General features: G+C 42.9%; 72 protein-coding genes, 1 rRNA gene, 1 pseudogene and 1 riboswitch (1 of these 75 cut by a window edge). Of the genes and pseudogenes, 69 read left to right on the plus strand and 5 right to left on the minus strand.

Going from position 1 to position 87,911, the window contains the following annotated elements:
- From BO18_RS13810 to BO18_RS13850, 9 genes are all read left to right on the plus strand, one after another.
- Nucleotides 1-2,332, plus strand: a 23S ribosomal RNA gene (locus BO18_RS13810); it begins 532 nt to the left of the window's first position.
- 333 nt (nt 2,333-2,665) lie between these two features.
- The gene (locus BO18_RS13815; protein ID WP_034446861.1) at nt 2,666-3,571 is read left to right on the plus strand and encodes a chemotaxis protein; all 906 of its coding nucleotides are present in this window, start codon (nt 2,666-2,668) and stop codon (nt 3,569-3,571) included.
- 98 nt (nt 3,572-3,669) lie between these two features.
- Entirely contained in the window at nt 3,670-4,488 is an 819-nt protein-coding gene (locus tag BO18_RS13820) for a hypothetical protein (protein WP_034446862.1), read from the plus strand.
- Nucleotides 4,485-6,911: a hypothetical protein gene (locus BO18_RS13825; RefSeq protein WP_034446863.1), complete on the plus strand. Its 2,427-nt coding sequence runs from the start codon at nt 4,485-4,487 to the stop codon at nt 6,909-6,911. Before BO18_RS13820 ends, BO18_RS13825 begins: the two co-directional genes overlap by 4 nt.
- 42 nt (nt 6,912-6,953) lie before the next feature.
- Nucleotides 6,954-7,571 (plus strand): imidazole glycerol phosphate synthase subunit HisH, encoded by a 618-nt coding sequence (gene hisH, locus BO18_RS13830; protein WP_034446865.1) that lies wholly within the window; start codon nt 6,954-6,956, stop codon nt 7,569-7,571.
- Between the two features lie 6 nt (nt 7,572-7,577).
- Nucleotides 7,578-8,342: an imidazole glycerol phosphate synthase subunit HisF gene (hisF, locus tag BO18_RS13835; RefSeq protein WP_034446867.1), complete on the plus strand. Its 765-nt coding sequence runs from the start codon at nt 7,578-7,580 to the stop codon at nt 8,340-8,342.
- Complete coding sequence (locus BO18_RS13840) at nt 8,333-9,010, plus strand: uracil-DNA glycosylase (protein WP_034446868.1); 678 nt, start codon at nt 8,333-8,335, stop codon at nt 9,008-9,010. Before hisF ends, BO18_RS13840 begins: the two co-directional genes overlap by 10 nt.
- 63 nt (nt 9,011-9,073) lie before the next feature.
- Nucleotides 9,074-10,366 carry a diaminopimelate decarboxylase gene (locus tag BO18_RS13845; RefSeq protein WP_034446869.1) on the plus strand — a complete coding sequence of 431 codons (1,293 nt, stop codon included), beginning with the start codon at nt 9,074-9,076 and terminating at the stop codon, nt 10,364-10,366.
- A gap of 12 nt (nt 10,367-10,378) precedes the next feature.
- Nucleotides 10,379-11,275, plus strand: a complete 897-nt coding sequence (locus tag BO18_RS13850) for a tyrosine-type recombinase/integrase (protein WP_242856563.1) — start codon at nt 10,379-10,381, stop codon at nt 11,273-11,275.
- Nucleotides 11,276-11,326: 51 nt separating this feature from the next.
- On the opposite strand, the gene BO18_RS13855 is transcribed toward BO18_RS13850, so the two are convergent.
- Nucleotides 11,327-12,355, minus strand: a complete 1,029-nt coding sequence (locus tag BO18_RS13855; RefSeq protein ID WP_034446871.1) for a 3-deoxy-7-phosphoheptulonate synthase — start codon at nt 12,353-12,355, stop codon at nt 11,327-11,329.
- 67 nt (nt 12,356-12,422) lie between these two features.
- Nucleotides 12,423-14,795, minus strand: coding sequence for a TaqI-like C-terminal specificity domain-containing protein (locus BO18_RS13860; protein WP_034446873.1), 2,373 nt, complete (start codon nt 14,793-14,795; stop codon nt 12,423-12,425).
- A 111-nt stretch (nt 14,796-14,906) separates the two neighbouring features.
- On the opposite strand from BO18_RS13860, the gene BO18_RS13865 reads away from it, so the two are divergent.
- From BO18_RS13865 to BO18_RS13900, 8 genes are all read left to right on the plus strand, one after another.
- Complete coding sequence (locus BO18_RS13865) at nt 14,907-16,571, plus strand: TolB family protein (RefSeq protein WP_034446876.1); 1,665 nt, start codon at nt 14,907-14,909, stop codon at nt 16,569-16,571.
- 8 nt (nt 16,572-16,579) lie between these two features.
- Nucleotides 16,580-17,206, plus strand: coding sequence for a C39 family peptidase (locus BO18_RS32800; protein ID WP_051688728.1), 627 nt, complete (start codon nt 16,580-16,582; stop codon nt 17,204-17,206).
- Nucleotides 17,207-17,220: 14 nt separating this feature from the next.
- A complete protein-coding gene (locus BO18_RS13875; RefSeq protein ID WP_034446877.1) occupies nt 17,221-19,020 on the plus strand; it encodes a C1 family peptidase in 1,800 nt (599 codons plus the stop codon).
- A 309-nt stretch (nt 19,021-19,329) separates the two neighbouring features.
- Nucleotides 19,330-19,626, plus strand: coding sequence for a hypothetical protein (locus tag BO18_RS13880; protein WP_034446878.1), 297 nt, complete (start codon nt 19,330-19,332; stop codon nt 19,624-19,626).
- A gap of 524 nt (nt 19,627-20,150) precedes the next feature.
- Nucleotides 20,151-21,596, plus strand: coding sequence for a glycogen synthase GlgA (glgA, locus tag BO18_RS13885; RefSeq protein WP_034446880.1), 1,446 nt, complete (start codon nt 20,151-20,153; stop codon nt 21,594-21,596).
- 19 nt (nt 21,597-21,615) lie between these two features.
- The gene (locus BO18_RS13890) at nt 21,616-23,283 is read left to right on the plus strand and encodes a putative polysaccharide biosynthesis protein (RefSeq protein WP_034446881.1); all 1,668 of its coding nucleotides are present in this window, start codon (nt 21,616-21,618) and stop codon (nt 23,281-23,283) included.
- A 185-nt stretch (nt 23,284-23,468) separates the two neighbouring features.
- Complete coding sequence (locus tag BO18_RS13895) at nt 23,469-27,326, plus strand: InlB B-repeat-containing protein (RefSeq protein WP_034446882.1); 3,858 nt, start codon at nt 23,469-23,471, stop codon at nt 27,324-27,326.
- A 121-nt stretch (nt 27,327-27,447) separates the two neighbouring features.
- Nucleotides 27,448-28,815 (plus strand): sodium-dependent transporter, encoded by a 1,368-nt coding sequence (locus BO18_RS13900; protein ID WP_034446884.1) that lies wholly within the window; start codon nt 27,448-27,450, stop codon nt 28,813-28,815.
- 8 nt (nt 28,816-28,823) lie between these two features.
- Here BO18_RS13900 and BO18_RS13905 read toward each other — a convergent pair whose 3' ends face one another.
- Complete coding sequence (locus tag BO18_RS13905) at nt 28,824-30,614, minus strand: Rqc2 family fibronectin-binding protein (RefSeq protein ID WP_034446885.1); 1,791 nt, start codon at nt 30,612-30,614, stop codon at nt 28,824-28,826.
- Between the two features lie 114 nt (nt 30,615-30,728).
- Here BO18_RS13905 and trpS point away from each other — a divergent pair, with 114 nt between their 5' ends.
- Nucleotides 30,729-31,739 carry a tryptophan--tRNA ligase gene (gene trpS / locus BO18_RS13910; RefSeq protein WP_034446886.1) on the plus strand — a complete coding sequence of 337 codons (1,011 nt, stop codon included), beginning with the start codon at nt 30,729-30,731 and terminating at the stop codon, nt 31,737-31,739.
- Nucleotides 31,740-31,936: 197 nt separating this feature from the next.
- On the opposite strand, the gene BO18_RS13915 is transcribed toward trpS, so the two are convergent.
- Nucleotides 31,937-33,436 carry a tagaturonate reductase gene (locus BO18_RS13915; RefSeq protein WP_034446888.1) on the minus strand — a complete coding sequence of 500 codons (1,500 nt, stop codon included), beginning with the start codon at nt 33,434-33,436 and terminating at the stop codon, nt 31,937-31,939.
- A gap of 194 nt (nt 33,437-33,630) precedes the next feature.
- On the opposite strand from BO18_RS13915, the gene BO18_RS13920 reads away from it, so the two are divergent.
- The 47 genes from BO18_RS13920 (at nt 33,631) to BO18_RS14150 (ending at nt 83,642) form a co-directional block, all read left to right on the plus strand.
- Nucleotides 33,631-34,518 (plus strand): YicC/YloC family endoribonuclease, encoded by an 888-nt coding sequence (locus BO18_RS13920; protein ID WP_034446889.1) that lies wholly within the window; start codon nt 33,631-33,633, stop codon nt 34,516-34,518.
- A gap of 22 nt (nt 34,519-34,540) precedes the next feature.
- Nucleotides 34,541-35,161, plus strand: a complete 621-nt coding sequence (gmk, locus tag BO18_RS13925; RefSeq protein WP_034446891.1) for a guanylate kinase — start codon at nt 34,541-34,543, stop codon at nt 35,159-35,161.
- Nucleotides 35,162-35,206: 45 nt separating this feature from the next.
- Nucleotides 35,207-35,509 (plus strand): DNA-directed RNA polymerase subunit omega, encoded by a 303-nt coding sequence (gene rpoZ / locus BO18_RS13930; protein ID WP_034446893.1) that lies wholly within the window; start codon nt 35,207-35,209, stop codon nt 35,507-35,509.
- 1 nt (nt 35,510) lies between these two features.
- Nucleotides 35,511-36,875, plus strand: a complete 1,365-nt coding sequence (rimO, locus tag BO18_RS13935) for a 30S ribosomal protein S12 methylthiotransferase RimO (RefSeq protein ID WP_034446895.1) — start codon at nt 35,511-35,513, stop codon at nt 36,873-36,875.
- A complete protein-coding gene (gene pgsA, locus BO18_RS13940; protein ID WP_034446896.1) occupies nt 36,862-37,407 on the plus strand; it encodes a CDP-diacylglycerol--glycerol-3-phosphate 3-phosphatidyltransferase in 546 nt (181 codons plus the stop codon). Before rimO ends, pgsA begins: the two co-directional genes overlap by 14 nt.
- Before the next feature lie 18 nt (nt 37,408-37,425).
- Nucleotides 37,426-39,501: a DEAD/DEAH box helicase gene (locus BO18_RS13945; protein ID WP_051688730.1), complete on the plus strand. Its 2,076-nt coding sequence runs from the start codon at nt 37,426-37,428 to the stop codon at nt 39,499-39,501.
- The gene (locus BO18_RS13950) at nt 39,501-40,703 is read left to right on the plus strand and encodes an ion transporter (RefSeq protein ID WP_034446898.1); all 1,203 of its coding nucleotides are present in this window, start codon (nt 39,501-39,503) and stop codon (nt 40,701-40,703) included. The genes BO18_RS13945 and BO18_RS13950 overlap by 1 nt, the downstream gene beginning before the upstream one ends.
- A gap of 139 nt (nt 40,704-40,842) precedes the next feature.
- Nucleotides 40,843-41,637 (plus strand): HAD-IIA family hydrolase, encoded by a 795-nt coding sequence (locus tag BO18_RS13955; protein ID WP_051688772.1) that lies wholly within the window; start codon nt 40,843-40,845, stop codon nt 41,635-41,637.
- A 105-nt stretch (nt 41,638-41,742) separates the two neighbouring features.
- Nucleotides 41,743-42,363, plus strand: coding sequence for a Holliday junction branch migration protein RuvA (gene ruvA / locus BO18_RS13960; protein ID WP_034446902.1), 621 nt, complete (start codon nt 41,743-41,745; stop codon nt 42,361-42,363).
- A 15-nt stretch (nt 42,364-42,378) separates the two neighbouring features.
- Entirely contained in the window at nt 42,379-43,398 is a 1,020-nt protein-coding gene (ruvB, locus tag BO18_RS13965) for a Holliday junction branch migration DNA helicase RuvB (RefSeq protein WP_034446903.1), read from the plus strand.
- Between the two features lie 38 nt (nt 43,399-43,436).
- Nucleotides 43,437-43,664, plus strand: a riboswitch (cobalamin riboswitch).
- Between the two features lie 159 nt (nt 43,665-43,823).
- Nucleotides 43,824-45,455 carry a sirohydrochlorin cobaltochelatase gene (locus BO18_RS13970; RefSeq protein ID WP_242856564.1) on the plus strand — a complete coding sequence of 544 codons (1,632 nt, stop codon included), beginning with the start codon at nt 43,824-43,826 and terminating at the stop codon, nt 45,453-45,455.
- A 4-nt stretch (nt 45,456-45,459) separates the two neighbouring features.
- Nucleotides 45,460-46,953 carry an ABC transporter substrate-binding protein gene (locus BO18_RS13975; RefSeq protein ID WP_034446904.1) on the plus strand — a complete coding sequence of 498 codons (1,494 nt, stop codon included), beginning with the start codon at nt 45,460-45,462 and terminating at the stop codon, nt 46,951-46,953.
- Nucleotides 46,954-46,960: 7 nt separating this feature from the next.
- Complete coding sequence (locus tag BO18_RS13980) at nt 46,961-48,481, plus strand: cobyric acid synthase (RefSeq protein ID WP_034446905.1); 1,521 nt, start codon at nt 46,961-46,963, stop codon at nt 48,479-48,481.
- Nucleotides 48,478-49,104, plus strand: a complete 627-nt coding sequence (locus tag BO18_RS13985) for a precorrin-8X methylmutase (RefSeq protein WP_034446906.1) — start codon at nt 48,478-48,480, stop codon at nt 49,102-49,104. Before BO18_RS13980 ends, BO18_RS13985 begins: the two co-directional genes overlap by 4 nt.
- A 79-nt stretch (nt 49,105-49,183) precedes the next feature.
- Nucleotides 49,184-50,329, plus strand: coding sequence for a cobalt-precorrin-5B (C(1))-methyltransferase CbiD (gene cbiD / locus BO18_RS13990; protein WP_034446907.1), 1,146 nt, complete (start codon nt 49,184-49,186; stop codon nt 50,327-50,329).
- A 3-nt stretch (nt 50,330-50,332) separates the two neighbouring features.
- Nucleotides 50,333-51,112 carry a precorrin-4 C(11)-methyltransferase gene (cobM, locus tag BO18_RS13995; protein ID WP_034446908.1) on the plus strand — a complete coding sequence of 260 codons (780 nt, stop codon included), beginning with the start codon at nt 50,333-50,335 and terminating at the stop codon, nt 51,110-51,112.
- Complete coding sequence (locus BO18_RS14000; RefSeq protein WP_034446909.1) at nt 51,093-52,112, plus strand: FecCD family ABC transporter permease; 1,020 nt, start codon at nt 51,093-51,095, stop codon at nt 52,110-52,112. Before cobM ends, BO18_RS14000 begins: the two co-directional genes overlap by 20 nt.
- Nucleotides 52,102-53,145 carry an ATP-binding cassette domain-containing protein gene (locus BO18_RS32805; RefSeq protein WP_051688731.1) on the plus strand — a complete coding sequence of 348 codons (1,044 nt, stop codon included), beginning with the start codon at nt 52,102-52,104 and terminating at the stop codon, nt 53,143-53,145. Before BO18_RS14000 ends, BO18_RS32805 begins: the two co-directional genes overlap by 11 nt.
- A complete protein-coding gene (locus tag BO18_RS14010) occupies nt 53,117-54,031 on the plus strand; it encodes a cobalt-precorrin 5A hydrolase (RefSeq protein WP_051688732.1) in 915 nt (304 codons plus the stop codon). The genes BO18_RS32805 and BO18_RS14010 overlap by 29 nt, the downstream gene beginning before the upstream one ends.
- A complete protein-coding gene (gene cobJ / locus BO18_RS14015; protein ID WP_034446910.1) occupies nt 54,028-54,765 on the plus strand; it encodes a precorrin-3B C(17)-methyltransferase in 738 nt (245 codons plus the stop codon). The genes BO18_RS14010 and cobJ overlap by 4 nt, the downstream gene beginning before the upstream one ends.
- Nucleotides 54,755-56,761: a precorrin-6A reductase gene (gene cobK, locus BO18_RS14020; protein WP_034446911.1), complete on the plus strand. Its 2,007-nt coding sequence runs from the start codon at nt 54,755-54,757 to the stop codon at nt 56,759-56,761. The genes cobJ and cobK overlap by 11 nt, the downstream gene beginning before the upstream one ends.
- Complete coding sequence (locus BO18_RS14025; RefSeq protein ID WP_185752434.1) at nt 56,754-58,190, plus strand: cobyrinate a,c-diamide synthase; 1,437 nt, start codon at nt 56,754-56,756, stop codon at nt 58,188-58,190. Before cobK ends, BO18_RS14025 begins: the two co-directional genes overlap by 8 nt.
- Nucleotides 58,183-59,274, plus strand: a complete 1,092-nt coding sequence (locus BO18_RS14030; protein ID WP_034446913.1) for a nicotinate-nucleotide--dimethylbenzimidazole phosphoribosyltransferase — start codon at nt 58,183-58,185, stop codon at nt 59,272-59,274. The genes BO18_RS14025 and BO18_RS14030 overlap by 8 nt, the downstream gene beginning before the upstream one ends.
- Nucleotides 59,275-59,868, plus strand: a complete 594-nt coding sequence (locus BO18_RS14035; RefSeq protein ID WP_051688733.1) for a bifunctional adenosylcobinamide kinase/adenosylcobinamide-phosphate guanylyltransferase — start codon at nt 59,275-59,277, stop codon at nt 59,866-59,868.
- Complete coding sequence (locus BO18_RS14040; RefSeq protein ID WP_034446914.1) at nt 59,855-60,637, plus strand: adenosylcobinamide-GDP ribazoletransferase; 783 nt, start codon at nt 59,855-59,857, stop codon at nt 60,635-60,637. The genes BO18_RS14035 and BO18_RS14040 overlap by 14 nt, the downstream gene beginning before the upstream one ends.
- A 33-nt stretch (nt 60,638-60,670) precedes the next feature.
- Nucleotides 60,671-61,663, plus strand: coding sequence for an adenosylcobinamide-phosphate synthase CbiB (gene cbiB, locus BO18_RS14045; RefSeq protein WP_034446915.1), 993 nt, complete (start codon nt 60,671-60,673; stop codon nt 61,661-61,663).
- The gene (locus tag BO18_RS14050) at nt 61,660-62,754 is read left to right on the plus strand and encodes a pyridoxal phosphate-dependent aminotransferase (protein ID WP_034446916.1); all 1,095 of its coding nucleotides are present in this window, start codon (nt 61,660-61,662) and stop codon (nt 62,752-62,754) included. Before cbiB ends, BO18_RS14050 begins: the two co-directional genes overlap by 4 nt.
- Nucleotides 62,733-63,509 carry a Cof-type HAD-IIB family hydrolase gene (locus BO18_RS14055; protein ID WP_034446917.1) on the plus strand — a complete coding sequence of 259 codons (777 nt, stop codon included), beginning with the start codon at nt 62,733-62,735 and terminating at the stop codon, nt 63,507-63,509. The genes BO18_RS14050 and BO18_RS14055 overlap by 22 nt, the downstream gene beginning before the upstream one ends.
- A gap of 108 nt (nt 63,510-63,617) precedes the next feature.
- On the plus strand, nt 63,618-64,025 hold the full coding sequence (locus tag BO18_RS14060) for a cell division protein ZapA (RefSeq protein ID WP_034446918.1): 408 nt from the start codon (nt 63,618-63,620) through the stop codon (nt 64,023-64,025).
- 54 nt (nt 64,026-64,079) lie between these two features.
- Nucleotides 64,080-66,533: a peptidase U32 family protein gene (locus tag BO18_RS14065; RefSeq protein ID WP_034446919.1), complete on the plus strand. Its 2,454-nt coding sequence runs from the start codon at nt 64,080-64,082 to the stop codon at nt 66,531-66,533.
- Between the two features lie 6 nt (nt 66,534-66,539).
- Nucleotides 66,540-67,940 carry an FtsW/RodA/SpoVE family cell cycle protein gene (locus tag BO18_RS14070; protein ID WP_051688734.1) on the plus strand — a complete coding sequence of 467 codons (1,401 nt, stop codon included), beginning with the start codon at nt 66,540-66,542 and terminating at the stop codon, nt 67,938-67,940.
- Nucleotides 67,941-67,942: 2 nt separating this feature from the next.
- Nucleotides 67,943-69,388: a peptidoglycan D,D-transpeptidase FtsI family protein gene (locus tag BO18_RS14075; protein ID WP_034446920.1), complete on the plus strand. Its 1,446-nt coding sequence runs from the start codon at nt 67,943-67,945 to the stop codon at nt 69,386-69,388.
- A gap of 87 nt (nt 69,389-69,475) precedes the next feature.
- Nucleotides 69,476-70,018 carry a helix-turn-helix domain-containing protein gene (locus BO18_RS14080; protein ID WP_034446921.1) on the plus strand — a complete coding sequence of 181 codons (543 nt, stop codon included), beginning with the start codon at nt 69,476-69,478 and terminating at the stop codon, nt 70,016-70,018.
- Between the two features lie 3 nt (nt 70,019-70,021).
- Complete coding sequence (locus BO18_RS14085) at nt 70,022-70,837, plus strand: hypothetical protein (RefSeq protein WP_034446922.1); 816 nt, start codon at nt 70,022-70,024, stop codon at nt 70,835-70,837.
- Nucleotides 70,838-70,882: 45 nt separating this feature from the next.
- Nucleotides 70,883-71,218 (plus strand): hypothetical protein, encoded by a 336-nt coding sequence (locus BO18_RS14090; RefSeq protein WP_034446923.1) that lies wholly within the window; start codon nt 70,883-70,885, stop codon nt 71,216-71,218.
- Nucleotides 71,219-71,350: 132 nt separating this feature from the next.
- Nucleotides 71,351-72,409: a DUF2953 domain-containing protein gene (locus tag BO18_RS14095; protein WP_034446924.1), complete on the plus strand. Its 1,059-nt coding sequence runs from the start codon at nt 71,351-71,353 to the stop codon at nt 72,407-72,409.
- Between the two features lie 14 nt (nt 72,410-72,423).
- On the plus strand, nt 72,424-72,822 hold the full coding sequence (locus BO18_RS14100) for a GerW family sporulation protein (RefSeq protein ID WP_034446925.1): 399 nt from the start codon (nt 72,424-72,426) through the stop codon (nt 72,820-72,822).
- 49 nt (nt 72,823-72,871) lie between these two features.
- Nucleotides 72,872-73,408: a J domain-containing protein gene (locus BO18_RS32810; protein WP_051688735.1), complete on the plus strand. Its 537-nt coding sequence runs from the start codon at nt 72,872-72,874 to the stop codon at nt 73,406-73,408.
- Nucleotides 73,409-73,626: 218 nt separating this feature from the next.
- Nucleotides 73,627-74,706, plus strand: coding sequence for a recombinase RecA (gene recA, locus BO18_RS14110; RefSeq protein WP_034446926.1), 1,080 nt, complete (start codon nt 73,627-73,629; stop codon nt 74,704-74,706).
- A 78-nt stretch (nt 74,707-74,784) separates the two neighbouring features.
- A complete protein-coding gene (locus BO18_RS14115) occupies nt 74,785-75,399 on the plus strand; it encodes a regulatory protein RecX (RefSeq protein WP_034446927.1) in 615 nt (204 codons plus the stop codon).
- A gap of 174 nt (nt 75,400-75,573) precedes the next feature.
- The gene (locus BO18_RS14120) at nt 75,574-76,971 is read left to right on the plus strand and encodes a sugar transferase (protein ID WP_034446928.1); all 1,398 of its coding nucleotides are present in this window, start codon (nt 75,574-75,576) and stop codon (nt 76,969-76,971) included.
- 17 nt (nt 76,972-76,988) lie between these two features.
- Nucleotides 76,989-78,140: a glycosyltransferase family 4 protein gene (locus BO18_RS14125; protein WP_034446929.1), complete on the plus strand. Its 1,152-nt coding sequence runs from the start codon at nt 76,989-76,991 to the stop codon at nt 78,138-78,140.
- 44 nt (nt 78,141-78,184) lie between these two features.
- The gene (locus BO18_RS14130) at nt 78,185-78,745 is read left to right on the plus strand and encodes a VanZ family protein (protein ID WP_185752435.1); all 561 of its coding nucleotides are present in this window, start codon (nt 78,185-78,187) and stop codon (nt 78,743-78,745) included.
- Nucleotides 78,726-79,928: a glycosyltransferase family 4 protein gene (locus BO18_RS14135; protein WP_034446931.1), complete on the plus strand. Its 1,203-nt coding sequence runs from the start codon at nt 78,726-78,728 to the stop codon at nt 79,926-79,928. Before BO18_RS14130 ends, BO18_RS14135 begins: the two co-directional genes overlap by 20 nt.
- A gap of 32 nt (nt 79,929-79,960) precedes the next feature.
- A complete protein-coding gene (locus tag BO18_RS14140; RefSeq protein ID WP_034446932.1) occupies nt 79,961-81,133 on the plus strand; it encodes a radical SAM protein in 1,173 nt (390 codons plus the stop codon).
- A gap of 298 nt (nt 81,134-81,431) precedes the next feature.
- Nucleotides 81,432-82,379, plus strand: a complete 948-nt coding sequence (locus BO18_RS14145) for an Rpn family recombination-promoting nuclease/putative transposase (protein WP_185752436.1) — start codon at nt 81,432-81,434, stop codon at nt 82,377-82,379.
- 288 nt (nt 82,380-82,667) lie between these two features.
- Nucleotides 82,668-83,642 (plus strand): acyltransferase family protein, encoded by a 975-nt coding sequence (locus BO18_RS14150; protein WP_185752437.1) that lies wholly within the window; start codon nt 82,668-82,670, stop codon nt 83,640-83,642.
- A 558-nt stretch (nt 83,643-84,200) separates the two neighbouring features.
- Here BO18_RS14150 and BO18_RS14155 read toward each other — a convergent pair.
- Nucleotides 84,201-85,373 carry an IS110 family transposase gene (locus BO18_RS14155; protein WP_034443423.1) on the minus strand — a complete coding sequence of 391 codons (1,173 nt, stop codon included), beginning with the start codon at nt 85,371-85,373 and terminating at the stop codon, nt 84,201-84,203.
- 260 nt (nt 85,374-85,633) lie between these two features.
- On the opposite strand from BO18_RS14155, the gene BO18_RS14160 reads away from it, so the two are divergent.
- The 4 genes and pseudogenes from BO18_RS14160 to BO18_RS14175 form a co-directional block, all read left to right on the plus strand.
- Nucleotides 85,634-86,602 carry a hypothetical protein gene (locus BO18_RS14160; RefSeq protein WP_034446935.1) on the plus strand — a complete coding sequence of 323 codons (969 nt, stop codon included), beginning with the start codon at nt 85,634-85,636 and terminating at the stop codon, nt 86,600-86,602.
- 14 nt (nt 86,603-86,616) lie between these two features.
- Nucleotides 86,617-86,820, plus strand: coding sequence for a hypothetical protein (locus tag BO18_RS14165; protein ID WP_034446936.1), 204 nt, complete (start codon nt 86,617-86,619; stop codon nt 86,818-86,820).
- Nucleotides 86,821-86,959: 139 nt separating this feature from the next.
- A complete protein-coding gene (locus BO18_RS14170; RefSeq protein WP_034446937.1) occupies nt 86,960-87,214 on the plus strand; it encodes a hypothetical protein in 255 nt (84 codons plus the stop codon).
- 362 nt (nt 87,215-87,576) lie between these two features.
- Nucleotides 87,577-87,911: pseudogene (locus tag BO18_RS14175) on the plus strand (hypothetical protein); the annotation flags it as partial.

Below are 87,911 nucleotides of genomic sequence, written 5' to 3' on the forward strand. Positions count from 1 at the left end.
AAAGAGAACCTGAAACCCTGTGCCTGCAAGCTGCGAAAGCCCCATACGTGGGTGATCGCGTACTTTTTGTAGAACGGTCCGGCGAGTTATGTATGGAGGCGAGGTTAAGTACTTAAGGTAAATAGCCGAAGGGAGACCGAGTCTGAACAGGGCGAATAGTCTTTATACATAGACCCGAAACCGGGTGATCTATCCATGGACAGGATGAAGCGGCCGTAAAAGGCTGTGGAGGTCCGAACACACATCCGTTGAAAAGGGTGGTGATGAGCTGTGGATAGGGGAGAAATTCCAATCGAACTCGGAGATAGCTGGTTCTCCCCGAAATAGCTTTAGGGCTAGCCCTGTAGCATTCCTTTTGGAGGTAGAGCACTGAATATCCGCGGGGGCTTCACCGCTTACCAAAGATTATCAAACTGCGAATGCCAATAAGGATAAGCACAGGAGTCAGACTGCACGAGATAAGTTGGGTAGTCAAAAGGGAAAGAGCCCAGATCCACGGCTAAGGTCCCAAAGTGCGTGTTAAGTGGAAAAGGATGTGGGATTTCATAGACAGCTAGGATGTTGGCTCAGAAGCAGCCACACATTCAAAGAGTGCGTAATAGCTCACTAGCCGAGAGGTCCTGCGCCGAAAATTACCGGGGCTGAAACACGACACCGAAGCCTGGGGATGGTATGTATCTACGGGTACATATGATCGGTAGGGGAGCATTCTAAGCGGCGTAGAAACCGTACCGAAAGGAGCGGCGGAGCGTTTAGAAGAGAGAATGCCGGAATGAGTAGCGAGATGGAGGTGAGAATCCTCCAGGCCGAATATCCAAGGATTCCAGGGTAAAGCTGATCTGCCCTGGGGAAGTCGGGACCTAAGGCGAGGCCGAAAGGCGTAGTCGATGGACAGCAGGTTGATATTCCTGCACTTATGTATATCAGAACTGTGGGGACGCAGGCAAAAGGGATGAGCCGGAAAAGGAAAATCCGGTCCCGCAAGGGGGAGCGAAGATTAGTAGCGAAGCATCAGATATGACTGCCAAGAAAAGCCACTATTGCGTATGCATAACCCGTACCGTAAACCGACACAGGTGGATGAGGAGAGAATCCTAAGGCCGACGGGAGAAGCATTGTTAAGGAACTCGGCAAAATGTCCCCGTAACTTCGGGATAAGGGGAGCCCACCTAAGACGTGGGCCGCAGAGAAGAGGCTCAAGCAACTGTTTAGCAAAAACACAGGTCTATGCGAAACCGAAAGGTGAAGTATATGGGCTGACGCCTGCCCGGTGCTGGAAGGTTAAGAGGAGAGGTTAGCGCAAGCGAAGCTTTGAATTTAAGCCCCAGTAAACGGCGGCCGTAACTATAACGGTCCTAAGGTAGCGAAATTCCTTGTCGGGTAAGTTCCGACCCGCACGAAAGGCGTAATGATTTGAGCACTGTCTCGGCAATGCACCCGGTGAAATTGAAGTACCAGTGAAGATGCTGGTTACCCGCGCCAGGACGGAAAGACCCCATGGAGCTTTACTCCAGGTTGATACTGGGAGCCGGTATTATATGTACAGGATAGGTGGGAGACTAAGAAGCTGTGACGTCAGTTGCAGTGGAGTCGCTGTTGGGATACCACCCTTATGATGCTGGTTTTCTAACCAAGGATCCTGAATCGGGTCCGGGGACAATGTCTGCCGGGGAGTTTGACTGGGGCGGTCGCCTCCGAAAGGGTATCGGAGGCGCTCAAAGGTTCCTTCAGAATGGACGGAAACCATTCGTAGAGTGCAAAGGCATAAGGGAGCCTGACTGTGACACCGACGGGTGGAACAGATACGAAAGTAGGACTTAGTGATCCGGTGGTATGAAAGTGGGATTGCCATCGCTCAACGGATAAAAGCTACCCTGGGGATAACAGGCTTATCACTCCCAAGAGTTCACATCGACGGAGTGGTTTGGCACCTCGATGTCGGCTCATCGCATCCTGGGGCTGTAGCAGGTCCCAAGGGTTGGGCTGTTCGCCCATTAAAGCGGTACGCGAGCTGGGTTCAGAACGTCGTGAGACAGTTCGGTCCCTATCCGGCGCGGGCGTAGGATATCTGAGAGGAGCTGTCCTTAGTACGAGAGGACCGGGATGGACGGACCGCTGGTGTATCAGCTGCATCGCCAGATGCATAAGGCTGGGTAGCCACGTCCGGAAGGGATAAACGCTGAAGGCATCTAAGCGTGAAGCCCCCCTCAAGATGAGATATCCCTGCTTCGGCAGTAAGACCCCTTGGAGAGTACGAGGTTAGATAGGCACAAGGTGTAAGCACGGCAACGTGTTCAGCTGATGTGTACTAATAGGTCGAGGGCTTATCCAAACTAGGAGAACTTGGTGAGGTATTACCGAACCTAGTTCGAGTGTTGTTCTGGCGAGTGCTTTTAGCACGAGAGCAGAACTTCATTGTTAGCATGATAGGAACTAAAGATTTTCGAGATTTCAGTGTTCGGTTTTGAAGATACAATTATAAAAAACTTATAAATGAATTCTAAAAAGACGGTCAACTGCCCGTCTTTTTTGTTTTTTTATATTTATTTTCAGAAAACTATGCTATACTAAAAAAGGATATTCAAAAGATTTTCAATCGGTTTTGTGTTAGTTTTTTCTTTTTTGATCGTGTCACTTACTTTATTTTTTCGCGCGAGGTAGAAGAATGGAATCAAAAATCCTGCTTGAAAGTGGTAACAACGAACTTGAAGTCCTTGAGTTTAAGATTGATGATCATTGCTATGGCATCAATGTAGCGAAGATCAAAGAGATCATTGTGTATCAGGAGGTTACTCCGGTACCTAATGCTCACCCCAGTATCGAAGGCATCTTTATGCCACGTGATACTATGATAACTGCAATTGACCTTAGAAATTGCTTACAGCGTGGAGCTTCTAAGGCTGGCGGACTTTTCATTATCACCAATTTCAACAAGTTGGATATTGCATTCCATGTTGATTCGGTTGTTGGTATCCATAGAGTTTCCTGGGCTGATATCATTAAGCCTAATGCCACAATTTCAAAGGCAGAGGAGAGTATCTCTACAGGTATCATCAAGTTTGAGAATCAGCTTATTATCATTCTTGACTTCGAGAAGATCGTATCTGATATCAATCCTAATACAGGTCTTAATATGGACGCTCTTGGTGACATTGGTTCTCGTCCAAGAAATGAGGTTCCTATTGTTCTTGCAGAGGATTCACAGCTCCTTAACAAGCTGATTGTAGATTCTCTTAACAAGGCAGGATATAATAATGTAAGACACTTTGAAAATGGTAAGCTTGCATACGATTATATCAAGGCATGTAAGGACAGAAATGAGCTTGATAAGATCAAATGTATCATCACCGATATTGAGATGCCTATCATGGATGGTCACAGGCTCACAAAGCTCATCAAGAGTGATGATGCTACTAAGGACATACCTCTTATCATTTTCTCATCTCTTGTTAACGAAGAAATGAGAAGAAAGGGAGAATCCCTTGGAGCAGACAGACAGTTATCAAAGCCAGAGATTGGTAATCTTGTTTCTGTGATAGATGAACTGGTTAATGCATCTGATGCAGGTTAATACTAACTGACTAAGACTCCCTTTGCTCTCAGTTATGAAACACGTTTTCAATGACTGTCGGTGAGGGGAGTATTTTATTAGACTGGAATTAGAGGAGAATGGAAAAAAGATTATCAGAGTATATCAGTGGTTGTGATCTGATCATTGTTGGGATTGGAAACGAGTGGAACTGGATAAGGTCAGGGATAAATGGGGATGAAAGATATAGCGACCTGATCCAGTATTGTCGCAGAGAGGGCAATGAGTGGCTGCTTCCTGTGGTTGAATTTGAATATGCCTATTACAACAATGACGAGACTATTGATAAGGCATATAAAGCCCTTCGCACCCTTATTGGGGAAAAGAGATATTTCCTTATTTCTGAACTTTTCCTTCAGGATGCGCTTTTAAATGGTTTTGAGGAGAAATCTTCTGTTTATCCCTGTGGAACCTATAGATTTCTTCAGACAATGGACGCTGCAGATCCTTTGATGGAAGCACCTAAAGTCCGGGACTTCATGGATCTGATAGATAAAGTTCATGAGATTGTTACTAAGAAAAATGGCCATTTGGAGGAAGGTGAGAGATTAAATAAACCTTATTTTAATGGAAAAGAGCTTTACCTTAACCAAAAGAGGCTGGAATATAGTAATATTAAATATAACGAGAGTGCATATCTGCCCAATTGGGATATGTACATGAAATATCTGACTGGTACTGTAGGAAGCAATCTGCTTTTGCTTGAGCTGGGGGTCTCATTGGATTATCCTACCGTTATCAGATGGCCTTTTGAGAAGGTTGCGTTTATCAATCAGAAAGCGCATCTTGTCAGAGTTCACGAAAAGCTCTATCAGCATACCCCTGAGATAAAAGATAAGACTGATTCAATTAAAATGAATTCAGTTGATTATATTTTGCAGGAGAGTGAAGGTCTATGAAGTCAAACGACGAAGAATACCTGGACAGCCTTCTAAATTCCGCTCAGCAATCAAATAATAGTAATCCTAAGTCTGCACTTAGCAGAATGTCAGGTAAGAAGTCCTCTGGTTCCGAAATGGGAAATGGATCAGGGGATCTTGGTGCGCTTGTAGATAATTCAAATGGAAATGAGGATCTAAGGGAGATTGGTAGTCTTCTCGACAGGCTGGATCAGGGAGTCATGGTAGATGAGAGAATGGCCGACCTTCTTGATGATATTGAGAGCCCTTCAGAATCCGGAATTCCTAAGTTTACTGTTGGTGATGCTCCAAGTATAAATGATGTACGTGATCCTGAAGAAATAGCTCTTGATGAAGCAATTGCAGATGCAGAGCGCCTTGATGCAGAAATACGAAGTGGGAAATTTAACGCTTCTCCGGTAGAAGAACCTGCCCCCCAGCAGGAACCTGAACCTGTTCCCACACCATCTCCTATAGTTGACCTTGAGGAGGGGGACGACGCTCTTTTAGAAATGGCTCCGGAGGTTTCGCTTCCGGAGGATAGTGGTATTGCTTTGGATAATAAGCAGGACTCTGATGCTGATCAGACACCTGAAGAGATTCTTACAGATCTTTTAGATGACATGCCTGATAACAATCTCACGGCCCCTGCTGAGGAGTCGGTGCAGGAAAGTCTTAGCGATGTTCTTGATAATATCAAGGAAGAAGAGGTTTCGCTGGAAGATCTGGAAGCAGCAATGGATATGGCTCTTGGCGAAGATGAAATACCAAAGGAAGCTCCGGCACCCAAGGAGAGCATCCTGGATATTCCTGAGGATAGTGTACCTGAAATACCAATAGAGAGTGATCCAGAACCACTTGAAGAAAGTGTGCCTGAAATTCCCATAGAGAGTGAACCTGAAGAACCTGCTCAAAGTGAGGAACCAAGTGCTCCTGAAAGTGGAGAAGACGGTCTGAATCTGGATGATCTGTCACTGGATGACATGAATCTGGATGATTTGGCTAAAGAGGCCGGTCTTGATGAAATGATTGATGAAGCTGCTCCGGAAGAACAGGCACCTTCGGAACCAACAGGTTTAGATGATCTTATGTCCGGCGAAGCACTTATGGAGGAACCTTCAGAAGCCCCTGCAGAAGAGACTCAGGAGTCAGCTACCTCTGATGTGTCTTTGGATTCTTTATCAGAGGATGACTTTAATCTTGATGCTTTAGAGGCCAGCCTTGATAATCTTTTGGGTGGTGAAGAGGGGGACAATACTGCTACTGAGGGAGAAGTTGCAGCTCTCGCAGATATAGCCCAGGAAAATGCCAACGCAGCAAGTGAGGAGGGCGCTGGAGATGATGTCTCCATGCAGGATCTGGATGCCCTCATGAACAGCCTGGCTAATGATGAAATAGAGGATCTGGAAAGTACTGCTAAACAGGATGAAGAGTCCGGACATCCTCAGGAAGAGGAGATTCCTAAAGAGGATATTTTAGGTGCTCTTACCGAAGATGGCTTTGGAGATCTGGGAGAGGGAGAACCATCCCTTGATGAACTGGCATCCATACCTGACAGAAGTTCAGGTGGAGGCTCCGGAGGAGGCGGAGGAGGCTCTGAATCCGAAGGAAAAGATGGCAAGAAAAAGAAGGAGAAGAAGGAAGGCTTCTTTGCAAGACTCCTCAAGGCTCTTACAAGGGAAGATGAAGAGACTGATGGTGAAGGGCTTGCAAGCCTGACTGACGAGAACCAGCAGGTTCTTAATGAGCTCGGCGAAGACGGAGGCAAAAAGAGCAAGAAAAAGAAAGAGAAGAAGGAAAAGAAGCCTAAGAAAGAAAAGCCAAAGAAGGAAAAGAAGCCGAAGGAGAAGAAACCTCCAAAGCCCAAGAAGGAGAAAAAGCCAAAGCCTCCTAAGAATCCGGGAGTTCCGGAAAAGGCCATCTCTCCTAAGAAGGTTGCTTTAGCATTCCTGTTCGCAGCCAGCCTTGGAATTTTGGTGTGTATACCTGCCTTTGCACTTCCTGATAAGATTGCCAGCAATAGAGCCAAAACAGCTCATACTCATAAGGAATATACGACAGCGTATAAGATGCTTTATGGCAAAGATATGACTGAGGAAGAGAGCGTTATCTATGAGCAGTCAAGAGTTCTTGCCTGGTCCCAGAGATATCTGGATGGCTATGAGAACTATACAGCCATGAACATGAAGGAAGAAGCCCTGGATATGCTTCTTATGGCTATGCGCAACCGTGATGATCTTCTTGAGGAAGCTGCAAAGTATAGTGTTGAAAATGAAGTTCAGGACGTGTATGCTAGTATAGAATTGTTGCTTTCAGAGAGTTATGGGCTTTCAGCTGAGGATGTGGCTGAGATCAACTCCATTAAGAAAGATAGAGACTATACTATCAGGCTCATGGAGATTGTCGGAACAATCGAATCATAACTGCTTTGAAGCATCTACACTTTTGAAAGGAGCAGATGCGCAGTGGTTACGATAATAGACTATGATGCCGGCAATATTAAGAGCGTTGAGAAGGCTTTTGATTATCTTGGAGCTTCAGTAGTGGTTTCAAGAGATCCTGAGGATATCTACAGAGGGGATCACGTGGTACTTCCCGGAGTAGGTGCCTTTGGTGATGCCATGAACCGTATCAGGGAATACGGCCTTGAAGACGTAATAAAAGAAGTAATAAAAAAGGAAGTACCTTTTTTGGGAATATGCCTGGGTCAGCAACTGTTATTTGATTTCAGTGAGGAATCAGATAAAGTGGCTGGTCTGGGCATTTTGCGTGGTGGAATACTTCAGATGCCGTCAAAAGATGAGGCGGGAAATCAGTACAAGATCCCTCAGATTGGTTGGAACAATCTGACTTTTCCCAATAAAGGACGGCTTTTTAAGGGCATAGATGAAGGAGCTTATGTTTATTTTGTTCATTCATATTATCTTAAGGCCGAGGATAGGAGCATAGTAACAGCTACTACAGATTATTCCGTAAAGGTTGATGCTTCTGTGGAGAGCGGAAATGTGTTTGCATGTCAGTTCCATCCTGAAAAAAGTGCAGATGTAGGTATGCAGATTCTCAAAAACTTCCTGGAGGTATAAGAATAGATGCTCACAAAAAGAATCATTCCCTGCCTTGATGTTAATAATGGCAGGGTAGTTAAGGGGATAAATTTCGTTAATCTGCAAGATGCAGGAGATCCGGTGGCTGTAGGAGAGGCCTACTCCAAGGCAGGAGCTGATGAGCTGGTTTTCCTTGATATCACAGCTTCTAATGAGAGGCGTGCTACTGTGGCTGATATGGTCCGGGAGGTTGCCAAAAAGGTCTTTATTCCATTTACCGTAGGCGGCGGAATAAGGACTGTTGATGACGTAAGGGCGATCCTTAGAGAAGGCGCAGACAAAGTTTCTGTGAATTCTGCTGCAATAGACAGACCTGAGCTGATTGCCGAGGCTGCGGATAAATTTGGAAGCCAGTGCGTGGTTCTTGCCATAGATGCCAAGAGAAGGGAAGATGGCAGCGGCTGGAACATCTACAAACACGGCGGAAGAATTGATATGGGCATTGATGCCGTAGAGTGGGCTAAAAGAGCTGTGGACCTGGGAGCAGGAGAAATTCTTTTGACCAGTATGGACTGCGATGGCACCAAGGCAGGATATGATCTTGAGCTCACCAAAGCAGTTGCCAGAGCAGTTCCTGTGCCGGTTATTGCTTCAGGCGGAGCTGGAACATTAGAGCACTTCTATGATGCACTTACAGAGGGAGAAGCAGACGCAGCACTGGCAGCATCTCTTTTCCATTATAAAGAGCTTGAGATCAATCAGGTAAAAGAGTATCTGAAGGGGAGAGGAGTTCCGGTCAGATGGGCATGATTACAGGTGACTGGCTTGAAGCTGTAGGAGAGGAATTTAAAAAGCCCTACTACAGGAATTTATACCAGTTTGTTAAAGATGAATACAGTACACAGGTGGTTTATCCTCCTTCAGAGGATATTTTCAATGCAATGCATTATACACCTCTCAAGGAGGTTAAGGTGCTGATCCTGGGGCAGGATCCATACCACGAGCCGGGACAGGCCCATGGTTTGTCATTCTCTGTGCTTCCTGGAAAAGCTGACACACCACCTTCTTTGGTAAACATATATAAGGAACTAAGTGATGACCTTGGATGCTACATTCCAAATAACGGGTATTTGAAAAAATGGGCCGATCAGGGAGTGCTTCTTTTAAATACTGTTCTGACTGTAAGGGCACATGCAGCCAATTCCCATCAGGGAAAAGGTTGGGAGCAGTTTACCGATGCGATAATAAAGGCTCTTAATGAGCAGGACAGGCCCATTGTCTATATGCTGTGGGGAAGACCTGCCCAGATGAAGAAGGCTATGCTGAATAATCCAAAGCAGCTTGTACTGACAGCACCGCACCCAAGTCCGCTTTCAGCCTACAGGGGCTTCTTTGGCTGCAAGCATTTTAGTAAGTGCAATGAATTTCTTGAATCTCAGGGCATAAAACCTATAGATTGGCAGATTGATAATATTTAACTCTTGCATATTGATACACCAACGTGTTAAAGTGTTACATAAGTTTTATGGATCAGGAGGAATATTATGAAAAAACCGTTTGTCACCAAGGCGCAGGTAGAGGAAATAGCTAAGAACTATCCCACGCCTTTTTATATCTATGATGAAAAAGGGATCATCGAAAACGCTAAGGCTGTTCACGAAGCTTTTGCCTGGAACAAGGGCTTTAAGGAGTATTTCGCTGTAAAGGCCACTCCCAATCCCAGGCTTATGGAAATCCTTATGAACGAGGGCTGTGGATTTGACTGCTCATCAGCCACAGAGCTTATGCTTTCCAGTGCTGTTGGTGCAAAGGGTAGTGATATCATGTTTTCTTCAAATGATACTCCTGCCAGTGAATTTGTTTATGCTGATAAGATCGGGGCTATCATCAATCTCGATGATTTTACCCATATAGACTTTCTTGAGAAGACTATAGGAAAGATCCCTGAGGTTATTTCCTGCAGATATAATCCCGGTGGAGTGTTCAAGATGAGCAATGGCATCATGGACAATCCCGGGGATTCCAAGTACGGTATGACCAAGGATCAGCTCTTTGAGGCTTATAAGATCCTTAAGTCAAAGGGAGCTAAGAAATTTGGTATACACGCCTTTTTGGCAAGTAATACTGTTTCTAATGATTATTATCCAACTCTGGCAGGTCAGCTTTTTGAGCTTGCTGTGGAGCTGGAAAAAGAGACTGGAGCGGATATTGCATTCATCAATCTTTCTGGCGGAGTAGGAATCCCTTATCGTCCTGATCAGACAGGCAATGATATCTATGCCATAGGAAAGGGTGTGGAGGAGCAGTACAACAGGGTACTTGTTCCTGCCGGTATGGGCGATGTAGCTATTTATACTGAGATGGGGCGTTTCATGATGGCGCCTTATGGAGCACTTGTGACCAAGGCTATCCATGAAAAGCACATCTATAAGGAGTACATTGGTGTTGATGCATGCGCAGTAAATCTTATGAGACCTGCAATGTATGGCGCATATCACCATATCACTGTTTTGGGAAAAGAGGATGCTCCTTTAGATCACGTTTATGACGTAACAGGTTCACTTTGTGAGAACAACGATAAATTTGCTATTGAGAGGCCCCTCCCCAAGATCGATAAGGGGGATTATCTCTTTATTCATGATGCCGGAGCTCATGGCTTTGCTATGGGTTACAACTACAACGGAAAGCTTAAGAGCGCAGAGCTGCTCCTTAAGAAGGATGGAAGTGTAGAACTCATCAGGCGTGCAGAGACTGCAAGGGATTACTTTGCAACCTTTGACAGCTGTGACATTTATTCTAAGTTAACAGAAATAATGGACAGTGAGAATTGTTAAAGGGGAACAGTCATGATGGACGAGCAGATTCTGGAATTTACGCAGTATCTTCAGAGCATTAAGAATACCTCAGAGAACACAGTTTTATCCTATAAAAGAGATCTCATGAGAATGATGGCTTTCATGGAAGAAAGGGGCATCAGGGATGTTAGGGATATTACAGAGGACAGGCTTTTAGATTATGCCGCCAGTTTGAGGGAGGAACAGTTTGCTCCTTCTTCCATTACCAGGCACAATACCTCAATAAAGGCTTTTTTCCGCTATATGCTTGAAAATGGTAATATTGAGGAAAATCCAGCTGAGAAACTAAAGAGTCCAAAGATTGAAAAGACTGAGCCCAGGGTGCTTTCTACTGTGGAAATAGAGAATCTGCTTTCACAGCGCTTTACAGATGATGCCAAGGGCAAAAGAGATAAGGCAATACTTGAGCTTATGTATGCCACAGGACTTAAGACCTCAGAGATGATCTCGCTTAAGCTTTCAAACATAGATCTGAGTATAGGCTGTATCAGGCTTAAGGGAACAGCAAAGAATGGCAAAGACAGACTGATTCCCTATGGAAAGAAGGCAAAAGAGGCGCTTTCTGCATATCTGCTTGATGCTAGGGCGCAGCTTCTTGATGGGGCAGAGGATGACGAAACAGTATTCCTGAACTGTTCAGGAGTTCCAATGAGTCGCCAGGGTCTATGGAAGCTTATTAAGACCTACGTTAAGAAAGCCGGAGTTAAATCTGACATTACTCCGTTTACTCTGCGTCACTCCTTTGCGGTTCATCTGGTGGACAATGGGGCGGATGTTTCCTCAGTTCAGGAGCTGATGGGGTATTCGGATAGTAACACGATTTCGCGCTACATAAAGAAGAGAGATAAAGTAAAAGACCCATATCAGTGGGCAAGAGTAAGGAACTAAAAAAATGGCAGCGGATTACTTGGTACTCCGTTGCCATTTTCTATGTGTGAATTATGCCATTTCGGCAATTTCCAGAAGAAGCTTTTCTGTGTCATCCCAGCCAAGGCAAGGATCTGTTATGGATTTACCATATACGCCTTCGCCGATCTTCTGGCAACCTTCCTCAATGTAACTTTCAATCATTACACCCTTTACAAGACTCTTGATATCAGGATTAAGGCTTCTTGAATGAAGCACCTCTTTTACAATACGGATCTGCTCCTTGAATTGCTTGTTGGAGTTGTTATGGTTGGCATCAATGATGGCTGCAGGATTGATAATCTCTCTTTGCTGGTAGAGCTTTAAGAGGAGACTTAAATCCTCGTAGTGGTAGTTAGGGATAGACTGACCATGTTTTGTATTAGAACCTCTCAGAACACAGTGAGCAAGAGGATTTCCGTTGGTATTAACTTCGTAGCCTCTGTATACGAAGGTGTGAGGCTGTTGAGCTGCATAAACAGAGTTGAGCATTACACTTAAGGTTCCGCTGGTAGGGTTCTTCATACCTGCAGGAACGTCAAAACCGCTGGCTGTCATACGATGCTCCTGGTCCTCAACGGAACGGGCTCCGATTGCCACGTAGGAGAGGATATCTGCTACATAACCCCAGTTCTCGGGATAAAGCATCTCATCTGCTGCAGTAAGACCTGATTCCTCGATGGCTTTGATCTGCATATGTCTCATGGCAATAAGACCTGCTCTGAAGTCAGTCTTTCCCTCCGGATCAGGCTGGGAGGTGATTCCCTTGTAGCCTTCACCTGTTGTTCGAGGCTTATTGGTATAGATCCTGGGGATAAGGATAAGTCTGTCATTTACCCTTTCGTTAAGCTTTCCAAGACGGGATACGTAGTCGCATACAGCGTCCTCATTATCGGCAGAGCAGGGACCTACGATTACCAGGAACTTGTCGCTCTTTCCTGTGAAGACATCAGTGATCATGGCATCTCTTTCTTTTTTTAGAGCTGTGAGTTCCTTACTTAATGGAAACTCGAACCTGATCTCATCCGGTGTTGGGAGTTTTTGTATATATTCAAAAGACATTATTACGACCTCCAAAAATGATTCGTGTTTCACTATAACACTTTAAACTGGAAAAGTAAAGCGCATTTTACAAAGAAGTCATGCGTATTTCCTCTTTGGTTAATCCATATAATCCTGCAATCTTGCTCTCAAGTCGAAGCTGTATCTCCTCAAAATCAGAAACTTGTGCAGTAGCAGCATATCCATTATTTGAAAATGCTTTTTGTTCAGCTGCCATTCTGGATATGCTTAGAGCCAGTTCTTCAATCTCTTTTCTGATATTTGGCTCACATTCTGCTAGTGGAAGGTCCTCTAAATAGGAGCGGAGCACCTTCATATTACGAAAGCTCTTTTTATAGTAGAAACTAAGTACCTTTGAGTTTAAAAGAGCCATGATGTAAGCTGTGGAATATCCCTCAACATGGGGAATTATGATATTTGCACTGTTAAGGGACAGTGTTTGGTTACTGTCCAGTGCCACGATAGGTTCATCGGCAATGAAGCGGTAAAAGAGCTTTTCGCCAGCCCTGTACATCTGCGTTGGTGCGCATTGCTGGAAAGATCCGGGCTTAAACTGCACAAAATTTGTGGCCTGTCTGATGCAGTATTTTTCAATGTCTTTACCCTTCAGAATAGGCTCGAAGCCCTTATCTGGTGTGCTTTTTAAGAGAGTGCTATTGGATCCTGTGACAATGCCAAGAGCAAAGTCTGCGTTATCCTTTAGGGTAAAGTGTGGAGCGCTGCGTATCTTCTTTAAAAGAGCATATTCTGCATCATCGCAAAGTATGTGGAAGCTGTCCGGAGTAATTCTGTCAGGGCTTGAGGTGAAGTTTGTTATGACAGTTAACTGTGAACTGCTACTTGTATCTATTATTTTTCCTGCCTTATCACTGGCGTAAGATAATCCATGTTTTTCTTTACTGTCTGCTGGAAGTCTACGCTTCATCTGCTCAAAAGATACCGTTATATTAGGTCCTTCTACGGGCGTTGTCGTATCAGATCCTCGTAAGTGGTGAAGTTCCATACTTGTAGAATGGGGCTTTTCGCTTTTGACGGAGTGTCTTATTAATTTCAAGATCACGCTTGGGCACTGGACTTTATCAAAGACTTCGTCCAGATATACAAGAGAGGAAACGGAGGCCTTCTCAAGCATGAAGTTCCTAATTTCTCTGTGCATATCTGCTCCCAGGATAGTCTCTGGAAGAAGGAAAGATAACAATCCGCCTTCATTCAGGCTTTCAGTTGCTTTCTCAACAAAAAGAGAGAAGGACTCAGGCATCTTGCTGCCTTGATAGGAGTTGTAGTTTTGATGTATCAAGGCAATTTCATCCTTGGTATACACATAGCCCCAGGGTGGATTCCCAAGTATTACATCAAAACAGTGCCTGTTCGAGCTAGACTCGAGCGCAGAATCTGTTAAAGCCCTTGTGTGTTCATTCATCAGCAGTGAACCTGCTGTATGTTCATCGGTAAGCAGTTTATTTGCTGCAAGCTCATCTTTCAGGTGATTATTGTCTATATTTTCGGTTGTTAGCAGAAAATCCCTGCATTTAATGTTGTACGCTATAGTCTCAAGCTCCGTTTGGCTGGAAATAGCGTACTTCAGGGCAAGGTTTATCCTTGCGATAAAGACAGCGGTCTCATCGATGTCGTAGCCATAAACATGCGTGAGTGGAATATAATCAGGAAGTCTGATGAGGAAATTCCCGGTTCCGCAGGCAGGATCACAGTATGTACGCAGGGAATATTCTGTTCCGTAGGTGGGGGCACAGTATTTGGCTCCAGAAAAGGGAGTTGGGATATCCTTGCAGTCTGTGGCCTCAAAGGTGGAATCAGGATTAGTCTTATAGCTTATAATCTCTGATATCAGTCTGTCCACCACGAAATAAGGAGTGTAGTAGGCTCCGGTGTTTTTCTTGTCCCTAAGTCCCCTTAGAGAAAGGTATAACATCCCAAGAAGATCTTCGCCATAAATATAATCAAAAGTTCCGGCCAGTTCTTTTATCTGCTCTGAAAAGTCAAAGGGCTCAAGGAGTTGCCTGGATATTTCGCCGGGAACCTTACGAAGGCCTAAAAGCTCTTTTGCTACAGTTCCGATAACTGCAGGAATCAGAGAATCTTTAGAGAGGCCAAGAGCTGCAACGCTCTCCAAAAGCTCTTTTGCCAAAGGATAATTTGGAGAAGTGGACGAAATATATGATTTGGGTATGAAATGGCCATTAAGTCTTGTCTTGTTGCGACGACTCTTTAGTAGGCCTGAGTTCTCCAGTGACTGATGGAGGGCCAGGATATCTTTTTCCAAAAAACAAAGGGGGGAAGTAGAGAAAACGTTGATTTTACCGAGCTTTGCCCAGTTTCTTACTGTGGCCTCTGAAATTCCAAGAAGTTCTCCCACCTGACGGGGGCGAAGAATTCTGTCATTACTATTAAGTTTCCTCTTGTTAACAGCTGCTTTTTTCATAAGATTATTTTCCTTGTTGACAGGGGATTTTGCAAGTGCAATACATCTAATATTGGTGTATAATTCTTAGGTTTGAAAAAATAAGTGCCGGGGAACAGGTAAGGAATAAAAATGAGCAATATCGACAATAATTCAGGAAATAGATTTTTAGTAGGATTGGCGATGGCTGGCATCGTCATTGTGTCTTTAATAGGTGGATTTAAGTTCGCTACCAGAAATGAAAAGGTGGATCAGAAATTCAACGAAGTGGGCACCAAGGCGGCAGATTACGCCAATGAGACATGGGGGATCAAGGCTCCTGAGATAGATATCAAGCTTCCGGAGGTGGATCTGAATCTTCCAATCCGTGAGGATAACGAGAACAATGAAGAGGATGTGGACGAGGCAATTCGGAAGGATGCAAACTTTGCCTACACCATTCCTGAAAAGAGAAGCTATGATGGTCCAAAGGTATATGCGGTTGATAAGTATCTTTATAACTCAGAAGGCAAGGTGGACGATGAATTTGCAGAAAACGCAACCTATGCACTGCATTTTTCTGCTAATGTGGACCGCTCTGCAGGGGTTCTTCGTACCGACGACCAGAAGCTCTACTATGTCACAGGGGATCTGGAAAAGGAACTAATAGCTGAAAATGTATATGAGGCGGGAATGTGCTTTGATGGGGGATATTTTTACTATCTCATGGCAAATAAAGATAATTCCCTTTACGTGTACAATGTTGAAACCAAAGAGGCAACCAAGATGGATGGCGGAGTTGTAGGGGATGTGGCTATTTCGCCCAATGGAAAGACTCTTGCATATAAGTATTACAGCTCAAATTGGAGCGGAGTTGTCATAAAGTCGATTGATGGACAGGTACTGGGCACTATAGAAGATGATTTTTACCTTCATGCTGTGGCGGTTCCCAATGATGGAAGTGCATTGTTCTATTACACCTATAGTAATCAGGACGGAAAGGAAGGCGTCTTCTGCCACACAGCTGACGGAGAGAAGCAGCTTTCCGATGAATATCTGTACAGAGCGTATTTTGACAGAGAGTGCAAGCAGATGGTCTTCGACAGCGATGAAAAGACCTGTTATTTCAAGGTTGGGGATAAAAAGCCCAGAAAGCTTCGAAGCAGCAGTTTCTATTATTATTCCGTTTGTAATGCTGCGTACACCAACATTGACGAATATGATTATTACCACATCATAGACACAGATTCTCTGGCTAATAGCCTGATGCTGTCCAATTATCAAAGTATCTTTTGCCTATACGGAAATGATCCTCAGCTTGTAAAATTTGAGACAACCGGCGGAGAATATATGTATATTACAGAGGATGGTCCAACGGCCGTTATCAAGGAATACAACCCGGCCAGTCTAAAAAAGGTAAGCTATGATGGAAAAGATATTACTACGGAAGATTACATGACCGGCCTCTTTTCTGTGGGCGCTTTCACCCTTGATAAGGAGCTTACACAGGCCTGGGCATCAGACTACAGAAATAAAGCCCTCATGTACCAGAATGGCGAGGGAACTCCTGTGAAGGTTGCTGACATTGAACAAAATGTTAACTTTATGGCATGGAATCCTGTAGATAATAAGTGTTATTATGTATGTGATGGTGTTTTAAATCGTGTAGGTGACAGTGCAGACTCTGTTGAATTTCTTCGTGATGATGTAAAGAGTCTGTCAGCCACAGGCGAGGACCGTTCAGTTCTGAAGATCAGGACTAATGATGATAAGTACTTCCTGATCCTTGGTGATTATTACTTCGAGGTTCAATATTAAGGAGCAGCATGAAAAAGCCCTACGGTGGCATAACTAACGTATCTAAATATTTGCTGGAACAGTACGGTGAAAAGGGTGTTCTGGTAAAACGGGGCAGATCTATCCTGATGAATCAGCAGTCCATGGCTGAGATCAGTGGCCGCGTAACCAGAAACTGCTCTGTTGTGGCTGTCACAAGAGTCATGGATTATTACAGACGGGTGAATAAGCTGCAGCAGATTCCTGAGGACATCCATGTGCTGTACAGGATGGTTGAAGAAGTGGCAGAGGCCTACGGTTACACGGATAAGAGGGGCACTATGCCCTTTTTTATTTCCGGAATCACCAGAGAGGCTTTCAAACAGTATGGTATCAAGGCCAGATGCCGCGGTGTTTATATTTGGAGCTTTGAGAAGCACGTGGTAAAAGAGATTGCTGCCGGACGCCCGGTGATAATGAACATCGCTAGGGGCTTTTATAAAGACCACACTATTGTGGTTGCCGGTTACAGCATTTGGAAGGTGGGAGATAAGCTCTATCCCATGCTAAGAGTAATTGACGGATGGAAGAGTGGCATCCATTACATAGACTATGAGGCCTTTGCAAAAGACATATCCCAGTCCGTATTCGGTTCCTTTAATACTACGAGGCTTTAAGCTGAGGTTTTTCGATGAAAAGAAATTTTGGAATAATAGTAGTTCTGATTCCAAGTTTAATAGTTTGCTTATCCGGCTGCGGAGCTTCCGGTGGTGGTTCATCAAGACGAGATGGAGGCGGAGGCTCTGATGAGGATCTTGCCCTGGTTTCAGGTGATGAGGACGGAAACATCGGCAATACCGACGAGAGCTCTTTTACCAAGAATGAGGACGCTCACGTAAAAGAGAGTATCGTTTTGGAGGATGCAAATCAACCTGTGACAGAGAACGTTCAGGCGGTTAGAAAGGTTTTACTTTCTGAATCAGTGACAATGGGTGAGGGAGATGCCGGTGCATTTTACAGTAACCAGGATTTTAAGGACATAGCACCTGCTGATATCACTTCGTTTTCTGCGGAGAATATTCCGGAAAAGTATGACTCCAGGGATGTGGACGGGGGCAATTACATCACTACTGTGGAGGATCAGGGATATTCCTATCTTTGCTGGACCTTTGCCAGTATGGGGGCTGTTGAAAGCGATATATTAAGGCACCATGACAATATTGCCAATACTGACATGGATCTTTCGGAAAAGCATCTGGCTTACTACAACGTGCACAGAGCAGTTGGTTCAAGGGATGGATACATAGATGATGACTACCGTGAGCTTGTAAATGCTGACGGAGACAATAATGATTGGATTTTTGATTATGACACAGGATATATATCTGTAGGTGGTGTCAGCGACTATTGCATAAACCTTCTCACTGCCTGGAAGGGACCTGTAGATGAAGAGGGAGGAGATGCTTTTGACAGTGTCTATGGAAGTGCAAACCTCTTTACAGACAATGCTTCAAAGCCCTCCGAGGCTTATGGTGGTAAATACCATGTTCAGGGAGCATATTGCGTTCCTGGTAACATTGGAAACAGTCTGATGCTTAAACAGATGATAATGGAGCATGGTTCTGTTACCATTGGGGTTAATGCTTCCAGCAAGTTTTTTAAGGATCACAGCAGCACACTTTATTCAACGTTTGATGGTGAAACTGCAGTTACTGCGGATCACGAGGTCCTGATCATAGGATGGGATGACAACTATAGTGCAGATAACTTCAAGATCAGACCCGAGGGTGACGGGGCGTGGCTTTGCAAGAACAGCTGGGGAAAAGTATCCGGTAAGGATGGCTGTTTTTATCTTTCCTATTACGATGAGACAGCTGCCGTAAGCAATGCAACGGCTTATCATGTTGCTATGGAAGGTGATGAAAACTGGTATGACAACAATTACCAGGTGGCAGGCTTTTTCACCAATGTTGTAAGTGCACTGGAAGATGAAAAGAATATGGTCTCAACCCTTTCAAGCTCTGCAAATCCTTACGGAGTTTTGTACAAAGCTATTGCGAATGAGACTCTTAAGGCAATTGGATTTATGAGTCTTGATCTATATCAGCAGTATGAGGTAGGAATTTATCTGAATCCGGTTGTGGAGGGGGGAGATATTTCTTTTGAAAAGGATGGTCCTGTTCTTACGCAAAAGATATCTTCCATAAGCGGAGGCTTTCATACCTTCGAGCTTGATAAGGAAATAGAGCTTGATGAAGATGATTCCTTCTTTATTTTGGTTAAACCGGTGACGGAAGGGCGTCTTGTTTTTGAACAGGCCGGTGAATTGACGGGTGATGCCAATTACGATGAGTGGCACAATCTGACAGGGAATATTCATAACAGCTACAGCGCAAGTGGATGCAGCTATTACATTTCAGATGATGGAAAGTCCATGGTAAGACAGGAGGATAAGGACTTTTTTATCAAGGCCTATACGAATGATAAATAAAAAAGAAGACGTCTGGCGTCTTCTTTTTTACTGTTGCTTTCACAAGATTTTTTTGGGAGGAGGGCTGCTAAATGGGGAGTTTAACAGCCCAGGTATGAAAAAAGTTTTGTTGGGGGAGTGAGAATTTTTTGTTCTCACTAAATATATCGGTGTACAAAACAAAAACTTAACAGTATATCGGATAAAATTTATGGTAAATTATTGACGAAATAACGTGCATGATATTGTGCAAAATGTAGGAACAAGCGTTTGAAATTTGCTTCGAAATGTGCTATATTGTGTTTAATAATGAAATGAGGTACAACATCTATGAGTAAGAATGAAAAGGAATTGGAACAGATAAGTACAACTGATAAACTTAAGGCCTTCAGAACTCTTAAGGATGCGGGACTTCGCGTTGAAATGAGCGGAAGCGGAGTGCCTACTGTAGTCTGTGCTTCAGCATCCGATATGGACAAGGAACTTAAGAATGTTAAGAAGATCCTTAAGGAACTTAGATATAACGGAAGCTTTGGAGTACGTGGTCCAAGAAGAAGTGACCAGATCCTTGCTGAGGATGTTATTGAAAAGAAGGAAGAAGAGCAGGAAAGTGCTATCCCGGCATAAATCATATTGGACCCACAAGAAAGAATGCCGCTTGCGACATTCTCGCGCCGAGCGCGGTTGCTGAAGGCAACATATTCCTATCGCGCGATGTGCAGATCACTTGGCGAGGTTTTTTCGAGCCTAGTGAAATGTCATACACAGTAGTGCGCATCCATAGCGGAGCGCTTTTATGATATAGGAATTTCGGAGAAATTTCCTATATCATAAAAAAGGCACCTGAGAACAGGTGCCGTGCTTTTGGGAGGAGGGGTCGATTAGTGGGGAGCCAACCGACCCGGTATGAAAAAAGTTTTGTTGGGGGAGTCAGAAGTGTTGTCACTTCTGATATGTATAAATCTTACTGTTAAAATTTGTACAAAATATGGACGATTTATAAAGAAAGAATAAAGTAATTCGAAATAATAAATAACACAGCACGATATTGTGATAATTTGAGGCTTATAGTTTTTTAATAATAAGACATATTGTATAATATACTATATGTTTAGTTTTTTTTATCTGTATGATAAGGAGACGACTGACTAATGAAAAACATCCTGTTTGTAGCATCTGAAGGAGTACCTTTTATCAAAACTGGCGGACTTGCTGATGTAGTAGGTTCTCTTCCAAAGAATATCGATAAGAGATATTTTGATGTTCGAGTTATTCTTCCTCTGTACAAGTGTATCAATCAGCAGATGAAGGATAAGATGGAGTATGTGACCAACTTCTATATGGATTTCCACTGGAAGAATGAGTACGTGGGCATCTTTAAGGCGGAAGTTGACGGGATCAAGTATTACTTTATAGATAATGAATTCTATTTCAATGGAATGAAACCCTACGGGGATGATACATTATTTGAAATTGAGAAGTTTGCTTATTTTTCAAAGGCAGCTCTTTCAATTCTGCCTGTAATTGACTTCAGACCTGACATCATTCACTGTCATGACTGGCAGACAGGCCTTATTCCTGTTTATCTCAAGGAGAGATTCCAGGGAAGTGAGTTTTACCGTGGTATAAAGGCCATTATGACTATTCACAACCTGAAGTTCCAGGGCAAGTGGGATATTAAGAAGGTTCAGGATATTACCGGACTTCCTGACTATTACTTCACACCGGATAAACTGGCTCTTTTCAAGGATGCTAACCTTCTCAAGGGCGGAATCGTTTATGCAGATGCCATTACTACAGTTAGTAAGGCTTATGCAGAAGAGATCAAGACAGAGTTTTACGGCGAGGAGCTGGATGGACTTCTCAGGGCAAGGGCAAATGACCTTCGTGGTATCGTAAACGGTATTGATTACGATGAGTTTAACCCTGCTACAGATAAGTACATTCCTTATAAGTACAATGCCATCAACTTCCGCAAGGAAAAGATCAAGAATAAGCGCGCTCTTCAGAAGGAGCTTGGCCTTAAAGAAGATGACAAGATGATGATGATCGGTATTGTATCAAGACTTACCGACCAGAAGGGATTTGACCTTATCAACTATGTCCTTGACGAGCTGTGTCAGGATGCGATCCAGCTTGTTGTTCTCGGAACTGGAACAGAGCAGTACGAGAATTCCTTCAGACATTTTGACTGGAAGTACAATGACAAGGTTTCTGCTAACATCTATTATTCAGAGCCTATGTCACATAAGATATACGCAGCATCGGATGTATTCCTTATGCCATCGCTGTTTGAGCCCTGCGGACTTTCACAGCTTATGGCTCTTAGATATGGAACTATTCCGATCGTAAGGCAGACCGGCGGTCTTATTGATACTGTTGAGCCTTACAATAAGTTTGAGAGCACAGGAACCGGATTTGGTTTCCTTAATTACAATGCTCATGAGATGCTTGGAACAATCCGTGAAGCTGAGCATGTTTACTATGATCAGAAGCGCGAGTGGAACAAGATGATTGACAGAGCCATGGCAGTTGACTTCTCATGGAAGGTTTCTGCTGAAAAATATCAGGAGATGTATGATTGGCTTAGGCCATAAGTATTAGTATTGGGCGGGAATGGAGAGTATCACAGAAAAAGAAAATTCTAGAAAAGGGCTATTGGTTCAGGCCGGTATTCTTGCTATAGCAGGGGTAATATCAAGAATTATCGGTCTTCTCTATGGCAGTCCGCTGGCAGCTATTATCGGTGATGAAGGTAATGGTTATTATGCAGCGGCTTATGCTATCTATACCATAGTCCTTCTGATTTCTTCTTATAGCATTCCCTCAGCTATGTCAAAGATAATATCCAGCAAGCTGGCGATTCATGAATACAGGAATGCCCACAAGATCTTCAAGTGCGCACTTAATTATGTTGCAGTGGTTGGAGGTGTCGGCAGTCTTATCATGTTTTTTGGAGCAGACATCCTGGCTGCAGGAAGATCGGCAACGGTACTAAGATTCTTTGCACCTACGATCTTTCTTTTTGGCTTTCTTGGTGTGTTGCGTGGTTATTTCCAGGCCCACAGGACCATGGTTCCCACGTCTATATCACAGCTTATTGAACAGATCTTCAATGCCATTGTAAGTATCAGCGGAGCCCTTATCCTTACCGGGATGGTGGGAGATGCAGCAGAAGACAAGGCTAAAAGAGCTGTCTACGGAGCCATCGGAAGCGCCCTTGGAACAGGGGCAGGGGTTGTGGTTGCTCTTATTTTCATGATCCTTGTTTACAGGTATAACATTCCTAAACTCCAGAAAAGGCTTCAGAAGGACACTCATCCGGAGATGGATACATGGATGATCTACAGACTGATCTTCATGATCGTAACTCCCTTTATTCTTAGTACCTTTGTATATAATCTCTCCACATCACTGAATTCTACACTCTTTAGCAGGATTCTTCTTCATGTGAAGGGAATGGATGAGAGTTATGTGGCTTACGAATATGGTATTTTTGCCAGGAAGGCAATGGTCATCACCAATCTGCCAATCGCTCTTGCCAGTGCAGCAGCTTCGGCTATGATACCTGAGGTTTCAACTACTCTTGCGAAGGGCAATAAGGATGAAGCCGGTGCAACAGTATCCAGGGTTACAAGGGTGATCCTTATGATATCGATTCCATGTGCTGTTGGGCTTTTTGCTTTGGCTAAACCTGTTGTGATGATACTATTTCCTCAGAGAGCGTCATTGGAATTAGCATCGATTTTCTTGATGTTTCTTGCGATTACTGTAGTGTTTTATTCTTTGTCGACTGTTACAAATGCAGTGCTTCAGGGAATCGGAAAAGTGAATGCTCCGGTCATCAATGCTGTAATCGCGTTGGTGGTACAAAGTGTTCTTTTGGTAATACTTTTGGTTTATACTAATTTGCAGGGTTTTGCCCTTTGTATTGTGACCATAATCTATTCGCTTGCTATGTGTTTGCTTAATAATATGGTTCTTAAGCAGCACTTGCAGGTTATTAATGATTTTAAAAAGACCTATCTTTTCCCTATAATCTCATCGGTTGTGATGGGGGGAGTGGCCTTTGGAATTTATCAGTTGTTTGCACTGATCTTCAGACAGTTCGTAGGAAGCGAATATTTTGTAAATCTTTTTTCAACCATTGTAGCTGTTGCAGTTGCTGTTCCAGTTTACTTCGTAGTACTGATAAAGTCTGGAGGAGCGACGGAGGAAGATATTAAGCGTTTCCCGAAAGGAGCTGGTATAGCGGGAATATTAAAGAAAATGAGAATTCTTTAATTAAAATTTTATTGAAATTTTATTGCGTTAAAATTTTGCTATCTGTAAAATTATTTACGTTGTAACAAAATTGTGTGAGAATATGATGATTTGTATGATTGACGATGTAATAAGATATTTATGTTTGTTTTTCATATAAAATTAGCATAAAAATTTTCTTAAGTTATGAGGGAGGAAGTGTGAAAATGAAGAAATGGAACAAAGTGTTGGCTTTTCTTCTGGCATTTGCCCTTGTGATCACAACCTTTGGAAGTGATCTTGCAAGTACTAAGGTATTTGCTGATGAGGGTGATGGCGTAGCTGTTGAGACAGAAATAGCAACAGTTGAGAAAGAGGCTATCACAGAAGAAAACTCAATCGAGGCAGTTGAGGCAGCTTCAGTAGAAGAGGCTGAGGAATCTGTCGAGGAGGCAGACTCATCAGAGGATGGGGAGAATTCTCAGAATGAAGAAGAGGCAGATGCTGATACAGAGGCGACTACTGAAGAGGCTACGGAAGAGGCTACAGATGAAGCTACTAAGGAGCTCACAGAGAAGGTAGAAGCTGTAGAAGAGACAGCAGTAGTTATAGAGAAGGAATTCAATCAGGATACTACAATTGATGGTATCAGGATTGCTCTTTATGCAGAACCCGGAGTTCTTCCTGCAGATGCAGAGCTTAGAGTTGAGAAGGTTGCTGAATATAAGGAAGGGCAGATTGAAGAAGTTATTGATGGAGAGCTTGGTGAGGACAAGACTGTTGAGGAAACATATTCTTATGATATCAACATCTATTCTCCAAGCCTTGGCGATTTTGTTCAGCCTGTAGACGGAACAGTAGAAGTAAGATTTGAGCAGATTGCTGCTGCAGCTTCTTCAGATACTGAGCTTGCTGTATTCCACGTTGAGGATGACCTTTCAGATGCAACACAGGTTGCTTCTGCAGGATCAGAGGCTACTGACATTGAATTTGATGCTGAGCATTTCTCAATCTATACAGTTACTATTGTAGTAGCTACAGATGAGAGCAAGGACGTAATAGATCCTGTTGCTGAATATAATACAATTTCTATTATTACAAAAGATGTAGACAATAAGACTGATGACAATGAAATTGGTTTTGGAACAGGAACTTTTGAGCTTACAACCTTTAACGAGGAGATAAGCGTTGATTCAATTGCACCTTTCATTACTGATTATGAGTTTGAAAAGGCTATTGTTGCTGTTGGTAACAGCTTTGAGACGGTTTTGGCTTTTAAAGTCATAACTGGAAGCAAACTTCAGTATAAGAATGCCGGTGGTACATGGAAAGATTACACAGCTAAGACAATTGAGTTCTACTATAGAAAGGCAAGCTTCTATGGCCTTGAGAATGCTGTTACTTTGAAGTATCTTGCTAATTTCCCTAGGGATGCCAAGACTACAAGTGGAACATGTCCTGAAGGCGAACTCTTTGACAAGACAAAAGAAAAAGAAGAAGAGACATTTACAACTAAGGTTAAAGGAAAGAATGACCTTAGTGTAGATGGTTATGAGTTCAAAGGCTGGTTGGATGATCAGGGCAAGGAATATCAGGAAGGAGATTCTATTACTCTTTCTAAGAACGTGACACTTCGCGCCATCTGGAAGAAGAGCGGTAGTGCGAAGGAAATAGAAATTATTTTCCTTAATGATGATAATTCGGAGCTGGTTAAACTTCGTAAGCCTTTTGACTATGATTATTCTGTAAGTGATTATGGTAAAGAAAACCCTAAGTCAAGTAAGCCAGAGGATGAGAAATACAGATTCACTGGATGGTCAGAGCCAGTAGTTGAAAAGGTTACTGATGGTGACTTGGTTGGTCGTGTAACCTATACTGCTCAGTACTCTAACAAGTATGCTTATACTGTAAAATATTTTTACAATAATAAGCTTATTAACACTTTAAAGCGCACAGAGACAATTGGTACTCCTATAAAGGTAGAAACTCTTGCAAAGAAATTAACATCAGATTTTTCAGATGCAAGTTGGGTTCTTGATAAGGAATATTATACAAATAATGGTATTCCTACAGAAATAACAATTTCTGACAATGAAGAATCAAATATTGTGTACGTATACTTTACTGATGAGGATGCAAATAAGGCAGATGTATTCTTCTATGTATTATTACCTAAGGCTACTGTTCCTCGTGATGCATCATCTCAGTCTGTAAAGAAGTATTTCCCTACAGGATCAGTAGAACATGTAAGCCCTAAGTTGTATAAGGGTAAGGCTGTGGCTTATCCTGGCGAAAGTGTTTATGATATTTCTGGTTTAAAGGACATTGTTATTAGTTCTCCGGAGAACGAACTGTATAATAGCGATGAATTCCAGAAGATATACAAAGATTTTAATGGATTAAATCTATCTGATTTTGACTATGAGATTGTATGGTATGTCTACAAGGCCGAAAATAAAGGCTATGATAGTAACAGAAAACAGTACATTTTTGACTCATATCATATTGATGGATATGTAAAGGGAGCTCCTATTGAAGTTAAGTATGTAGCGAACTTCGATGGACATGAGGATGACTTCGATATTTATTCAGCTAAGACCGGTGAGTATACTGTGCTCGGCTACGACGATACAAAACTTGCAAAGAATGATAAACAGTATTTCGTTGGCTGGAATACTAGTCGTGATGGATCAGGTACACAGTATAGTGCTAATGAGGTAACTACGCTTATAAATTCTACGACGCTTTATGCTCAGTGGAGAAATGATGATAAGTGCACTGTAATCTATAAGGATGGCTATACTCAGCCCCAGGGTGATGTTACAGATGTTCTTTACACAAAGACTGTAAAGAAAGGAAGCAGAACACCTACTACAGAGGATCCTAAGAGAGATAAATTCATATTCACTGGTTGGAAGAGCTCTTTAGATGGTAAGGTTTATCAGACATCAGAGATTAGTAAGCTTATTCTGACACAGGATGTTACTTATACAGCTCAGTGGAAAGATGCTCATAAGACTGTAATTACTATCAAGGGTTCAACAGATGGAAAGGGTGTAGATACTACACTTCAGTATAATGGTGCTCCACAGGAAGCAGATATGAATTTCACAATTGAGATTCATGTTGATGGAAAGCAGGTAGCATCTAACAGCATTGGCAGTGATGCTATGGATGTAATTCTTGCATCTGCCAAGAAAGTTCTTTCGCTTGGAAGTCTTACTGTTTATGCTGCTGATGAGTCAACTGTTTATGGAGAAACTACTACCAAGACACCTACCAAGATCACTAAGTCTTTCACTTATGAAGGTGTTACTTACACTGTTGAGATAGGCCTTACAGGTGGTGTTGGTACTGATGTTCTTGCAGATGGCAAGGGTTATCCTATTGTTATTGATTCTGTAAAAGTAACAAAGAATGCTGGCGGAACTACTTCAGAAGTAACTAATGAGTTCGACATTGATGTTAAGGTTGGAGATGTTGTAGGACATCTTTACATCACTCCTAGAACAGTAAATCTTAAGTCTGTTTCAGATTCAAAGACCTATGATGGTAATGCACTTGTAAACAACAACTTTGAGTCAATTACCGGTGATGGCTTTGCTAAGGGTGAAGGCTTTGGAAATGGCTTTGACATTACATGGACAGGCTCTCAGACAACAGTAGGCTGGTCATATAACACATTTAGCTACAGCTTTGGTGATCCTGCGGTAGTAAAGACTAAGGCCATCAACTACAAGATTGTTCCAGAGTATGGAACTCTTACAGTTAGCACATCAGGTGGTGGAAATCCTCCTTCAGATGATGATAATCCACCTTCAGGTGATCCTTCATCTTCAGATGATCCTACTCCTGTAAATCCTCCTGTTGGAGCAGTACTTGGAATTCAGAGACCTAGAATTGAGGCAGCTGAAGAGGCTCAACAGGTTCTTGGAGCAAAGAGACCTCAGGTTCTTGGAGCTAGAAGAGGACGTACAGAGGATGGTACAAACACTCTTGCACACATCATTACTATTATCTGTGCTGCCGGAGTAGCATTTGGAATGATCGCCCTGAGAAAGAAGAAAGAGGACGACAACAAGTAATTAAGCCTATAACTTAAGAAAAACAAACATATAGGAAGGGCTGTCACACACAGTGTGGCGGCCCTTTCAAATGGGTGTTATAATGCTTCTTGGCTAAAAATATATTTGGGAGGATTCTGTTTTGGAAACTAATAACCGTGGGTCTTTCACTGGGAAGATCGGATTTGTTCTATCAGCTGCCGGAGCGTCTGTAGGACTTGGTAATATATGGAGATTTCCGTATCTTTGTGCCAAATATGGTGGAGGAATCTTTCTTTTTGTTTATATCATTCTGGCTCTGACTTTTGGATACACCATGATAGTGGCTGAGACAGCAATCGGTCGTTCTACAGGAAAGAGTCCGGTTGGTGCCTTTAATGCCTTAAGCGGCAATAAGAGAATGAAGATTGGGGGCTGGATCAATGCCATTATCCCTATTCTTATAGTTCCTTATTATTCTGTTATTGGCGGATGGGTATGTAAGTATCTTTTTGAATATATCAGAAGTGATGCTTCGACAATTGCCGGCGATAATTTCTTTGTAGATTTCATCACCAACGGGGAAAAATCAGAATTTTGGTTCATAGTTTTTGCGATTCTGGTTCTGGGAGTAATCCTGATGGGGGTTGAGAATGGAATAGAGAGAGTATCTAAGTTTGTAATGCCTATACTTGTTGTTCTGGCAATTATCATCTGTATCTATTCAGTAACAAGACCCGGAGCACTGGCAGGTGTTAAATATCTCTTCGTTCCTAATGTGGAGAATTTCTCTATTATGACAGTGGTAACTGCTATGGGACAGATGTTCTATTCACTTTCAATTGCCATGGGAATCCTTATTACCTTTGGTTCTTATGTGAAGAAGGAAGTGAGTATTGATCAGTCCACAAGACAGGTAGAGTTCTTTGATACAGCTATAGCTATCCTTGCCAGTCTTATGATCATCCCTGCAATATTTGCATTCTCAAACGGCGATCAGAGTATGCTTAAGGCAGGACCTTCACTGATGTTCATAACTATGCCAAAGATTTTTGCCAGCATGGGATTTGGAAGGATAATCGGAATCCTTTTCTTTGCCCTGGTTTTGTTTGCTGCTGTAACCAGTGCAATAGCTCTGACAGAGAGTGCAGTTTCAACCTTTTCTGATGAATTTGGATGGAATAGAAGACTTGGAACTGTTGTTATGTCAGTTATCATGATAATCCTGGGAAGCCTTTCATCCCTTGGAAATGGGCCTCTTGCAGGCGTAACCATTATTGGAATGCAGTTCCTTGATTTCTTTGATTTTATTACGAATTCAATAATGATGCCTATTGCAGCTCTGGCTACATGCTTCCTCATAACCAGATACATGGGCGTAGATAAGCTGACAGAAGAAGTGGAACAGGATGGACATCCTTTCCAGAGAAAGCGTGTCTTTTCAGTCATGATCAAGTTCCTGTGTCCACTCTTTGTTTTGGTTATTCTTGTCAGCGCAGTAATGAATGTTCTCGGAATAATAAGTATGTGATTGAAGAATCAGTCACTTATAAGTTTTAGATTTGAAATGTCAGGTGAGATGGCCATGGAATAGTTGGTGTAATATACGACGAATCCTGGCTTTGCTCCACCGGGCTTTTTTACGTCCTTGCGCTTTAAATAATCTATTTCAACTTTTTCCTGATTTTTTCCCTTTGAATAGAACCCGGCCAAGGCAGCTGCCTCCTCAAAGGCTCTGTCAGGAACTTCTTTTCCTCCGGTTAAAAGAACTACGTGAGAACCAGGGATTTTCTTGGCATGGAACCACCAGTCTCCGCCATTTGCAGTCTTAAAGGTCAGCTCATCGTTCTGAATATTGTTCTTACCAACGTAGATATCAAAACCATCGCTGCTGACATAGTGGAAGGGCTTACTGGTTATCTTTTCTTTTCTGCCGTTTTTTGAAGTGGGGTGGGATTTGATATAACCACTCTCATAGAGCTCCTGCCTTATCTGGGCAAGATCTGCTTCCTTTTTGGCAATATCAAGGGCAGTAGAGATAGATTCCAGCTGTTCAATGGCTTCAGACACCTCTTTCATCTGTTCCTCCAAAGCCTCCTGGGTGCGCTTAAGTTTGGTGTACTTATCAAAGTATTTTTTTGCGTTCTGGTTTGGGGTGAGAGTAGGATCAAGGGGGATAGTAACATCTTCGCCGGTGTTGTAGTCGTTGACTGTGATGGATTTATCCCCTTCCTTGGCGCTGTAGCCGTATGTATTAAGGAGTTCACCCCAGGTCCTGTATTTGTCTTTTTTCTCAGAATCCTCCATCTGTTTTGTCTGTAGGTCATATTTCCTTACATTGCGCTCAAGAGCAGTCTGGACAATCTTACGAAGGTCCACTGACTTTTGCCTGATACGGGTAACAACGTTTTTCTCTGAATAGTAAGTTGATATGAGAGATGAGATGCTCTCTGATGTAACAAAAGAGTCGCTATCTTCATCTTCGTTATAGCCATAAATGGTGAGCGGAATGGAACAATATTCTTTAGGAGATTCCCCATCATAGTAGATGGCAGGAGTGAACACGGCGTTTCTTACGCATTCCATAACTTCATCAAAGGCTCTGTAAACAGCAATGGCCTCGCTGGTCTCAAGGGCTATGGCAGATTTATCTGCATCAATCTTAGCTCTGTAGCACATTTCTTGAGCTACAATGGGAGACAGCCCGGTGTAGCTTGAATATATTGCTTTGAAAAGAGGCATTCCCTTGCTGAGCACCAATGAAGAGAACTCATCAGCTGTGGTGGTCAGGGGATTTGTCTTTTCCTGACTGGGTACAAAGTAAGTACGACCCGGGAGAACCTCTCTGACTGAACTTATTGATGCTGGGATATGCTTGATACTGTCGATTATCACATCATTTTCATCTGTAAAGATGATATTGCTGTATTTGCCCATGATCTCGATGAGAAGTATCTTGTGGCAAAGATCACCCATTTCATCCAGATGCTCAATCTCAAAGCGGATGATCCTCTCAAGACCTCCGGGCTGAGTTACGGATATGATTCGTCCATTCTGGATATGCTTTCTAAGGAGCATACAGAAGTTGGGCGCTGTCATTGGAGAAGCCTTGCTCTCATCGGTGAGATACACTAAGGGGAGAGAAGCATCTGCAGAAAGAACCAGCCTTGTCTGCTTGATGCAAAACTGTTCAGCAGCTTCGTAGGAGAGCTTAATTGTAATGAACAGCTCGTCGCTCTCTGTCTGGGCAATCTTGTAGATTCTTCCTCCGGTAACTATATCTTTAAAATCCTTTGTTAAATTCGCGATTGTAATTCCATCAAATGCCATGAATATATTCCTCGTAATACATAAATTTGCAAAGTTAATTCTATCATAAATCCTTGAGAAAATCGCCTTTTACTGATATAGTATTCTTTAGTGTATTAACGGAGGAAATCTATAATGGAAGAAGTAAAAAACGAGAAAAAAGTCATGCTCTCTGGCATTCAGCCCAGTGGAGATTTACATTTAGGAAACTACCTTGGAGCCATTAAGAACTGGGCAGACAGGGTTAATGATTATGAGTGCTACTATTTCATGGCAGATATGCACACCATCACAGTAAGACAGGAGCCTAAGGAACTTAGGAGACGTTCTCTTGAGATGCTGGCCCTTTATATTGCCTGCGGACTTGATCCGGAGAAGAATACTCTTTTCCTTCAGTCACATGTTCCTGCTCATGCACAGCTTGGATGGGTTCTTGACTGTTACACTATGTTCGGTGAGCTCAGCCGTATGACACAGTTTAAGGATAAGTCAGAAAAGCACAAGGACAATATCAATGCTGGTCTGTTCACATATCCTTCTCTTATGGCTGCTGATATTCTTCTTTATCAGCCACACTACGTACCTGTAGGAGAGGACCAGAAGCAGCATGTAGAGCTTACAAGGAATATTGCTGAGCGTTTTAACAATATTTATGGAGATGTATTCAGAATTCCTGAACCATACATTGCAAAGACCGGTGCCCGTATTTACGGCCTTACAACTCCAGGTTCCAAGATGAGTAAGTCAGAGCCAAATGGATGCGTATTCCTTATGGATGAGCCTGATGTTGTAATGAAGAAGTTCAAGAGAGCAGTAACAGATTCAGATACAGAGAACTGCGTTCGCTACGACAAAGAGAACAAGCCCGGAGTAGCAAACCTTATGAATATCTACTCAACAATCACAGGAAAGACCTTTGAGGAGATTGAGAAGGAATTCGAGGGACAGGGCTATGGTGCCTTTAAGCCTGCAGTAGGAGAGGCAGTCCTTGAGACTTTGAATCCTATCCGTGAGGAAGCAAAGCGCCTCATCGCCGACAAGGCTTACCTTGAGAACGTTTACAAAGAGGGGGCCGAGAGAGCATCCTACATCGCAAACAAGACCCTCAGAAAAGTCTACAAGAAGATAGGTTTTTACCAGCTGTAATTCTTGAATGAGTTCTAAAACCATCTATTTGGAAATGCGCAGTTCTCGCACGAGGATGATGATTTTCAAAATGAAAAAGCTACAAATGCCGATTGTTTTGAGCAACGTCGAAATGAGGCATTTGTAGCTTTTTGAATTTTAGAAAATCACACCGCAGGAGCAAACAAGCATTTGCGAATGGATGGTTTTAGGTCGGATTAAAGACAGCTGGCGTACGCTTTCTCTGCACCTTCTGTGCGGATCATCTTGAGATCCTTTATTACTTCATCTGTGAGACCTGCAATCTTGTTAAGGTCCTGATCCCACATCTTTTCATTTCCAAGAACAGCCTTTACAAGGTCTTCCTCAGAATCATTTCTGTGATCATAGAAGAACTCGAGGGCCCATCTGTCATCGCTTACTGTGTAGGTGTTGCCAGCAGGTCTTTTGCAAACAAGACCCTTGTCGTTAAGCTCCTGAACATCGTTTGAGTAGAAGGCGATGTAAGCTGCAAGAGACATTGTAAGGCAAACAGGAAGCTTACCATTCTTGTCAATGTACTGAAGGAATGAAGGCATGTTTCTTGCCTTCCATTTGCTTGTTGAGTTAAGTGAGATGGACATAAGCTCGTGGTTTACGAAAGGATTGTTGAAACGATCCTTTACTGCAGCAGCGAACTGGTTAAGATCATTCTCGTCAAGGTGGTCAACCAGTGTAGGAATTACTTCGTCGTTGAGCATCTTGTTCATGAAGCCTGAAATTGCAGCATTGTTCATGCAGTCACGAACGATATCCTGGCCGGAGAGGTATGCACCAAGAACAAATCCTGTGTGTGCTCCGTTAAGGATACGAACCTTGCGATGCTTATAAGGCATTACATCTGGAACAACGTGAACGTTAACACCGGCTTTTTTGAATGGAAGTCTGTCCTCAAGACCTTCAGGTCCTTCGATGATCCATACTCCAAAGATCTCACCAACATCGATGAGTTCATCGTGGTAGCCGTTTGCTTTCTCAAGAACTTCAACCTCCTTAGGATCGCGGATACGACCTGGAACAATTCTGTCTACCAAAGTAGAGCAGAAGATGTTGTCATTGTTTACCCAGTTCTTAAATTCGTCCTCAAGCTTCCACTGGTCAATGTACTGATTGACGCACTTCAAAAGCTCTTTTCCATTGTTATCAATAAGCTCGCAGGAGAGAACAACGATTCCCTTCTTGCCTGCTTTGTATCTTCTGTAAAGAACCTGTGTGAGCTTTCCTGGGAAGCTGTTTGCAGGAACATCTTCAAAATTGCAGGAAGGATCATAAGCGATTCCTGCCTCTGTTGTGTTGGAAGCAATGATATCAAGATCGTCGCTCTCAGCAATTTCCATCATTCTGTCGTAGTCTGACTTGTCATAGGGGTTAAGACAGCAGTCGCAGGCGGAGATGACACGCTTTGCATCTACCTTCTGACCGTTCTCACTACCTCTAAGGTAAAGAGTGTAAAGACCTTCCTGATCATTGATAAGCTTTGTGAGACCCTGTGAGATAGGCTGAACAAGAGCAACCTTTCCATTAAAGCCGGCCTTTTCATTGCTGATATCAAAGAAATAATCTACGAAGGCACGCATAAAATTGCCTTCACCAAACTGAAGAACCCTGATAGGAGCATCCTTCAGAACATATCCGTCATAGCCGGATTTAGCCAGTACATCATAGTTTAATAATTCCATTACCCGTTTCCTCCTAAAGTGTAACCGCTTACAATGCAGGTTAAAACTTATTTTTCTTAATATTGTTATAACAGATTATGTAAGCGTTTACAATAGGAAAATTTCACGAATTTGATTGACATTGACCTTGAAAATGCATTATATTATAATGACTTGTGTAAAAATATAGCCCAAGAAAGAGGGGTATCTCATATATGGTCTGCAGTATGACTGGTTTTGGCAGAAGCGAAGTCACAGAAGGTCAGCGCAAGTATACCGTTGAACTTAAGTCTGTTAACAATCGTTACCTTGATATCAATATCAAGATGCCTAAGAAATTCAATGCATTCGAGTCCGCAATCCGTGCGGAGCTCAAGAATTTCATGAAACGTGGCAAGGTTGATGTATTTATCAGCTACGAGGATTTTTCCGAATCTGAATCCAGAGTTAAATATAATAAGGCTATCGCCCAGGAGTATTTTTCTTATCTTAAGGAGATGGCAGATGATTTTGGACTGGATAATGACGTGAGGATTTCTGTTCTCTCCAGATTCCCTGAGGTTTTCACAATGGAAGAGGAAGAACTGGATGAGGAAGAGGTTTGGTCCGGAATTAAAAGAGCTGTGAACGAAGCAGGAAAGCAGTTCATGGAGTCCAGGTCAAGAGAAGGAGAATTCCTTTGTGCAGATCTTTCTGGCAAGCTTGATGGAATGCTTGAGAATGTTGAGTATATCACTGAGCGCTCTCCTGAGATCATCAAGGAGTATAAGGCAAAGCTCAGAGAGAAGATTGCAGATCTTTTAGAGGACAAGCAGGTGGATGAGAATCGCCTTGCTATGGAAGTAACTATCTACGCCGACAAGGTTTGTGTGGATGAGGAGCTTACAAGGCTTCGCAGTCATATCCTTGCTACTAAGGAAGCACTTACCCAGGGAGATGACAAGGATGGAATAGGAAGAAAGCTTGATTTCCTGGCACAGGAGATGAACAGGGAAGCAAACACCATTCTTTCAAAGTCCACAGATCTTAAGATCTCAGATAGAGGAATCGCCCTTAAGACTGATATTGAGAAGGTAAGGGAACAGATCCAGAACATTGAGTGATATTAATATTCGAGGATATTGCATGAATCGTAAAGGTATTATTATAGTTGTTTCCGGTTTTTCAGGTGCCGGCAAGGGAACTCTTATGAAGGAGCTGATAAAGAGATATGACAGCTATGCGCTTTCAGTCTCAGCTACCACAAGAAGCCCAAGGCCCGGTGAAGTTGACGGCAGGGAGTACTTCTTTGTCAGCAACGAGGAATTTGAAAAGCTCATTTCAGAAAACGGTCTTATCGAACATGCCGGATATGTGGACCACTACTATGGTACACCCCGTAAGTTCGTAGAAGATAAATTGTCTCAGGGAATTGATGTTATCCTTGAGATTGAGATCCAGGGAGCTCTTCAGATAAAAGAGCAGTATCCTGACGCGGTACTTTTGTTTGTTATGCCGCCCTCCGCTGCAGAGCTTAAACAAAGGCTTGTTGGCAGAGGAACAGAAACTGAGGAAGTAATAAACCAGAGGCTCTCAAGGGCTAAGGAAGAATCAGTAGGCATCGAGAAGTACGACTATATTGTTATCAATGATGATCTTGATGAGTGTGTGGAGAAGGTGAATCAGATAATTGATGCAGCCCACCACAGTCCTTCAAGGAATCTTGATTTTATAGAAACTATCAGAAAACAGTTAAATGAGTTATAATCAATTATAACTTGTTATGCGAAATAGTCGCAGGAAAGGAACAAAATGATACATCCTTCATATGTTGATCTTATGAACGTAGTAAACAAGGAGGTTGAGGAAGGCGAGCAGCCTGTTATCAACTCCAGATATTCAGTAGTTATGGCTACAGCTAAAAGAGCTCGCCAGATCATCGCAGGTGATGAGCCTATGGTAAGAGTAAAGGATAAGCAGAAGCCTCTTTCAATTGCAGTAGATGAGATGAACCAGGCACAGCTTCGTATCCTTACTGATGAGGAGAAGGCTGATCTAATTACTGAAGGCGAAGAAGTTCAGGTAGAAGAGGAAGAGAACACTGAGAACGAATAATATGAAAGTTCTATTTGTTTCACTTGGATGTGATAAGAACAGAGTTGATACGGAAGTAATGCTGGGAATGCTGGAGAGTAATGGCTACAGCTTTACTGACGATGAGGAAGAAGCAGAAGCAGCAGTTGTAAACACCTGCTGCTTTATCAATGATGCCAAACAGGAGAGTATCGATACCATATTGGAGCTTTCAGAACGCCGTAAGGATGGGCAACTGAAGGCTCTTATCGTTACAGGTTGTCTTGGACAGAGGTATCAGGAGGAAATCCAGAAGGAAATCCCTGAAGTGGATGAGATCCTTGGAATATCTTCAACGGATATGATCGTTAAGGCTCTGGATGAGACGGTGAAGAGGAATAAGCTCTTTTCACATAAGAATTACTTCGAAGATGTAGACAAGGCCCCAAGGGGCGGCATGAAAAGAGTTATTACCACAGGTGGACTTTTTGACTACCTTAAAATTGCAGAGGGGTGCGACAAACACTGTACCTACTGCATTATTCCAAAGGTAAGAGGAAGATACAGAAGTATTCCAATGGATGACCTTATTACTGAGGCCAAGGAACTGGCAGCTGCCGGTGTCACTGAGCTTTTGGTGGTTGCCCAGGAGACAACTCTTTACGGAATAGACCTGTATGGCAGGAAAATGCTTCCGAAGCTTTTGAAAAAGCTTTGTAAGATAGATGGTTTTAAGTGGATAAGAGTTCTTTACTGTTATCCCGAGGAGATCACCGAGGAGCTTATCCAGGTGATGAAAGAGGAGCCAAAGATATGCAATTATCTGGATATCCCTATCCAGTCAGGCTCCGATGAGATCCTTAAGCGCATGGGAAGGCGTACCAACAATGCTCAGATAAGAGAACTTGTGGCGCACCTGAGGGAAGAGATACCTGATATCTGTATCAGAACTACACTTATTAGTGGTTTCCCAGGAGAGACAGCGAAGGATCACAACCAGACCATGGATCTTGTAAGGGATCTTAGGTTTGACAGGCTTGGAGTGTTCACATACTCTCAGGAGGAGGATACGCCTGCGGCAGAAATGCCGGATCAGGTGTCCGAGAGGGTTAAGAACACCAGAAGAAACAAGCTGATGCGACTTCAGCAGGAGATTGCATTTGAAGCCGCGGAGGGTATGGTAGGTCAGGTGGTGGATGCTGTTATTGAAGGCAGGATCACAGATACTGACGATGAAGAAGGTCTTTCATATGTTGCCAGAACATATAAGGACGCACCGGATATTGATGGATATCTCTTTATCACGGGTGTTACAAGAGAGCTTATGACAGGGGATTATGTCAGGGTTCTTATAACTGGTTCAAATGAATATGATTTAATAGGAGAGCTGAGAGATGAATTTACCTAACAAGTTGACAGTCGCACGTGTTATTCTTATTCCATTTTTTGTTTTCTTCTTATTGAACGATGCTATGAATCCCTATTTCAAGTGGATCGCCCTGGCTATTTTTATTGTGGCATCCCTTACAGACCTTGCTGATGGCAAGATTGCAAGAAAGTATAATCTGGTTACGGATTTCGGAAAGTTTATGGATCCTTTGGCAGATAAGCTTCTTGTTTGCAGCGCCATGATCGGTCTTATTGAGCTTGGAAGAATTGAGGCATGGATCGTAATTGTCATCATAGCCAGAGAATTCATCATCAGTGGTTTCAGACTTATTGCGGCTGATAACGGCAGAGTTATTGCAGCCAGCTATTGGGGGAAATTTAAGACAACCTTCCAGATGTTTATGGTAATCCTTATGATTGCCAATCTGGAAAATATCCCGTATATTCCACTCATCACACAGGTTATCAAATGGATAGCACTTATCCTGACTATCGTTTCACTTGTGGATTACCTTATCAAGAATAAGGATGTTATGAGTGGACCTTTTTAATCAGTATTAGGAGTTTTAATGAGTAGTAAAGAAGTAAAAGAAGAAGTTAAGGTCAGGTATGACGAGTCAGGCCTTGACGAGAGAATTATCCGTGCAGTCACAGACATGGGCTTTGAGTACATGTCACCAATTCAGGAGGCTGCAATCCCTGTGATGATGGAGGGTGGCGACATCATCGGTCAGGCCCAGACCGGAACGGGCAAAACAGCAGCATTTGGTATTCCACTTCTTTCAAAGGTGGATCCTGAGAACAAGCATCTTCAGGCAGTAGTTCTTTGCCCTACAAGAGAGCTTGCCATGCAGGCTGCTGATGATATCAGAGATTTTGCTAAGTACATGTCAGGGATCAAGGTCCTTCCCGTGTACGGTGGACAGGATATTTCAAGGCAGATCAAGGCTTTATCTGCCGGTGTACAGATAGTAGTTGGAACACCCGGACGTGTCATGGATCACATGAGACGTCACACCATGAAGCTGAAGGACGTTAGAGTCCTGGTTCTTGATGAAGCGGATGAGATGCTGGATATGGGATTCCGCGAGGATATAGAGACTATCCTTAAGGGAATGCCTGAAGAGAGACAGACGGCTCTTTTCTCTGCAACAATGCCTGAGCCTATTCTTCAGATTACAAGGAATTATCAGAAAGAGGACGCCAAGTTCATCAAGATGACTCCTAAGGAGATCACTGTAGCAGCCATCGAGCAGGCATATTACAGAGTGCCTCAGAAGATGAAGGAAGAGGTCCTTACAAGGCTTATGGATTATTACAATCCTGCAAGAAGCCTGATTTTTTGCAATACCAAGAGGATGGTTGACCAGCTCTCTGAGAGCCTTAAGGGCAAGGGATACCTTTGCGACGGTCTTCACGGAGATCTGTCCCAGAATCAGCGTGATACAGTTATGAATCTTTTCAGGACCGGAAGGATCAACATTCTTATTGCTACTGATGTGGCAGCAAGAGGTATTGATGTAAGCGGAGTTGAGGCAGTATTTAACTTCGATATTCCTGAGGATATAGAGTACTATGTTCACAGGATCGGTCGTACAGGAAGAGCCGGAAAGAGCGGAAAGTCCTTTACACTGGTTGGTGGCAGGGAGATGTACAAGCTCCGTGAGATCGAGAAGATCTGCCACACAAAGATCGAGGAAAGACGAGTTCCAAATGCCAAGGAGATCACAAGGGCCAAGTCCCAGAAGGTCTTCGGAGAAGTTATTGATATTATTGAGAACGGCGACATCACTTCAGCTTTGGAGTTTGTTACCCAGAAGGTAGAAGAGGGCGAGTACACAGCAGAGCAGCTGGCTGCAGCCTTCATGAAGCTTAAGATGGGGGCTGATATCCAGGATATAGTTCTTTTTGAAAAGAAAGAATCCAAGCGGGACAGATACAGAAGGACCGGAGAGAGGCTGGAGCGCAGAGGCCGTGGACGTGATGGTAAGGACCGTGATGATAAGAGCCGCGGACGTGATGACAAGGGCCGCCGTGGCAGGTGGAGTCGTGACGATAATCGCGATGAGAAGCGAAATCGTGATGATGAAAGGAAGCGCGGCCGTAAGAAGCCAGGTGATGACCAGGAAAAGAGCCGCGGACGCGTAGAAGATAAAAGCCGTGGAAAGTCCAAGGATAGGGCCGAGAACAAGAAGCGTGGTTCAAAACCTGAGAAAAAGATCGGATATGACAAGATGTCTCAGATTCTTGACTTGAATCCTGATGAGATCAAGCTTTCTGACGGAAGACCTGTGGACTTTACACCATCTGAGAATAAGAATTCCGATAAGAAGTCCAAAGACAAGAGTGGAAGAGCTAGAGCTGATAAATCCGGAGCAGACAAGGCAAGAAATCAGGAACGCTCACCTCGTAAGAGGAAAGATTCTGCAGCTTCCTTTGAAAATGTTGGAAGGATCAACATCAAGGGCGAGGGTGCAACTAAGGCATGGTATGTTGGGGAAGATAATGATACCATGAATATGAGCAAGTCCGAAAAGAAGGCTGTTAAGGCTCAGAACAAGAAGAGAAGCCTTGATTACCTTCAGGATATGAGCGATCTTGTAATGGAAAGCTTTGGAAAGCGTAAGAACAGGGAGAAGAAGTAATGGGGGAAAACGTTAAGCAAAACCGTGTGAGAGCCAAAATTTTTAATATGGTAAGCACCGGAGTGGTTGATGAACCAATCAATAAGCTTTACGACGCCATTAGTATTGTAGCGCTGGGGCTTAATCTTTTTGCTGCGTTTGCAATAACATTTGATTATATGGAGGAGCACTATAAAGGGCTCCTCCTTATTATTGAAGCAGTTACAGTATTCTTTTTTGCAATAGATTATATATTGCGTGTCATAACTGCACCGGAATTATATCCCGGTATGTCCGAGTCAAAATCCATAAGTAAGTATATATTTTCTTTTGCAGGTATTATTGACCTGTGTTCTTTCCTGCCTTATTATCTGCCATTTTTCTTCCCGGCTGGGGGAGCGGTTTTCAGGCTTTTCAGAGTGGCCAGGATACTAAGGCTTTTCAGGATCAATTCCTATTATGATCAGCTAAATGTCATTGCAGAAGTCTTGAACTCAAAGAAGCAACAGCTTACAGCATCTGTGTTTATCATTATCATCCTTATGATGGCCAGCAGTCTTTGCATGTATTCTGTAGAGCATGATGCTCAGCCTGAGATTTTCCAGAATGCCTTTTCCGGAATCTGGTGGTCTGTATCAACGCTATTGACTGTGGGTTATGGTGATATTTATCCTGTGACTTTCATGGGAAAGGTAATGGGAATCCTTATAAGCTTTCTTGGTGTGGGAATGGTTGCCATACCTACGGGTATTATTTCCGCAGGATTCGTGGAACAGTATCAGAAGTTGAAAATATCCGGAGACCTCACTGAGGAAGAGAATATTCACTTCATCAGAGTCAGACTTGGTGAGGATGATAAGTGGACAGGAAAGAAAATCAATGAGATAGGCCTTCCAAAGGATGTTATGATCATTGCTATCCAGCGAGGTAAAGAAACAATTATCCCAAGAGGAGATGCGATACTTCAAAATGGTGACATTGTTGTCATGTGTTCTGAGAAGGTAAAAGAGATACAGCCAATTGATCTTAAAGAGATCCAGATTGGAGAAGGACATTCTTGGAATGGAGTTGCCATTAAGGATATTGATATCTCGAGACGAAGCTTTATCTTTATGGTAAGAAGGAGAGGAAAAGCAATTGTTCCAAAAGGCAGCCTTGTCATAAAAGCAGGAGACACGGTATTGCTTTATGAAAAGCATCTTACGAATGATAACCTGACATGACACGCCTGTCGTAAAAGCGATAACAAATTAACAATATGCAATTTGATGATTTAAAGGAAGTATAAATTTGAAAAAAGATTTACAAAACTTAGAATTAAAAAAGCAGATTCTTGAAAATACAGAGCTTTTTGTCCTGGATATGGATGGGACATTCTATCTTGGAAGTGACATCCTTGACGGGGCTTTAGACTTTTTAGAGGCGGTAGAGCGCGCAGGGAAAAGATATATCTTTTTTACCAACAACTCATCTACCTCTCCAAAGCTGTATATTGACAAGCTTGCCGGTATGAACTGCCATATTTCAAGAGATATGATCATGACCAGCGGCGATGTAATGATAAGATATCTTAAATCAAAACATCCCGGTGAGAGCGTATATCTTCTTGGAACTCCTGCGCTTGAGGAGAACTTTAGAGAAGAGGGAATAGATCTTTTTGTTTCTGAGAGAGATGAAAATGCTGCAATGTCCCATGCTATCTGTGAGAAGATCCCGGATATTGTGGTTGTGGCTTTTGATAAGACCCTGAATTATGAAAAGCTTTCCAATGCCTGTGTTTACATTATGAAGGGTGCTAAGTTCCTGGCAACTCATCTGGATATTAACTGCCCGGTAAAGGATGGTTTTATTCCGGACTGTGGCGCCATGTGTGCTGCCATAGAGCTTTCTACCAAGGTTAAGCCTAAGTTTGTTGGTAAGCCCTTTAAAGAGACTGTAGACATGGTGGTGGACGCAACTGGCGTAGATGCTTCCAAAATTTCTTTTGTTGGAGACCGCATATATACTGATGTTGCAACTGGCGTAAATAATGGAGCAATGGGAGTTTTGGTTCTGACCGGAGAAACGAAACTTTCTGAGGTTCCGGATTCAGAGGTTCAGCCGGATGTGATATTTGATTCTATTAAGGAGATGGGAGAGATCCTTTCTGGAAAATGAATGCAGATGTAGCAGGCTTTTGGGGCCTGCTGCTTTTTGTATATGGACATGCACAAACAGATGTTCTATAATGGGTATATCATATGAAGTTGGGGGATATAGACCGTGATAGCGTACGTTAACGGGATTTTAGAGAGTTTGGAAGAGGGATTGGCTGTAGTAGATGTTGGAGGAATCGGCATGAATGTGTTTGTTTCCGGATCTACCATGGATAGGATGCCTGGAATTGGCGAGGCAGTCAAACTCTATACTTATACAAATGTTAAAGAGGATTCATTTACACTCTTTGGATTTCTTTCAAGGGATGAGCTGGCTCTTTTCAAGATGCTGATAACTGTAAGCGGCATCGGACCTAAGGGAGGCTTGTCCATTCTTTCTGTAATGACTCCTGATGATCTTAGATTTGCAATAATGGCAGGGGATTCGGGCTCTATATCTAAGGCCCCTGGAATTGGTAAAAAGACTGCTGAGAGAATAACCTTAGAGCTTCGCGACAAGATCAAGGCTACTGAGGCGGATATGCTTAAGGGCAGCGGTGCTGTTACTATGGATGACCTTTCCGGAGAAGCTTCTTCAGCAAGGGACGAAGCTGTGGCAGCGCTTGTGGCTCTTGGCTACAATTCAGGCGATGCTATGAAGGCTGTTCGAAAGGTGCTTACAGCTAATGAGGATGCAGCATCAGATACAGAAAAACTTTTGAAGCTTGCGCTTAAAGAAATGTTTTAAGGGAGGATGGTTGACATGGAAAAAAGAAAAATTGTTACCACAGCCCGGAACATGGACGCTGAGGCAAATGTTGAAGATTCCAGGATTGAAGGGTCACTTCGTCCCAAGAGCCTGGATACATATATTGGTCAGAAGAAGATAAAGGAAAGCCTAAAGATCTATATTGAGGCAGCTAAAGGTAGAGGCGAGAGCCTTGACCATCTGTTGTTTTACGGACCTCCAGGACTTGGAAAGACCACTTTATCTGTAATTATTGCTAATGAGATGGGAGTTAATATCAAGATCACTTCAGGTCCTGCAATTGAGAAGCCCGGGGATATGGCTGCAATCCTTAACAACCTTCAGGAAGGAGATGTGCTCTTCGTTGACGAGATCCACCGTCTCAACAGACAGGTTGAGGAGGTGCTTTATCCTGCCATGGAGGACTATGCCATTGATATTATGATCGGTAAGGGGCCTACAGCCAGGTCCATAAGGCTAGACCTTCCACACTTTACCCTTGTTGGTGCAACAACCAGAGCAGGTATGCTCTCAGCGCCACTTCGTGACAGGTTTGGCATGATCCACAGAATGGAGTACTACGACGTGGATGAGCTTTGCACCATCATCATGCAGTCAGCCAGAGTCCTTGACGTGGAAGTGGATGAGAAGGGAGCCATCGAAATGGCCAGAAGGAGCCGTGGTACGCCTCGTCTTGCCAACAGGATTCTTAAGCGTGTCAGAGACTTCGCACAGGTACGCTTCGACGGCAAGATCACAGAGGAAGTTGCTGTTACAGCTCTTGACCTGATGGATGTAGACAAGATGGGCCTTGATCACACTGACAGGAACCTCCTTCTTACAATGATCAACAAGTTCGGAGGCGGCCCGGTAGGTCTTGATACCCTTGCAGCTGCCATTGGCGAAGACGCAGGAACCATCGAGGATGTCTATGAGCCGTACCTTATTAAGAACGGTCTGATCAACAGAACGCCCAGGGGAAGAGTTGTTACTGAAGAAGCTTACCATCATCTGGGGCTGACGTTGAACTCATGAATTTTGAAATACAGACCATCTGTGGTATCATGGTCCTATAACTGAATAAGACGGAAGGTGCTTGTGGGCTTTGCGATTTATGTAAGAGCTGCACAAGTGAAAAGGGAAGCGGGTGCAAATCCCGCACGATCTCGTCACCGTGTTTCGAGAGCTGAATCTCATTGCCACTGGAACAACAAAGAACGTTCCGGGAAGGGGGAAGAGGCGCTGCACTTTAAAATGCTGAATCGATCAGCCGGGAGACCTGCCAGCCGTCGTACATGGGAAACCGGGTCACGAGGAATTGACTGTACGAACTGACTAAGTGAATGCTTAAGGCATTTGCTTAGCTTTTGTGTGCAAATTAGTCTTCGATTTCGGTCGAAGGCTTTTTTATTTTCCGGAAAATGCTATGCATTTTCTGGCATATATCAGGAGGAAAAATTATGAAGAAGAAACTTGCAGTACTTTTGACACTTGCACTGACTGCCTCTTTTGCAGTTGGCTGTGGTGGACAAAACACAGGAAATGAGGTAGCAACAGAAGAGGCGGCTACGGAGCAGCCCGTAGAGGCAGCTCAGGAAACAGAGGCTTCACAGGAAGCTGACAAGGCGCAGGAGGCAACAGACGCAGTCCTTGCAGACGGAACATACTCAGCATCCTTTACAACAGACGGCTCCATGTTCCATATAAACGAAGCCTACGGTGATAAGGGTATACTTACCGTTAACAATGGAGATATGACAATCCACATCACACTTCCTTCCAAGAACGTACTAAATCTGTTCCCCGGAAGTGCTGAGGATGCACAGAAGGATGGAGCAGTTCTTTTAGAGCCCACAACAGATATTGTTAAGTATGAAGATGGCACTGAGGAAGAGGTTTACGGTTTTGACGTTCCTGTTCCTGCCATTGATGAGGAATTTCCACTGGCACTTATCGGAACAAAGGGCAAGTGGTACGACCATCAGGTTAAGGTTTCAGATGTCGAAGAATCACAGGGAGACGAGGACATGGCTAAGGCACAGGAAGTAGCAGATCTTATTGATTCCATTTATGTACAGACCAGAGACGAGAACACTGATGAGCTTTGCGCCAAGGCAAAAGAGGCATGGGATGCCCTGACAGATGCTCAGAAGGAGCTTGTTGAAGGCGAAAATGCAGATCCCGACTACTTCGGAAGGGATACTGGTGATGCTTCCAAGGATGATACCCTTAACGGTGATGACATCGGAGAAAAAGAGCTTTTGGTAGTAAGCTTTGGTACTTCCTTTAATGATAGCAGAGCCCAGGATATTGGCGGAATTGAGAAGGCCCTTCAGAAGGCTTTCCCTGACTGGTCAGTAAGAAGAGCATTTACAGCTCAGATCATAATAAACCATGTTCAGGCAAGGGATGCACAGAAGATCGACAACGTGGAGCAGGCTCTTGAAAGAGCTGTTTCAAACGGCGTAAAAGAGCTTGTGATCCAGCCTACACATCTTATGCATGGCGCAGAGTATGATGAGCTGATTGAAGTTCTTGATGGCTATAAGGATAAGTTTGAAACTGTTGCTGTGGCAGAACCTCTTCTTGGCGAAGTTGGAAAAGATGCAACAAAGATCAACGATGATAAGAAGGCAGTTGCTGAGGCAATCACAGCTGAGGCGGTTAAGGAAGCTGGCTTTGACAGCCTTGATGCAGCGAAGGAAGCTGGAACAGCCTTTGTATTCATGGGCCATGGAACATCTCACACTGCAAAGATTTCCTACAGTCAGATGCAGACTCAGATGAATGAGCTTAAGTATGAGAATGTATTCATCGGAACAGTAGAGGGTGAGCCTGAAGAAACAGAGCTTTCACAGGTTATCGAAGCAGTTAAGGCAAAGGGCTACAAGAAAGTAATCCTTCGTCCCCTTATGGTTGTTGCCGGAGATCATGCAAACAACGATATGGCAGGAGATGACGAGGATTCCTGGAAGAGCGGTTTTGAAGCTGATGGCTCTTTTGAAAGCGTTGACTGCCAGATCTCAGGACTTGGAAGAATTGACGCAGTTCAGGAACTGTACGTTAAACACGCAGGAGCAGTTATAAAGTAATTCTATGAATAAAAAGCAGAAAAGATTTCTTTTCATAAGAACAGCGCTGCTGGTTCTGCTTACACTGTGTATGATGGGATGCGGTAAGACTTCCGAAAGGGAGTATACCGCATCTGTTATCCTGACGGGAGGAAGCGGAAGGGCAACCATTGAAAGTCCCTGTAAGGTGACGGTGAAAAATGGTAAGGCAACAGCAGACATAATATGGAGCAGCTCGAACTACGACTACATGATTATAGATGGGGTGACCTATTATCCTGTGAATACAGAGGGCAATTCCGAGTTCATCATCCCTGTGGAACTTGATAAGGATATGGCTGTTCAGGCAGATACTACGGCTATGAGTACGCCACACCTTATTGATTACACCTTGAGATTTTCACTTGATGATCCGGTAAAAGAGCTTTCGGAGGAAACAGAAGTTTCTTTTAACGCATCTGATGTTTCTATTCCGCCAAGTATACCAGGCCTGACATTTGCTGGGACGCAGGAGAATGAGTTTGCAACAGGCTTTGCCATCCATGAATACTCTGAAGGATACACGGTTATATCTATAAATGATGGCATGAATTATCTGCTGGTACCAGAGGGGAAGGCAGTACCTGAAGGTATTGGAAAAGATATATCAGTTCTTAAGCTGCCCCTTAACAGGATTTATCTGGCAGCATCAGGAGCAATGTGTCATTTTGATGCTTTAGACGCGGTAGATAGTATAAGGCTTTCAGGAATTGAAAGAGACGACTGGTATATAGAAGCTGCCAAGGAAGCCATGGATGAAGGAAATCTTGTTTATGGCGGAAAGTACAGCGCTCCGGACTATGAGAAAATGGTCATGGATGATATTGATCTGGCTGTGGAGAATACCATGATCCTTCATGTTCCGAAGGTTCAGGAGAAACTTGAAAAGATTGGAATCCCAGTCTTTGTGGACAGGTCCAGCTATGAAGAAGAGCCTCTTGGAAGATGTGAATGGATAAAGGTTTATGGTGCTATTGCAGGAAAAGAGGCTGAGGCAGAATCTGCATTTGAGACTCAGAAATCCCTTGTGGAGCAGGTGCAGGACTTGGCTCCTTCCGGTAAAACAGTTGCCTTTTTCTATGTGAATTCAAACCACCAGATTGTGACCAGAAAGAAGAACGATTATCTTGCCAAGATGGTCGCTATGGCGGGAGGAACCTACCTTGCTCCTGATACAGGGGATGATGACAATTCTAACGGACAGATCACCATCAGCATGGAGGCTTTTTATCAGTACGCTCTGGATGCAGACATTCTGATCTACAACAGCGCTGTGGCAGATGCTCCTGACTCGTTGGAAGCATTATGCCAGGAGAATTCGAGCATCCGTGACTTTAAGGCAATAGGAGAAGGAAATGTCTGGTACACCGACAAGTCACTCTATCAGTACACAGACCGCACAGGTTCCATAATTGAGAATTTACATGAAATTATAAGCATCAGTGAAGACGAGACTGAGTTCTTCCACAGATTAAGGTGAATAAACTTTGGCAAAAAATATCATGATACAGGGCACCATGTCAGGTGTCGGAAAAAGCATATTGACTGCAGGAATCCTTCGGGCACTTCGTCAGGACGGATATAGAGTGGCGCCATTTAAATCCCAGAATATGGCGCTTAATTCCTATGTCACAAAGGACGGCAAAGAGATAGGAAGGGCTCAGGCACTACAGGCCTTTGCTGCTGGAATGGAGCCTTCATCTGACATGAATCCCATACTTCTCAAACCTATGGGAGATACCACTTCCCAAGTCATTGTGAATGGACTTCCTGTGGCAAATATGAAGGCTGCAGATTATTTCAAAAAGAAAACAAGCTTTATCCCTGATATTAAAGAGGCCTATGAACGTCTTTCTAAAGAGGCAGAAATCATAGTCATTGAAGGGGCAGGAAGCCCTGTGGAGATTAACCTTCGGGAGAATGACATCGTCAACATGGGTCTTGCTGAAATCCTTGATGCGCCTGTTCTTCTTGCTGGAAACATAGATCCCGGAGGAGTATTCGCGCAGCTCCTTGGTACCATCAACCTTTTATCAGAAGATGAGAGGAAAAGAGTAAAGGGCCTTATCATCAATAAGTTCCGAGGGGATAAAGCTCTTTTGATGCCGGGGCTTGAGATGTTCAAGGCCTACAGTGACATTCCCTTTGCAGGAGTTGTGCCCTTTGTGACCCTGGACCTAGATGAGGAGGACAGTGTTTCTGAAAGGCTTAAAATCAATAATAAAGGCTCCATTAAAGACTTGGATGACGGAGATGCCCTAGAAGGCCATTGCGGCTTATATGGAGAAGATAAGTCGTTAAAGATATCTGTAATAAGACTTCCTTTCATAAGCAACTACACTGATTTTTCTATTTTTGATTCCATGCCTTTTGTGGAGTTAAGGTATGTGAATGAACCAAAGGGGTTGGAGGGAACTGATCTGATCATACTTCCTGGAACCAAGAATACCATTTCTGACTTGAAATGGCTTAAGAAGCAGAGACTTTTTGATCGGATAAAAGAACTGTCGTATGATGGAACGCCTGTTATAGGTATCTGTGGTGGCTTTCAGATGATGGGCGAGAACATCAGTGATCCCGAAGGACTTGAAGGAGGCGGAGCTACTGAGGGACTAGAATTGCTACCTGTGAAAACAAGATTTTTTGAGCAAAAGAATCTTAGACAAGTTCAGGGAAGAGTTGGTGAGTTAACAGGCCTATTTAAGCCTCTTTCAAATGAAGAGGTTAAGGGATATGAGATTCATATGGGTGAGACTATCTCAGACCAGGATATCTTCCCTGTAATTGCATCTGAGAATAACCTTGGAACCTATATTCATGGAATCTTTGATTCGCCTGAATTTACGCAGAAACTCTTTGAGATTCTTTATGATAAAAAGGGATTGAAGAAAGCTATTCCGGTTATGGAATCAGCATCTGTGATCCGGGAAAGAGAGCTGGACAAGCTGGCTGATGTACTTAGAGAAAACTTGGATTTTGAGCTGATCTATGAGGCTATTGGACTATGAACTTTTACATAACGAAGCCTTCTGAAATTGAGAAGGAAAGTTTTAACATAATACAAAATGAACTGGCAGAAATGGGAAAGAAGGTTCCTGAGGAGCTTCTACCCACCATTCTTCGTGTGATCCATACTACGGCAGACTTCGAATACGCTGATACCATGTGCTTTTCGGAGGATGTTATAACTAAGGCAAAGGATGCAATCCGTCATGGTGCACATATTGTAACAGACACAAACATGGCTCTTAGTGGTATCAACAAGAAGAAACTGGCAGAGTACGGCGGAGAAGTACATTGCTTTATGGCCGATGAAGACGTGGCTTTAAATGCTAAAGAGCTTGGAGTTACCAGAGCTACTGTCAGCATGGACAAGGCTGCTGAGCTAGATGCACCGCTAATCTTTGCTATAGGAAACGCGCCAACAGCACTTATCAGGATCCATGAACTTATTCAGGAAAAGAAACTTGACCCGGTTCTGATCATTGGAGTTCCTGTTGGGTTTGTGAACGTAGTAGAGGCCAAGGAACTTATTCTTGACGGTTCAACCCCATACATCGTAAACCGTGGCAGAAAAGGTGGCAGTACAGTAGCAGCAGCCATCTGTAACTCAATACTGTACAATATTTAAGCTACCAAGTTTGATGGCTTCAGGCCCCAACCAGAAGAATAACTCCAAGAATATGACATTTACATAATTGGAATAATAAATGGGAAAAGAAGAAACGAAGCTAAGAAGTGGCTTTACAACAGGGAGCTGCTCAGCAGCTGCTTCCAAGGCGGCCCTTCTGATGTTGATTAACGACATAGAAATTCATAATGTGACAATAGAGACTCCCAAAGGAATTCCCTTCAATGCAGAGATCATCGATATTACAAGGGATGCAGAGTCTGTGTCCTGCGCTGTCATAAAGGATGGGGGCGATGATCCTGACATTACTACTGGAGCTATGATATATGCACAGGTACGACTTACAGATGATGGAAAGATTTCCATTGATGGGGGGAAAGGCGTTGGAAGAGTGACTAAGCCTGGGCTAGACCAGCCAATCGGAAATGCCGCAATCAATTCTGTCCCAAGGAAGATGATTGAAGAAAACATCCTGGAAGTCTTGAAAAATGCAGGAATTACCAATAAAGGAGTTTCAGTTACTATTAGCGTTCCAACTGGAGAAGGTCTGGCTGAAAAGACCTTTAACCCCAGGCTTGGGATAGTTGGAGGAATCTCTATCCTTGGCACCACAGGCATTGTTGAACCCATGAGTGACAAGGCTATTGTGGATACCATAAGGACTGAGATCAGGGTACGTAAAGCTGAAGGCAACAAAATCCTTCTGGCAGCGCCAGGAAATTATGGCCTGACCTTTTTGAAGGAGGTATACGGAACCCCTGAAGAGACAGCCATCATGAGCTCTAATTTTATTTATGACACAGTTAGGATTGCCTTGGAAGAAGGCTTTAAAAAGCTCCTTTTTGTGGGGCATATAGGCAAGCTCGTAAAGGTGGCAGGAGGCATACGAAACACTCACTCCATGTATGGTGATCACAGGATGGAAGTTTTGTCTCAGCTAATTGATGGGATTTCGCCGAAAGCTCTTTTGCCTAATAAGGAGAGCCTAAAAGAACAGGTAATGAACTGTGTTATGACCGATGAAGCCGTGCGGATCATAAATGAGGCGGGCGTTGGAACTGAGGTGTTCGATGAGATGGTTTCCCGGATCAGATCAAACCTGGAAGAGTGGTCTGATGGGAAAATAGAGGCCCAGGTGATTATGTTTGCAAATGAGAACACAGAGCTGGTGGCCACAGACAAGGCCCACGACTGGATAAGAACATTTGGAAAAATAGAAGGATAAGCTATGGTACATTTTGTTGGCGCAGGTCCCGGAGCAAAGGACCTGATAACCCTTAGGGGAAAGAGCCTGATAGAAGAGGCTGATGTGATAATATACGCAGGATCTTTGGTGAATCCTGAGCTTTTGGACTATGCAAAAGAAAACTGTGAGATCCACGACAGCAGCAAGCTGAATCTTGATGAGGTCATAGAACTTATCAAAGCGGCAGAGAATGAGGGTAAAACAACAGTCAGATTACACACCGGTGACCCTTGTCTTTACGGCGCTATCAGGGAACAGATGGATATCCTGGATGATCTTGGGATTTCCTATGACTCGACTCCCGGCGTTAGCTCTTTTTGCGGAGCGGCAGCTGCTCTTAACATGGAATACACTCTGCCGGGCGTAAGTCAGAGCGTCATCATAACCAGGATGGAAGGGAAGACCCCTGTTCCTGCGAAAGAGTCCATCGAGGCTCTTGCATCCCACGGAGCAACCATGGTGTTCTTTTTGTCCAGCTTTGACACAAAGGGACTTTCAGAGAGACTAATTAAGAGCGGAGTATCTCCAAAGACACCCTGTGCCATAGTCTATAAGGCCACCTGGCCCCAGGAAAAGAGCTTTATCTGCACTCTGGAGACGCTTTATGAAACGGCAGTTAAGAACGACATACACAAGACAGCATTGATCATTGTTGGAGAGGCTGTTTCACAAAACGGTTACGATAAGTCAAAGCTCTACGCGCCGGATTTTACCACTGAATTTAGAACAGGAATTGATAAGAATGCCAACTCGAAGCAGTAAAAGAAATTTCATAGTTTTTGCGATCCTGGTCTTGATTCTTATGGCTTCTTTCGTGGCAAATCTCTGTATCGGGAATATACAGATAAGCCCTGGAGAGGTTCTTGAGATTCTGTTTTCAAAGGCAGGAGATGAGAAGATCAGAAGCATCATAATGAATATACGCTTTCCCAGAACAGTGATGGCTCTTGTTTTGGGAGGTGCTCTTGCTGTGGCAGGGTTTCTTTTGCAGACCTACTTTTCAAACCCCATAGCAGGACCTTATATTCTGGGTGTTTCCTCTGGAGCCAGGATGATGGTGGCTTTGCTTCTCATCTTTGTGGCAGGAGGCGTTACGGTGAAGGGGTACATGCTGGTTTTGGCGGCTTTTGCAGGAGCCTTACTGGCAACAATGTTCATTATCCTGCTCTCCAAAAGGGTCAAGAATATGGCGGCTCTTTTGGCTGCAGGAATAATGATAGGCTATATCTGCAGCGCTATTACGGATTTTCTGGTTGCTTTTGCAGATGATTCAGATATCGTGAATCTTCACAGCTGGTCCCAGGGAAGCTTTTCCGGAGCCACCATGGAAGGGGCGATTTACTGCATAGTAATTGTGACTGTCTCTTTTGTGGCCGTGATGCTTATGGCAAAGAGTCTTGATGCCTTCAGGCTTGGGGAGTCCTATGCCAGAAGCGTGGGAGTTAATATTAAGCTTTGCAGAGTGCTGATAATTCTTTTATCCAGCATCTTGTCTGCGTGTGTGACGGCTTACGCAGGGCCTGTTTCCTTTATTGGAATTGCTGTGCCTTTTCTCATGAGAGAGGCCCTTCGTACATCTAAACCCGTGGTGCTGATTCCTGCTTCATTCCTTTCAGGAGCAATATTCTGTCTATTAAGCGACCTGCTGGCAAGGATGATATTTGCGCCGACGGAGCTGAATATTTCGGCAGTCACCTCGTTGTTTGGTGCACCAATAGTAATTTTTATGATAGTAAGGAGGCATAGGAATCATGAGAATTGAGAAATTGTCTGCCGGATATCATAAAAAGATAATAGTTAAGGATGTGAGTCTTGAAGTATCAAAAGGCGAGATCATATCACTCATCGGACCCAACGGTGGAGGTAAGTCCACGCTTCTTAAGTCTATCCTTGGGGAACTTAAGCCCCTGGACGGCGCAGTTTTTATTGGAGAGGAGGACATTAAGAACATCTCGTTAAAAGAGCTGTCGAAGAAAATGTCAATTGTTAACACAGACAGGGTAAAGCCTGAGCATATGAGTGCAATGGATGTGGTTATGTCAGGACGTCTTCCATACAGCGACGGCTTTGGCCTGTTTAGTGATAAGGACAGGGAAGCAGCATTTGAAGCTGCAGCTCTTATGAAGATAGAAGGCTTTTCAGATAAGCCTTTCACGGATCTTAGTGATGGACAGAAGCAGAGAACTCTTATTGCCAGGGCAATATGTCAGGAACCGGAATATCTTGTGATGGATGAACCAACCTCATATCTGGATATCCGTCACAGACTCGAACTTATGGACGTGATAAGAGGACTTTCTGATAAGGGCGTAACTGTGATCATGTCGCTTCATGAGCTGGAGCTTGCACTGATGATATCAGACAGAGTACTGATGATAAATGATAAGGGCGTGGTTTCCTGCAAGGAACCTGGAGAAGTGCTAGAAAGCGGAGTGCTTCAGTCTCTTTATGGAATGGACGACGAGATGTACAAGGCTGTAAAGAGGCAGCTTGAAGCTGGAAGGCAGCGCTCTAAGAGCAGGGAACATGCTGAAAGAAAACACTGCACATACTTTCTCAACAAGGAGTGCGAGTACTACCCTTGTCACAATCTTGGCGAGGAAAAGTTTAGCTGCCTGTTCTGTTACTGTCCTTTATATGACATGGAGGACTGCGGAGGAACTTACGTCATCACTGACAAGGGAACAAAGAACTGCAAGGATTGCACCTTCCCCCATGACAGAGATAACTACGGACTTGTGATAAAGAAGCTAAAAGAAAAGATGTATGGAAAGACTAACGGTAGGGAAATATAACTTAATATGCTTCACGGATGCAGGAAAGAAGCTGATGCTAACTCTGGGAGAGAAACTGAATGACAGGAATGCTTTCGACGCTGAGAATGTTGAAAACCTTTCTGATTTCACTTCAGAAGTGTTCAACGAGGGCAACGTTCTTATCTACATCGGAGCTGTTGCCATTGCAGTCAGGGCCATTGCACCTTTCGTGAAGGACAAGACTACAGATCCGGCGGTTCTTGCTATAGATGAACAGGGGAACTTTGTGGTTCCGGTTTTGTCAGGACACATCGGTGGAGCAAATGAGTATGCAAGGCAGATTGCAGAACTTATCGGTGCAATTCCGGTAGTAACCACGGCAACAGATATCCGAGGCGAATTCGCTGTTGATGTCTTTGCCAGGAAAAACAATCTTGAGATAAACGACATGAAGATGGCAAAGGAGTTTTCCGCGAAGCTTCTTAGAGGCGAAGATGCAGTATTTACAGTTTCTCCAAGGGCTCATTCAGAGGATGGACTGTTCCTGATTCCCAAATGCCTGGTGGTTGGCATGGGCTGCAGGAAGGGGAAGAGCTTTGAAGAGCTGGAAGAATTTCTTTTAAATACTCTTAAAGAGAATTATCTGGATGTACGAGCAATCAAGGCCATGGTGTCAATCGATATAAAGAAGGATGAAGAGGGACTAAAGATGCTGGCTGACAGCTTAAGTGTCCCATTTGTAACCTACAGTGCGGATACCTTGATGGCACAGGAAGGGGATTTTGACAGTTCTGAGCTGGTTTTAGAAAAGACAGGAGCTGATAACGTATGCGAGAGAGCAGTTTCAGCCTACGGAGCAGAAAAGATCCTGGTGCACAAAACAGCCAAAGATGGCATGACTATTGCGATTGGAGTGCAAACATGAATAAGAAATTGTGGGTGGTTGGAATTGGGCCAGGCGGGCTGAACCAAATGACCATTAGGGCAAAAGAGACAATTGAAAGATGCGACGTGATTGCAGGGTATACGGTTTATTGCGGCCTGGTACGACCTTTCTTTCACGATAAGGAATACATTGAGACTCCCATGATGGGTGAGGAGAAAAGAGTTTTTCTTGCTCTGGAGAAAGCTAATGAGGGACATGAGGTTGCTCTGATCTGCAGCGGAGATGCAGGTGTTTATGGCATGTCTGGACTTTCTATTGCAGCAGCTAAAGACTTTCCGGAAGTCGAGGTTGAAGTGATTCCCGGAGTAACGGCGGCACTAAGCGGAGGTGCACTTTTAGGAGCACCACTGATCCACGACTTTTGCCTCATTAGTCTCAGCGATAGACTGACCCCCATGGAGAAGATTGAAAAGAGACTTCGACTGGCTGCAGAAGCTGACATGGTGATAGTCCTATATAACCCTGAGAGCAAGGGTAGAAGCGGATATTTGGCTCATGCTGCAGACGTCCTTTTGGAAACACTCCCAGCTAACAGAGTATGTGGCATTACCAGAAATATAGGAAGAGAGGGTGAGGCAAAAGAAGTTCTGACTCTATCAGAGCTAAAGTGTGCTAGCGCAGATATGTTCTGTACAGTATTTATCGGTAACTCTTCAACTAAGAGATTTGAGGATTATATGGTGACGGGAAGAGGCTATAAAAGTGAAGGATAAAGTGCTTGTATTTGGCGGGACTACTGAGGGAAGACTCCTGTCGGAGAAACTCCGAAAAGCGGGAGTTCCCCACGTGGTCAGTGTTGCAACAGAATATGGACTTCAGATCCTTAAGGACAGCGGCGAGGAGAGCATCGTTAAAGGCCGTAAGGATGCGGTAGAGATAGCCGGACTTATTTCTGAAGAGAAATTCACGGTGGTGGTTGATTCAACGCACCCCTTTGCAACGGCTGTCTCTAAAGAGATAAAAAGCGCCTGCCAGATAACAGGTGCAGAGTATATTAGGCTTGGGCGTGATACGAGTGCTTCTTCCGATTTTTATCCAGGGATAAGCTATGTTGATGACCTGAAAGAGGCTACGGAGCTTCTAAAAAAGGAAGCTGGGAATATATTACTCCTTACCGGAAGCAGGGATCTTCAGCAGATTACATCGGCTCTTTCTGACATATCAAGAGTTTACGTAAGAGTTCTTCCGGATCTGGAAAGTCTTAAGAAATGTGAAACTGCAGGGCTTAAAGGTAGACAAATCATAGCCATGCAGGGGCCATTTTCATGCCAGATGAATGAGGCGCTAATAAGAGAGATAAATGCGTCAATTATCCTTACCAAGGAAAGCGGTAAAACCGGAGGCTTTGATGAAAAGCTTGAGGCAGCAAGAAACTGTGGCATCAAAACCATCGTACTTCGGAATCCTGAAAGAGTTGCTGATGACAGCTCATACTTTACGCTTGCTGAAGTACTTGAGCGCTTGACAGGGGATGCCCGGCTTAATATTACTTTGGCTGGAATAGGTCCAGGAAATCCGGGGTGCTTCACACGGGAATTAGAACAGGCTCTTAAGAGCGCTGACGTGATCTTTGGGGCTTCTTCTGTTCTGGATAGCCTAGGAGCTGGCGATGGATTTTATTCTGCACCTGGCGGAGTAAAAGTACCTGCAATTTCTTTATACAAAGGAGAAGATATTCTAAGTTATCTTACTGCCCACAAAGACTTAATTCATCCTGTAGTTCTTTTCTCAGGAGATATAAGTCTTAGCAGTGGCTCTAAGAAAGCTGCGAAAGTGTTTGAGGAGGCTGGTTATCAAGTCAGTCTTATTCCCGGAATATCTTCGGTATCTCTTTTTGCAAAGGCTCTTGGACTTGGACTTGAAGATGTAAAAATTGTCAGCGCCCATGGCAGAAGCTGCAACGTGAGAGGATATGCAGCTCGTCACGAGAATCTTTTTATCCTGCCATCAAACTGCAAACACGCAGAAGGGTTGTGCAGCATGCTTCAAGATGTGGCAGACAGGATAGTTATAGGATATGAACTTGGAAATCCAGAGGAACGGCTTTTTAATTATGACAGCTCATTGGGAGAGCTTCTTGGGCGTTGCCTAATTTATGCCCACAATGCAGCTGCATCCCAATTTGCTCCAGCTGCAGGACTTAGAGACGAAGAGATTCTTCGTGGAAATGTCCCCATGACCAAGGAGGAAATAAGGGCTCTTTCCATGAGGAAGCTGGCGCTGACCAAGGATGCAGTTTTCTACGACGTTGGTGCAGGTACAGGCTCTGTTTCTCTTGAGGCAGCAATCCTTTCTCCTGAGATACAGGTATATTCCATAGAAAAGAAGCCTGAAGCTGTTGAACTTCTTGCCAAGAACAAGGAGCATTTTGGCGTGGATAATATGGAGATAGTAAGTGGAAATGCGCCAGATGCATTAAAAGAACTTCCGGCACCAAGTCACGTGTTCATTGGCGGGAGCGGAGGGAATCTGAAGGAAATCCTTCTTGCGATTTTTGAAAAGAATGAAGAGGCGAAAATTGTCATAAATGCTATAACTGCTGAGACCTTTAAAGAAACCATGGACTTTGTTGAGGAACGCAAGGACCTGACAAGCGACGTTATCCAGGTCTTTGTCAGCAGATACAAGGAAGTGGGCAGCTATCACATGGCTGATGCCATAAATCCTGTATATATCATCACCCTTATGAAAGGCGAAAAAAGTGAGTGATCCCAATACTTACAGACGAATAATGATATGTGCTCCCGGAAGCGGAAGTGGGAAGACTCTAATTACCTGTGCTCTTATCAGGATACTGATGAAAAAAGGTTATGATCCGGCTTCTTTTAAGTGTGGCCCGGATTACATTGACCCAATGTTTCATAAGACTGTTCTTGGGATTCCGTCTAGAAATTTGGATTTGTTTCTTGCAGGCAGAGAGGGTGTATTGCGTTCTTTTGCTAAAGGAATGAATGGCAGGAACTTTGGAGTGTTGGAAGGAGTTATGGGATTCTTTGATGGGATGAGCGCTGGTTCAACGGAAGGCTCTTCTTATGAGGTCAGCTGTGTGACTGATACTCCAGCCATCCTGGTGGTAAACACAAAAGGCATGAGCAATTCCGTTATTCCGTTGGTGAAAGGCTTTTGCGAGTACGGAGAGCAGAGGCAGATTAAGGGAATAATCCTTAACAACATTCCGCCTTCAATTGCCGGTGAAATTTCCAAAAAGATTCTTGAAGAGACAGGTGTACCGGTTATCGGAACTCTTCCTGTGATGAAGGATGCCGGTCTCCAAAGCAGACACCTTGGGCTTGTTCTTCCGGGGGAGATTGAAGACCTTCTTGAGATAATCGATAAGGTTGCTGATGAACTTGAAAAGACTCTGGACTTTGACAAATTGCTAGAGATAGCAGAGAGTGCGTCGAATCTCGGGAATGTGGTAGAAGAAAAGTCAGCAGAGAATGTTAGAGATTTATGCGCTTCCGAAGGAACTGAAACGTCAGATTGTAGCAATGTGGAGACGCGCCAGGCAAATCCGGAAGGAGCTGCATCGAATGTCCGGATCGGAGTTGCCCTGGATGAAGCCTTTTGCTTTTACTATCAGGATAATCTGGAATTATTAGAGGAACTGGGAGCGCAGCTACAGTTCTTTTCCCCAATTCATGATGAGAAGATTCCGGATGTGGACAGGCTCATCTTTGGCGGAGGTTATCCGGAACTATATGCAAAAGAACTGTCACAGAATCGGACGATGTTACAAAGCATAAAGAATGCAGCAAATGATGGAATGCCTGTCCTGGCGGAGTGTGGTGGATTTCTTTTCCTGATGGAAAGAATTGTGACGCCGGAAGGAAATGAGTATGAGATGGCGGGAGTCCTTAAGGGGAAATCACATATGAGGGATAAGATGTCTCATTTTGGATATGTGAAGGTCACAAAGAATAAGGATAACAGATACATCAAGGATGATGAGGTTATAAAGGGACATGAGTTCCATTACTACGAGGCTACTGATGAGGGCGATGTCTGCAACATGACCAAGCCTTCAGGGAAACGGAGTTGGATGGGGTACCAGACCAAAGGGGATGTTTTTGGTGGCTTTGCACATCTTTATTATCCATCCTGCGTTTCTTTTATAAAGAGGTTTATTGATGCTTGATAAGGACAGTTTGTTTCAACTAAAGATAGAAAAGCCTGATGAAAAGATCTTTCTAAGGATCAAGGAAAACTGGGATAAGGTATCCAAGCCCATAGACGGCCTGGGAGATTTTGAAGAGCTTATTTGCAGGATCGGTGCTGTTCAGGGAAAAGAGATTCCTGCGATGAGTAGCAGAGCAGCTTTAATATTCTGCGCTGACAATGGCATTGTTGAAGAGGGTGTTTCTCAGAGCAGTCAGGATATAACTCTGGCTGTGGCAAAGGCTTTGGGGAAAGGCATCAGCAGCGCCTGCCATCTGGCAAGGTTTGCCAAAGTTAACGTTATTCCTGTGGACATTGGGATAGACAGCGATGAGGTTGTAGAAGGTGTCAGAAATCTTAAAGTTTCAAAGGGCACCAGGAACTTTCTAAAGGAACCTGCCATGACTATGGAGGAGACTCTTCTTGCTATGGAACAGGGAATGGATATGGTAAAAGAACTACATGAGTCTGGAACAGATATCATATCAACCGGTGAGATGGGAATTGGAAACACCACTACTTCAGCTGCCTGTCTTGCAGCTCTTTTACAGGTGGATAGTGAAAAGGTTACAGGCCGTGGAGCCGGACTTGATGACGAGGGTTTTGCCAGGAAGAAAAATGTAGTTTGTTCGGCACTTGATAAATATGGATTTGATAGCCCTGATAAAGCGTTTTCGGATGAGAAAAACAGAACTTTTGAAATTTTAAAAACTTTGGGCGGGCTGGATATCGCAGCTTTAGTGGGAACCTTTATCGGTGGAGCCCTTTACCATGTTCCTATTATTATTGATGGACTAATTAGTGCAACAGCTGCTTTGATGGCAGAGAAGCTTATACCCGGTACCAAGGATTATATGATTGCTTCCCACAGCGGAAGAGAGGAAGGAACAATGCTGGCCCTTGATAGTCTTCATCTGAGACCATACATTGCCGGAAACATGGCTCTTGGTGAAGGAACTGGAGCCCTTATGCTTTTTCCTCTTCTTGATATGGTCATGGATTACTATGAGGGTGGAGCAAAGTTCAGTGATTATGAAATTGATGAGTACGAGAGGTTTGAGTAAATGACTGTTCTGATAATAGGAACTCCCGACAGTGGGAAATCGGAAAAAGCTGAAGCCCTAGCCATGGAGCTGGCTGCAGGTTCGCCAATAATGGATGGCGCTTCGATTCAAAAGAAGTACTACATAGCCACCATGATCCCTTATGGTGAAGATGGTGCCAAGAGAGTGGAGAAGCATCGAAAACTTCGAGAGGGCAAGGGGTTCTTAACCATAGAAAAGCCCACTAAGGTACATGAACTGATAGATGAGATCTCGGATCTTCAAGACAGCACCTGTCTACTTGAATGCATGTCGAATCTTATTGGTAATGAGATGCATTCTACAATGCGCTCCGCCACCGAAATCACTAATTCTGTTATGATGCTGGCTGAGGCAACTTCCAATTTGGTGATTGTTACAAATAAATTCCCTTTGGAGGATGATTCCTACGATGAAGATACCCAGAAGTATGTTAAACTTGTGAGCCTTGTGAACGAAGAGCTTTCCTCAAAAGTCGACAAAGTATATGAACGTTCTGAAGGCTCTGGAGATTGGATAGAAATGGATTTTAATAGACACAAGATAGGAGAAGATAAACTTCGTGAGTATAATTAAGAGCATCATAATTTCATTATCCTTATATTCCAAGATTCCCATGCCTCGGACCCAGTGGGATGAGGATAGCTTTGAGCATGCCATCAGCTTTCTTCCTCTGACAGGCCTAATTATTGGCGCAGTGTCATATGCCTTTACAAGGCTTGCTATGAACTATCAGCTTCCGGTGCCCTTCGTAACCCTTATATTGACGGCAATTCCTTTGATCATAACAGGTGGCTTTCATGTAGACGGGTTCATGGACGTTCAGGACGCGATTCACTCATATCAGTCAAAGGAAAAGAAGCTTGAGATCATGAAGGATCCACATATCGGAGCATTTGCTGTCATCAGCGCTGGAATAGCTCTTTTGATATGGACAGGCTTTTTATATCTGGTATTAGCCAGGAGCTTTGAAACTCAGGATTTAACAATTCCTACGGCTTACTGCCTTTCTTTTGTTCTTGTCAGGGCACTTTGTGGGATTACCTGCATCTCTTTTCCTAAGGCCAAAGAAGACGGGATGCTGAACAAGGAGACAAAAAGCAGCCAAAAGGGAGATGTTATGTTCCTTGCGCTGGAGGCATTTCTTGCCTTGGGAGCCATGATGCTTATAAGCCGCTTTGTCGGGATAGTATCAGGTGTGGTATTAGTTCTTTTCACCTTCTGGTACAGAGAAGCCTGCAAAAGAAATTTCGGTGGAGTTACAGGCGATACAGCAGGATTTTTCGTGGTAACTGGAGAAACTCTGATGGTGATATCACTAGCTATCATGTGCTACGTTTTGTGAAAACGACGAGTAACAAAATAGAAAGGAATCTACATGCGTTATCATATGATGGCCTTCCTTATGGGAGTTATATTGGATTTTATTGTTGGGGATCCAATGAACTTTCCTCATCCCATAAGACTAATAGGAAGGCTCATAGGCTTTTTTGATAAACAGTTTTTGGGGAATATATCTGAAAACAGGAATCCCGAAATTGCAGAGACTAAGACCAAGGCCAACGAAAAGGCAAAGGGCTTTGTTATGGTAATTCTGGTGGTGCTTATTACAGGTCTTACTGTGACTGCAATATTGGCACTGGCTTACAAAATCAGTCCATTCGTAGGTGCGATTGTGGAAGCAATTCTTACTTGCTATTGTCTTGCTGCAAAAAGCCTTAAGGTTGAGAGCATGAAAGTCTATAAGGCACTAAAAGAAGGTACACTGGAGGATGCAAGGAAGGCAGTATCCATGATAGTTGGAAGAGATACGGAAAGTCTTGATGAAAAGGGAGTTATTCGGGCGGCAGTTGAGACTGTTGCAGAAAACACTTCAGATGGAGTAATTGCACCTCTGATCTATACCTTTGTGGGGGGACCGATCCTTGGGCTGGTTTATAAGTCCATAAATACCATGGATTCCATGGTTGGTTATCACAATGACAGATATGAGAACTTCGGCTTTGCTGCAGCTAAGCTTGATGATATTGTGAACTTCCTACCAGCAAGGATAAGTGCTTTGTTTATGATAGGAGCAGCTTTCATTGCTGGAAAGGAGTATTCTGGAAAGGATGCCCTGAGAATTTTCAAAAGGGATAGATATAATCATAAGAGTCCTAACTCAGCTCAGACTGAGAGCGCCTGCGCTGGAGCTTTGGGCTTACGCTTGGCGGGAGATGCTTACTACTTTGGGAAGTTGGTACATAAGCCTTACATCGGAGACCCTGTACGCACAGAAGAACCAGAGGACATCCCAAGAAGCTGCAAACTCATGTACATGACCAGCATTTTAACTACGATTTTTCTTCTCGTAATAGGAGTGATACTTTGATACATGGTGGCGAGATTTACGACAAAAGAATAGAGCTGGATTTTTCAGTGAATCTGAATCCATACCCATGTCCAGAGGAAGTCATTTGCGCTATAAGGGAGGCAGTTTCTCATATAAGTGAGTACCCGGACATAAACCAGACTGTATTCAGAGAGAAGGTGGCTAAGGCAGAGAATAAGCTGGCTATGGCTGAGAGCAAGCTATCTGGTGCAGAAAATGCGCGTGCAGCCATAGATTATTTAACTTCTGAAAATGTCATTGGTGGAAACGGCGCTTCAGAACTGATTATGGCTATCATCAGACTGATTAACCCTAAGAAGGTTTTATTACCTGTTCCATGCTTTTACGGATACTTTTATGGAATCAGAGCTTGTGGCGATGTGGAGATAGAGCAGTTCCAGCTCAGTGAAGAAAAGGATTATTTCTTGGACGAAGAATTTCTAGATTGCATCGATGAAAGCATAGACCTTATAATCCTTGGCAATCCCAACAATCCTACAGGACGACTGATTCAGAACGATTTACTTGAGAAAATCATCAGACGATGCCAGGAAACTTCAACGGCTCTGTTGATCGACGAATGCTTTCTACACCTTTCTTCAGGGACAATCAGCGCAGCTAAATACTTGAATCTTTGCGACAACCTCTTCATCGTGAACGCCTACACAAAGCTCTTTTACATTCCCGGAGTAAGAGTAGGCTACGCTATTTCTTCGCCTGCAAATATTATGGCTCTTAAAGCTCTTTTACCTGAATGGAACATGTCAGTGTTTGCAATGGCTGCAGGAGAGGCCTGTGCAGACATTGTTGCCACAACTGACTTTGTAGAGCGCTCCAGAGCATTTATCGCAAGCCAAAGAATAACGATGGAAAGCGACCTTGCCTCCGCTGGCCTAAAGGTCTTTTCCTCAGATACAAATTTCATCCTTGTTAAGAGCCCCAAAAGGCTGTATGATTTCTTCTTGGAAAAGGGAATTCTTATTAGGGACTGCGGTAACTTTGAGGGCCTGGGAACAGGCTACTACAGGTTCGCCGTAAGGGACGAAAAGTCCTACGAAAGGATGAAACAATGCTTTTGTTTTTTGACATAGATGGAACAATCTGGGATTACAGGAATTTTATTCCTGACAGCACCAGGAAAGCCATTAAGCTGGCTCAGGAAAAGGGCCATAAGTGCTTCATAAACACCGGGCGCTCCAGAGCTTTTGTGTATAATAAGGATCTTCTGGGAATTGGCTTTGACGGGATTGTTTCTTCTTGTGGATGCATGATCGAATACAAGGGAGAGACACTTTTTAACAGGCTCATCAGCAGGGATGAGTGCATCAGAACAGTGGAGACTACAAAGCGCCACGGCTTTAGGAATATCCTTGAAGGTCCGGAGTACCTTTATATGGACAGGCATGATTTCGAGGGCGATATGTACGGTGAAAAGGTCATGAGAGAAATGGGAGAGAAGCTCCTGCCTATCACCGAGACCTGGGGCAATTGGGTCATTAACAAGCTTTCCTGCGAGTGCGGAACTCCCACCAGGGACCAGTGCTTTGAGGAACTGTCGGACCTTTACGACTACATGCTCCACAGTGAGAATATAGTTGAGATGGTGCCAAAGGGGTTTAACAAGGGCAGCGGAATCCTGGAGGTTTGCGAACTTCTTCACGAGGATGTTTCAAACACCATGGCCTTCGGCGACAGCATCAACGACAAGGAAATGCTGGAAACCGCTGCAATTTCGGTGGCTATGGGGAATGGCACCGACGTGGTAAAAGAGCTGTCGGATCACGTTACAACTTCTCTATTGGAGGATGGCATCTGGAACGCTATGAAGGAGTATGACCTTATCTGAAAAGAAACCTTTAACAAATTGGGTTCTTTACTTGAAATGGCAGATGGTTCAAGTTTATAATCTGTGTTATAATCTACAAAGTAATTATTCGCATGTGGGGAGATCAAAATGGCATCCAAGACAGATACCGAAGTCATCATCGGTGGCAAAGTTTTTACACTTAGTGGTTATGAGAGTGAGGAGTACCTTCAGAAGGTGGCTTCTTATATCAACAACAAGATCGCTGAATATAACAAGATAGATGGCTTTAAGAGACAGCCTATCGATACTCAGAACGTTCTTCTTCAGCTGAATATCGCTGACGACTACTTTAAGTCCAAGAAGCAGATAGAGCTCATGGAGGAGCAGCTTTCCGAGAAGGAGAAGGAACTGTACGATCTTAAGCATGAGCTTATCGCAACCCAGATCAAGCTTGAGAACACTGAGAAGAATGGCAAGAGCCTTCAGACCAAGCTGGACGAGTCCTCCAAGAAGATAATACAGCTTGAGACTCAGGTTAAGGGTGGCAAAAAGTAATTGTGAATTCAAGGGCTGTCTGAGCAAGACGGCCTTTCTTTTATTGGTAGGACTATGAAGAAGGTAGAGCTTTTATCACCGGCAGGTGGTTATGAAACAATGGTGGGGGCATTCAATGCAGGTGCCGACGCTGTATATCTTGGGGGATCTAAATTTGGCGCAAGAGCCTATGCTGATAACTTCGACAGGGATCAGGTTCTTGACGCTATTTCTTATGCACATCTCCATGGGAAAAGAATATATATGACCGTGAACACCCTTGTTAAAGAGGGTGAGTTTGGTCAGCTCTACGACTTTATGTTGCCCTATGCAGAGAAGAATCTGGATGGTGTCATTGTTCAGGACTACGGCGTAATGCGTCTTATAGGAAAAGAGTTCCCGGCTATTGAACTTCACGCCAGCACCCAGCAGACAGTTACCGGCGTTTACGGGGCTAAGCTCTTAAAAGATCTGGGGTGCTGCAGAGTAGTTCCTGCCAGGGAGTTGTCCCTTCAGGAAATGAGCACCATCAGGAAAGAGGCGGGAGTAGAGGTTGAGGCCTTTATTCACGGAGCTATGTGCTACTGTTATTCCGGAATATGTCTTTTCAGCAGCATCGTAGGTGGCAGGAGCGGAAACCGCGGAAGGTGCGCTCAGCCCTGCAGATTGCCCTACAGGATGGCTGAGAGGGATAAGGAGCAGTACCCGCTGAGCCTGAAGGATATGAGCACTATTGGGATTATTCCTGAGCTGATCGAGGCTGGAATTGATTCCTTCAAGATAGAGGGAAGGATGAAGAAGCCTGAGTATTCTGCAGGTGTAACGGCCCTTTATCGCAAATATATTGACAGATATTATGCCAATCCCAAGGGTGATTTTGAGGTGGCAAAAGAGGATATGGAGACCTTGAAGTCTCTCTACCAGAGGACCGGTATAAGTGAGGGTTACTATCACAGACACAATGATAAGTCCATGGTGACTGTATCTTCGCCTGCTTATAATGCTACTTCTGAGGAAATACTTGCGGATGTTCATAAGAAGTACCTGACTTCTGAGCTTAAGCTTAAGTGTGACCTGTACTGTGAACTGAAGGTTGGAACGCCTGCAAGGCTTACCATGACTGCCTATAAGGGTGATGAAGTTTTCTATGCTGAGGAGTACGGAAACACAGTTCAGGCTGCATCAAAGCGCCCCATGGAAGAGGCTGATATTAGAAAGCAGCTTGCCAAGCTTGGTGGAACACCTTTTGAAGCAGAAAATATCGATATAACTATTGATGACAACGGCGCAGGGACGGGAATCTTCATGGCTGTCAGTGAGCTTAATGAACTTCGAAGAAGCCTTGTTGCTGAAGTGCTTTTGCAGATTGAGGAGAGAGCTTCGGACTTTTCAGGGGCAGCTGAGGTCAGTGATGAGGCTGATGATGTTGGACTTGGCGGCGAATATTCTGAAGGTAGAAATCCTGTAGCGCATTTCGCGGATTACGACCTGTACAGTTCGCCAATACAGGCTGGAAAAGGGCTTCATATTCTAGTTAACACAAAGGAACAGCTGGATGCAGTGTTTACTGAGCTGCAGAATGCTGGTTCAGTAATTGATATAGGTAATAATAGGAATGGTTCTGTTATTCAAAGAATCTATTTGGAGAGCAATCTCTTTCTTTCTGCTGGAATATCTATCTCTTCAGAGATATGCGCATCTGGAGATGCCAATATAGGTAAGGAATTTGCAGTATTTGTCGCACTTCCATACGTGACCCGTGAAGAAGAGTGGGATGGCACGAGAGAGATTGATCGTGTTTTAGAGAAAATGAGCCGGATCAGCGAGGCGAACACTAGTGAATTCACGTTCGAAGGCCTCCTTGTCCGCAACCTTGAGCAGCTTGGATACCTTCGTGAAATCGGCTACAACGGCAAAGTTGTTCTGGACTACAGCATGTATGTCTGGAACCGTGAAGCAGGTCTGGAACTTCTCGACAGCAACACAGTTCATGCGACAGCGCAATCCAGCAATGCCAGCCAGGCTGGAGATGGCAATGGCTTTATGATCAGTGAATTTACGGTTCCATATGAGCTTAGTTTTGCTGAAATGAAGGACATAACAAAATCTCTGAAGAATACAGTGGACATTCCTATAAACTACAACATTTACGGCCACCTACCCATGATGATAAGCGCGGGCTGTATCAAAAAGACCACAGACAAATGCTCAGGAAAGCTCCATGAGCTCCACAGTGAGCAGCTGACTATTATAGACAGGATGAACAACACTCTTCCTGTGACCTGCAACTGCAGAAGCTGCTACAACGTGATCTGGAACGCACATCCTACTTCATTACATAAGAGGCTGGATAAAGTTCTTTTAACTGAAACCATTAATAACCTGAGGTTAGACTTTACCGTGGAGTCCGGGAAGAGGACAGGGGAAGTCCTTCAGTACTACATAGATAGATTGAACGGCGCGCAGCCGGAAGACATTTTTAAGAAAGAAGCTTTTACTGCGGGACATTTTGCCCGCGGCGTTGAGTAACACAAGATGGAATTATATGTAACCGAGATATCAAAATATGTGATAGCTCTTTTCATGCTGCTGTACACTGTGGAGGCTTTCATGACCTTCAGGTTCAAGACAGAAAAGAAGAGAAAGGGCATCTACATCAGACAGATAATCTGCATGTTCGCAGTGCAGATTTCATGCTTCATCCAGATAATCGCCAGGACCGGAAAGCCGGTTTATCTGTTCTTTTTCGCATTTCAGATAATCATTTTTGCATCGGTCCTGATGCTGTTTTACGTGATCTACCCGGATGGCAACAGGCTTATCATCAACAATGCCTGTATGCTCCTGGTTATCAGTATGATCATTCTCACAAGGCTGTCCTATGACAAGGCAGTTAAGCAGTTCTTCATTGTGACTGCATCCTTTATCATTGGATTTTTCGTGCCGGAGATCATCTTCAGATTTGAAATCCTCAAGAAATTTACCTGGATCTATGCTGCGATTGGCGTTGTTGCCATCGGAGCAGTGCTTTTGTATGGTGCAGCCACAAATGGCTCCAAGATCTCTTTTACCTTGGCAGGCATAACCTTCCAGCCCTCAGAGGCGGTCAAGATATTGTTCCTGTTTTTCATGGCAGGGGCTCTCACTGAGGCAAAAGAGCTATGGCAGCTACTTCTGGCATCCCTTGTGGCGGCAGGTCACGTCATAATCCTGGTTCTTTCAAAGGACCTTGGAAGTGCGCTGATCTTTTTCGTTATCTATCTGGCACTTATCTATATTTCTACGGAAAACATCGGCTATCTCATTGCAGGCCTTGCCTTTGCTGCAATAGCCAGCATGATCGCCTACAAGCTCTTTTCCCATATTCAGGTGAGAGTTAAGGCATGGCTTGACCCCTTTACGGATATTGATAAGTCGGGATATCAGCTATCTCAGTCACTATTTGGTATCAGCTCAGGTGGATGGTTTGGTCTGGGACTTTACGGCGGATCACCTACATCCATTCCTTATGTTGAGCAGGACTTCATTTTCTCGGCCATAGCAGAGGAGATGGGGGTGATTTTTGCTGTGCTTATGTCACTTATCTGTGTCAGCACCTTCCTGATGATCATGCATGAGGGATACTTTATCAGGGATAAATACTACAGGCTTCTGGTGTGCGGAGTGGGTATCGCATACATTTTCCAGACCTTCCTTACAATCGGTGGAGGCTCCAAGTTCATTCCGCTTACCGGTGTCACACTGCCTCTGGTGAGTTATGGCGGAACTTCGGTGCTGGTTACTATTGTCATGATGATGATAGTGGAAGGAATATGCATGGTTAGGACCGAAGAGAGGATGGAAGCTCTGGAGCGCCGAAAGAAGAAAATGCAGCAAAAGGCTCAGACAGCGAATACAGTGCAGTACAGCGATTATGACAGAGCCAAGAGAAGATAGATATGGAAGATAGAAAACCAAAGAAACCTAAGAAAAAGATACGCTCATATCCGATTATTGTTCTGTCCTGTTTTTATGGGACCATTTTCCTTGCAATGCTGATCTACATCAGCTATTACTCCTACGCAAACAGACAGGTTCTTATGGATAACAGCTACAATACCAGACAGCAGATCCTTCTGAAACAGAACTCAAGGGGAAAGATCCTTTCAAGGGATGGGGATGTGCTGGCTTATTCGGAAGTTGACGATACAGGGAAAGAGACCAGAGTTTACCCCTATGGAAAAGAGTTTGCTCATGTGGTAGGGTATTCCACTAATGGAAAAGCGGGGATTGAGTCCCTTGCCAACTATTACCTTATCAACACCAGTATTGATCTGTCAGATAAGGTGGCTCTTGATACAAAGGGTGAGAAGTATCCGGGAGATAACTGCATTACCACTTTGGATGTGAATCTTCAGGAAGTGGCTTACAATGCGCTTTCTGCCAGAAAGGGTGCAATTGTTGTAACTAATCCGAAGACCGGTGAAATACTGGCAATGGTGTCAAAGCCTGATTTTGAGCCATCAACCATTAAGGCGGAGTGGGAGAGTCTTCTGGCGGACAAATCTCCTGATGCAAAGCTTCTTAACAGAGCAACTCAGGGATTATACCCTCCGGGATCCACCTTTAAGATCATTACCTCACTGGCATATATCAAGGAACATCCTAAGGATTACAACAATTACAGGTTCACCTGTTCAGGAAGGATCACCATAGACGGCGAGACAATTTCCTGTTTCCATGGCGAGACCCATGGCTCAGAGGATTTTGTAAAGTCCTTTGCCGAGTCCTGTAATTCATCCTATGCCAATATTGGAGTATCCATTAACAGGAAAGTTTTTGCAGACACCCTGGATCAGCTTCTTTTTGGAAAAGAGCTGCCGATAGATCTTTTGTATTCAAAGAGTTCTGCCTCTATTGATGCTGACACCAGCACTGAGAATGTTATGCAGCTCTCCATCGGACAGGGGGCCACCAGCATGACTCCCATGCACCTTAACATGATCACCTGTGCCATCGCCAATAAGGGAATGCTTAAAAAACCGTATCTTATCAGCGAGATAAAGAGTGAGGATGGAAAGACAGTAAAGAGCTATTCTCCAGAGGATTACAAGAGGCTTATGACTGCTGAACAGGCAGGAATCCTCGCGGAGATGATGGAAGAGGTTGTAAAGACCGGAACAGCCAGTAAGTTAAAGGGACTTTCCTATACAGCAGCTGGTAAGACAGGATCTGCGGAGTTCACTGATTCCACCTCAGATTCTCACGCCTGGTTCACAGGCTTTGCTCCTGCAGAAGATCCTGAGATATGCGTAACCATCATTGTTGAGAACGCAGGAAGTGGCGGAAGCTTCGCTGTTCCAATTGCAAAGAGAATATTCGATTCCTACTTTGGAGTTGAGTGATTGTTTGAAAAGTCACATTTTTGTCGGTTGATTTGCGTTGATTTACCGACAAAAATGTGATTTAATTTATGTAAGAGAGGGATTTTTATGAAAAAGTATATTACTCCTGAACATATAACTGCTGAAGAAATAAGGCTTATAAGAGATATAACCGGGATGACCCAGAAAGAGTTTGCGGAGTTTCTGGGGGTTTCAAAGCGCACTGTGGAGAGATGGGAGAGCTCGGATGATGTGATAACAGGTCCAATCACAGTTTTGGCTGAGCTTCTCATTAAGAATAATGACCTTGTGCAAAAACTCGAGGTTCCAGAAAAGAAATACCGGCTTAGACTGTATTATATGTACCACGATTTTGTCTGTTCCATTTTGGATGTTGATGAAATGGAGAGAAAAGTTGAGGTACATAATTACATTACAAATCCTATTTATAGGGCTCTGGGAGTTAACACAGAACCAACTTTTGAAGAGTATGAGGAATTTTTGAAGTCGCGATGCTTTCCTGAGACAAGGGACATGTTAAAGCTTGAACTAAAGAAACTGGATCTTCCATTTTATGATCCCATAATGATAATTGAGAAGACCAATGGACGCATGGCGGACGACGATTTCTGGATAAAGATTGAGAGATAGAGCATGATAGAACTTTTTGAAAAAGATATTAAAACTTCAGACAGAAAATCATCTAAAGGAAATCAGCTCAAATTCGAAAGAGATGATATTTGGTATAAAGCGGACAATACCGGATACGAGGGATTGTCTGAGTGTGTTTCATCAGCTCTTTTGCATGGATCATCTCTTGATAAAGAAGAGTATACGGATTATGACTATGAAGTTATCCAATATAATGGAGTTCAGTACAGAGGCTGTAAAAGCAGGGATTTCACTAATGGATGGAAACTTATTACCCTCGAGCGTCTGTTTATGCAGACTTATGGCAATTCACTTAATAGGATGATCTTTACGACTGAAGATCATGTTGAGAGACTTAAGATTCTGGTTGAACAGACAGCGAGGATCACCGGGCTTGATGACTTTGGGATGTATATGAATAAGCTCCTTACAATAGATGCGCTTTTCCTTAATGAAGACCGTCATACACATAATATTGCTGTTCTTATGAATGACAAAAAGCAGTTTCGTCTTTGCCCTGTTTTTGATAATGGAGCTGCGTTTTTATCTGATACCAAGATGGATTATCCGCTGGGAAGAGATGTCTATGAACTGATGGATTGCGCAAAGCCCAAGACTTTTGGAGATTCCTTTGAAGAACAGCTTGAGATTTCTGAGAAGTTGTATGGGAGAAATATTTCTTTTGACTTCACGAGGCAGGATGTGGAAAAAGCAGTAAATTCAGCTGCTGATTATAGTGAAGAAGAGCGGGAACGTGTAAAGGAAATTGTGCTTCAGATGCGAAGGAAGTATGAGTATCTTTTTGATGGCTCAATATGATAATATAGTTATGATTATTTTTAATTTGGGAGATTCAATTACAGTATGAAAAGGAAAGGCTTTTGCCGTTTTTATAAGGAACTGTATTGGGGAGATTCCGTGAAAAAGCATTCCCTAGTGAAGTGGAGGCTTTATCATGGAAGGGGGCAGTTCACGATCTACTGTATCCAGAAGGCCTTCGGTGAAGGAGACCAGCTGGATATCATCCACTGTGCATTCCTCAAACAGCCATATTACCAGGAAAATCCGGCCTACATCTATGGAATCGCCGGAAGCTACTCAGAAGCTCTTGATCTCATCGTCAAGATCACGGAAGAGGCCCTTGCTGCCGGTTACGAAGGGGAGCTTTTGAAGTACCTGGATTCGAAAGCTACTGGTTGATAATTTAGCCCGTTGCCACCCGGACAGTAGTATGTACACCGCTGCCCAGAGCTGGAGAATCGCAGCTTGTGCACATAGCTACTGCCCGGATGTCAACTCATGAAAATATATAAGTGCTATGGAGTTTTTTGAATGTTACTAACAGTTTTGTCTGTGCTCAAAATAATAGGAATTGTTCTGCTGATAATTCTGGCAGTGATATTAGCGTTGGTGCTATTGGTTCTGTTTGTACCGATCTTTTACAGGGTTGATGCCACGGTGCCAGAAACGGAGTATGAGAACGGCTTTGATCCGGAGACAGTTACAGCATCTTCGTCGTTTTCCTGGCTGTGGTTCGTGATACGGGGAGGAATTGAGTATCCCAAGAATAAAGAATTTACCTTGAGAGTTTGCGGAATCAAGATTCTTCCGAAGAAGAATAAGCCCGAAAAAGCGGAAGAGGAAAAGCCAGAGGATCAGGTTAAAGATGACTCAGATGGCAAAAAGCCAGAAGGAAAGACCTCGGATGGCACGGAAGGCAAGGCAGATTCAGCAGGAAAAACTGATGATCAGACTTCTGTGACGGAATCTGAGGGTACAAGTACAGAGACGGAGACAGAGCCAGCAAGTGTTGATCAGGGCGGCTCGGGAACTGAAAATACCGCCGACAGCTCTTTTAACCAATCATCATCAAATGATTTCTGGGAAGAAGATGATGATTCCGAGGATGAACCTAAATCAATTTTGGATGTCATTTGGAAAATCATAGATTTTGTTGACAATTTTCTGAAAACACCACTAAATGTGTTTGAAAAAATACAATGTACAATATCTAGGGTTTGTGATAAGATAAGTATGATTAAAGCAACTCTTGAAAATGACATTTTTAAGAGGGCATTTGAGCTGGTAAAGCGTAAGCTTATATGGGTTCTTAAGCAGATTCTTCCACGCAAATGCGATATAAAAGTGTTATTTGGAAGTGGAGATCCTGCTCTTACTGCAGAGCTTATGGGGGCATACGGAGCACTATATCCGCTGCTTTACAAGAAAGTGGTGTACACACCAGACTTTGAACGCAAGGTAGTGAAGGGGGATGTACATCTCAAAGGGCATCTGTCCTTGTATGTCGCGGTTTATGTTACGGTAGTATGCTTGTTAAATAAAGATGTTAAGAAGACAATAAGACGATTCAAGAAGATCGTTAATTCATAATTTGGAGGGGTGTCATGGCAGAGAATAATTTTGGCGGTGTAGTAAGTTCTTTACTTAGCGGAATGAACGCAGTTATGAGTTCTAAGACAGTAGTTGGCGAGGCTACCAAGATCGGAGATACAATTATTCTTCCTCTGGTTGATGTGTCTTTTGGGGTTGGGGCAGGCTCAACTTCTGCCGATAAAAAAGATGGAGGGTGCGGTGGTTTTGGTGCTAAGATGTCACCAAGCGCTGTGCTTGTAATTAAAAATGGTTCAACAAAGCTTGTAAACATCAAGAATCAGGACGCTGTTACCAAGGTCCTTGATCTGGTTCCCGACATCATGAACCGATTCTCCAGTAACAAAGAAGATATCATGGATGATGATGCAGCAGTAGACATTGCTTTTCCTGAGGAAAAAGAGGAGAAGTAAGTATTAAAGAGTCCTTTTCAAGGATTCTTTCCATCAGGTGGGGGCCCTTATGGAAGAGAAAAGAAATATCGAAGAAATTTTACTGAATGGAACTGAGGATGAGCTTGCACAGCTTAGACTTTGGCTTTTCAAAGAGAGCGTTAGACTGGAGAACCAGGAGAGTGCTCTTTGCGAGAGGTATGAGCGCCTGGAAAGAGACGAAATGTCTTTTAAAGAGAAGATGGATGCAGCCGAGAAAAAGCTTGAGACTGCTACCAGGAAGCTCAACAATGAGAAGGCATTATTTGAGCAGAGACTTCGTATCCTTAATAATGGATTTGACCAGCTTAACGCTGATAAGAAAAAGCTGGAGAGTGAGTTTATAAGACTTGAGAGGGAGAAGGCTTACCAGAGGCAGGATGAGTATGATGCTCTTGACCTTCTGTTCAGAGGAGTTAATTCACCTCTTACTCTTAAGAAACGTTACAAGGATCTTATGAAGATGTTCCATCCGGACAATATTAGTGGAGATTCCTACATGGTCCAGCTGATCAATGAGGAATACAGCGTTTTGTGCAGTCACTATGACATGGGCATGAAGGCATAAATTTTGGTTTTGACATAGCATAATTATTATGGTATTGTATTCAAGTCATCGTCGTATCTGGGCGGTGACTTGTGTATGTTTAGATGGGGTCTGAACATCTGGCGTTTCTGCCGGAATTTTTCATTTTCATTTTTAACGAAAAAATAATTGACACAGTCGAACATCTGTTTTATATTTATATTATCACAACGAACGGATGTTCTGAGAAGGAGAATTGTATGGAAAGAGAAGATAAACAGAAAGCATTAGAAGCAGCACTTGGTCAGATTGAGAAGCAGTTTGGTAAGGGCGCTGTGATGAAGCTTGGAGATTCATCCGACACGATGAACATTGAGACAATACCAACAGGCTCTCTTAGCCTTGATATTGCCCTTGGCCTTGGTGGAATTCCCAAGGGAAGGATCGTTGAGATCTATGGACCTGAGTCCAGTGGTAAGACAACTGTTACACTTCACATGATTGCTGAAGTTCAGAAGAGAGGCGGAATTGCAGGATTTATTGATGCGGAGCATGCCCTTGATCCTGTATATGCCAAGAATATCGGTGTAGATGTTGATAACCTCTATATTTCACAGCCTGATTCAGGTGAGCAGGCTCTTGAGATCACAGAGACCATGGTTCGTTCCGGAGCCATTGATATCGTAGTTGTTGACTCAGTAGCAGCCCTTGTTCCAAAGGCTGAGATTGACGGAGATATGGGCGATTCACACGTTGGTCTTCAGGCTAGACTTATGTCTCAGGCGCTTCGTAAGCTCACAGCTGTTATCAGCAAGTCAAATTGTACAGTAGTATTCATCAACCAGCTTCGTGAGAAAGTTGGTGTTATGTTTGGTAATCCTGAGACCACAACCGGTGGACGTGCTCTTAAGTTCTATTCATCTGTACGTATGGATGTTCGCCGTATTGAGGCTATCAAGCAGAATGGTGAGAACATCGGTAACAGAACAAGAGTGAAGGTGGTTAAGAACAAGATTGCTCCTCCTTTCAAGGAGGCAGAGTTCGATATCATGTTTGGTAAGGGTATCTCCATGACCGGTGATGTTCTTGATCTTGCAGCCGGAGCTGATATTGTCAACAAGTCCGGCGCATGGTACCAGTACAACGGTGAGAAAATCGGTCAGGGCCGTGAGAATGCTAAGTTATTCCTCGAGAATAATCCTCAGGTTCTTGCAGAACTTGACGCAAAGGTACGTGCTCACTTTGGTTTACCGGTACAGGACAATGTAGCAGCTTCTGCCGATGAGGACGATGCTGACAAGGCTCCTGCCAAGAAGAGTAAGGCAGCTAAGGCAGAGTAATTCTTGCTACTTATTATGATTAAATCATTCCCCTGGTGGTCGTAGGCTGCCAGGGGATACTTTTATGAGGTATAAGAGATGGTGGTTACTGATGTTGTTGAACTTGATAAAAAGAGATGCAAAGTATATTTGGATGGGGAATTTGCCTTTGTTATCTATAAGGGCGAACTTAAGGAGTTTGGAATAAAGGCAGGACAGAAAATCAGTGAGGCTTCCTATCAGGAGATAGTTGGTATGGTTTTGCCTAAACGGGCTAAACTTCGGGCAATGAACCTTCTTCAGAAGAAGGATTATACAGAGAAACAGCTTAGAGATAAGCTCTTGGAAGGCTTGTATCCTAAAGATATAGTGGATGAGGCTATAGAATATGTTAAATCCTACAGGTATCTTGACGATGAGCGCTACGTCAGAGATTACATTACTTATCAGATGTCTATTAGATCAAAAGCCAGGATCATACAGGATCTTAATGGCAAGGGTATTTCAAAGGATATTCTTATGCCAATTATTGAAGAGCTTTATGCTGAAGATGAGGGCGAGTCTGAACTGGAACAGATCAAAAAGCTATTAGTAAAAAAACACTTTGATCATTTAAGCACTGATGTTAAGGAAAAGCAGAAGATTATAGCTTTTTTGATGCGTAAAGGTTATAATCTTTCAAGCATTAAAAGGGCTATGGAGGAAGAAATATGACTATATATGCATCTTTTATGCATAATACACTAAATTTATTTAGCTTGAACGTATAAGATTTGTGCCCTTTTTTAATTGATAAATTGTGTGCAATTCTGTTAAAGTATCTTAGGTGTTTTATTATAGGCGCAACTTGTGCCTTCTTATTATAATTATTGAAGTGTGGGGATTAAAATGAACCGGTCAAATTTTGGAGCATCATTCGATATAATCCATGTCTTAATCGATGTTTTAGTGTTATTTTTTTCTTTTTTTATAGCCTATTCCGTTTTTGACAACGATTTTTCAACCATGGAAGAGTGGATTGCATTTGTGACCATATATCTGGTTTGCATTTTAATATTCCTCCTTGGTAATAGAACTCAGTATATCTATAACAATACGATTTTCTTTTACAGAGACAGAATAATTAAAAGGGAAACTTTATCCTTTATTCTGGCGCTGGTCTGTGGCGGATTTTTATATCATTTTTCTGCTGATCTTCCCATAGAGGGGGATTTTGTCTGGTGGCTTATCGGCATTTCTTATGTGATGCTTGTTTTGGAAATAGTATTTTTCAAGAATATCATTGACAGATTCATCGGAAGGAAGCATATTCCAAGAGTTCTCTATGTGGGTAGCAAGGATTCCTACAATAAGTTCAGATATTTCTTTAGTAAGACAGCCCTTATTGTAAATGAGATAGGATACATCAGTTTTGATGAGGATGACGATTCTCTGGAATACATAGGATGTCTCAAAAATCTTGAGACCATAATCAGAAAGTATAATATCGATCAGGTCTATATCCTTCAGAAGAGGGAATTTGATGTTGTTCAGCTTCAAAGCTATGTGGACAAATGCATCGAGATGGGGGTTACCTGTCGTATTATTATCGATGTATTCAGACGTAGGAAGTCTTTTTCATACATTAGTAGTATTGGAACATATCCTGTATATACATTCCATACTGTTTCAATGAACATGTGGGCAAGCTTTATAAAGAGATTATTCGACATAATCTTTTCTTTTGTGGCTATTGTATTAACATCACCAATTATGCTTATTACAGCTATTGCAATCAAGCTTGATTCCAAGGGACCTGTTATTTTTAAGCAGGTAAGAGTTGGAAAGAATGGAAGACATTTCAAGATCTGGAAATTCCGCAGTATGTATAAGAATGCTGAGGAGATGAAGGATGAGCTTGCCGATCTTAATGAAGTTGAAGATGGCATGATGTTTAAGATAAAGGATGATCCAAGAGTAACAAGAGTAGGAAAGTTTATCAGAAAGACAAGTATTGATGAGCTTCCACAGTTTTTTAACGTTCTGTTCGGGTCAATGGCAGTGGTTGGAACAAGACCACCAACAATTGACGAAGTTAAGAAGTATACAAATAAGCAGTGGAGAAGGATCAGTATCAAGCCCGGTATTACAGGAATGTGGCAGGTATATGGCAGAAGCTCCATCACAGACTTTAACAAGGTAGTAGAGCTTGATACAGAGTATATTGATGAATGGAGTCTCTGGCTCGATGCCAAGATACTCTTTAAAACAGTTGCAGAGGTACTGAAACGTAAAAACTCATACTAATTTGGGGATTTGACATCATGAAGATAGCAATGATTGGGCATAAGAGAATACCATCCCGTGAAGGCGGAATTGAGATAGTTGTTGAAGAACTGTCATCACGCCTTGTTCAGATGGGACATTCAGTTACTGCCTATAACAGAAAAGGCCATCACGTATCGGTTAAGGATGCTGATCTTGAGGCTCATAAATTAAAAGAATACAAGGGAATCAGGATTGTTCATGTTCCTACACCACAGAACAAGGCCATGAATGCTATTGTGTATTCATTTCTTGCAACTATAATGGCTATTTTCGGGAATTATGATGTAATCCATTACCATGCAGAAGGCCCAAGTATGATGCTGGTTATTCCTCATTTCTTTGGAATAAGGACCATTTCTACCATACATGGTCTTGACTGGCAGAGGTCCAAGTGGGGAGGCTTTGCCACAAAGATGCTTCAGCTTGGAGAGAAGATGGCTGCAAAGTATGCTGACGAGGTGATAGTTCTTTCACGTAATGTACAGCAGTACTTCAAGGATACCTATAACAGAGAGACAATTTACATTCCAAACGGAGTAAGTAAGACTGAGTTCAAGGAACCGGATATTATATCCAAAAAGTTTGGGCTTGAGAAAGAAAAGTACATTCTCTATCTTGGACGACTTGTTCCAGAAAAAGGTGTTACTTATCTAATGCAGGCATTTAAGATGATTGACACGGATATGAAGCTGGTTATTGCCGGTGGAACAAGTCATTCAGATGCCTATGTTGATGAGATAAAAGCCTTGGCCAAGCAGGATAAAAGAGTTGTTCTTACTGGCTTTGTACAGGGAGATCTTTTATCAGAGCTTTTCAGTAATACCTATATGTATATTCTTCCCAGTGACGTAGAGGGAATGCCCATTAGTCTTTTGGAGGCTATGAGCTATGGTCTTCGCTGTCTTACCAGTGATATTCCTGAGAATAAGGAAGCTTGTGAAGATTATGCTATGTATTTTGAAAAATCCAATGTTAAGGACCTGGCAAAAAAGCTTGATGCTGCATTAAAAGACAGCTCACTGTTCCACTCCGAAGAGGAGATCATGAATTACTGCTACGAGAGATACAGTTGGAATAAGGCTACAGGCGCCAGCGTAAAGCTATACATTGATGCAATCCTTAATGTGGAGAGGATAGATAATGTGTGATCATGATAAGTGATTATTTTCAGACTTTAAAAAGAGTTTTCATTATGGAAACTCAGGGAATTAGACCGGAAAATTTATTTATCTGGATGATGATTGAAGCACTTCTGGTGCTGATGGTTGGAACGTTTCTTAGGAAAAAGAGAAATGTCTCCTGGAGAATGCTCTGTTTTTCATATTTACTGATTGTTTATGCGAGCATTCTTTTGGCTATCACTATATTAAGGCGCCCTGGTGGCTCAAGGGCAGGAATAGTGCACCTTTATATTAACCTGGGGCTTGGGCTTCTTGGTGGTCCACCATCTCTATTTGTGGCAGCATTTGCTTTTTACAATATGCTATTATTCTTACCTATGGGGATGTTTGTTTTTTATCATTACAGGAATGTGGATCCAGCTATGGGTATATTAAAAACTACTGTTGTAGGATTCATTGTCAGCCTCATTATTGAGTGCAGTCAGCTTATTACCGGAAGGGGAATGTTTGAGCTAACCGACATATTTACCAACACCGGCGGATGTTTTGTGGGAGCAATCATAGCCTTCCTGATTCATGAATGTAGGAAAAGTTTTTGTTACGGAGCGCATTATGAAAGTATTAATGGTTAACAAGTTTCTCTATCCTAACGGAGGATCTGAGACGTATATTTTTAAGCTTGGTGAGGCTTTAATGGCAAAGGGCCATGAAGTTCAGTACTTCGGTATGGAGCATGAAGGAAGATGCGTGGGAAACAGAGTGAATGCCTACACTTCTGATATGGATTTCCACGATGCTGGGAAACTGGAGAAGCTGACTTATCCTCTTAAGACCATTTATTCTAAAGAGGCCAGACAGAAGATAAGACTTGTTCTTGATGATTTTCAGCCGGATGTGGTACACCTTAATAACTTTAATTATCAGCTTACACCTTCTATGATCCTTGAGATTGTAAGCTGGAGAAAGAGTACCGGTCATAATTGTAAGATAGTGTTTACCGCTCATGATTATCAGTTGGTATGCCCAAACCATATGTGCAATAATCCCAATACCCATGAGAACTGTGAAAAGTGCCTTGGTGGAAAGTTTATGAACTGTACAAAGGGCAAGTGTATTCACGGAAGCACAGCTAAGAGCTTTATCGGAACCCTTGAGGCTTCTTTCTGGAAACTGAAGGGAACATACAAATATATCGATACCTTTATCTGCTGCAGTAGATTTATGAAAGAGAAGCTGGATTCAAATCCGTTGTTTGCATCAAAGACAGTGGCAATACATAACTTCCTTGATGAGATTCCCTGGGTTGAAGTTCCTAAGGAAGACTACGTTCTGTATTTTGGCAGATTTTCAGAGGAAAAGGGTGTAAGAACTCTCATTGAAGCAGCAAAGAGACTTCCTGAGGTGAACTTTGTTTTTGCAGGTAAAGGACCACTTGAGAACCTTCTTGAGGGAGTTGATAATATCAAGAATGTTGGATTTAAGAGTGGCGATGAATTGGCGGACCTGATCCGTAAAGCCAGAGTTTCTGTATACCCTTCAGAGTGGTATGAGAACTGCCCATTTTCAGTAATGGAGTCCCAGCTTTACGGAACTCCTGTTATTGGAGCAAATATTGGTGGAATTCCTGAGCTCATTAGAGTGGGGGAGACAGGTCTTTTGTATAAGAGTGGTGATGTTGATGCTCTTTGTGATGCAATACACACTATTTGGCAGGATGATGCCAAGGCAAAAGAAATGCATGAAGCTTGTAAGGATCTGAGCTTTGATACTATAGATGAGTATCTTGATAAGATCTTGAAGATATACGCTGCATAAAGCAGCCCAGGTAAAGGAGAAAGAGGAGTAAAATGGCAGAGAAGAAGTTAAACGGAACCGTAATTGTAACCTACAGATGTAATGCACGTTGTTCTATGTGCAACAGATATAAGGCACCTAGTAAGCCTGAGGAAGAGATTTCAATTGAGACTATCAAGAAGCTTCCTAAGATGTATTTCACAAACATCACAGGTGGAGAGCCTTTCATCAGAACAGATATCAAGGATATCGTAAGAGAGCTTTACAAGAAGTCAGACAGAATCGTTATTTCCACTAACGGATTCTTCACAGATCGTATCGTTGATCTTTGCAAGGAGTTCCCTCAGATTGGTATCCGTATTTCAATTGAAGGTCTTGAGAATACCAACAACGAGATCAGAGGTCTTGAGAACGGCTATCAGAGAGGTTATCAGACACTTAAGACTCTTCGTGAGATGGGCATGAAGGACGTAGGTTTTGGAATGACAGTTCAGGATAAGAACGCTCCTGACCTTGTTCCTCTTTATAAGCTTTCAGATGAGATGGGAATGGAGTTTGCTACAGCATCTCTACATAACAGTTTCTACTTCGTAGAAGCTAAGAACATCATCAAGGATCGTCCAATGGTTGCTCAGAACTTTGAGAACCTTGTAAATGAGCTTCTTGCCAGCAAGAGCCCTAAGAAGTGGTTCAGAGCTTATTTCAACCACGGACTTATCAATTACATCTATGGCCAGAAGAGACTTCTTCCCTGTGATATGTCTTTTGACACCTTCTTCATCGATCCTTACGGCGATGTAATGCCATGTAACGGAACTAAGGATAAAGAGGTTATGGGTAACCTTAACGAGCAGTCCTGGGATGAGCTTTGGAACTCAAAAGAGGCTGAGGCAGTTCGTGCCAAGGTTCGTTGTTGTGACAGAGACTGCTGGATGATTGGTTCAGTTTCTCCTGCTATGCACAAGTATATCTGGGTACCACTTTGGTGGGTAATCCGTCACAAAGCAAAGTTCTGGACCAAGAAGAAGTACAGCATGTACGAGAACAAGATCGTTCGTGACCTTCGTGATGGCAAGGTTACAAAGGAAGAACTTGATAAGTGCAGCACCTGTGACCTTTGCGCAACAGTTAATAACGGCCTTTCAGCAGCTTCAATGGAGCAGCTTAAGGACAAGACCGGTGAAGAGATTGTTGACGCCGACATCGCAGCTCAGATGCAGAAGTAATACAGTAATTATTATTTTGATGACCTGCTTTTAAAGCAGGTCATTTCTTTATTTATGGAGAAAAGGTGCTTTTGTTCTATTGACAGAATATTCCTTATTGTGAAGTTTTGCCATAATCTTAAGAAATTCTTAAGAAATTTCGATGGTAAATCTTAAGAATTACATGATAGAATCATTTTCGTGCCTGTTCAGGGACGTCTGTTTCATTCGAAGCAGAATCAGCGTTTTCGCTGAGATTATCCACTATATGTCATACTTGCTAGCAGTATGGAAAGAAAATATAATTAAGGAGGAAAAAGTGGGAATTAAAGATGATGTGTCCAACAGCTACATGTCGGACAATGAACATTTTGCAGATGCCTTTAACTATTTTATTTACGGCGGAGAGCAAGTAATTAAACCTGAGGATCTTGCTCCAGCAAATGCTGTTGAAACAGCAGTAATAGGTAAACTTGAGAAGATGGTTACAGCAAAGAAAACTCGGGATGTTATAAAGAATGTTACCATCAAACATGGAGACAACATTACATATGTGCTTCTAGGCATAGAGAACCAATCGGATATCCATTATGCTATGCCGGTCAGAAACATGCTATATGATGCCTTGAATTATGATTCTCAGGTTAAGGAAGAAAAGAAACGTGTAAAGGAATCAGACCAGAAGCTTGAAAGCGCTGAGTATCTTTCGGGGCTTACTAAAGAAAGTCGAATCAATCCGGTAATTACACTTGTAATTAATTGGAGTAACAAGAGGTGGGATGGCCCCAGAAAACTATCAGATATGTTTCCCAAAACAGATTCCAAGGTTTTAGAGTTTGTCAATGACTACGAACTAAAGCTGATAGATCCTTATGATATCAATGATTTTGAGAAATTTAGTACCAGGCTCGGAGATGTCTTGGAATTCATAAAATATCAGGATGATAGAGAATATTATTTGAGAGCGAAGAAAGAAAAAGGTGAGGGTTGGTTACTGGATGTGGATTCGATTAATGTTATCAACACCTTCACCGATACGACAATCTCAACAGATTTAGCAGAAGGAGGATTAGTGAATATGTGCAAAGCTACAGAAGTTTTTGTTGAACAAGGTATAATTAAAGGTCGACACGATATCAATATGCTGAACACCTGGCTCTTTGATTTAGACAGAGTAGAAGATGTTAAAAAAGCTGCTATCGACCCAAGTGTAATGGAGGCTCTCATCCAGGAATACAATGAGTGTCATGACGATAAACTGACATAAAATAACAATACTAACTTTTATAGCTTATCAGATAGGTATTTTTGATTTCACATTGCTTGAGGATTATCTTAAAATATTTGGGAACTATCAGATGAGTTATGCCAGGTACAACCATCTATAGGGTTTAATTTTATAGACAAAGCGCGGATGTTGAATCTGCGCCTTTGTTACATATTCTACAAAGTACCAGGTACATTGAACTCGAACCATATATTTAGAAAAGCGAGAAGGCCATTTAAGAGTATGCGACTAAAATATAATTTGATTTCCACATACAGAAAAGAGCTTATGGGTATCGCCATAATTTTGATAATGATTTCTCATAATACGGTAGATGCTCCTGGCGCTTTTCACATAATCAACAGTGGTCTTCAAGTCTTTTCACAGGTCGGTGTAGATGTTTTCTTTTTTCTGTCAGGATTTGGTTGCTTTTATTCAATGAATAAAATATCGGATATTAGTACCTTTTACAAAAGGCGTTTAAGAAGGATACTTCCAACTTATTTAGCGGTTGTACTACTATATGGCGTTATAGCTGTTATCTTCCTAAAAACTCCTATAACAGAATGCATATGGAATTATTCTCTTATTTCTTTTTATGTTGCTGACGATCTTCATGAATGGTTTGTTGCAGCCATACTTCTTGTGTATTTGTTATATCCATTCATACATCATCTGATAATAAAAAAAGAAGCTGTTGTCAAACTCGCTGTTCTAGCTATATATATTCTTATATTTTCATCAATATTTGGTCACATTCATTTTAGACCGGTAATCATGTCTATCTTTGTAACAAGGATCCCTGCTTTTTTGATCGGAGCTCTTTTTGCCAAAAGAGCTATCGAAGAAATGGACATCAATGAAAAGGTGGCGTTCATTGTGACGACAATCGGGGTGCTTTGTGGCGGCATTGCTATGTATGTACATCATAAGAGAGTACATAGTAGCTGGACTATCATAAGAACCTCTTATATTTTTGTGCTGTTAGCCATAGTATTTATTTGGATAGTGATTCAGGAATACAACAGAAGGGAAAATGTGATCACACGCCTAGTCCCGAGCTTCTTAAGCTATATTGGTGGCCTGACTCTGGAGATATACTTATTTCATGAAAAAATTCTTGGCGTTTTATCACATATCATTATTTCAAAATCTTTTCCGGCGCTATTAGTGGAGAACATATTGGCAATTATTTTTTCAATCTTGTTATCTGATATACTTAAGAGATGCATTGAAAGATGTATGTCATATGTTGCACTATAATCCGTCAATTTCTTAAGACTTTCATAAGATTAGCAGCAGAACTTCATAAGATTGTCATAAACCTATTTACAAGATGTTCCGCTAATGATATAGTCACATTCGTTGGAACAAATTCATAACAATTCTTGCTCCACCCGGAGCAGTCGCTGACACAGACAGTGTATCTGAAACACTGTTTTCTATGTACAAAATGCATGATCTTCTGTGTATGCGATATCTTCCAGACGCTGAACAAATAGAGAAATCTTTATCCCTATTGCACATTGGCTAACTTTGCCTATGAGTAGCTTTTTCTGTGCATTCTTCGCAGGCTATACTAATCCTTTAGGTTATTAACGTCTGCATCTAACTCTCTTTTTGTTCAGCGTACTATCTTAAGTTAATTAAAGAAAGACTAACTATTAGAAGTCAAGAAAAAATAAATGATTTTTAATCAAAACGCAGAAATGCGATTTGTATAGTGGCTGGGACTTATTTCCAGCAATCAGTTCCTTGAAAATTGCATGACAAACAGAGCATCCGATTGGGTGCTCAAATAGAAAAGGTATATCTGATTGATTAGCTCGGAGAGTAAGCTTGTCCGGTTAGTTCCATCCTATAGATTGTTCGGATCAGCTTTTTCGCCGCATGTGATACGGCTACATTGTAGTGCTTGCCCTCGGATATTTTTCTTCCGAGGTAGATGCCGAAGGATTCATCCCATTTACAGACAAACTTTGTGGCGTTGAAAAGCGCATACCGTAGGTATCGTGACCCACGTTTCTCCATGTGCGAGTGTGATGAATCAAGCTGCCCGGATTGATATGTTGATGGAGATAATCCTGCATAAGCGAGAATCTTGTCTGCATTATCGAAACGTGCAAAGTCACCTACTTCCGCCAGAATCATCGCTCCCATACGGTAACTGATGCCGGGGATGGTCATTATCGGGGATTGCATTTCATCCATGATTGCTTTTATGGAGGCTTCGATTTCTTCAATCTCTTCGGAAAGTATCCAGATGAGATGAATGGTATGTCGTAGTTCCATGGATTTTGCGTCCATAGGTGTGCCGATAGAATCGATAGCGGCATTCCTGATCTCAATAGCTTTATCTCGGCTGTATCGTCCTTTGGAAGAGGATTCGAGAAGCTTTTTGAGATGTGTCAAATGACATCCTGCAATGTAATCGGCACCGGGGAGTTCTTCTAAAAGCGTGTAGATGGAATTAAGGTGAAGCGAAGGAACAAGTTTCTCCAGTTCGGGGAATAGGATGTTCACAAGCCTGGCTAAAGAAGACTTGAGCTTAGAACGTTCATGAACCTTGTCAAAGCGATAGCGGGTTAATGATTTCAGCTCTTCTTTGTGATATGATATTTCCGAGTAGGGCTTGAGTGTCCTATCGGTCATCAACATCATAGCGATCGAAGAGGCATCGACTTTATCCGTTTTCGTCTTTCTAAGGCTTAGACCTTTTCTGTAAAGATTTGTGTGTAGCGGGTTGATAACAACGGTCGGGAAACCTTTATCAACGAGCGACGCCAGAAGATTGTTAGAATAGTGACCGGTAGCTTCAAGACCTACTTTTATTTCTGTCTTGTCAGAAGTCACTTCTTCGATTCTGGAGAAAAGCTCATCAAAACCGACCTTGTCATTTGAGATGGTGAAGACTGGATAGAGCTTCCTGCCTTCGTCGTCAAGAATACAGCAGTCATGCTTGTCCTTGGCAACATCGATACCAACATAGATCATAATCATGATCCTCCTTAAAAGTATTTGATGCTGCTGTTATAAGATCCACAGGGCTCTTTGCATGCTGTAACCTCGTTCTACATAAACCGTCATGCGGTATCTAACTGATTAACAATTAAACAAAGAGACTGTGGTTGGAGCCTTTCTTAAACCGTCTACGCGGTAGGACAAACACACCAATCCACAGCATCTTTAACAGCATACCTTATACCTATAGAAAAGGTAAAGAATGGGTATGACTATATAATACGAGGACAAAAATGAACAAAAACAATCAACAAGACAAAATGGAACGAATCACACTAGAACAGGCAAGGAAAAGCATTTCAGAAATGAATCTGATCAATGGATTTCTCTTTGACAGCACCCTGGAGGACGAAGATGATGCAAAGATCATAGTTGGGAACATCTTGAAAGCAGTCTTCTTCAGAGAATTCAACATAAGATCCATCACATCTCAAAAGCCCATCCAGGCTATCGATACCAAATATCACGGAATCAGACTTGACGTCAAAATAGACGAGACTGAAGATGGAAAAGCGCCAACAGCAACAATCTACGATATAGAAATGGAGGATCGCCAATCTGACAGAAAGTATTTACCAAACAGATTAAGATTCTATAACGCCCTTTATGACGCAAAACTTCTTGAATCAGGTGATGAATACGATAAGCTTCCTGACTTTGTATCTATTGTAATCTTATCATACGATCCATTTGGGGCAGGGGACATGTATTATGAGGCAATGAGCACGCTGATCACGCATCCTGATATTCCTTATGAAAATGGTATTAGAAATATCTTCTTGTATTGCAACGGAATGCCGAATTTTGATGATCCCAATGGAAAGATATCACTTCCCCCTGAACATAGTAAAAAGCTAAAGGAAATGCTAAAATATATAGTATCAGGAGAGAAGCCAATACTTACTAATATTGACATCGATGAAATTGATACTATAGTTACCAGGGTCAAAGGCCGAGAGGAGGTAACCAAAGCATATATGAGACAATGGGATAGAGAACTTTCGATTAAACGTGATGCAAAAAATGAGACTAAGCAAGAAGATGCCATTAAAGACATCTGTTTTGATATTGAGCATAATATTCCAATTGAAATAACCAGGAAACGTCTGAAAGAAAACTTTGGTTATGACAGCAATACTATCGATGAGCTTATCAAACAGGCAAAAGAGAACAAAGAACTAGTACTGAATGCAGGAATATAGAAGGAGTGATGGACATGTTCTCAAAAGAACTTCAACTCATGGACCGCAACACAGTTAAATACATGATTGATGAACTTCAGGAACAGCTTGACAGCAAAACAGAGCAGCTTGATGCCTCAGAATCAAATGTAGCCACACTTACGAATGAGAATGTCACTCTAACAAATGAGAACGCTCTTCTACGTAAACTATTGGATGACAATGGTATTAAGTATTGATACCATTGCAGTGTTTTTGTGCTTTACCTACCCAAATGATCTTAAGGACTTGTTGGTTGAATAATGGGGCTTCGTGTTACTGCAGGTCAGTACTATGGCCAACAGGGAATTATACGATTTACTGAAAGGAGATTCCAGTATGTGTGAAGCATTAAGAGAATTAATGGCAGATGAACTAAAAGAAGCTGAAGAAAAAGGTGGCAATCTTAAAGAAAAAGAGCTAACCCCAATTATCATAGATCTTAGAAAGGCAAACGCTGAGAAAGACAGCGCTCTTGCTGAGAAAGACAGCGCTCTTGCCGAGAAAGACAGCACTATCGCCGAGAAGGACACAGCTCTTGCAGAAATGGATGCCATGCTCAAAAAGTACAAGGAAAAATATGGAGAGATTTAAAACGATGAAATTACTTTTGACCTGCTTTTATAGCAGGTCATTTCTTTGTTTTGGGAAAAGAACTGTTGCGCCTTTTAAAGTGCGTTCCTTGTCGATAAAACATCAAATTCTTAAGGCTTTCTTAAGAATAGCAGCAGAACTTCTTAAGATTTCCCCAAACCTATTTACAAGTCATTTACACAAATGATATAGTCTCGATTGTTAAAACAAATCCGGCCCCAATCGGAGCAAACAAAGGCATTTGTATCCTATCTGAAAGGTTACAATCTATGTTCATATATGAACAATAAGCCTTTGAATTCCCAAAAACTATTAGAAAACAGGCGTATTGTCCGCCTAAAACGGAGGTGATATAATTTTTGATGAAAAGAAAAACAAAAAAAGGAAAGAGTGATGCCATTGACTGGCATTCAGGAATTGCCGGAGGGTTAAGCCTTATCTTCCGCAAATATAAGGATAAAATAATTATCCAGCGTGAATATCAGCTTTCAAAAAAGCCTCTTCGTATTGATTTTCTGGTGATTAAGAAGACTTCTGATATCCAGATAGATAATGCTATAGGCAAGTACTTCAGGCAGCATAACATAATCGAGTATAAGAACCCAAAGGATGATCTTAACATTGATGTGGTCTGGAAGACGATAGGATATGCTGGTATCTATAAGAGCCTTGGCGGGACCGTAGACAAAATATCTGC

It is taken from the genome of Butyrivibrio sp. AE2032, from assembly GCF_000702965.1.

Coding starts and splice junctions, on each gene's coding strand:
- BO18_RS13905 (WP_034446885.1), bottom strand. CDS start 30,614: ATGGCATTTGATGGAATTACAATCGCGAATTTAACAAAGGATTTTAAA.
- BO18_RS13855 (WP_034446871.1), bottom strand. CDS start 12,355: ATGTCTTTTGAATATATACAAAAACTCCCAACACCGGATGAGATCAGG.
- BO18_RS13840 (WP_034446868.1), top strand. CDS start 8,333: ATGGGCATGATTACAGGTGACTGGCTTGAAGCTGTAGGAGAGGAATTT.
- BO18_RS13975 (WP_034446904.1), top strand. CDS start 45,460: ATGAATAAAAAGCAGAAAAGATTTCTTTTCATAAGAACAGCGCTGCTG.
- BO18_RS13890 (WP_034446881.1), top strand. CDS start 21,616: ATGGAGAGTATCACAGAAAAAGAAAATTCTAGAAAAGGGCTATTGGTT.
- BO18_RS13970 (WP_242856564.1), top strand. CDS start 43,824: ATGAAGAAGAAACTTGCAGTACTTTTGACACTTGCACTGACTGCCTCT.
- trpS (WP_034446886.1), top strand. CDS start 30,729: ATGGAAGAAGTAAAAAACGAGAAAAAAGTCATGCTCTCTGGCATTCAG.
- cobM (WP_034446908.1), top strand. CDS start 50,333: ATGGTACATTTTGTTGGCGCAGGTCCCGGAGCAAAGGACCTGATAACC.
- BO18_RS13955 (WP_051688772.1), top strand. CDS start 40,843: ATGGATGGGACATTCTATCTTGGAAGTGACATCCTTGACGGGGCTTTA.
- BO18_RS14030 (WP_034446913.1), top strand. CDS start 58,183: ATGCTTGATAAGGACAGTTTGTTTCAACTAAAGATAGAAAAGCCTGAT.
- BO18_RS13915 (WP_034446888.1), bottom strand. CDS start 33,436: ATGGAATTATTAAACTATGATGTACTGGCTAAATCCGGCTATGACGGA.
- BO18_RS32810 (WP_051688735.1), top strand. CDS start 72,872: ATGGAAGAGAAAAGAAATATCGAAGAAATTTTACTGAATGGAACTGAG.
- glgA (WP_034446880.1), top strand. CDS start 20,151: ATGAAAAACATCCTGTTTGTAGCATCTGAAGGAGTACCTTTTATCAAA.
- BO18_RS14115 (WP_034446927.1), top strand. CDS start 74,785: ATGGTGGTTACTGATGTTGTTGAACTTGATAAAAAGAGATGCAAAGTA.
- BO18_RS13825 (WP_034446863.1), top strand. CDS start 4,485: ATGAAGTCAAACGACGAAGAATACCTGGACAGCCTTCTAAATTCCGCT.
- BO18_RS14155 (WP_034443423.1), bottom strand. CDS start 85,373: ATGATCTATGTTGGTATCGATGTTGCCAAGGACAAGCATGACTGCTGT.
- hisF (WP_034446867.1), top strand. CDS start 7,578: ATGCTCACAAAAAGAATCATTCCCTGCCTTGATGTTAATAATGGCAGG.
- BO18_RS13945 (WP_051688730.1), top strand. CDS start 37,426: ATGAGTAGTAAAGAAGTAAAAGAAGAAGTTAAGGTCAGGTATGACGAG.
- BO18_RS14065 (WP_034446919.1), top strand. CDS start 64,080: ATGAAGAAGGTAGAGCTTTTATCACCGGCAGGTGGTTATGAAACAATG.
- BO18_RS14075 (WP_034446920.1), top strand. CDS start 67,943: ATGGAAGATAGAAAACCAAAGAAACCTAAGAAAAAGATACGCTCATAT.
- gmk (WP_034446891.1), top strand. CDS start 34,541: ATGAATCGTAAAGGTATTATTATAGTTGTTTCCGGTTTTTCAGGTGCC.
- BO18_RS13875 (WP_034446877.1), top strand. CDS start 17,221: ATGAAAAGAAATTTTGGAATAATAGTAGTTCTGATTCCAAGTTTAATA.
- ruvB (WP_034446903.1), top strand. CDS start 42,379: ATGGAAAAAAGAAAAATTGTTACCACAGCCCGGAACATGGACGCTGAG.
- BO18_RS13920 (WP_034446889.1), top strand. CDS start 33,631: ATGGTCTGCAGTATGACTGGTTTTGGCAGAAGCGAAGTCACAGAAGGT.
- BO18_RS14000 (WP_034446909.1), top strand. CDS start 51,093: ATGCCAACTCGAAGCAGTAAAAGAAATTTCATAGTTTTTGCGATCCTG.
- BO18_RS14150 (WP_185752437.1), top strand. CDS start 82,668: ATGGGTATCGCCATAATTTTGATAATGATTTCTCATAATACGGTAGAT.
- BO18_RS13895 (WP_034446882.1), top strand. CDS start 23,469: ATGAAGAAATGGAACAAAGTGTTGGCTTTTCTTCTGGCATTTGCCCTT.
- BO18_RS32805 (WP_051688731.1), top strand. CDS start 52,102: ATGAGAATTGAGAAATTGTCTGCCGGATATCATAAAAAGATAATAGTT.
- BO18_RS13865 (WP_034446876.1), top strand. CDS start 14,907: ATGAGCAATATCGACAATAATTCAGGAAATAGATTTTTAGTAGGATTG.
- BO18_RS13950 (WP_034446898.1), top strand. CDS start 39,501: ATGGGGGAAAACGTTAAGCAAAACCGTGTGAGAGCCAAAATTTTTAAT.
- BO18_RS14035 (WP_051688733.1), top strand. CDS start 59,275: ATGACTGTTCTGATAATAGGAACTCCCGACAGTGGGAAATCGGAAAAA.
- BO18_RS14120 (WP_034446928.1), top strand. CDS start 75,574: ATGAACCGGTCAAATTTTGGAGCATCATTCGATATAATCCATGTCTTA.
- BO18_RS14160 (WP_034446935.1), top strand. CDS start 85,634: ATGAACAAAAACAATCAACAAGACAAAATGGAACGAATCACACTAGAA.
- BO18_RS14085 (WP_034446922.1), top strand. CDS start 70,022: ATGATAGAACTTTTTGAAAAAGATATTAAAACTTCAGACAGAAAATCA.
- BO18_RS14080 (WP_034446921.1), top strand. CDS start 69,476: ATGAAAAAGTATATTACTCCTGAACATATAACTGCTGAAGAAATAAGG.
- BO18_RS14100 (WP_034446925.1), top strand. CDS start 72,424: ATGGCAGAGAATAATTTTGGCGGTGTAGTAAGTTCTTTACTTAGCGGA.
- BO18_RS13880 (WP_034446878.1), top strand. CDS start 19,330: ATGAGTAAGAATGAAAAGGAATTGGAACAGATAAGTACAACTGATAAA.
- BO18_RS13815 (WP_034446861.1), top strand. CDS start 2,666: ATGGAATCAAAAATCCTGCTTGAAAGTGGTAACAACGAACTTGAAGTC.
- BO18_RS14130 (WP_185752435.1), top strand. CDS start 78,185: ATGGAAACTCAGGGAATTAGACCGGAAAATTTATTTATCTGGATGATG.
- BO18_RS14055 (WP_034446917.1), top strand. CDS start 62,733: ATGCTTTTGTTTTTTGACATAGATGGAACAATCTGGGATTACAGGAAT.
- BO18_RS14070 (WP_051688734.1), top strand. CDS start 66,540: ATGGAATTATATGTAACCGAGATATCAAAATATGTGATAGCTCTTTTC.
- cobJ (WP_034446910.1), top strand. CDS start 54,028: ATGAATAAGAAATTGTGGGTGGTTGGAATTGGGCCAGGCGGGCTGAAC.
- BO18_RS14170 (WP_034446937.1), top strand. CDS start 86,960: ATGTGTGAAGCATTAAGAGAATTAATGGCAGATGAACTAAAAGAAGCT.
- BO18_RS13985 (WP_034446906.1), top strand. CDS start 48,478: ATGAACTTTTACATAACGAAGCCTTCTGAAATTGAGAAGGAAAGTTTT.
- BO18_RS13860 (WP_034446873.1), bottom strand. CDS start 14,795: ATGAAAAAAGCAGCTGTTAACAAGAGGAAACTTAATAGTAATGACAGA.
- rpoZ (WP_034446893.1), top strand. CDS start 35,207: ATGATACATCCTTCATATGTTGATCTTATGAACGTAGTAAACAAGGAG.
- BO18_RS14140 (WP_034446932.1), top strand. CDS start 79,961: ATGGCAGAGAAGAAGTTAAACGGAACCGTAATTGTAACCTACAGATGT.
- pgsA (WP_034446896.1), top strand. CDS start 36,862: ATGAATTTACCTAACAAGTTGACAGTCGCACGTGTTATTCTTATTCCA.
- BO18_RS14125 (WP_034446929.1), top strand. CDS start 76,989: ATGAAGATAGCAATGATTGGGCATAAGAGAATACCATCCCGTGAAGGC.
- recA (WP_034446926.1), top strand. CDS start 73,627: ATGGAAAGAGAAGATAAACAGAAAGCATTAGAAGCAGCACTTGGTCAG.
- BO18_RS14095 (WP_034446924.1), top strand. CDS start 71,351: ATGTTACTAACAGTTTTGTCTGTGCTCAAAATAATAGGAATTGTTCTG.
- BO18_RS32800 (WP_051688728.1), top strand. CDS start 16,580: ATGAAAAAGCCCTACGGTGGCATAACTAACGTATCTAAATATTTGCTG.
- BO18_RS14060 (WP_034446918.1), top strand. CDS start 63,618: ATGGCATCCAAGACAGATACCGAAGTCATCATCGGTGGCAAAGTTTTT.
- BO18_RS14135 (WP_034446931.1), top strand. CDS start 78,726: ATGAAAGTATTAATGGTTAACAAGTTTCTCTATCCTAACGGAGGATCT.
- BO18_RS13850 (WP_242856563.1), top strand. CDS start 10,379: ATGATGGACGAGCAGATTCTGGAATTTACGCAGTATCTTCAGAGCATT.
- BO18_RS14090 (WP_034446923.1), top strand. CDS start 70,883: ATGAAAAGGAAAGGCTTTTGCCGTTTTTATAAGGAACTGTATTGGGGA.
- rimO (WP_034446895.1), top strand. CDS start 35,511: ATGAAAGTTCTATTTGTTTCACTTGGATGTGATAAGAACAGAGTTGAT.
- BO18_RS14165 (WP_034446936.1), top strand. CDS start 86,617: ATGTTCTCAAAAGAACTTCAACTCATGGACCGCAACACAGTTAAATAC.
- cbiB (WP_034446915.1), top strand. CDS start 60,671: ATGCGTTATCATATGATGGCCTTCCTTATGGGAGTTATATTGGATTTT.
- cbiD (WP_034446907.1), top strand. CDS start 49,184: ATGGGAAAAGAAGAAACGAAGCTAAGAAGTGGCTTTACAACAGGGAGC.
- BO18_RS13820 (WP_034446862.1), top strand. CDS start 3,670: ATGGAAAAAAGATTATCAGAGTATATCAGTGGTTGTGATCTGATCATT.
- BO18_RS14010 (WP_051688732.1), top strand. CDS start 53,117: ATGGAAAGACTAACGGTAGGGAAATATAACTTAATATGCTTCACGGAT.